The sequence below is a fragment of the Candidatus Uabimicrobium amorphum genome (assembly GCF_009002475.1).
GTDB lineage: Bacteria > Planctomycetota > Uabimicrobiia > Uabimicrobiales > Uabimicrobiaceae > Uabimicrobium > Uabimicrobium amorphum.
This window is the reverse complement of record NZ_AP019860.1, coordinates 8163739-8279081: the sequence shown is the minus strand read 5'-3', so window position 1 is coordinate 8279081 and position 115343 is coordinate 8163739. Positions and strand designations below refer to the sequence as shown.

At 39.1% G+C, this 115343-nt stretch carries 80 protein-coding genes and 1 tRNA gene (2 of these 81 only partly in view); 38 read left to right on the top strand and 43 right to left on the bottom strand.

Features of this window, described 5'->3' with window-relative positions; all coding sequences use genetic code 11:
- The 3 genes from UABAM_RS29030 to UABAM_RS29020 form a co-directional block, all read right to left on the bottom strand.
- Positions 1-758 carry the 5' portion of a prolipoprotein diacylglyceryl transferase gene (locus UABAM_RS29030; RefSeq protein ID WP_151971490.1) on the bottom strand. It extends 445 nt beyond the left edge of the window, so only the first 758 of its 1203 coding nucleotides appear in the window; the start codon lies at positions 756-758; the stop codon falls past the left edge of the window.
- A gap of 1 nt (position 759) precedes the next feature.
- Entirely contained in the window at positions 760-1755 is a 996-nt protein-coding gene (locus UABAM_RS29025; RefSeq protein ID WP_151971489.1) for an RluA family pseudouridine synthase, read from the bottom strand.
- Positions 1746-1818: transfer RNA gene (locus tag UABAM_RS29020), tRNA-Thr, on the bottom strand. The genes UABAM_RS29025 and UABAM_RS29020 overlap by 10 nt, the downstream gene beginning before the upstream one ends.
- A gap of 165 nt (positions 1819-1983) precedes the next feature.
- Here UABAM_RS29020 and UABAM_RS29015 point away from each other — a divergent pair.
- Positions 1984-3297, top strand: a complete 1314-nt coding sequence (locus tag UABAM_RS29015; RefSeq protein WP_151971488.1) for a hypothetical protein — start codon at positions 1984-1986, stop codon at positions 3295-3297.
- A 4-nt stretch (positions 3298-3301) separates the two neighbouring features.
- On the opposite strand, the gene UABAM_RS29010 is transcribed toward UABAM_RS29015, so the two are convergent.
- Positions 3302-3673, bottom strand: a complete 372-nt coding sequence (locus tag UABAM_RS29010; RefSeq protein ID WP_151971487.1) for a hypothetical protein — start codon at positions 3671-3673, stop codon at positions 3302-3304.
- 172 nt (positions 3674-3845) lie between these two features.
- On the opposite strand from UABAM_RS29010, the gene UABAM_RS29005 reads away from it, so the two are divergent.
- Entirely contained in the window at positions 3846-5426 is a 1581-nt protein-coding gene (locus tag UABAM_RS29005) for a glutamate synthase-related protein (protein WP_151971486.1), read from the top strand.
- Between the two features lie 34 nt (positions 5427-5460).
- A complete protein-coding gene (locus UABAM_RS29000) occupies positions 5461-6750 on the top strand; it encodes an amidohydrolase (protein ID WP_151971485.1) in 1290 nt (429 codons plus the stop codon).
- Positions 6751-6875: 125 nt separating this feature from the next.
- Here the strand turns inward: UABAM_RS29000 and UABAM_RS28995 are convergent, their stop codons facing one another.
- From UABAM_RS28995 to UABAM_RS28965, 7 genes are all read right to left on the bottom strand, one after another.
- Complete coding sequence (locus tag UABAM_RS28995; RefSeq protein ID WP_151971484.1) at positions 6876-7661, bottom strand: PhzF family phenazine biosynthesis protein; 786 nt, start codon at positions 7659-7661, stop codon at positions 6876-6878.
- 9 nt (positions 7662-7670) lie between these two features.
- Complete coding sequence (locus UABAM_RS28990; RefSeq protein WP_151971483.1) at positions 7671-9032, bottom strand: hypothetical protein; 1362 nt, start codon at positions 9030-9032, stop codon at positions 7671-7673.
- A gap of 105 nt (positions 9033-9137) precedes the next feature.
- Positions 9138-10271: a sensor histidine kinase gene (locus UABAM_RS28985; protein WP_151971482.1), complete on the bottom strand. Its 1134-nt coding sequence runs from the start codon at positions 10269-10271 to the stop codon at positions 9138-9140.
- Positions 10268-11044, bottom strand: coding sequence for a hypothetical protein (locus UABAM_RS28980; RefSeq protein WP_151971481.1), 777 nt, complete (start codon positions 11042-11044; stop codon positions 10268-10270). Before UABAM_RS28980 ends, UABAM_RS28985 begins: the two co-directional genes overlap by 4 nt.
- Positions 11034-11717, bottom strand: a complete 684-nt coding sequence (locus tag UABAM_RS28975) for a response regulator transcription factor (protein ID WP_151971480.1) — start codon at positions 11715-11717, stop codon at positions 11034-11036. Before UABAM_RS28975 ends, UABAM_RS28980 begins: the two co-directional genes overlap by 11 nt.
- Before the next feature lie 41 nt (positions 11718-11758).
- Entirely contained in the window at positions 11759-12496 is a 738-nt protein-coding gene (locus UABAM_RS28970; RefSeq protein WP_151971479.1) for a hypothetical protein, read from the bottom strand.
- A 140-nt stretch (positions 12497-12636) separates the two neighbouring features.
- Positions 12637-13476, bottom strand: coding sequence for a class II glutamine amidotransferase (locus tag UABAM_RS28965; protein ID WP_151971478.1), 840 nt, complete (start codon positions 13474-13476; stop codon positions 12637-12639).
- Between the two features lie 161 nt (positions 13477-13637).
- Between UABAM_RS28965 and UABAM_RS28960 the strand changes: the two genes are divergently transcribed.
- Positions 13638-14600, top strand: a complete 963-nt coding sequence (locus tag UABAM_RS28960) for a serine/threonine protein kinase (protein ID WP_151971477.1) — start codon at positions 13638-13640, stop codon at positions 14598-14600.
- Positions 14601-14613: 13 nt separating this feature from the next.
- Positions 14614-15573, top strand: coding sequence for a serine/threonine protein kinase (locus UABAM_RS28955; protein WP_151971476.1), 960 nt, complete (start codon positions 14614-14616; stop codon positions 15571-15573).
- 470 nt (positions 15574-16043) lie between these two features.
- Here the strand turns inward: UABAM_RS28955 and UABAM_RS28950 are convergent, their stop codons facing one another.
- The 6 genes from UABAM_RS28950 to UABAM_RS28925 form a co-directional block, all read right to left on the bottom strand.
- Positions 16044-17717, bottom strand: coding sequence for a protein kinase domain-containing protein (locus UABAM_RS28950; RefSeq protein WP_151971475.1), 1674 nt, complete (start codon positions 17715-17717; stop codon positions 16044-16046).
- 59 nt (positions 17718-17776) lie between these two features.
- Positions 17777-18703, bottom strand: coding sequence for a metal ABC transporter substrate-binding protein (locus UABAM_RS28945; RefSeq protein WP_173013640.1), 927 nt, complete (start codon positions 18701-18703; stop codon positions 17777-17779).
- A 22-nt stretch (positions 18704-18725) separates the two neighbouring features.
- Entirely contained in the window at positions 18726-19598 is an 873-nt protein-coding gene (locus UABAM_RS28940) for an ion channel (RefSeq protein WP_229759323.1), read from the bottom strand.
- Between the two features lie 7 nt (positions 19599-19605).
- The gene (locus UABAM_RS28935; protein ID WP_151971473.1) at positions 19606-19944 is read right to left on the bottom strand and encodes a DUF952 domain-containing protein; all 339 of its coding nucleotides are present in this window, start codon (positions 19942-19944) and stop codon (positions 19606-19608) included.
- A gap of 2 nt (positions 19945-19946) precedes the next feature.
- A complete protein-coding gene (gene trhA, locus UABAM_RS28930; RefSeq protein ID WP_151971472.1) occupies positions 19947-20579 on the bottom strand; it encodes a PAQR family membrane homeostasis protein TrhA in 633 nt (210 codons plus the stop codon).
- A 99-nt stretch (positions 20580-20678) separates the two neighbouring features.
- The gene (locus UABAM_RS28925) at positions 20679-21497 is read right to left on the bottom strand and encodes an aldo/keto reductase (RefSeq protein ID WP_151971471.1); all 819 of its coding nucleotides are present in this window, start codon (positions 21495-21497) and stop codon (positions 20679-20681) included.
- Positions 21498-21524: 27 nt separating this feature from the next.
- Between UABAM_RS28925 and UABAM_RS28920 the strand changes: the two genes are divergently transcribed.
- Positions 21525-22865 carry an alpha/beta hydrolase family protein gene (locus UABAM_RS28920; RefSeq protein WP_151971470.1) on the top strand — a complete coding sequence of 447 codons (1341 nt, stop codon included), beginning with the start codon at positions 21525-21527 and terminating at the stop codon, positions 22863-22865.
- A gap of 826 nt (positions 22866-23691) precedes the next feature.
- On the opposite strand, the gene UABAM_RS28915 is transcribed toward UABAM_RS28920, so the two are convergent.
- From UABAM_RS28915 to UABAM_RS28880, 8 genes are all read right to left on the bottom strand, one after another.
- Positions 23692-25980, bottom strand: coding sequence for a VPS10 domain-containing protein (locus tag UABAM_RS28915; protein WP_151971469.1), 2289 nt, complete (start codon positions 25978-25980; stop codon positions 23692-23694).
- Positions 25981-26033: 53 nt separating this feature from the next.
- The gene (locus tag UABAM_RS28910) at positions 26034-26963 is read right to left on the bottom strand and encodes a hypothetical protein (RefSeq protein WP_151971468.1); all 930 of its coding nucleotides are present in this window, start codon (positions 26961-26963) and stop codon (positions 26034-26036) included.
- A 495-nt stretch (positions 26964-27458) separates the two neighbouring features.
- Positions 27459-28589: a hypothetical protein gene (locus UABAM_RS28905; RefSeq protein WP_151971467.1), complete on the bottom strand. Its 1131-nt coding sequence runs from the start codon at positions 28587-28589 to the stop codon at positions 27459-27461.
- 93 nt (positions 28590-28682) lie between these two features.
- Positions 28683-29681: a M14 family zinc carboxypeptidase gene (locus UABAM_RS28900; RefSeq protein WP_151971466.1), complete on the bottom strand. Its 999-nt coding sequence runs from the start codon at positions 29679-29681 to the stop codon at positions 28683-28685.
- Positions 29682-29690: 9 nt separating this feature from the next.
- On the bottom strand, positions 29691-35774 hold the full coding sequence (locus UABAM_RS28895; RefSeq protein ID WP_151971465.1) for a serine/threonine-protein kinase: 6084 nt from the start codon (positions 35772-35774) through the stop codon (positions 29691-29693).
- A gap of 201 nt (positions 35775-35975) precedes the next feature.
- Entirely contained in the window at positions 35976-36926 is a 951-nt protein-coding gene (locus tag UABAM_RS28890) for a serine/threonine protein kinase (protein WP_229759322.1), read from the bottom strand.
- 158 nt (positions 36927-37084) lie between these two features.
- Entirely contained in the window at positions 37085-38908 is a 1824-nt protein-coding gene (locus UABAM_RS28885; RefSeq protein WP_151971464.1) for a protein kinase domain-containing protein, read from the bottom strand.
- Between the two features lie 203 nt (positions 38909-39111).
- Complete coding sequence (locus tag UABAM_RS28880; RefSeq protein ID WP_151971463.1) at positions 39112-39669, bottom strand: hypothetical protein; 558 nt, start codon at positions 39667-39669, stop codon at positions 39112-39114.
- A gap of 262 nt (positions 39670-39931) precedes the next feature.
- Between UABAM_RS28880 and UABAM_RS33595 the strand changes: the two genes are divergently transcribed.
- From UABAM_RS33595 to UABAM_RS28820, 13 genes are all read left to right on the top strand, one after another.
- Entirely contained in the window at positions 39932-40078 is a 147-nt protein-coding gene (locus UABAM_RS33595) for a hypothetical protein (RefSeq protein WP_173013639.1), read from the top strand.
- A gap of 72 nt (positions 40079-40150) precedes the next feature.
- Positions 40151-40468: a hypothetical protein gene (locus tag UABAM_RS28875; protein ID WP_151971462.1), complete on the top strand. Its 318-nt coding sequence runs from the start codon at positions 40151-40153 to the stop codon at positions 40466-40468.
- A 60-nt stretch (positions 40469-40528) separates the two neighbouring features.
- Positions 40529-41974 (top strand): serine/threonine protein kinase, encoded by a 1446-nt coding sequence (locus tag UABAM_RS28870; RefSeq protein WP_151971461.1) that lies wholly within the window; start codon positions 40529-40531, stop codon positions 41972-41974.
- Positions 41971-42432 carry a (2Fe-2S)-binding protein gene (locus UABAM_RS28865; RefSeq protein ID WP_151971460.1) on the top strand — a complete coding sequence of 154 codons (462 nt, stop codon included), beginning with the start codon at positions 41971-41973 and terminating at the stop codon, positions 42430-42432. Before UABAM_RS28870 ends, UABAM_RS28865 begins: the two co-directional genes overlap by 4 nt.
- A 12-nt stretch (positions 42433-42444) precedes the next feature.
- Entirely contained in the window at positions 42445-44796 is a 2352-nt protein-coding gene (locus UABAM_RS28860; RefSeq protein ID WP_151971459.1) for a xanthine dehydrogenase family protein molybdopterin-binding subunit, read from the top strand.
- A 21-nt stretch (positions 44797-44817) separates the two neighbouring features.
- Positions 44818-45426: a CoxG family protein gene (locus UABAM_RS28855; RefSeq protein ID WP_151971458.1), complete on the top strand. Its 609-nt coding sequence runs from the start codon at positions 44818-44820 to the stop codon at positions 45424-45426.
- 19 nt (positions 45427-45445) lie between these two features.
- Positions 45446-46321, top strand: coding sequence for an FAD binding domain-containing protein (locus tag UABAM_RS28850; protein ID WP_151971457.1), 876 nt, complete (start codon positions 45446-45448; stop codon positions 46319-46321).
- Positions 46321-47697 (top strand): uracil-xanthine permease family protein, encoded by a 1377-nt coding sequence (locus UABAM_RS28845; protein WP_151971456.1) that lies wholly within the window; start codon positions 46321-46323, stop codon positions 47695-47697. The genes UABAM_RS28850 and UABAM_RS28845 overlap by 1 nt, the downstream gene beginning before the upstream one ends.
- A 152-nt stretch (positions 47698-47849) precedes the next feature.
- A complete protein-coding gene (locus tag UABAM_RS28840; protein ID WP_151971455.1) occupies positions 47850-49910 on the top strand; it encodes a serine/threonine-protein kinase in 2061 nt (686 codons plus the stop codon).
- A 161-nt stretch (positions 49911-50071) separates the two neighbouring features.
- Entirely contained in the window at positions 50072-51010 is a 939-nt protein-coding gene (locus tag UABAM_RS28835) for an MraY family glycosyltransferase (RefSeq protein WP_173013638.1), read from the top strand.
- A 579-nt stretch (positions 51011-51589) separates the two neighbouring features.
- Positions 51590-52729, top strand: a complete 1140-nt coding sequence (locus tag UABAM_RS28830; protein WP_151971453.1) for a hypothetical protein — start codon at positions 51590-51592, stop codon at positions 52727-52729.
- Positions 52730-52739: 10 nt separating this feature from the next.
- Positions 52740-58115 (top strand): hypothetical protein, encoded by a 5376-nt coding sequence (locus tag UABAM_RS28825; RefSeq protein ID WP_151971452.1) that lies wholly within the window; start codon positions 52740-52742, stop codon positions 58113-58115.
- Between the two features lie 347 nt (positions 58116-58462).
- Positions 58463-62887, top strand: a complete 4425-nt coding sequence (locus UABAM_RS28820; RefSeq protein ID WP_151971451.1) for a protein kinase domain-containing protein — start codon at positions 58463-58465, stop codon at positions 62885-62887.
- 576 nt (positions 62888-63463) lie between these two features.
- On the opposite strand, the gene UABAM_RS28815 is transcribed toward UABAM_RS28820, so the two are convergent.
- The 6 genes from UABAM_RS28815 to UABAM_RS28790 all read right to left on the bottom strand — a co-directional run bounded on the left by UABAM_RS28815 (position 63464) and on the right by UABAM_RS28790 (position 75685).
- Complete coding sequence (locus UABAM_RS28815) at positions 63464-65380, bottom strand: alkaline phosphatase family protein (RefSeq protein ID WP_151971450.1); 1917 nt, start codon at positions 65378-65380, stop codon at positions 63464-63466.
- Positions 65381-65602: 222 nt separating this feature from the next.
- The gene (locus tag UABAM_RS28810) at positions 65603-66511 is read right to left on the bottom strand and encodes an ADP-ribosylglycohydrolase family protein (protein WP_151971449.1); all 909 of its coding nucleotides are present in this window, start codon (positions 66509-66511) and stop codon (positions 65603-65605) included.
- A gap of 23 nt (positions 66512-66534) precedes the next feature.
- Positions 66535-68304 (bottom strand): ABC-F family ATP-binding cassette domain-containing protein, encoded by a 1770-nt coding sequence (locus UABAM_RS28805; protein ID WP_173013637.1) that lies wholly within the window; start codon positions 68302-68304, stop codon positions 66535-66537.
- A 114-nt stretch (positions 68305-68418) separates the two neighbouring features.
- Entirely contained in the window at positions 68419-70260 is a 1842-nt protein-coding gene (locus tag UABAM_RS28800) for a hypothetical protein (protein ID WP_151971447.1), read from the bottom strand.
- 74 nt (positions 70261-70334) lie between these two features.
- Positions 70335-74990 (bottom strand): serine/threonine-protein kinase, encoded by a 4656-nt coding sequence (locus UABAM_RS28795; protein ID WP_151971446.1) that lies wholly within the window; start codon positions 74988-74990, stop codon positions 70335-70337.
- An 8-nt stretch (positions 74991-74998) separates the two neighbouring features.
- Positions 74999-75685, bottom strand: coding sequence for an SOS response-associated peptidase (locus UABAM_RS28790; protein ID WP_151971445.1), 687 nt, complete (start codon positions 75683-75685; stop codon positions 74999-75001).
- A 263-nt stretch (positions 75686-75948) separates the two neighbouring features.
- On the opposite strand from UABAM_RS28790, the gene UABAM_RS28785 reads away from it, so the two are divergent.
- The 8 genes from UABAM_RS28785 to UABAM_RS28750 all read left to right on the top strand — a co-directional run bounded on the left by UABAM_RS28785 (position 75949) and on the right by UABAM_RS28750 (position 83970).
- Entirely contained in the window at positions 75949-76869 is a 921-nt protein-coding gene (locus UABAM_RS28785; protein ID WP_173013636.1) for a glycosyltransferase family 2 protein, read from the top strand.
- Positions 76870-76886: 17 nt separating this feature from the next.
- Positions 76887-78386 (top strand): glycosyltransferase family protein, encoded by a 1500-nt coding sequence (locus UABAM_RS28780; protein ID WP_151971443.1) that lies wholly within the window; start codon positions 76887-76889, stop codon positions 78384-78386.
- A 44-nt stretch (positions 78387-78430) separates the two neighbouring features.
- On the top strand, positions 78431-79036 hold the full coding sequence (locus UABAM_RS28775; RefSeq protein ID WP_151971442.1) for a class I SAM-dependent methyltransferase: 606 nt from the start codon (positions 78431-78433) through the stop codon (positions 79034-79036).
- Positions 79037-79061: 25 nt separating this feature from the next.
- Positions 79062-79619, top strand: coding sequence for a RidA family protein (locus UABAM_RS28770; RefSeq protein WP_151971441.1), 558 nt, complete (start codon positions 79062-79064; stop codon positions 79617-79619).
- Between the two features lie 127 nt (positions 79620-79746).
- Positions 79747-80856: an aminopeptidase gene (locus UABAM_RS28765; RefSeq protein ID WP_151971440.1), complete on the top strand. Its 1110-nt coding sequence runs from the start codon at positions 79747-79749 to the stop codon at positions 80854-80856.
- 203 nt (positions 80857-81059) lie between these two features.
- Positions 81060-82685: a CTP synthase gene (locus tag UABAM_RS28760; RefSeq protein ID WP_261343925.1), complete on the top strand. Its 1626-nt coding sequence runs from the start codon at positions 81060-81062 to the stop codon at positions 82683-82685.
- Between the two features lie 233 nt (positions 82686-82918).
- Positions 82919-83176: a ChbG/HpnK family deacetylase gene (locus UABAM_RS34065; RefSeq protein WP_173013635.1), complete on the top strand. Its 258-nt coding sequence runs from the start codon at positions 82919-82921 to the stop codon at positions 83174-83176.
- Positions 83173-83970 (top strand): ChbG/HpnK family deacetylase, encoded by a 798-nt coding sequence (locus UABAM_RS28750; RefSeq protein WP_151971438.1) that lies wholly within the window; start codon positions 83173-83175, stop codon positions 83968-83970. The genes UABAM_RS34065 and UABAM_RS28750 overlap by 4 nt, the downstream gene beginning before the upstream one ends.
- Positions 83971-84147: 177 nt before the next feature.
- Here UABAM_RS28750 and UABAM_RS28745 read toward each other — a convergent pair whose 3' ends face one another.
- Together UABAM_RS28745 and UABAM_RS28740 are read right to left on the bottom strand one after the other, a co-directional pair.
- Entirely contained in the window at positions 84148-84633 is a 486-nt protein-coding gene (locus UABAM_RS28745) for a hypothetical protein (protein ID WP_151971437.1), read from the bottom strand.
- 196 nt (positions 84634-84829) lie between these two features.
- Entirely contained in the window at positions 84830-85375 is a 546-nt protein-coding gene (locus UABAM_RS28740) for a hypothetical protein (RefSeq protein WP_151971436.1), read from the bottom strand.
- Positions 85376-85756: 381 nt separating this feature from the next.
- Here UABAM_RS28740 and UABAM_RS28735 point away from each other — a divergent pair, with 381 nt between their 5' ends.
- The 8 genes from UABAM_RS28735 (at position 85757) to UABAM_RS28700 (ending at position 93862) form a co-directional block, all read left to right on the top strand.
- A complete protein-coding gene (locus tag UABAM_RS28735; protein ID WP_151971435.1) occupies positions 85757-86752 on the top strand; it encodes a lipoate--protein ligase in 996 nt (331 codons plus the stop codon).
- Positions 86753-86762: 10 nt separating this feature from the next.
- Positions 86763-87746 (top strand): pyruvate dehydrogenase (acetyl-transferring) E1 component subunit alpha, encoded by a 984-nt coding sequence (gene pdhA / locus UABAM_RS28730; RefSeq protein WP_151971434.1) that lies wholly within the window; start codon positions 86763-86765, stop codon positions 87744-87746.
- A gap of 23 nt (positions 87747-87769) precedes the next feature.
- Positions 87770-88750: a pyruvate dehydrogenase complex E1 component subunit beta gene (locus UABAM_RS28725; RefSeq protein WP_151971433.1), complete on the top strand. Its 981-nt coding sequence runs from the start codon at positions 87770-87772 to the stop codon at positions 88748-88750.
- Positions 88751-88758: 8 nt separating this feature from the next.
- Positions 88759-89985: a pyruvate dehydrogenase complex dihydrolipoamide acetyltransferase gene (locus UABAM_RS28720; protein WP_151971432.1), complete on the top strand. Its 1227-nt coding sequence runs from the start codon at positions 88759-88761 to the stop codon at positions 89983-89985.
- A gap of 15 nt (positions 89986-90000) precedes the next feature.
- Complete coding sequence (lpdA, locus tag UABAM_RS28715) at positions 90001-91395, top strand: dihydrolipoyl dehydrogenase (protein ID WP_151971431.1); 1395 nt, start codon at positions 90001-90003, stop codon at positions 91393-91395.
- A gap of 337 nt (positions 91396-91732) precedes the next feature.
- Positions 91733-91927 (top strand): hypothetical protein, encoded by a 195-nt coding sequence (locus UABAM_RS28710; RefSeq protein WP_151971430.1) that lies wholly within the window; start codon positions 91733-91735, stop codon positions 91925-91927.
- Positions 91924-93312 carry an asparagine--tRNA ligase gene (gene asnS, locus UABAM_RS28705; RefSeq protein WP_151971429.1) on the top strand — a complete coding sequence of 463 codons (1389 nt, stop codon included), beginning with the start codon at positions 91924-91926 and terminating at the stop codon, positions 93310-93312. The genes UABAM_RS28710 and asnS overlap by 4 nt, the downstream gene beginning before the upstream one ends.
- 10 nt (positions 93313-93322) lie before the next feature.
- On the top strand, positions 93323-93862 hold the full coding sequence (locus UABAM_RS28700) for a DUF4149 domain-containing protein (RefSeq protein WP_151971428.1): 540 nt from the start codon (positions 93323-93325) through the stop codon (positions 93860-93862).
- A 149-nt stretch (positions 93863-94011) separates the two neighbouring features.
- Here UABAM_RS28700 and UABAM_RS28695 read toward each other — a convergent pair whose 3' ends face one another.
- From UABAM_RS28695 to UABAM_RS28665, 7 genes are all read right to left on the bottom strand, one after another.
- Complete coding sequence (locus UABAM_RS28695) at positions 94012-95022, bottom strand: SGNH/GDSL hydrolase family protein (RefSeq protein ID WP_151971427.1); 1011 nt, start codon at positions 95020-95022, stop codon at positions 94012-94014.
- A 66-nt stretch (positions 95023-95088) separates the two neighbouring features.
- Entirely contained in the window at positions 95089-96354 is a 1266-nt protein-coding gene (locus tag UABAM_RS28690) for an aminopeptidase P N-terminal domain-containing protein (protein ID WP_151971426.1), read from the bottom strand.
- A gap of 61 nt (positions 96355-96415) precedes the next feature.
- Positions 96416-98338, bottom strand: a complete 1923-nt coding sequence (locus UABAM_RS28685) for a PilZ domain-containing protein (RefSeq protein WP_151971425.1) — start codon at positions 98336-98338, stop codon at positions 96416-96418.
- A gap of 9 nt (positions 98339-98347) precedes the next feature.
- On the bottom strand, positions 98348-100945 hold the full coding sequence (locus UABAM_RS28680) for an STAS domain-containing protein (RefSeq protein ID WP_151971424.1): 2598 nt from the start codon (positions 100943-100945) through the stop codon (positions 98348-98350).
- A gap of 33 nt (positions 100946-100978) precedes the next feature.
- Entirely contained in the window at positions 100979-102991 is a 2013-nt protein-coding gene (locus tag UABAM_RS28675) for an FHA domain-containing serine/threonine-protein kinase (RefSeq protein ID WP_151971423.1), read from the bottom strand.
- A 34-nt stretch (positions 102992-103025) separates the two neighbouring features.
- Positions 103026-104174, bottom strand: coding sequence for a hypothetical protein (locus UABAM_RS28670; RefSeq protein ID WP_151971422.1), 1149 nt, complete (start codon positions 104172-104174; stop codon positions 103026-103028).
- 263 nt (positions 104175-104437) lie between these two features.
- The gene (locus tag UABAM_RS28665) at positions 104438-106819 is read right to left on the bottom strand and encodes an MFS transporter (protein WP_151971421.1); all 2382 of its coding nucleotides are present in this window, start codon (positions 106817-106819) and stop codon (positions 104438-104440) included.
- Positions 106820-106966: 147 nt separating this feature from the next.
- Between UABAM_RS28665 and UABAM_RS28660 the strand changes: the two genes are divergently transcribed.
- Complete coding sequence (locus tag UABAM_RS28660; RefSeq protein ID WP_229759320.1) at positions 106967-107914, top strand: UDP-glucuronic acid decarboxylase family protein; 948 nt, start codon at positions 106967-106969, stop codon at positions 107912-107914.
- Here the strand turns inward: UABAM_RS28660 and UABAM_RS28655 are convergent.
- Entirely contained in the window at positions 107899-109665 is a 1767-nt protein-coding gene (locus tag UABAM_RS28655) for a serine/threonine protein kinase (RefSeq protein ID WP_173013634.1), read from the bottom strand. The genes UABAM_RS28660 and UABAM_RS28655 overlap by 16 nt on opposite strands.
- Before the next feature lie 225 nt (positions 109666-109890).
- On the opposite strand from UABAM_RS28655, the gene UABAM_RS28650 reads away from it, so the two are divergent.
- Positions 109891-111168 (top strand): transcription antitermination factor NusB, encoded by a 1278-nt coding sequence (locus UABAM_RS28650; protein WP_151971418.1) that lies wholly within the window; start codon positions 109891-109893, stop codon positions 111166-111168.
- A gap of 258 nt (positions 111169-111426) precedes the next feature.
- On the opposite strand, the gene UABAM_RS28645 is transcribed toward UABAM_RS28650, so the two are convergent.
- Entirely contained in the window at positions 111427-112455 is a 1029-nt protein-coding gene (locus UABAM_RS28645) for a YeiH family protein (RefSeq protein WP_151971417.1), read from the bottom strand.
- A gap of 240 nt (positions 112456-112695) precedes the next feature.
- Between UABAM_RS28645 and UABAM_RS28640 the strand changes: the two genes are divergently transcribed.
- Complete coding sequence (locus UABAM_RS28640; RefSeq protein WP_151971416.1) at positions 112696-115209, top strand: protein kinase; 2514 nt, start codon at positions 112696-112698, stop codon at positions 115207-115209.
- Positions 115210-115287: 78 nt separating this feature from the next.
- Here UABAM_RS28640 and UABAM_RS28635 read toward each other — a convergent pair whose 3' ends face one another.
- Positions 115288-115343: the end of a serine/threonine protein kinase gene (locus tag UABAM_RS28635; protein WP_151971415.1), read on the bottom strand. The gene runs 4033 nt beyond the window's last position; the window shows 56 of its 4089 coding nt (coding positions 4034-4089); its start codon lies off the right edge, out of view — the gene reads right to left on this strand; the stop codon is at positions 115288-115290.

Below are 115343 nucleotides of genomic sequence, written 5' to 3'. Positions count from 1 at the left end.
GGAAACTGTACGGAATAGACCGATGGTGTGTGGCAATCCTTTCCGAAGCAGCAACCGTTAAAAAAACAACCCACGCGTCCGAAGGCAAGAGCCAAAAAAGTAACTGTTAGTAGAATATCCAAAGTGGCCCGTAGGGGAATTTGTTGTTTGCGTACATAAAGAATACAACACAACAACGCTAGTAAAAAACCGCCGTATACTGTCATGCCTCCACGGTGGATTTGAAAAATATCCCAGGAGTATGAGTTGAAATGAATGTACAAAAAAGTAATTCTGGCGAATACGATTCCACATACCAACATTGCGAGATACAGCCACTTATTTTTGAAGGGCAAAATTTTATGTCGATAAACAGTGTGTAAAGATAAAGCGATGATAAGTGCTACGGTTATGGGAAAAATGTTGATTTGTTTTGAACGAAGATAAAAAGTAATTAGCATGAGAGCGGTTAACGAATAATAACGGCGTGAAATAAAAAATGCTAGCCCCAAAAAAAAACCTGCAAGGCTCCAGCCGCCATCTACAAGGTTGAATATTTGCCAGTGATATTCTCGATGGTACTCAAAAATATAAAAGAGACGCGAGCCAATTGTTCCCGCAACGACGGAGATGGTTCCCAAATAAAAAACATGTTCTGGTGGCAGATTGTGTTGTATAAATTTTTTTAATGCGAAAAATACGGCGAAAATAGCTCCCAATGCTAAAAACAAGCTAAAAAGTTGCACATGGAGGATGCCGAATTTCACAAATGGATACATGTCACGACCGGTATTTGCGTAATTTTTTCAAAAAGACTTCAAGGTCTTTGAATAACGGTGCTGTAATTTGGATAGTTTCTTCTTTTCCTGGATGTATGAATTCCAGTTGGTGAGCATGAAGAGTCAAACGCGAAATAATTGGTTTCTCAATACGTTCTTTCTTATGATGATACGATGATTTTATATCCGAAAGTTTAATGGTATTGCGATAACCGTATAGAGAATCTATGGCAAGAGGAGTTCCTTGTGATGCCATGTGTACGCGTATTTGATGTGTACGTCCACTTTCAATTTCTATTTCAAGTAAGGCAAAATCGCGGAAAAATTCCACAACTTTAAAATGAGTCACCGCTTCTTTTCCCTCGTTTTCGTCCACCATCATACGTGTACTTTTATTGGACACTTGTTTGATCGGGAGCGACACCGTACCTGAGTCTGCGGGAGTACCAGCCACAATGGCAAGGTATTTTTTCTTTATTTGGCGTTTAGTAAATAAACCGCTAAAATAACGTTCAAATTCTTTATTTTTCGCTACAATTACGGCGCCACTGGCCTCTTTATCGATGCGATGTACCACACGAGGAATGATTGCGTCGTTTTGCAAATGAGTGCGAATACAATCGCGAAACAGAGTTTCGTGCGACCATCTTTCGGGAATAACCGGAATAAGAGGAGGCTTATTCACCACTAAGAAACCATCATCCTCGTATAAAACTTCTATTTGTGGGTTTTGTTTCTTGTACTGTTTATTGTGTTTCGGCAAAAGTATATGAATTTCGTCATTGGTTTGCAATTGTTGGTGCAGCTGTGCTGGAAAGTCATTTACCTTCACAAGTTCGTCATAAATACATTTTTTAATCGTATTTATGGGAAATTGCTGGATATGTTGTACCAAGAATTCTTCGATTGTATATCCTTGGTATTCTGTGTTTACTGTAAAGTTGTAGCGTCTTTTCATAGTTTTGGCTTGGTAAAGTTGTGGGGAAGAGCCACTCATCGGACTTGAACCGATGACCTAGGCATTACGAATGCCTCGCTCTACCAACTGAGCTAGAGTGGCTATTGCGGATAAATTATTACCAAAAATTCTATAGATTGTCAAGAAACTAAACAAAGATTTTCATAAAAAAATAATAGAAAAAACAACGCTGAAGAGAGTGTTTATTCTACACTTAGATATTAACGAGAATTCTCATATGATTACTAGAAGATAAGGAGTTGTAAATTGACCTCACCAAAAAGACGCCGGAGCCCTAGAAATACAACACGCCGCAAAACGCGCACACGACAAAAAACAAGCTCGAATGCGATGGCCTTAAACGCCGTATTTGCCGTATTTGCTGTATTCTTACTTTTTATACTCATTTCGAACAATTCGTCAGATGACAATGATGATTTTGCGCAAGATGATTCTGTTGTAGAGGACGAACAAGTCGCAGATCGAGAGACCAAAAAACCAAAAGCACCGACAAAAACACCTGAAGATATTTTTTGGGAAAAGCGGCGCAAAGTACATCAAAACAAGGATGTAAAGGGGCTTATTGTGTTAGCTCAGTGGTGCGAAAAAAACAACATGTCCGAAAAAGTCAATGACCTGTATCGCGAAGTCCTCCTAATAGACCCAGAGCATGTTGCTATTCGCGAGAAAATGGGCTATGTGAAAACAAGTCATGGGTGGCTACTGCGTGAACACTTAGCAAAAAAAGGCTATGTTCTTTATCAGGATATGTGGTATACAGTAGCTGAATTAAAGCAAAAAGGCTTAGTGCAACATGGCGACAACTGGTTCACGTCAAAAGAAATGCGAAAAAAAGGTTATGTACTCATGGACAATGAGTGGGTTTCGCGAAATGTCGCAATGGCAAAAAAAGAAAAGCCCTTGGTGAAAGAAAAGCCTGTGGTTGAAGAAAAGCCTTTGGCAGAAGAACCTGTGGAAGAAAAGCCAGTAGTGGAAGAAAAACGCGCGGTGAAGCAACCAGCTGTCGCAGAAAAACAACCACAAAAAGATACCGAGGAAAAAAAAGAAAAAAAGAAACCTCAAAGTTTGTCTGTAATGTATAACTTAGTGAAAATTAATACTCCAAAAGGTTTGTGGTCGCAAAGTGAAGAACACATATTGCAACGTGGCGATCGTCGTAGGTCAACAGGATCAATATCTCTAAAAAATGAAGCAAATGATATGCATGTTACTGTAGATTCAATGGCTTTTGGTAAAAGATTGTTTCACGACGTTGGTGGGGTGAGAACCACAGGGGATAATATCGAAATGATTATGCGTGGTTATACGACGATCTTACAGCAAAGTGGATATCGCAAGGTTAAGTTCACCCCAAAAGGACGACGCATCGGTTCGCAATTTGGTGCAACGATTCAGTTTTACGGAAAAGCCTCCCTGGACGATACAGTGTTGGCGATGGTATTTAGCTTTTTTAAACATCGCGCAAATACATACTGTGTCATGATTTCCGTTCCCAAAAAGAACTATAGTAAAAGCAAAAGAGATATACAATTATTATTGCGTAATATCCAAGAGCAATAATGGATCAATTTGTGTTCACGAGAACGCAAACGCCGCCAAAAGCACTCCATATCGCTTTTTTATCATTATCTATGAGGTAAGTATAAACAAAATAGGCTTTTTTTGTATATAGCCCTTTGTAAAACATGGCAAACTCAAAATTTTTTCGAAAAGAAAAGCCCGACAGTAAAATTGTTGCGTTTTTGTCAATAGAGAAGGTTGTTGTTGATACAAGAAGTCTATTTTGTTGATGGTTATCGTTGGTTTGTGTACATACAACGAGGGGATCTATCTGAATTTGGTATTTCCCGTAAAAACCTAAAGCCAACAATATGATGATGACAAAAGAGAGAATCGTTATTAGTATAACGAACAGTTTTACCAGTTTTTTTTTCATATCTCTCACCTCCACAACAGACGCAATCCGTTCGAGTGTTGACACGCTCATCTACTATAACAAAACGATGGAAGAGTTTCAATTTGAACTAATATTCAGTGGGGAATGATGTTATAATCATTTAAAAATAACGAGTAAATTAAAGAGAATGTAAATATTAAAGGAGTGAGATTTGAGAAGAGAATTTGTTATCGTGAGTTTTGTGATACTAGCGATAAATGCGGTTTCCTACTTTTTTTTCCCCTGGTTTTTGTGGTCGTTGGTGGTATTTTTACCGATTATTGTCATCGGTACTTGGGATATGCTACAGGATAAACACGCCATTTTAAAAAACTTTCCGATTGCAGGACATTTTCGTTATTGGCTGGAAATGATTCGTCCGGAAATTAACCAATATTTCATCGAATCCAACCAGGATGGTGTGCCTTTTAGTCGCGAGCAACGTTCTCTTGTATACCAACGTGCGAAGAAACAGTTGGATACACTTCCTTTTGGAACGCAAGGAGACGTATATAGTGTTGGTTATGAATGGGTGAACCACTCTCTTGCCGCCAAACACAATAAAGAAAAGGACTATCGCGTGGTGATCGGTTCAGATGATTGCAAAAAGCCCTACAGTGCCAGTATTTTTAATATTAGCGCCATGAGCTATGGATCTTTGAGCAAAACTGCGGTACTGTCACTCAATGCCGGAGCTAAAATAGGTGGATTTGCGCACAATACAGGTGAAGGAGGGATTAGTCCCTACCACCTAGAGCACGGTGGAGATTTGATTTGGCAAATCGGTACGGGTTACTTTGGTTGCCGTACTTCCAAGGGGGATTTTTGTGAAGAGTTATTTGCTAAAAATTCACAACAAGATAGTGTAAAAATGATTGAAATTAAACTCTCACAAGGTGCGAAGCCTGGACACGGTGGTATTCTGCCTGCGGCAAAAGTAACGGAAGAGATTTCGAAAATACGCAATGTGCCTATGGGGCAAGATGTGCTTTCTCCTCCGGGTCATAAAGCGTTTCATTCGCCTATGGGACTTTTGGAGTTCGTGAAAAAATTACGCGAGCTATCTGGCGGAAAACCGGTTGGTTTTAAGTTGTGCCTGGGAAGAAGAAGCGAATTCCTCGCGATATGTAAAGCAATGGTCGAAAGTGGAATTACACCGGATTTTATTACCGTAGACGGCGGTGAAGGTGGAACAGGAGCGGCACCTTTGGAATTTTCGAATCACATCGGTTGCCCACTACGCGAAGCGCAAATTTTTGTTCACAATGCACTGGTTGGTTTTGGGGTGCGCGACAAGATAAAACTGGTTGTCAGCGGAAAGGTCATTTCTGGCTTTGATATTATTTCGCGTATCGCAGTTGGGGCCGATTTATGTTACTCCGCACGTGGTATGATGTTGGCATTAGGTTGTATCCAAGCGTTACGCTGCAATAGTAACGATTGTCCGAGTGGTGTCGCCACGCAAAAAGCGCGTTTTTACAAAGGCGTTGTTGTGGCCGATAAGAAAGAACGCGTCGCCAACTATCATAAGGGGACAATACACGGCGTAGGCGAAATATTAGGAGCAATGGGCTTAGAAGATCCCAGCGAGTTAAAACCGTATCATCTAGTACGCCGTGTGGCTTTTAACGAAATACGTCACTACGGTGAATTGTATGAGTACTTGCAAAAAGGCGACTTACTCGGTGACAATATTCCCGATTCATACAAAGACGCCTATGAGCGCGCGCAGGTAAACTCATTTGCCGTTTAGAATGCGGATGAATGAAAATTTATAAAGGAAAAACATGCAAAAAATATGTTTATTGCTTATTCTACTCTGTACAATCAGTGCCGAAGATATTCGCCAGCAAATAGAGGCACTATCTGATGAAATAGAGGCGAAAGTGATCGAGTGGCGTCGCTACTTTCATCAATATCCCGAATTATCCAATCGTGAATTTAAAACCGCAGCCAAAATAGAAGGAATATTGCGCAAACTAGATGTTGAAATCAAAACTAAGGTGGCTCATACCGGTGTTGTTGCGTTGTTGAAAGGCGGAAAACCCGGTCCAGTGGTCGCTTTACGTGCCGACATGGATGGACTACCGATTGTCGAAAGAGTAGATTTACCATTTGCCTCAAAAGAAAAAACGATATACAACGGTAAAAAAGTGGGAGTGATGCATGCATGTGGTCATGACACACATGTGGCAATTCTCTTAGGCGTTGCCGAAGTGCTAACTAAAATTAAGAAAGATTTAAAAGGTTCCGTTAAATTTATCTTTCAACCCGCTGAAGAGGGGGCACCAGAGGGGGAAGAAGGTGGGGCTGAGTTGATGGTGAAAGAAGGCGTTTTACAAGATCCGCCGGTAGATGTTATTTTTGGTTTGCACATAAACTCTGGACTAGAAGTCGGTACTATTGGCTATCGTCCCGGAGGAACTATGGCAAGTTATGATGGTCTTTTTATCTCTGTAAAAGGAAAACAAACTCACGGAGCATACCCATGGGCGGGTGTTGATCCTATTGTGACTTCCGCGCAAATTATTATCGGACTGCAAACAACGATTAGTCGTAATGCGAAACTGATTGATGGTGCAGCTGTTGTGACAATCGGCAGTATTCACGGAGGGAACAGAGGAAATATCATTCCCGAAATAGTGGAAATGGTGGGGACCATTCGCACCTTAGATCCACGGATGCAAGACCAAGTTCACGAAAATATCCGTCGCGTGGTAACCAATATCGCCGCAAGCGCCGGAGCTGTTGCCGATGTACGTATTAAGCGCGGTTACCCTGTCACTTACAATGATCCAAAGCTCACCATACAAATGGCACCGACATTTAAAAGAGTTGCCGGAGTCGATCATGTTTTGATACGCAATGCCGTCACCGGTGCTGAGGACTTTTCGTTTTTTCAACAAAAAGTACCAGGTCTATTCTTCTTTCTAGGTGGGCGTCCCAAAAACATCAAGCCCATCCAAGCACCACCACACCATTCGCCAGATTTTCATATTGATGAGAGTGGAATGAAGCTAGGTGTAAAAACGATGTGCAACTTGGTGGTAGACTACATGGATCAACAAGCCAGATAAAATGACGGTTGAATGAAATGAATCTACCTTGACCAAGGTGCATTGTAGGGGCGGACCTAGTGTCCGCCCGTTCCCCAAATATGATAGATAAACGTTTTCACTATGTTTGTCTACCTAAAGACATCCTAATCAATGACAATTGATCCCGTCAAATACGTTCTCGCGGTCCCAGAAATAAGAACCCTATCTCCTCTGTCCTCGCATATTAATTTTCCCTGGCGTGCAGAAATTTGCATGGCATTCATTTTGTTTTTTCCCAAGCGTTCACTCCAATAAGGAATGAGAGAACAATGGGCGGAACCCGTCACGGGGTCTTCTAGTATGGAAGATTGCGGGGTAAAAAAACGCGAGACAAAGTCACAATTGTCGCCCTTTGCGGTGAATATAACACCACCTGGGTGTAAGTTGGTTTGGTCAAATATTTGGCGATTTACGGCGATTTTCTCTATGTCGCTTTGCGAATCATAAACTAAGACGTAGTCTCTTGCTTTCAAGACTTGCTGCGGTTTTATATTGAGCGATTCCAACAAAAGAGGTGGCAATTCTGCGACCAACGGTTTGCGTGAGGGAAAATCTAGAGTAAGTAAGTCACCATCTGTTTTTACGATTAAGTCTCCGCTCAAGGTGTCAAAGACGATTTCGTTGGGGTAATTCAATATTTTCTTTAGCACATAGGCCGTGGCTAAGGTTGCGTGTCCACATAAATCCATCTCAATCTCGGGAGTGAACCAGCGTAGCTTTACTTTTTCGTCACATTGAATAAAGAATGCCGTTTCCGCAACGGCGTTTTCTTGTGCGATTTTGAGAAGAGTTTCGTCGGGTAGCCATTCTGTCATAGGGACTACACAAGCAGGGTTGCCGCCAAATATCTTGTCGGTAAAAGCATCGATTTGATATAGATTTAGTTGCATAGAATTATCCTAATCGTTTTTGGTGATTTCGCGAATGGTACCTTCCAGAGCTATTTGAAGTCTTGCGTATCCTTCTGGTGATTTTTCGTAGACGATGTGTCGATAGCGGTTTAAGTCAAAGGGAATATCGGCAACGTTTTGCGTTAGGAGAATGACTGGTTTCCCCACGGTGTGTGCGATACCTAGTTCATAGAAAACATTCGAATTACGTCCGGTAACTTCGGCAATGACAAATCGCGACGAACAAATACCTGTCCAGATATCTTCCATGATATCATGTCCATATAAATCATCGGCGCGTACAGCGCTCATTTCGCATTTTTCGATGGTGGGGCGAATGTGTTCTTTCCATACCGAGGTAGACCAATCTTCGGTAAACGGCATTAGGGTGAATACTTTTTTAGGATCAACGATGTATTCGCGTGAACGGAAAATAGGTTTTACGATCATTTTGGAAGTCCTTTTCGCATAAACGTTTTGTAAAGCATTTTGTGGATGAGGCAACGATTCTCTTAGTAGCTCGTCGTAAAGCGGACGAAAGATGGGAAAGTCCGATTGAAAAGCAAATATCCAGATTCCCAAAGGCGCATGGTCGTATTTCGAAACACCAACTAAGCAGTCCCACTTTTGTTTATTTTCAGGAAGGTATTCTTGCATAATACGCGCAACTGTGCTGTCTTCGCCGCGGGCGCGCCACAGAAATACATCTTCATCACGACAGAATTGTAAAAATTCCGCATCAAATTTATGCGCGGTGGCATCTTTTTGATACACCGGACTACCACGCATCGGCAACTTGTAGTAAGGAATAATATAACGGTCTTCATCTACCAATAAAAGAAAGGAAGCATATGCCGATAGAGCTTTGTGTAGCTTAGCAAAAAATCGCCAGATAGTGGTACCTGGTTCTGTTTCTAGTTTGGCACAAATTTTTTCCAGTTGCCCAAGCGTGGTTTTGGCATTGTGTTCATTCGATGACAGTATCCTCTCGTAAACATAATCTCCAAGAAAACGCACGATAACATCGAGTGCTTTCGTTTCGTGTTCCGAAAAAGGTGTGCGTCGTACGAAATTTAGTTTAAAAAAGGGCAGCTTTTGATGCCATTGTGATTTGGGAAATTTTACATCAAATTGTAAACTGTTTTCAATATCGTCAAGCTGACTTTTTTTGTCGAGACGCAAGATGGAATTGACCGTGTAATCACCTTCTTTGGTCAGTTGATGGATAATGCAACCATCAATTTTCATTTCACCAATCAACCATTTTAACGGTGCACGAGGTAGTAATTTATTATAACGCACATAACCGGTGGTGCGCGATTGTTCGCGTACCTGAGTTATGGTTTCTAATGTAATTTCCGTAATGTCCATATTTCCTACCTAAAAAATGTAAAAGATCTTCTAATTCTAAAAAATCTTTACCAACTACGCCATGAAAAAATAGTGAAGGTGTGGAGATAAAGTAGTTACTTATGATTACGGATGGGGGCGAACAATGGTAATAAAAATTGTGGTTCCCTTCGCCAGTTCACTTTCTACGTCAATTGTACCGTTATGTAATTGAATATTGGCTCTGGCGAGACTTAATCCCAAACCATTTCCCCTTGCCGAACGACTTTGGTCGCTGCGGTAAAAACGTTCAAATATATGAGGTAAATCTTTTGCTGCTATGCCAATACCATTGTCTTTAATTGTGATGAGTAGTTTTTCATCGTGACTAGAGCAATGAATGGCGATTTTGCCGTTGTCTGGTGTATATTTTACGGCATTGTCCAAAAAGTTGGCAAAGGCTCGTTGTAGTTTAGAAGTATTCCCTTGCACCACAAAAGTTTTTTGGGGAAGGTCGCTTATTATTTCAATATTTTTGTCTTCGCAAACGGGTGTAAAAAATTCAACAACATCTGCCAAAACCTGAATCACTTCTACAGATTCATCGCTGTGAAATAGCCCCGACTCGGTGCGGGTGATTTCCAACATGCTGCGAATCATTGTGACCAAACGGTCGCTTTCTTCTAAAATGCGACATGACATTTCGTCGTATTCTGCGGTATTGCGTTGTGGATCAGCGAGTGTTGTTTCCACAATCCCACGTATCGCAGTGATGGGCGTTACTAGATCGTGAGCAACGTGGTCGGAGATTTCACGGAGTTCTTTCAGTACCACATGAATTTGTTCCAACATTTCGTTGAAAGCTTGGGCGAGAAGATCTATCTCCTCACCAGCGTTTGGTATGGGAACACGAAGGTTTATATTTCCTTGTTGAATGTCACGAGCTGTTTTGGTAATCGCATGGACATGTTGCATGGCGCGGCGTGTAATAAACCATCCCAGTAATCCGCCGACAAGAATGATGATGAAAATCAAAATGGAAAAGATAACAAAGTACCAGTTGACAAACTCTTCTTCGTCTTCTATCAAATAAACGACCTGTAAGTAGTATTTTTCCTGGCGTTCTGTTATAACTCGAATATCATCATAACTATTTTCAATTTCAAAATCTGTAATGTCATGTTCGTTATCTTGTAGCTGTGCGTATTTTAGCCATGGGGTCTGAAAATTGGGACAATATTGTAAATTTGATGCCCTAACAATTTGTAAATCGTCATTCAAAATTCGATAGAAAATTTTTTAAAGCTCCATTTGTCTGCGCGCTTTTGCATCGCCGCAAATGCTTGTTCCGGATTTAGATTTGCGTGCCATTTCTTCAATAGAGACAATTCATAGACAATTTTGTGGTTGATGCGAAGGTTGAGTTGACGTTCAATTTGCCAATAGGCGATTGCGAGAAGAACAAAATTCACAAGTAAGAATGTCAAGCAGTACCAAAATGTTAAACGCGCAGTAAAAGAGGTAAATTGCCATTTTTTGCGCCTCACAATATAGTGTGCTGTGTATATCATCACAACTAGAAAAAATAGAGTCGTGCACAACCCTAAAAATAGTTTACGACTTACGGCCATTTCTTCTTCAGGTAAAAAATAACTGACTTGGTAGATTTTGTTATGTGCTGTGACGAAACAAGCTGCGGAAAATATCTGATCAAAACTTCCCGCAACGTATCTCCGTTGTTGTTGGTATGTATTATTATGTAATTTTTCGAATGAAAATGATAGACCTATTGAGGTAGACCAATCTTTTAAATTCGATTGAGCAACAAGTTGGCGTTTACTATCGAAAATAAAATAGCTAAAGCGTGCAGATTTGCGAAATTTGAAATCAACAGCGTCTTTTGTGGATAAAGAAGCTTGTTCAATAAATTTGTCTAGCTCTTGTTCTAGCAACAGCCAAATGTTTTGTTGTTGTTTTCGATGTGAATTGTATAACCAAAGGCCACCGACTATTATTGACAAACATAACAGTATGAAGAGGTGCCTACGTTTCATTTTTGATCTCAAGTATATAACCAAATCCACGCAATGTATGTATGAGTTTGTTGGTAAATCCTCTTTCTATTTTTTCACGCAAACGGCAGATTTGCGCTTCGACGACATTGGTTTGGGGATCAAAGTTGTAGTCCCACACACTTTCCATGATCATTGTTTTCGAAACGACTTTACCGGCATTGCGCATTAAGTACTCTAGCAATTGCAGTTCGCGAGGAGCAAGATCAATTTCTTGCCCGGCGCGAAATACTTTTCTTTTGTTGAGATCCAAAATTAAATCAGCCACTTGTAATTGGTGAATTTCTTCAAACTGCTGTGATCTGCGTAATAAAGCTTGCATGCGTGCCAATAATTCTGCAAAAGCAAATGGTTTTACTAAGTAGTCATCGCCTCCTTTGTGGAGACCCTTTACGCGATCATCTACGGAATTCCGGGCACTTAGAATTAGAAAAGGAATTTTGACACCTTTTTGGCGTAAGCGTTCTATTACGGTAAAACCATCTATTCCAGGTAGCATAATATCAATAATCGCCAAGTCATAGTGGGCAACTTGTGCTTGATGTAACCCATCAACACCATCATAGCAATGGTCAACCACATAGCCTTCTTGTTTTAAACCTTTTATGATAAAAGAACTTATGCCCTTGTCATCTTCAATAAGAAGTATTTTCATTGTCATTCCTTCGTCGAATTCGACGTAGCTTTGGGAGTGCATTAAAACTGATAGCGAAAACCGAATGTGTATTTTTGTGTCGCTAGGTCAATGTTAAAACCAGCGTCTTCTACCCAAAAGCCCTCCCAGTCGGCAATTAGGGAAAAGTGATCGCTTACATGATAGACCAAACCAAATCCATATCCTGGTCCGTCACCGTCGCCAAAAGATAAATATTCGCTATCAATGTAGAATTCCCAGTTGTGATAACTGGCTCGTAGCCCAAATCCAACAGACACGCCCCAGTCATCACCATCTTCTCCGTTACCAACTCCGTCTTCAAAAGCCTCTAAACCTCTAGTACGGACATATTCTACGCCGACCTTACCATGAATATCTAAGCGAAAATTTTCTGTGTGGAAAAGAGAGAGGTAGGCACCGACAAAAGCACGAAGATGCTGAACGTTAAAAGTTGTGTCATAGCGCGAAAAGTCGTAGCTCATTCCGACATACAAAAAATCCCAGAAATCGTAGTAACCTTCCACTTCGATAGAAAAACCGTTTTCATCGTCGCCTTCAACGTCATCTTCTCCTGTTACCGCTGGTCCTTCGAGATTAATTGTTGCAAAACCGCTGCGCAGTTCCACATAACGATAGGATATTGTTTGAGACAGACTCAGTAGTGTTTGTTGGCTGTTTTCAAAATAGGGACTTTCGGTAACAAATTCGTCTGACATTTGCGCGTACAGACTGCCTATCAAAAATATGACTATCATCATTTGTGTGTAAAGATTATTCATCGTATGTATTCCTAAAAGTGAGTTATTTTCTTGTGTTGAGTGCTTACGTTTTATAAGCAATTTACTTTTAGGAATATCTTACATGTTGTAGTTAACGAGAACATGATGGCTAGATTACCATTTGGTAATGTTATGTATCTCTAAGCAATCGTCAGTTTCATTTCGTGGTCTACACCAATATACTGGTCTTGCTTCATAGGCAGCCATATATTGTCTCCCGTTAGCTCTTCGCTGGAAAATATCAAATGATTGATATAACCGCTTTGCGTAGAGTTTTCGCATTCAAAAGAAAAACAAGGGCACGTGTCGCGATCCACACAACGATTTTTGTATGTGGTGTAGTGCAATCGTTTACCTCCATGATGCGCGAGCATTGTCGTGCCATTTGTCAATACAAATGTCAGGTATGTTTTACTGGGGTCTGTTTCCTGTTCATCACTACACTCTCCTACAAGAGCTATTATTTTTTGTACCGCTTGTTTGGTGATGTTTACCATCTTTTCAATGGGAACATTGTTTGCTGAGAGCGATATATGTTGTTTTAGATGCGAAAGAATGAGGTAAAACATAATTTCACTATCGGTTTGTCCAAGGATAAAGCGTCGCAGTTCGGGAGCTACCATCGCAAGTAACGGACGACGATGTTTTTCAAAATTTTCGATATTTCCATTATGGACAAAAGCCCATTTTCCAAATTGAAATGGATGTACGTTTAAGATGTTTTTTGGTCCAAGTGTTGCCTTGCGTATATGGGCAATAACCGTTTCTGAAGAAACAACTCCGGACACTTTGTGAAAAATGTTATCGTCTACAGCGGCTTCGCTGGATTTGATGATATGTGGAACCCCTTGAACATAATAGGCAACCCCCCAGCCATCGGGATGTTGCGTGCTCTGTGTTGAGAGAGCATTTTCTGTTCCCACTAAACTTTTGTGCACTTGGCTTTTAATCACCGAGCGAAAACTAAATATTCTGCACATGTTGTCTATCCTCGTACTTAAAAATCTTTTTATGTCTTAAAAGGGTATACTTTGTGAATAATCTTGATTCATACGAAAATTTTTCGCAAAATAATACGACTGGCTATGTATAACATTGGATGTTTTGCGTTCTTGAAAATTCTTAATGTTTGGAAAAAAATATGAAAGAGTACAATTTGCGGTGTCGTTGCGGAAACTCCGTACGCATTGTAACACCAAAAGAGCTTCGTGCAAATGTAATTTGCCAATTGTGCGGTAAATCTATTTATAGTAAAGGTCCCAAGCAAGATACGAGTAAATACTACAGAAGAGTGGGTAACTATCTACTTTTAAAATCTCTGGGTAAGGGAGGAATGAGTGAGGTTTTTCTCGGGTATGATGAAAATAGCCACGAAAAAGTGGCGATAAAGATTACCGACACAACGAAAGATATATATGCGCAGCGACACTTTGACCGCGAAGTGGATGTGCTCAGTAGACTTCATCATCCGAATATTATAAGACTACGTGGCTGGGGCAAAGAGGGCGATCAGGTCTATTATGTCATGGACTATTTACCGGGACAAACGGTAGAAGACGTTTTACAACGGGGTTTGCCTACAGTTGGCGAAGCACTACATATCGCCTATTATACCCTAGATGCCCTACAATACGCGCACAGTAAAAGTATCATACACCGCGATATTAAACCTGGTAATATCTATTTGACGGCGGACGATCGTACGGTGAAAATTCTCGACTTAGGAATTGCCAAGGCCATTTACGATGAGAATAGCCTGGTAAAAACCGGAGAAATGATCGGAACCATTTTTTATATGGCACTGGAACAATTCAAAGACTCAAAGCGCGTAGATCATCGCGCGGATATATACGCGGTAGGAGCCACTTTATTTCGCATGTTGTGTCGCTATCCTCCTTTTGCAGAACATGGACGCGATTTACATAAAATATTTATGAGTAAAGCCAATGACTCGTACATCGGACTCTTAGAGCGCAAACCGGATATTCCACAAACTGTTGTTGGTGTTGTTGATAAAGCGATGGCCAGGGATGCGGATGAACGTTATCAAACGGCAGAAGAGATGAAGGAAGCTATTTACGAACAATTAGCGAGTGTCTGTTAATTTTGAGGAAAAAATGAAGATATATAATGCTAGATGCCAATGTGGAAGTGCCATTAAAATGGAGATGCGCGAAGACTTTTCTGGACAAATTTTTTGCGGATTGTGTAAGAAACTCATCATGAGTACTCTAACACAAAACAATCTAGAAGAAAACTTACAACGCGTAGGGGATTATTTATTGCTAAAGGTATTAGGGCATGGTTGCGCAGGCAATGTGTACCTGGCTCATCGCGATAATGATAGTAAACAGGTGGCAATTAAAATTTTTGATTCGACAGATCAACAGATTGCAACGCGTTTTAATGAAAATATTCAAACGCTTTCGCGCTTACATCATCCTAACTTAATCAAGATACAAGGCTGGGGAAATCACAACAATAAAATGTATATAGTCATGGAATATCTAAAAGGAGAGACTCTCAAAGATCGTCTACAAAGAGAAGTATTACCCGCACGACGCACATTAAAAATCGCCTATTATATTTTAGATGCCTTAGGATATGCGCACCGCAAGAACATCGTTCATCGAGATATCAAGCCTGGAAATCTTTATATCACTGGTGAAGGGATGGTAAAAGTAATTGATCTTGGCATCGCTAAGATTTTAGGGAAAACAGTTTCGAAAACCACCAACGGTGAGGTCGTGGGCAATGTAGAATACACAGCTCCGGAACAGATGGAAAATATACAAAATATATCGTTTCAATCCGACATATATTCCGTAGGCGCTACGATGTTCCATTGTTTATGTGGTCGCCCTCCTTATGCCGAATACCAAGGCAATCTCCTGCAAACTTTTATGGGAAAAAAGCGCAACAAATACATCGCTCTACGCGAACAAAATCCTAGCTTACCACCGGCGGTATTACACGTTGTCGAAAAAGCGATGTCGTATAACGGCAACGATCGTTATCAAACATGTGATGAGATGAAAGAGGAAGTGTACGAACTCATCAACATTTTACCAAAATAACATCACTCCTCATACTAGTGACATCTTTTCCTGCACGTCTTAGATGTATTAGGGGTTACGTGGGGCGTAAGGTCGGTTTTCGCACAAATATGAAAAATAGACATTGTTTAAAACAAAAACTTCCCTGGGTGTTCTCTGGAACTACATAAACCCCTTACGGTGTCATCCCTGCAAAAGCACATGGCTGTCAAGCTAAGATATAAAGTACTACAAATAAAAGAATTACATTTTTTTCTCTGAAACTAAAAAACTACCTTACCGGTGTCATCCCTGACTTGATCAGGGATCCAGACGCATACAATTTAACTTTGTGTTGTGGATTCCTGGTCAAGCCAGGAATGACACGGATTTGTAAGTCTTTATTAAGAAAGTTCCACTCTTAGCTTGACACATATGCGCTTACGCGGGAATGACACGGATTTGTAAGTCTTTATTAAGAAAGTTTCACTCTTCGCTTGACACATATGCGCTTATTTTATTTTTTGTTTCAATTCCTGTACCCGCTGATAAACTTGTTGCTTGGTTTTTCGTCCTAAGCCTTTCGGTATTTTCAAACGCAATGCTCTCTCGTAATCACGTATGGCAAATGAGTATTTTTGCTGTTTTTCGTACGCCAAAGCACGACTCGCGTATCCCATAAAATAGTTAGGGTTTACATTTATGGCATTGGTGTAGTCCTGTATGGCCTTTTCGCTCTTACCCAAAACTTCATAGGTGACACCGCGATTAAAAAAATACACAAAGCGTGGTGTTATGTTTATCGCGGTGTTGTAGTCAGCAATCGCTTCTTTATAACGTTTTAATTTGCGGTATACCATTCCTCGTGAGTTATAACGGTCCGCACTACGAGGGTTTTTTTCTAAATAAAGGTTAAAGTCTTGTAGGGCTTGCTCTAAATCTTTTGTATCGTCACTATTTGCTAGGATAATACCACGTACTGATATAAGACGATCATGATTCAGCTCAACATTTAGGTCTTGTTTGAAAACTTCTACCATCTGCGAGGAAAATATTGGGTCGGCAAAAACGTTCGCGTGCTCTTTTGTCATATAGTTTAAAGCATTGAATATAATATTGGTTACTTTTTGCAATTGTTTTTTTTCTGCCTCGATTTTTTCTGTATAACGCAGGCGTTGTTGGTGATGGTTTATTTTTTGTTGAATAATATAAATCCATGAGGAAGATAGCAGCAACATTGCAAGGAGAATCAGACACAGTAATTTGTTACGTGCCATATATTTGTACAAGCGTGTGCCGTATCCCGCAGGTTTTGCGATAATCGGTTTGCCTTCTAAATAGTTACGTAAATCTCTTTCTAGAGCCTTGGCGCTACTGTAGCGTGCTTTGCGCGACTTACGCAAACATTTTAAGCAAATGGCTTCTACTTCGCGAGAGATTAAGTTGTTATGGTGGCGCGGTGGGATAAAGTTATTGCTATCAATTTTCAACATCAATTCCATATGGCTATGTGCACTGAAAGGTCTATTGCCTGTAAGACATTCATATAGAACCACCCCCAGAGAGTATATGTCGCTTGCCTTGTCTTGCTTTCCTTTTAATTGTTCTGGGGAGCAATACGCTGGAGTACCACAGATACCGCGATTCTGTGTTTGCATTTTATCTTCTTCGATGATTTTGGCAATACCGAAATCCATCAGTTTGGGGACTTTACTTTCGGTGAGCATTATATTTCCAGGTTTTATATCGCGGTGTAGTATATTTTCTTTGTGCGCGTGGTGGATTGCGTTGGCAATCGCTGCTAAAACTTGTAATGATTGTTGAATTGTAATACAGTCGTTATCAATCAAGTACTCTAGAGTACTTCCTTCTATGTATTCCATTGTAAAATAATAAAGGGGGGAAACACCTACGTCGAGAACTTTGACAATATTGTCGTGATTTAACGACGCGAGTATTTGTGTTTCCTTTAGTAAGGAAGATTTTATTTCCTGTGACGAACTGTCGTTGTGTAATATTTTTAAAGCGATGATACGTTGTAGTCGCGTGTCGTAAGCTTTATATACTGTTCCCATTCCCCCTTGTCCAAGTTCATGATACACTCTGTAGTGGGCAAACATTTGTCCTGGTTTTAGGTGAACAAGACTCAGGATAGTCGAATCGTTTTCTTTGTGGTTCTTTGACATACTTGTTTTCCGCCCGATGTAAATTTTGAACTCGTCATATTATTTTGAGTAAACCGCGATTATTTCCAAATTGCTTGTAAATTTGCTACGTTTTTGCGCATCACACTCAAATAATCTTCGCCTTGTTTTTGCTGTTCTTCTCCCAGTAACTCGCAAGGAGAAAATTCAATACTCGTTAAATTTAACTTGTCTTTGAATGCTTTGGCAATTTCATCTGTGGGATATTCTTCCCAGAGAATAAACTTTGCGGGATGCTTTTTCTGTAAAGCTTGGATCGCAGCAAACTGTTTTGGTGTTGGCATTGTTTGTGGATCAAGATCTAGGTTTTTGATATTCCAGGAAAATGTTCTGGCAATATAGTTGTACGCAGGGTGAGAGGCGAGAAGTGGCTCATTATTATTTGCCGTTTTTTGATATTGTTCTAGCGTGGCAATGAGTGCGTCGAGATCTTTTTGTAAAGCAGTGAAGTTTTTTTGCATTTGCTCTTTATGTTGCGGCAATATTTTGCATAGAGCTTTTGTGATTTCGTGGGCTTGTACTTTTGCGTTGTGGGGATCTACCCAGGTATGGCCATCTAATCCTTTATGGGTGTGCACTTTGCCATCGCCGTGACTATGAGTTGTCGCATTTTCGATGGTAATAAAGTTTTTGGAAAAAGGTTTAGATGTGTTGACCACTTTGTTTTGGGGAAGAGAAACTTTTCTTACCCATTTGGCAAATTTCGCCCCATTTAAGATAATCAAGTCTGCTTGTTGGTATTTTTGAATAATTTCTGGGTGTTTGTACGCTTTCCAAAAAATAGCATCTTCGTCTTGTGGAACGGGACATACAACGTTGGCATATTGTCCGGCGATTCTTTTGGCAAAGTAAGCTGTCGGATAAAAGGTGGTGTAAACGTCAATAGGTATTTTTTTTTCGTTGCTCTGTTGTGGAGAATCACAAGCGAGAATTAGACTGAAAACGAGAAAAATGCATATCTTTTTCATAGTTAAACCCTTTGTTGTAAAATTATGTTTGACAATTTCGTTCGTCACCACAAGGAACCGTACGGTGTAAGTTATCGTAACACAACACTCTTTCACCATTATCATCATCGACAAAAACATCGATAAAGCGATGATTTACCTGTATATCTTCGCAATGATATATATGTCGGGCGTACACTGTTTGGGAATGTTCGCTGTCAACACCCTGTAAGAGTACAATAAGGTCTGTGTCTGGTGTGTTACAATTGTTGAAAAACGGACTTTTTTCATCTATTTCGTGAAAAACCATCCATGTGAGTGAAAAAATGGGAGTTCCCGATCTTACTAGTGGAATATCCATAAAACGTCGCATTTGATCACCCTCAGCTGTTGTTTCTGTGTAGATAAACATCACGCGTATTTTTATTTCGATGAGGTAATTGGTGCGAATATTTGCGAGGCGGAACATTAAGTGTGGTGTACCGTTATAATTACGAATGACCGCTTTTTCGCTAAAGACAATACGTGCTGTTGGGCGAGAAAACTTAGCAAATATAAGTCCTGTGGCAATTGCGAGGGAGAGCAAGCCTGCGATAGAGGCTACGGTGACAATAATATGAGCGTAAAATGTTTGCGGACTCATACCACCATAGCCAATTGTCGACATGGTTTGCACGCTGAAAAAGAAAACATCTTGAAAATTACCAGGTCGCGCACCCGAAATACAGTTACCACCCAATAAAAATAGTATGGCGAGAATAGCATTTAGAAGTAAATAAGATAGGCTGATTAGCGAAATCATAATCCACCACGAGGAAGAAATCAAAAAGTGGTATAAATCCCCCATGGGGTTCCACTCTCTACCAACGCGACGTATTAAAAGATTACCATTGTCATCGACAAGTCGTTTTCCCATGTGTTACTCACCCTATTTGAGGAAGGCAAAAACTCCCATCTTGTTCGCATGGAAAATCAATCACTTGTGTGACGGCGTCTACCGGTAGAGGTCCATATATATGTGGGAACATTACCTTTCCCCCTTCGAGATTTTCGTCTACGATGTTGCTGGTAATTTTTTGTGGAATGATTTTTAAGAGAACAAGGTTGCGCTGTCCATGAAAAAACTTGTTGGCAGAACCCACAATTTGTTGGTGATATGAGCAATGAATGAAGCCTTCCTTCGCAAAGTTTACAGGTAAATACTCACTTTGCGCTTGTGACCATTCTTCGCGGGACGTAATATGATATAAAAACTCAGACATCGTTATACCGTGTAAAAGATAATCATGTGAAAGTGGCACCAACTACCCGCTAAAACGAATAGATGCCAAACGGTATGAAACCATAATATACCGTCTTTTACATAGAAAAATACACCCAGTGTGTAAGCAAGTCCTCCGGCAAACAACCATATTAGGGCACCGATTGGTAATACAATCATAATGGACTTAATCATTACCACTGCCAACCATCCCATCAATAGGTATAAAACTAAACTAAATGTTTTGGTTTTTTCGAGGTGGAAAGTTTTCATGTACACACCCAAAAGGGCCATCGACCACACGATTGTGAGAACTACCATCGCATCGTGGTTACCTATTTTAAACATGACAGGTGTGTAGCAGCCTGCTATGAAGAGGTAAATCGCTGAGTGGTCTAAAATTTGAAATACTTTTTTGAGTTTGGGAGTTTTTACGGAATGATATAGTGTAGACGCCGTATATAATAAAAATAAAGTGCTTCCATATACAATTAGGCTAAGAATTTCGCTTTCGTTACCTTGCCAGTTGCTAAAGACAATGAAAGCGATAATGGCTAGAATTAAGCCAATTCCATGTGTCAAACTATTCGCAATTTCTTCATGTTTTGTTTGTAGATTGCCGTCGCGCTGTGTCATAATACCCTCATTATTCTGTACTTAAGTTATACGTAGCTATTTTTGTGGACAGCTATTTTACCGATATTGTATTCTGTGTACAACAAATAATTAAAAGTTTTATGGTGTACCTGTTGGATCCCAACATGTGCGAAAATTTTCATTGAAGTTGTCCAGCTGAGCCATATCTTCTTGGTTAATTTCAAAATCAAATACTTGCGCATTTTGTTGTATGCGGCTATGATTGATAGACTTGGGAAGTACGACAATTTCATGCTGTAAACACCATTTGATAAGTATTTGTGCGGTGCTTTTGTTGTATTTTTCAGCAATGGCCATTAGTTTAGGATCTTGCAATTTTTGCCCACGGGTGAGAGGACTGTAAGCTTGTAATTGAATGTTATTTTCACGACAAAAATCCCACAGTTCTTTTTGAAATAAATATGGACTGAATTCTACTTGATTGGCCGTAGGAGTTACATTTGCTTGGTCTAAAAGCTCACGTAGATGCCGCACTGTATAATTACTAACACCGATAGATTTACATAAGCCATCTTCATACAGTTTTTCTAAAGCGCGCCACGAGTCGCCACGTACCTTCTCCACAGGGAAGTGAATTAAATACAAGTCGATATACGTACCTAAACTTTCGGTACTTTTTTTACAAGCTTGTAGTGCCTGATCATAGCCGTGGTCATCGTTCCACAATTTTGTGGTAATGAAAATCTCTTCCCGAGGAATACCACTTTTACGAATGGCAATACCTACGTCTTTTTCGTTGTCGTAAAGTTTAGCGGTGTCGATATGACGATAACCACTGTTGAGGGCATGAATAATGGCATTTTGTGTTTGCTCTCCTGGAGGAGATTGATATACGCCTAAGCCAAGATAAGGTATACATTGACCGTTGTTTAACTTCGCTTTTGTATAGGTATCCATGATAATCCTTTCAAAGAGGTGAATCTTATGAAAAAAATAGTTTTGGTACTGTTTGTTCTTTGCAGTGTGAGTGCTTCGCAAACCACTACCAGATTGGCAGAACTGTCAAATTTATCGTACTCACCAAAGAAAATTACTTCGCGCATTGTATTTGGGGTATTAAAGGGTTTTGTCTTAGTAAACAAATTGTATGATGATAAAACGGGCTTTGGAGCGGTTGCTTATCTTCATCCCCAACGTCACGAAGTCATCGTTGCCTACCGCGGTACTAGCAATACCAAAGACATTGTTGCGGATATTGCCATTGCCAATATCACGGTGTTTAATAACGAAAATGAGTCAGCGCAGGATATCATTTCTAATATTTTGAATGAAATGCTTACGGTCGCCAAACTAAAAACATTGTCACACATAATTGAGTTGAATACAATTATTTCCTCACAGCTAGAGAAAAAAATTCAACCGCCACAAATTGTCGATATGATCAAGGAAATGGACCCGTTTTACGCGCGGGAATTACAGACGGAAAAAAAGCTTTGGGATGAGTACAGCGAAGAAAAAAAAGCAAAAAGGCAACGACAATTAACGCGTTTGCTGACAGCTTTTACACGTAACCGCCGTAGAGTAAAGCCACTGGATCATTTAAAAAACAATTTACAGCGTGCCAAAGATTTTTTTCTCGAAACGCGCAAGAAAGTCTCCGACTCCCATCGTTCACAGCGTTTCAAGTGGTACGTTACAGGTCATTCACTCGGCGGGGGATATGCACAAGTTGTGGGGGCGACGTATCAGGTACCAACAGAAACGTTCGCAGCACCTGGTATGGACGAAGTATTTCGCAAATTTTGGGGAGTACCTCATATGCGTACGGTAAAAAACCACATGCACATGCAAGACTTGGTACCTAAGGTAGGAAAACATATTGGACAAGTGTACACCTATCCCAATCCTCAGTTAGATGATAAAGAACAACATGAAAAGTATGAACGCTTGCGCAAATTTGCTGAAGAACTTCCACAAAAAATGTACAAAAAAATGCGTCGTGATGCGACATCATTGTGGGTGAAAATCAATAAAGTGGATTCTGCCATTGCTCAAGCGCAAAAAAAAGCACAAAAAGCTTTTTTTAAAGGGCAAAAGAAAAAGTGGCACACCCGCGCACAACGTTTAAGCCTTCTCAAAGAGAATCTCGCTATTTATGAGACCTTGTTACAAGTACCATGGGAAAGTCGTCTGTCGTATTTGCAAAACAACAAGTTAGTTTCTAAGTACAACCGCAATGAAATTATTGGTTATGAGTTAGGTGAGCTTTTTCACGTGATTCTGCACAATCACAGTATTGAGGAGTATGTTGCGGATTTTAAGTAGAGTTGGAGGGGGTTTGTTTTCCGGATTGGTGCTGTGGTAGAGAGATTCGTTTCCGGATTGGTGCCCTCACCATCGAATTAGCAGTTACAGCTGCGCTGTAAGCTGCTATTCTCATACCTCTCCCACAGGGAGAGGTGTAATGCTTCTCTTTTGTAAAAAACAAAATTCGCTTGAGTTGCGGGTCAAAGGTGTGATGTAACAAAGTCTTTTGATTGATGCTGAACTGTGATAGCACTAAAGAAAACAAATGGAAACAAATTTAGACGTGTTACGCCTCTCCCTGTGGGAGAGGCATGAGAATTAAGGGTTTTAGCAAAGCTAAAACCTTAAATTCGATGGTGAGGGCACCAATTCGGCAAACGATACTCTTTTCCTACGTTGCTTTTAGCAAAGCTAAAACCTTAAATTCGATGGTGAGGGCACCAATTCGGCAAACGATACTCTTTTCCTACGTTGCTTTTAGCAAAGCTAAAAGCCTTAAATTCGATGGTGAGGGCACCAATTCGGCAAACGATACTCTTTTCCTACGTTGCTTTTAGCAAAGCTAAAACCTTAAATTCGATGGTGAGGGCACCAATTCGGCAAACGATACTCTTTTCCTACGTTGCTTTTAGCAAAGCTAAAACCTTAAATTCGATGGTGAGGGCACCAATTCGGCAAACGATACTCTTTTCCTACGTTGCTTTTAGCAAAGCTAAAACCTTAAATTCGATGGTGAGGGCACCAATTCGGCAAACGATACTCTTTTCCTACGTTGCTTTTAGCAAAGCTAAAACCTTAAATTCGATGGTGAGGGCATCAATATGAAGACGAATCCATACCAAATCTAATTCGATGAAACGTCTATTTTATAAATACCACGCCCAAAAGTGGCGGCAAATAAAGTGTTGGTTGCCTGATGATAATCCAGCTCATGAATGACAATATTGGGTAGTCCTTTGCCAACAACTTGCCAATTCTGACCCTGGTCTTTGCTCATGAAAACGCCTACATCGCTTGCTACGTAAAGGGTTTTTGCATCTGGACTAACGACGATACCATTGACGGGAGCTTCTGGAAGATTTGTGGAAATAGCTTCCCAGCTTTCTCCAGCATTCGTAGTTTTAAACACGTGAGATAAATGCTTATCCCATCTGTAGCCTGATATGGTCGCGTAAGCAATTTCCGCATTTGTGGGGTGTACGGCAACGCTTGTTACCCATTCTTTTGGTAAATTTTTCGCGATGCTCTTCCAATTTTTTCCATGGTCTTTCGAAATCCATATATTTCCATCATCTGTTCCGGCATAGATGTAATCGTTGTCACTCGCAGATACGGCAATGCTCGTTACTGTGCCAAACGGGTCGCGTTCGTCGCCATTTGTCAATTTAGGGCTTATGGAAGAAAAGTAACTACCATGACTTGTCGAGCGATATATGCGATCACTTCCAAAATATACATGACCGTTGGTAGGGTCTACGGCGATTGGACACTTCCATCCTTTGTTTCCAGATATTCCCGATCCACCCCAACCAAAACTACGACCACCATTGCTTGATGCGCGGAAAGCGCCATATTGTGACTCACCATATGCATAGCTTGAATTTGTAGGATCAAAAGCGACATCTAGGCCATCTCCACCAATGACACCCTTCCAACCACTTTTGCTACCTGTGGCAATAAAGTTAACGCCATTGTCTTGGGCTCCCGCCAAAATTCTATTGGCGTCTTTGGGATCAACTGCTAGAGAATAAAACTGAGTGATGGGTAGATTTTGTGATTTTTTCCACCGCGAACCACCGTTTGTTGAAAGATAAACACCACCGTCATTTCCGGCAAGACATACATTGGAGTCAAGTGGGTGTATATAGAGTGCGTGGTGGTCCACATGCATATCGTATCCGACATTTTGCCAACTATTTCCACCATTTTGTGTGCGATAAAAATTAAATCCTAGGAAAAATACTACTTGTGGATTGTTGGGGTCCACGCGTATGTTAGAAAACCACCATGCGTATGTACCAACGCCACCGTATAAAGTTCCATCATTGGTTTGCTTCCAAGAATCTCCGGCGTTTGTGGTTTTGAAAACACCTAAATGATCACCGCTTGTCGTTGCAAAGCAAGCGTAGAGAACATCGGGTTGCGATTGACAGATATCAATACCAATACGCCCGGTGTTGTCATTACTTTTTGGTAGGCCATTTTCTAACTTTTGCCATGTTTCTCCGCCGTCTTGAGAACGGTAGATTGCCGACTGCGGTCCGCCGTATTTTTGATAACCGGGTTTACGTATTCTTTCCCACATGGCCGCATACAATACATTGGGGTTTTTGGGATTCATCGCTAGATCTACGCAACCTGTTTTGGGGGAAACAAAGAGCACTCTTTCCCAATTTTTTCCGCCGTCTTTACTGCGATATACACCACGGTCTTCGCTTTCGCCGTATAGAGCGCCTGTTGCTGCGACGTAAACGATGTCGGGATTTGTGGGGTGTACTTTCACACGACCAATACACTGTGTCTTGTCAAGCCCTGTATGTGTCCACGTTTTACCTGCATCTGTTGATTTAAAGACACCCAATCCAGGATAGGTGATGGAGCCTCCACCAGGATTTACTTCACCTGTTCCCACGTAGATAATATTAGAGTCCGATGGAGCGAGACAAATATCTCCGGTATTTAGGGTCATCTCATTGTCGAAGATGGGGAACCAATTTTGCCCTTGGTCGGTGGTTTTAAATATTCCACCAGAAGCGGCTGCAAAATAAGCGACATTGGCATTTGTTGGATCCATTTCCACATCGCAAATACGTCCACCAATATTTGTGGGGCCGACAAATTCCCAGGTGGCTCGCGAAGAAGCCGATTTTACGAGTTGATTTGCCTGATCTTTTGCCTTGCGAAAAGCGGCGAAATTAAACTGGTCGCGATTTGTTCCCATGCGTTGTTTGATAAACCAATCCGTTGGTTTGGAATCTTTTTCATCACCTTCTTCATAGTCTTCTTCTAAATGAGAAACATGATTCTCGTGCCGTTTTTCTGCGCGTTGGACAAAATTTATTGACAATAAAATGACCAACGTCGTCGTCGTCAAAAAAAACAAAAATTCTTTGTGACTTTTTATATTAAACATAATGACCTCTCATTAATTACCGTATTTAACATCTAACTGTTGTTTTATTTAATTCAACCGTTAAGTTTCGCATTTTTCTTATTTAGAAAATATTGTTCGCAAAGGTAGACAGGCAAAATCATAAATAAGAACCACGAAAAATATAAAAGATAGTTAATACTTGGTTTTCCAAAATAGTGGTAAACCATGTCTTCTCTAATAATAATCGATAACGATTGTAACAGCAACGATAAAATGAGAAGGCAAATACCCGCTTCATAAAGATTTTTACCACTGAAATTTTTACTGATGAGTGAAAATAAAATGGTGCTGACAACAATGGTAATGACTAAGGCCGAGAGTTGTATGGATAGCGCGGAAAATTCGCGTCCTAGCCACACACTCATAAATTTTAATATGGGCGGATAAGCCAATATGGTGGTGATGGGGAAAAAATAGCGTTTTTTCTTAAAGCAACTGGCAAGGTACTCGCGTACATGCTGTTTATTTAGTATTTGCGAGAGAAAAATCAAAGATGATAAGCTCATAAACCACGAATAAAATAAGATAAAGTTTTCTATGTCATGCATATACAAAATATTTCCACGTCTAGGAAATTTGGTGACAAATATTTTTTCCCATTTTTCTGGTGAATCATCGCCTAATTTTAAAGTGAGAAGTTCTTTTAATTTTGTTTGTAGTTGCTTTTCGCAGTTAAAGTAAAGTTGAATAAGTTGTAAATCTTTTTCGTGAATGACGAGTTGAAAACGATTTTTGGCGGTGATGAGATTTTCTGATAAAGTGCTGACCGCTGCAAGTTTTTCTTCTTGGGTAAATAGGTGAGGATGTTCTAATGTCATGTAAGCGGTTTTGATGGCAAAGTCACGTTCGATGGCGAGATAACAGATATTGATCACAAAAGCAAACACAACGCCACCAAAAATTAAAATGGTTTTCAACACCTCAATGGCGCTGGAAAACTCACTTTTTATTTCTGTTTTCATTGTTTTCCCCATAAAAAAAGCCGAGCATCATCATGATGCTCGGCTACAAATTAAGAGTTTTTTTATTAGGTAAGCTTTTCTTATCTATTTGATAAAAGCCCACCAATTTTGCAATATCACGATGTGATATTCTTTGTGTATTTTTCGTAAATTTTAATGGTTGATATCTATATTCTTTCATGTATAATATACATCCTATCTATATTAATAGTCCGTGGAATGTTGTGAGGAAGATATATTCTTCCTCTTTTTTTATGGGCTTATTATCTATAAAAATAATCTACCATTGAACTATTATAAACCAATCCATAACATTCATTTACTTTACTTACACATTCGTAAAAAAAAGCGGCAATAAAAATTCACATTGCAGTATCTATAAACGCATAAAAAGACAAAAAGTTTGGTTTTTTTTATTTTTATGCCTAAAAATGTCTCAGGCAAATAAAAAATAATTTTACGATTTCGTTTACACACCTGTTCCCATTCCCGAGTCTACGATTTATTGCGCAACATCGCCACATGCCACACCGATTGAAAGTCTGTTTTGAGCGCCTCTTTCCATGTTATTTTGCGTTTGTCAGCGCAAAATCTCACAAATGCGAGGGAACGTGGAATAATAATGTCGGCGATATTCATAAATTCGACAACCAAAGTGTCTTGATCGGGTAATTGTTTTTTGGGAATTTGGATTCTTTTCTGCGATTCGACGATGCGATTTATAGATATTAGATTTTCTTCTGTACCAATTGCTGAAATGTACAACGGAAAGTTTTCTAAATTCTTCAGGACAATATTTTTTTTCGTCCGCGAAATATGTAAATCGTTTTTGTTGGCGATTAAAGACGGGGCCTGTGCTGTAATTTCGTAATTGTGTTTTTCGTATGTTTGGACATTGAGTAGTTGTAAATAATTTTTACTATATTCTTTGAAGATACCAAAGTATTCTTTTTTTTCTACGGTTTCGATCACAATATGGCGACCTATAAATTTTTCGAGAATGGGATCATATATGTTACCACTGTACTCGACGATGCTTTCGCCAATGTTTTTTAAATGTTTGTTTTGTTGTTTGAGGGTTCTTTGTTTTAGCTGACCGAGAATAAGATGAAAACTCTGTGATATTGCATCGCGAAATGTTCCTAGTATATTGCGCATTTTGCGTAGTACTTGGCGTAAGAGACCTGGTTTATAAGTACGCTTGATACTTTTTTCTCTTTTCTGTTTATTGATTTCTGTCAGTTCGCTCTGATAACGGTATACGCATTTTATATTGGCGTACTCCGTGGCATATAAAATTTGACTAAACTTATCGTAGTTTGTGTTCGTATCCTCTTTTTGACGAAAGACGAGTTCCATTCCGGTGTGATAAAGATGCAAAACTCCTTTGGCGATCGAATTGTCTGTCATTTCAGTGGTAATGGAAAAGTTATTGAAATCCTTAAGGCATTTGTCGACGCTACGCGCTTTTATGAAAAAACCAAATAGGGCGCTTAGGAAGATAAAAACAATGGATAGTGCCACGGCATTTTCTAGTAAAAAGCTAATGATATCGGAAGATGTTGCCTTGCCTTCTTCAGCGAAGAGCGCTGTAATAAAAAATAAAAATAGACAGAATATTCTCATAAATAAGTCTTTCAGTATAAAATAACATAGGCCCTCAAATAATTTATTTGAGAGCCTATTCATCGTGATATTTGATGGTGTTTTAGGACGATATTATTTTTGTATATACAATTCTTTTAAGCTTTGATATACGTCTTGTCCTTGCTTTTTTAAGCTGTTGAGAGAACGTCCTTTGTTTAATGGGATATTGCGTATGCTTTCGTGTGTCAAGGCGTTAAAACCATAGGTTTTGATTAGATAAATTCGCGACATTCCCGGACTTCCTTCAGACAGTTTAAAATTTCCTTTTTGCCATATGTCGTGGATAGCAAGTTGGTCGATAAATTTTCCTTGCAGTTCGAAGAAGTCAAGGTCAACAAAAAAGCGAGGTACGCGATAGATGAAATCTTCGACAAAACTTCCGTGCATGTCGAGGACACTTACCACCTTTTTATTGTCGATGTTTTGCAAAAGAGATTGTAGATGACCACGAATAATGACGATTTCATCGTTGGCACTTCCTCCCCAACAACGATTTAAGTCACGTCCGTTATTGTTGTATCTCGTGCGTTTCTCTGCTCCATCTGGATTTATCATTGGGTATAAGATGAGTTGAAAATTTTGCAACCACTCTTTGTCAGCAAAAACTTTCTCTACAAAGCCTTCGACAATCCAGTTCGCCGTTCCTTCATCTCCATGGTGGCGACAAAACATGACGACTGTTTTTTTATCGGCCTGCAAAACTTGAGGCATGACCACATAAAGGTTACGTTTTAGCAAACTTTCACCGATTTTAATCTTTTGGTATTTATTCTCGGAGAATGTTTGCTGGTTGCCGTCTAAGAATGTATTTAAACGTGCATAATCATAGTATTTTATGTATTTTTTGTTGTAATCGTCACGTTCGTATTCAGGCAAAAGATGCACTGTGTATTTTTTGCCCTCTGTTAGTTTTGCGGCACTGGCTAATGTAAATTTTCCATCGATTTCCACATAAATCTGTGTGTTGGCAATATCTAAAGAATCAATTTCTTTTGCGGTCAACTGCATTTCATGCACGCATTCTGCGAAACACAATATGGGCAAAAGTAGTACGACTAGAAAAAACTTCATGATCTCCCCCTATTTGCTATTAGCAACTTCTTGGTATAGTTTTTCTAATACCGATAACATTTCTTCTGAGTCTCGGAATCTACGTGTTGCTTTGATACTAAGCATGGTCATGATTACGTTTGACACATTCGCTGGTATTCTCGGCTCTAATTTGTCCGGAGCTGTTGGCATTCTCTTGGTACGAATGCGAATTAGGTAATCAAGTAAATCTTTTCCACCGCGCCCTTTGTATGTATCTAGATATGGCGGCATTCCCGTTAACATATGATAGTATGTCGAGCCTAGACTGTAAATATCGGCGCGATAATCAATGTTATTACTCTTCAACCTTTCCGGTGAGATATAAGGGTAACTTCCGACGATGGTGTCATCGCGTGTAATACTGATATCTGTCATCCCACCTTCTGCTCTTGCGATACCTAAGTCGAGTAGTTTGACTTGGTCATCTTTGGTAATCTGAATATTTTCCGGTTTTATATCGCGGTGTATTGTCTTGCGATCCCAGATGTATTTTAGAGCTCGCGCGGTGTGTAAAATAATTTTAGTCGCGTGAATCGGAGATAGTATACCGTCGCGCGAGGAGTCTATAATCGTTTTTACACTCTGTCCGGTTAAGAATTCCATCATCATGTAAAACTTGAGTTCCGGTTTACCCTTTTCAATAGAACAGATTTGGCGTATGTCATAACCTTTCACGATATTTTCGTGTTCAAATTGGATGAGCATCACCGCTTCTAAGATAAAACGGTTAATGTCAGAAAGAGCACTAAACATCGTTGACTTGATCGCAACAATCATGTTGTCATTTAAACGACGTGCGCGATAAACTTTCCCCATCGCCCCGTGACCGATAAGGTCGAGTATTTCATAAAAATGTCCACGGCTTCCACTCAGGATCACACCTGGCTTGATATCTTCGTCCATGGAAAATTGTTGATTTAATGTATTTCCGTATACATCTAGAGGTTTGAGTTTGTAAGAAGGTTTGCGCTCTTCTTCACCTCTTGGAAATACCACTTTCAAACTTTGAATCGACCCTGGTTGTAAGACAATTTCCTCTGATGATCCTTCGGCCTTGCCTTGTTCAAGTGCAGTGATAATCGGTTTTTCTTGGGCTTTTACAAACATAAAACTGCGTTGGGTTTTTGCCATTCCCTGCTTAAACTCCACACTTTCATTTTCTGGAATTTTTGCGTTGTGCGTACCCATGTTACTTGCCGAAGAGGAAAAGTTGATTTTGTGGACACCGTTATACGAAACGTCCATTTGTCCATCTTTGTAGGCACATAAAATTAGATAGAAAGGCACTCCCACTTTTTCGTTGTTGTCGTGTTCGGTTTTTATGATAAAGGTCCGTGGTTTTTCCTGTAGAGAAAATGAACATTCTTGCTCAACACTTATTTCTTCGCCGGTGTCAGAGTCAACAATCGTGGGTTTTATCAGTAAAGATACTTCTCCTGTTTTGGCCTCACTGTCAACGTCTATGTGGTATGCGAGTTGACTGTTACTACCGCGCAGTAAAGTTTTAGGATTATTTGGATGAGAACTTATTGTGAAATATCCCGAAATATCTTCTAAGCTTTCTCTATCTGTAAAAATAAAGCTTACCTTTGTGAGATCAAGCGCTTGATCGCTACAGTTATATATTTCAAAGGAAATCGGACATACCAAGTCTCCCTGGAATAATTTCTCTACAAACTTAATTTCTTTTAGCTCTATACTGATCGGGCGTGGTTCAATCGTTACAGCATTACTTTGTCCTTGTTTGTCTTGAAAAGATACAAAAAACTGATCTTCTTTTGGTAGCACATCATTGATGTTACCTTTATACACGAGTCCTAATTTTACTAAGTCGACTACTCCATTTTCAAATGCAGAGTCAGGAATCGTATTTAGGATGTCTTGTTGTGGTAGATAAAAGTCACCCTTTCCACTTTGCGGACGCAGTTGTACACTTTCTTTAAAATCGCTTTTGATATTACCGTAGATGTCTTGGGCAACTACCGAGCTACCCTCGCTCAACGGATTTTCATTGATAATCGGTGAAGCCAGTATAATTTCAAATTTGCCTAGTTCCGCAGGTTTTATTTCTATCGTACCAGAAAGCCCACTTGTTGCTCCTTGTTTTTCTTCTACCTCGATGACCACTTGTTCGTTTGCATTGACAAAGGTGAATTCCTCACCGGTAGTGGCAACCCCTTGTTGAAACTCAAGTTGCAATTCAGATGGGATGTTGTGCTCTGTTCCATTTGGCGCTGCTTTGGCGTTACTGTTGAACAACAGACTTTTGCTACCTTCGTAACTTAGGTCTTTTTCATTATCTCGTTCAGCACAAAGGGTGATCGCAAATGGTTTTCCTGCTGTAACATCCTGGGGAATTTGAATAGAAAAGGAACGACCGGATGCTTCGACAAACCATCGAAAGGATCTGTCACAAGTTATTTCTTTTCCCGAATTATCTTGAAATTTTAATTGTGCGCTAATTTCTGTTGTCCCTTGTCCTGCATTGTCCGCTATGTCGACATTGAACTGCAGTGAGGTTACTCCCTTCGGAAGGGTCTCTAAGTTTTGCGGATGAGGAGCAACTTTGTAAGTATTCTCCGGCTCACCGTTATGCGTAAACGTAAAGCTTGAATGGCTTAGTTTTACATCATTGCCATCATTGCGAACTTTGACTTCGATCAAGTAGGTATGGTTTGATAGTACTTGAGAAGGAGACATTATTTCGTCTATGTGTAAGTTAATTGGGCGCGCAAGTATTTGAAAATCTGGACTTTCGTAAGAAACTCCGTTTACCGAACACTGTAATTTTGCTTTTTGTGGCAAAACTTGCGTTGGGGCGCAATCTATTTTTAATTGTTGTCGTGAAAGATTTAGGTTACCGTTTTCAAAAAGGTTCCCTTCCAACATCGTTTTCGGTTGATCGTTTACGTCGTAGAGTTGTCCCTCAACGCCAGATAGTTTGACTTGTATTTGGTCCTGGAACGCTAGAATTAAATTGCCAAATTTGTCCACGGCATGAATGGCATTTTCACCTACGAGAACCTCTCCTGCACGAATGTTGGGCGCCAAACGAAAATCTAAGTCGTGTAACACATCGGCTTGCACCTCTATTTTAGAGGTAGATGTTTGGGTTTTTCCATCTGTGGTTCTAAAATTAATATGTGGTTGTTCTGCCGCATTTGTCAGTGCAAAAACTGCGTCCGTTGTCGCTTCACCGTTGGTAAAGTTTACCGTAATGTTTTCTGGTATTTGTGGTGCCGTACCATTTTTTGAGTTTGTGGCATTGCTAGAGCAGTGAAATGTAATAGCATCGCTGAACATAATGTCACGCATATCGTCGCGAAAAATCTCTATTTTAAGAGAAAATGGTTTTCCTGCTGTTTCGACATCTTTATTTTGTGTTGTGATGACAATTGAACGCTCTTTTTCTTCTACAAGCCATTGGGTCATACTCGATTCGCGTAGTGGAATATTTTCTTCTTTGTCAGAACCAGCGACGGTGACCTGTATGGAAGTTATGCCCGAAGGAGTTTCTTTTCCTGTTTTGACGTTAAATGTTGCCAAAAAGGGTACAAAAGGCAATAACTCTTCTGTATGACTATTTACGGGAGATACAACATAGTGCGATGATACGTCTCCCTCATTTTCGAAATTAAAGAGGATCGTGGAGATATTTGCGGGGTTATTCCCTTTATTCTCAATTTCTAACGAAACTTGGTAGCTGGAGTTTCCATCTATTTTTTCTGGAGCCGTAACGCGGTTAATGCATAGTTCTGCAGGCTTTGGTGTGATGGTTATTTTTTCGCTGCTGCTGATGATATCTCCGTACACCACTTGTAGTTGTTCTTCTTTGGGAAGTTTTTCGCTAACATTTGCCTGATAGCAAGCCTGTAGGGCTGTTAAGTCCGCGACACCGTCTTTAAAGCTTTGGGCGGGGATGATACCAGCCTCATCACCAAAAGCAACGTGCCCTTTACCACTTACAGGTAAAATTTCACAATTCTCTGCAAAGTGTGGGTTTAGGTTTCCATGCGCGTCCATGGCCATCACAAAGTTTTTACCAGAAAAACTTTCCCTATTTTTTTGTGTAGGCTCGAGAACAAACCAGAAGCTAGCCAAGTCGCCTGCTTTTACGTAGAAAGATATTTGGCCCCCTGCGCCACCAGGAGCATGATCTTCTACTTTTAATAACGGTTGTTCTTGAGCGTTTGTAAATGAAATTTGTCCAACAACTTCTCCCACTCCATTGTTGAACTCAACATCTACATAAGAGGGGATAAATGGTTCGGAAGCATTTGCCGATGGCGAAGCATTTGATTCTAGATGTAATCTTTTCTTACCGCTGTAGCTCTGGTCTATTTGGTTGTCAAGTTGACACGTCAAGCGCAATGAAATGTTTTGGCCAGCAGTCACTTCGTTACTTTCCATTGCTTCGATTACGAAAGTACGCCCTTGGGGTTCGACATTGATTTTTTGTGAATGCTTCTTTTTCGCGCGAAACACACCTGTTGTGTCTTGTGTTTCTAGATAAATACCAATAGTATACTCCCCACAGGGGATATCTTGGTGAGGTGTGACTTGAAATTGTAAAGAATTTCGCGCAGCGGCTTTGAGAGATCTCGTACCTGCAGGGGCTGAAATGTCAAAGAGATTATTGACCTGTTGGTTGTTTTGTTGGAAATCAATGCTCAACTTGGAAATTTTTACGTCCATAGATGACGAGTTGAACGCTTGTATCTCCATCGAAAATGCTTGGCCTTGCTCTGTAAATTCTGGCGCTTCCACTTTTTCGATAAATATTTCGAGGATGTTATTTTCGATAACAATCTCTGAAGAAGTTGTCGCATGTCCACCACTGGAAACTACAAAGCTCTCTTCGTATGGGAGACGTTGTTCTTCGGTTGTTGTGTAGCTTATTTTCTGTGCAGTTAAGTCAATAACACCGTTTTCGAAAAAACGCCCAGGTATTGCGGAGAATGGTTTATTGTCTGTAAAAAGCTCTCCACTAACGCTCGAAGGAGCAATGGTGACGTCTTGGTTGAATCCAGGGACAATGTTCCCAAATTTATCTACGGCACGGATTTGATTTGTTCCCTGAAACAAGCAACCGTTCATTTGTGGAGATGTGAGGTCTATAGCGAATCCTAAAAAGTTTGAAGGGCGAACTTCGATAAAATCTGTGTAACCTTCGCCTACACCACTTGCTTTTTCTATGGCAGTAATTTGTGGAGTTTCCACACTATTGTATAAGATAAAGTCGCGGTCACTTGTCGCAACCCCTTCGACGAACTCCATCGCCAACGTTTTCGGATATTGCGCACTTACACCGGAACTTGTGGGGGTATCTGATATAGAGAAATCGATGTTGTACATACCAGAAAACTGAGCATCCACTTCGCCATCTTCTAAACACGCCCATAACTGTACGGCAAAAGGAACGCCTGCTGTTTCACTTAGTTCGTTTTCCGTGACAACGGCAAACACTCTGTTATAACCCACACTTGTTTGAACTTTTGTCTCTATGGCGGTTGGGGTATTATCTGTACTATCGGCACCACTAATTTTTATGTGAATATTGACTTTGCCTGCTGGGGCATTTTGTGATACTTCAAACACACATACAATGGTTATTGGTTGTCCTTCGCTGACAACAGAGGAGCTACCATTGACATCTTTGATGGTAAAGAATGAGTTGAGGTCTTTTTTGTTGCTTTCAAAAGCGACATCAATACCCGTAATTTCGGCCTGCATACCACCATTGGAAATGGTCATCCTTATTTCGCAGTTTTGTGCACCTTGTTCTATTGATTGAGGAATAGAGACCTCTTCTATGATGAGTTCTGCGGGTTTAGGAACAGAGACCTCTGCTCCGCAACTCCAGCAACTACAAACTTTCCCTCGTAGCTTTAGAGGAATATTTAGATTTGCATTACAAGCAGGACAAGGCATCTCTAATCTTTTGGACTTACGAGCGGGGACTTTTAGAAAAGTACCGCAGTAACTACATTTTATAATGCGTTCAACATCACTTGGAATAACGCTCAATGTTTTAGAACAGTTTGAACAGTTAATGGAAATTTCTCCGCTCATTTGCGTGTTCTCCCAGCGCTAGGGGGTTAATTTTATGTGTTTGAAGATAAGCAATGATAGTTAACTAAATTTAATTTCAAGAGAGGGTTATTTTCTCTTGATAAATACTATATGCCTTCTGGACTACAGTGTTTCATTAAGTTCATTTATCAGGATACGTTACTTTGTGTTAATTGTCAATATTTTAGGCAACATCGGTGTCTATTTGTATTGTGGCACACGTTCAGGAAACATGTTTTTTAAATATTTTTCTAATGTAAGGTTTGTTGGCCCATAGCCATCATCATACAAGAAATGCTCTAAATCTGTTCCCATTTCTCCGGCTGTTTGGTAGCGTTTTTCTAAGTCGCGGTTTAGAGCTTTGTGAATGATTCTCTCTAATTTTTCTGAGATATTTGGACATCTTTCGCGAATAGGTGGTACATCTTCGCGCATAATTTTTTGCATGGTAATAATGGTTTCTTGGTTACCAAAAAGAATTTCACCACTTAACAATTCGTAAAAACAAATACCCAAAGAAAATATATCGGAGCGTGCATCCGTTACTTTGAAAGATGCTTGCTCTGGTGACATGTACGGAACTTTACCATATAGGACATCTCCCTCTTTGTCCATATGGTGAACAGCTTTCGCAATACCGAAATCTGTCAATTTCACCACACCTTCAAAAGACATCATAATGTTTTTAGGCGAAACATCACGATGGACAATTCCGAGTAAATTGCCATCAGCATCTCTTTTGTTGTGGGCGTATTCCAAAGCACGACAGACACGGCTAATCATAAATGCGCTGATATCCTCAGGGGGATTTTCTTGTATAGCGGTGTGGCGCTCTTGAAAATCCTGTAAGTTAACACCGTTGATGTACTCCATTGCTATGTAAAAAGAGTTTTTAAATTTACCTAGCTGGTAAACTTGGGTAATATTTTCGTGAATCAAGTCGGCAACTAACTTTGCTTCACTAATAAACATCTCGACAAACTCTTGGTCTTCCGCAGCATCATCCATTAAGGTTTTTATCGCCATTCTTTTCTTAAAACCGCTTGCCCCCATCTGAATGGCTTCGTACACGGTTCCCATCCCTCCAGACGCAATTTTTCGAGCTATTTTAAGTTCGTGTTTGTCGTTTATTTCAAAAAGAGGTGTATCCATAATTTAAATTTCTCTAATGATTTTACCGAATTGTAAAATTGAGATTTTGATAAAGTATCTCAACACTTGGTTGCCAAGTGGCCCTAAGTAAAGAAATTAGCATATTTTTTTTTACATGTCAACATTTTCAGCAGTGTAAAAGTGTGAGATGTCGGTTGTTATTTTTTCTCTAACTCTCTTGCTTTTTCGTAATCCTTTATCGATTTTTCAAAGTCAGCGCTGTTTTGATTTTTGTCTCCACGGTTTCGGTACGCCTGACTTCGTCCATCGTAAGCTTCTGTGTAATCTGGCTTGTGTTTGATCGCCATCGTAAATTCATCGATTGCGCGATCCCAATCTTTTAATCCCATGTATGAATGCCCCTTGCGAAAATAAGCCGGAGCATATTTCTTATCGATTTCTAGGACACGACTGTATTCCTGTAAGGCCTTTTGGTAATCCTTGTAAACTTGGTATATGTCACCTATGCTAATGTAAGCTTCTTTCATTTTTTTGTAGTCTTTGATCGCTTTTTCAAATGCTTTGATCGCTTCTTCTAGTTTGTGTTTACGAATGAGAAGGCGTCCTTCCTCCATGTGTTTTCTGGCTTTTAGATATTGAGGACGTTCTTCTTTAGGGATATTGTAAAGCTCGAGGTCCATTGTGCCAAAGAATAGTAGCCAAATGAGGGCGCTAAAGGTGACAATTCCCCAAACTACCGCACCAATGGTTTTTTTATTTTTTTTGATTTTTCGCCCCCAGCGATAAACCGGACTCGATCTACGGGCACTAATCGCTTCACCCTTTAGGTAATTTTCTAAGTCATCTGCTAAATCTTTTGCCGAGGCATAGCGCATTTCGGGAACTTTTTCCATGCATTTTAAACATATAATTTCGAGATCTTTATCTACTTTTCTGTTTATTTTTCGCGGTGGAACTGGGTCATCGTTGACAATTTTATGATATAGCTCTACTAGGGTGGAACCGTTGAAAGGGTAACGTCCGGTCAATACTTCGTAAAGAATAACTCCTAGAGAATAGATGTCTGATTGTCCGGTGACTTCTTTTTCTCCTGTGGTTTGTTCAGGAGACATATAAAACGGCGTACCTAGGGCGGAGCCACTTTCTGTAAGCATGGTTTCCGCATCCAGTTTTTTGGCCAAACCAAAATCCGTCACTTTTGGTTCACCATCTTTAGAAACAATAATATTTGATGGTTTGATATCCCTATGTATGACGCCACGCTGATGAGCGTGCTGTAAAGCATGAGCTACTTTTATGATATATTCGAGAAGTTTTTTTCGAGGCTTTTTCTTTTTTATGAGAGCTTGTAGTGTTTCACCATCAACAAAATCCATGGTGAAATAGTGATGGTTATCTTGTTTACCGATTTCGTAAATAGAAACTATGTTGGCGTGCTGCAAACTACCAGCTGCTTCCGCTTCCCTTTTGAAACGTAAAATTTCAGACTCGGTGGCAGCAGTACCCGACAACAACAATTTTAATGCGACAATGCGATTCAAGTACATTTGCCGTGCTTTGTAAACAACGCCCATTCCCCCACGTGCAATTTCTTCTATAAGTTCGTAAGAGCCAAAGCGACGCGTTTGTTGTTGTGGTTGTGAATTTTGTTGTGTTGCTTGCGATTGCTTTAGTTGTTGTTGCTGTTGCTGTTGCTGTTGTTGCTGGCCAGCAGCTAAACCATGAGAGGTTTGTGAAATACGTGCCGTATCACCTTGTTGCTTTGTATACATAGTTTGTAGTTGCTGGCGCACAACATTATTTGCTTTAGAGAAATTTACGGGAGACAATACGCGATTACGGACAAGTATTTGCCCTAAAGTTGTATTTGCAGGAGACAGAGGAGATGATTTTTCTCGCAGAGCATTTTGAATTTGCTCTTGTGAAGCCAAACGCCAATTCAAAAGAACCTGGATAAATACACGCTCTTCCCACTGTGCACAAAAAGTTCTAAAGTCCATTGCTCTGTTTGTATTCGCCATAATACTACCATTTCCTCGTTTTACTTGTTATTTTTTAGTGACCATTTGTTCGTCATAACACCCAATACGCAGTTTTTGGAAATTACCATTGCTATTACCAGCAGTGTACTTAGTATTGATGAAGAGAAAGTTCAATGAAAGTGCATTTCTAGTGCCATGAAATTTCAATACTTCGGCGTTTTGCGAACTAATGATATCGTGTGCTATTCACTGTAAATAATATTTGTTACTTTGTCATCTTCGAAATATATAGCTCTTTTGCGAAATTCAGATTCCCAGTATATCCATACGTTTTTACTATATGGGTCTTTCATCGCTGGAGGGTAGCCAAGAGATACAATAACATGTTGTTTCAACATACCTCTTTTCACTTCTCCTAGACTAATACTCTCTACTATGTTGTTGCTCATGTTTTGTAAAGATGGTTTCGGATCTTCCAGCAAAAAATATTGATCAAAAACGTCCTTAAACGCAGTTGACTCGTCTACTTTCCAGTGTACAATAAAATCATTGTTATTTGTGTCTGTCAAAATAGCTTCTTCGGTATAAACCTCTTTTAATCTCAGAGGAGTACCTACGGGGAGAAGTTCACCTGATAGATAGTTTTGCCAGTATACATACTGTTTTTGAAAGAGGTGTAAATTTGTTTTTGTCCACACTTCTTTTCCCAAAAATTCCTGTGCCGCAGAGTCTTTTTGACGAAATGCATTGCTACAACTACAAATAAAAAATAAAATGATAAAAAAATGAAATTTTGTCATGTTTAAATACCTTGCATAGAAAGTCATTGCTACTACGTTGTTGAAAAATATGCGTGGTGTTTTCACCTACGCCATTTTCGCGAAGCCGTAATTGCTTTGGAGAAAAATAAAACTACGAAATCTCCATTTTCTATGGAGATGATACGCTTGCGAAATGGAACTTGTTGTATTTCACTTGCAATCATGACTGTTATTTTGCTAGGTCTTGGATTGATTTTCTAATCTTACTACCTTTTCGTAAAGGTTTCAACAGAAAATTAAGGTGCGTTATCAATTAGTGAACATTCGTTACCATCGTTCACTAAATGTCGATACGATAGAGTGCTGCTCTAACAAATTTGGTGGTTATGCTATTTATTTTTCACAACCGATTACTGGGTTTCCTGTTGACGAAGAGTTTTGCAATTGACAAAGTAAAAATACATAAATAAAATAGATATTTTACGGAAGAGAATCGTCATTTTGTCGAAAAGAGTTGTACATGGGAGAAAGTACCGTATCAACCTCTGAAGGAAAAAAGTACATTATTTTGTTTGGACAACCTAGCAAGAAGAAGGTGATTGCGTCAAAACAAGACGAAGTGTTACTAAAATCCCCTCAGCAAGGTTCCGAGGTAGAAAAGAAAGATTTAGACTTTGGAGTTTTTGAGGATACAATTGAATACCAATTTGATCCTCAAAGAGATTTAGAGCCTGAGGATAAAACAATCTATACCAATTTTATTCGTGGTCTCAAAAAAATATTTGTTATGTTTATTCCAGGAAAAAAACGTCAAAAAAGTCATGGCCGAAGAGATTAAGACGTTTACAAAGTTTGACACCATAACTATTTTCTTTACTTTAATAAGTATGTAGAGTGTATGCACAGTAAATACGATTTATTGCTTGGTAAAGTAGCTATCGCTACAAAAACTTTAAATAAACAGGATTTGCGAAACTGTTTAGAAATACAGGAACGCCACAATACGCATTTAGGTATTGTGATGTTGAAGAAGAAGTTTGTCGATGAAAAAAACTTACAAAAGTTAATCAAGCAACAGCAAAAAAAAATAAATGTAACACAAAGCCGTGAAAAGGGTGAAGACCTTGTGATGTGCCGTCTGCTGTTACGCAAAGATCTCATCAAAATAGAGCGTTTAGAGAAGTATATACGCAAGCAGGAAGAATACAAGGAACGTGGGAGTTCTATCTCCCTAATAGAACTTCTCTTAAACAACCAAGAAATATCGTTAATCAAATTACTCGAAACGTATCATTCTATTTCCTCTGAAACATTGGCATGCCCAGGATGTCAAAAAAACTTTCGCTTAATGCATTTGGGGCCAGGAAAAAAACTACGTTGCAAGCATTGCAAAACGGTGTTTGGCGCACCAACAATTGAGCAAGAGTTTTCCGCATACAAACGCGGGCAAGAAATATCTCAGGCAGTAATTGAAAAAGAAGTTTTTGGTAACTATGAACTTCTTGAACAAATTGCTGAAGGTGGTATGGGTATCGTATATCGCGGCCAAAAAAAATCATCAGGGCAAATTGTCGCAATCAAAGTTTTGGGAGAAGGTCATCGTACATCACAAGAAGCTCAAGAACGTTTCGCCCGTGAAGCACGTACTCTTGAAATGTTAAAACATCCAAATATTGTATCTATTTTGGAAGTGGGCATTGAAAATGAAATTCCGTATTTTTGTATGGACTTTATCGAAGGCGAGTCACTGTCGGATATCATTGATCGTGGACCTCTTGAAATAGAAAGAGCGATATCTATTATCAAAGATATTTGTGGGGGGCTAGAGTACGCCCATCGTTTGGGGGTTGTACATCGCGATATAAAATCCTCGAATATTTTGATCGACAAAGACGGTACGCCAAAAATTACGGATTTTGGTCTTGCAAAGTGTATGGACTCTATTACTGTAATCACTCGCACAGGATCTTTGCTGGGGACGCCATCGTACATGTCTCCAGAGCAGGCAAAAGGACAATTAGGGCGAATAGGTCCGCGCAGTGACATTTATTCTCTAGGTGTTGTTTTTTACAAAATGTTAACCGGAAGAAACCCCTTTGAAGGGGAGAGCACTGTAGAGATATACCAAAACATCTTAACCGTTGATCCTCCGCCACCAAGTCATGACCGACCCGAAATAAATAAAAGAATAGATCAAATTTGTATGAAATGTCTGAAAAAAGATGCCTTTCAAAGATTTAAAACGGCAGATGCATTGGCAAAAGAATTATCTAGAATCGGTGAAAAAAGAAGTATGTGGCAAGCTCTAACGAGCCTTTTAAAAGGAAAGAAACAAAATAAATGAAAATAAGTCTAACAGTAAACGGACAAAAATATGAGCGCGATGTAGAACCACGAATGCTGTTAAGTGATTTTTTACGTCACGATTTAGAGCTTACAGGAACTCATGTAGGATGTGAACATGGGGTTTGTGGTGCTTGTACTGTTTTGCTGAATGGCGAAGCTGTCCGCGCTTGTATTATTTTTGCAGTTCAGGTTGACGGTGAGGAACTTACAACTGTGGAAGGTATTGGGAATGTAGACAATCTTCACCCTATTCAGGAAGCATTTCGCGAAAAGCACGCCTTACAATGTGGTTTTTGTACACCAGGGTTTTTAATGACGCTTGTGCCTTTTCTGAAAGAAAATCCTGATCCAAGTGAACACGAAATTCGTGAAGCACTGTCAGGAAACCTTTGTCGTTGTACAGGATACCAGAACATCGTAGATGCTGTGAAGTTGGCAGCCAAATCTTTAACCTAAGGAGGAGTAATTGTGGCTACTAGATATTTTGGACAACGTATTCGTCGCAATGAAGATCCTCGTCTTCTTACTGGCCAAGCTTTGTTTACAGACGATGTAAATTTACCAAATACATTACATGTCGCTTTCTATCGCAGTGACTATGCCCATGGGAAAATTCTCAGTATCGATACCGAAGAGGCAAAAAAACGACCTGGAGTCATTGGAGTATATACCGCCGAAGATCTAGGCGATTATTGGCAAAGAGGTCCCCTTTTAGTTCCCCCCCCACCAATTAAAGATATTGTCTTTAACGAACGCACACAAGTCCCTCTTGCAAAAGATAAAATTTGCCATGCTGGGGAAGCTGTCGTGATGGTTGTTGCAGAAAGTCGTTATATTGCAGAAGATGCTGTAGAAGACATTGAAGTAGACATTGACTTTTTAGATGCTGTTGTAGATATTGAAAAAGCCATGACGGATGAGAGCCCGCTCGTACATGATGATATTGAAAAGAATATTGCGGCTCATGTGGTCCAAGAAAAAGGAAGTTATTCGTCTATTCGCGATAAGGCACATACGGTTATTTCGCGGAAGTTTATCTATGACCGTGGAACAGCAGCGGCGATGGAAAATCGCGGTGTAGTGGCGAATTGGGACGAACGGAATCAACAGCTTACTGTTTGGGATACCACACAAGCCCCGATTCCTATTCGCAATGGCCTTGCTGCGATGTTGGGACTTTCTCAGTCGCAAGTGCGTGTAATCGCACCGTTTATCGGCGGTGGCTTCGGACCTAAAATTATGATGTTTTACCCGGAAGAAGTTTTGATACCGTGGGTTTCAAAACAACTAAAGCGCCCTGTAAAATGGATCGAAGATCGCGAAGAGAACTTTTTTTCAACAACACATGAACGCGGTCAAGTGCATGAAGCGGAAATTGCCGTAGCAGAAGATGGCAAAATTTTGGGTATTCACGATGTTTTTGTCCATGATGCCGGAGCATATGCACCTTATGGACTCACTGTTCCCATCAATAGCCAGTGTACACTACTTGGTTGCTATGATGTACCAAATTACTACAGTGAATTTACTGCCGTATTCACCAATAAACCCATTGTTACTCCTTATCGTGGAGCTGGACGACAGCACGGGGTTTTTGTTATGGAGCGTTTGCTCGACTTAGCGGCGCAAAAACTGGGCATGACACCTGTCGAAATTCGTAGGAAAAACTTTATTCCCCAGGATGCTTTTCCGTATGACAATGAAATAATATACCAAGACTTCTCTCCATTGGTTTATGACAGTGGTAACTATGAACCGGCATTAAAACGTGCCGTAGAACTGATTGAATACGATAAGTTCATCAAAGAGGAGCAACCGCGTTTACTACAAGAAGGAAAACGCGTTGGGATCGGCATTGTTTCTTATGTAGAAGGTACGGGAATCGGTCCTTATGAAGGGGCTAAAGTATCCATTGATCCAAGTGGCAAAGTAAGTTTAGTAACAGGTATTGGAACGCAAGGGCAAGGACACTTTACATCTTTTGCTCAAATTGTTTCTGAGGTTTTGGATGTACCAGTTGAAGATGTACGTGTTGTCACAGGAGATACACTAGAATTTGGATGGGGAGCCGGAACTTTTGCTAGTCGTGGAGCTGTAGTTGCTGGAAGCGCTTGTCATGAAGCGGCGCTAGCGGTGAAGAAAAAAATACACAAGCTCGCTAGTGAGATCTTGGAAGCAAGTGAAGATGATCTTGAGGTGAGCGGAGGCAACGTTCAAGTAAAAGGTGTTCCTGACACGGCGATTTCACTAGGGGAGCTTGCGGCAAAAGCAAATCCACTGCGTGGAGCTGTAAAACCAGGAACCGAACCAGGACTTGAAGCCACCTCTTATTTTGGCCCTTCGCGAGGTACGACGGCTAGTGGAGTACATGCCATGATTGTCAGTGTTGACCCCGAGACATTCCTTGTCAATATTGAAAGATATATCGTCGTGCACGATTGTGGAAGAGTTATCAATCCAATGATTTTAGATGGGCAAATACAAGGTGGTGTTGCCCAAGGGATTGGTAATGCCTTTTACGAACAACTATTCTTTGACGAAAATGGACAATTGTTGAATGCATCGTTTATGGATTATTTATTGCCGACATCTCTGGACGTACCAAAGATTGAAGGTGATCATATCGAAACCCCGTCACCGTTAAACCCTTTAGGGGTAAAAGGAGCAGGAGAAGCAGGAGCTATACCTGTGGGAGCACTATATGCCCAAGCTATCGAGAATGCTTTCCACGATTGTAATTTAGAAATTCTAGAAATACCTCTAAGTCCCAATAGACTATATGAAATAATCTCGCAAAACAAAACCAAGGAACAAATTTAGACAACTAAGGAGAAGTTGGACATGAAATTAGAAGGCGAATTTACCTTTAAAGGATCGCGTGAAGAAGTTTGGGATTTATTGCAGGATCCAGATGTCCTTATTACAGCACTTCCAGGCGCTAAGAAAATGGAGAAAACCGAAGAAGATAAATACGAAGCAGAGATGGAAGTTAAGGTTGGTCCTGTTTCGGGCTCATTTTCTAGTAAAATACAATTAAGTGATAAAGTCGAACCCGAAAGCTATACAATGGTTGTAAACGGTAAGGGAAAGTCTGGTTTTGTCAAAGGAAAAGCTCAAATTTCCCTCGAAGAAAAAACGGAAAGCGAAACTTTGATGAAGTATGCTGCCGATTTACAAGTGGGTGGAAAACTCGCTAGCGTAGGGCAAAGACTTCTTGATACTGTAGGTAAGAGTATGGCGCGGCAAAGTTTGGAATCCATGAACGCAGCTCTTGAACATCAAATAGATCCCCGAGCAAAAACAGAATATATTCCTCCATCACAAGTAAAATTTGCTGTAGGAGTCGCAAAAGATGTTGCCGAGGATTCCGTGAAAAATCCTATGTTTTGGGGTATATTAGGAGTTGTGGGAGTTGGTATCGCAGCTGTTATTTGGTATTTTGTAAAATAAAACGATTAGGAATTCGAGCATGAAGCCTTGCACATTCGAATATTATAAGCCGTCTTCGATGGAAGAAGCACTTGATTTAATGCACCAGTATGGAGGTGAGGCTAAAATTTTAGCTGGAGGACAAAGTTTAGTTCCGGCAATGAATTTTAGACTTGCCACACCAGGCATTCTCATAGACATAAACGGCCTACAAGATTTATCATATATAAAAGAACATCGTAAACACGGTGTACTGATAGGTGCTATGGCACGCTACTCCGAGTTGGAAAAAAGTGATGTTGTTGCCAAAAAATGTCCACTATTACACGAGACAATACCCTATATCGCACATCCTCAAATTCGCAATCGTGGAACGATGGGGGGGAGTCTTGTCCACGCAGATCCTGCGGCAGAGTTGCCAGCTGTTATGTTGGCTTTAGATGCAAGTTTACGTTTGCGCAATAAAGACGGTGAACGGGTCGTGGCTATCACCGATTTTTTTACGGGAATGTTCGGCACCGCGATGAAGGAAGACGAAATTCTCACAGAAGTTGCTATCCCTCATATGCCAAAAAGATATGGCTTTGCCTTTGATGAAGTTTCTCGTCGTCATGGAGATTATGCCATGGTGGGAGTTGCGGTCAGTTTGAACGTTGATCGCAAAGGGCGTTGCGAAAAGGGTAAGATTGTATTTTTTAGTGTGGGTGATGCTCCCGTTTTCGCGGAAAAAGCTTCGCAACTTTTAGATAAACAAAATGTAAGTGAAGAGTTACTCGAAAATATTGCCAACGTGGCATCTAGTGAAGATATTGAACCGGGGTCTGATATTCACGCTTCTGCAGATTATCGCCGCCACTTGGCAAAAGTTTTAACGAAGAAAACATTGAAGCGCGCTTTCGACAAAGCTTTAGCGTAATGCAAGATGAAAAAGTTTGGGAAGAGTCGCCCGTTGTTTGCGAACCAATATACAAGATAGACGAAAAACCTCCTTCATGGGGAGAAAGTATTCTGTATGCATGGCAGCATACATTAGTCGATATTTCTCCCTTTGTTTTGCCTTTGGCGGTTGCCTCTGCTATGGGGATGACTCAAATTCAAGGTGCAAAATTCGTAAATTTCTGTTTGTTTGCCATGGGAATTTCTACTCTAATCCAAACGACTTTAGGTAACCGTCTTCCTATTATACAAGGGCCTTCTGCCACACATACCGCAGTACTAAAAACCGTTGGACCTATATGTGGGGCGTCTACTATGTGGCTTGCTATTTTCCTTGGTGGAATTTTGGAAGCTTTATTGGGCGCACTAAGAGTTTTGGGATTTTTACGTAAATTTTTTCCCATCGCTGTGTCCGGCTGTGTCGTAATGTGCATAGGTATTTCCCTCGGAAAAGTGGCGATGAGTTGGACCTTTGGCAATAAAGACACCATATTTCTTGCCGGCCTAGTTCTTTGTATGATTTTGGGTTTGCAAGTATTTGCAAAAAATGTCTTAGGCGGTTTAATTGCAAGAGCGGCTATTTTTATTTCAATTTGGGTTGTGGGATTGGGAATCGCTGGTTTTTTTGGCTTAGTGGATTGGGACATCGTTGCGCAAAAGCCATGGTTTTCGCTGCCGGAAATATATCCATATTCTTTTTTTGAAATAACATCTACCGACATTTTATTTGCCGCTGTTGTGGGAGTTTTTGCTGGCTATGTTGGTTCTATTCTCGAATCCATCGGTGACTATGCGGCCACATGTGCTGCATGTGGTGAGACATACAAGGTAAAGCATATGAATCGCGGAATTACCGCGGAAGGTTTCTCCTGTGTTCTCTCTTCTCTTTTGGGAGCTATGCCTTGCACCAGCTATAGTCAAAATATCGGTATTATAAGTACTACACGCATTGCAAGTCGCTTTGTTGTGCAAATAGCCGCATGCATTTTGATATTGTATGGCTTATGTCCTAAGTTTGGCGCACTGTTAGTTGCCATGCCACGTTGTGTACTAGGAGCTGTTTTTGTCATTGTGTGTGGTATGATTTCCGTATCAGGTATTCGCCTTTTAGCGGCGGCAAAAAATACCAATGAAAATTCACTTATTATTGGTATCACTTTGATAAGTGCTCTTTCAATACCATCGGCTGTGCAAGGATGGGATTTGCCGATACCTCTCAAAATCTTAACGGGAAACACAGTGGTTGTTGCCGTTGTTGTTGGCGTTACGCTAAACGCTGTGCTAAACAAAAATATTCAAAAAATACAAGAAACCACAAATGAGTGTATAGATGAAAATAGGAAAGCGATTTCATAAAAAAATCCTTGACTTTTATTTAACTAAAAGTATAAAATTTGAGGAAAATACTTGGGTTTAAAATCAGGACATGTTGTAATTATATGTGTTTTCTCTACATTATTTTTTACCAAATCCATCCAATCAAATCCATTCATTAATAAAGGCAATTCATGACAGTGGAAAATATAGAAAAAGTTGATAAGATGATCAACCGCACATTTGGTTCGTGTGTTGTTAAAGAGAAGATTGCGGTGGGGGGGTTTGGGACAGTCTATAAGGCTATAGATACTAAACTTGATGTTCCAAGAGCATTGAAAATATTTCATCCGCACTTATCAGAAGAAAAAGGGTTTCGGCAACGGTTTGAAATTGAGATGCGCCTTCTTGCACAACTTGATCACATTAATATCGTGCGTATAATAAGTGCTATTGATGAGCCGGATATAACAGGCTTCATAATGGAGTACGTCGAGGGAAAAACTCTTGCAGATATTCTCGAAGATGATGGCGCCTTTCCGATTCAAACAGCATTGGATGTGTTCATTCAAGTGGGGAAATCCATTGCATATGCTCATAATCTTAAACATCAAATCATTCACCGTGATTTATCCCCTGACAACATCATGATACGTCCAGATGATGTTGTAAAGATTATGGATTTTGGAATTGCAAAAACGATAGGCTCTGAACGTGTTACTCAGACCGGTATTGTTCTTGGTAAACCAACATACATGGCCCCCGAACAATTTGAAGGAACAGTGTCTGCTTACACTGATCAGTACGCCTTGGGTGTTATTCTCTATGAAATGGTCACAGGACGTGTGCCCTTTGATGCTGAGAGCCCTATTGCTCTATACAAGTTACACCTAAATGAAGATCCTATCCCTCCTGTAGAACTCAACGAAAAAGTACCGACGTTTTTAAACAACGTCATTTTAAAAACGTTGGCGAAAGATGAAAAGGATCGTTTTAAGAATGTTGATGAACTCATAGACGTTTTACTTAACCAAGGATCGCCAACAACTAGACTTGAGAATAAAATAACGCCTCTTATTATAGATGCTCACCTAGCGGTAGACCGTGAAAATTTTGGTGAAGCTTTGGAAATCTATGATAAAATATTGGCAATGGAACCAAGCAACAAAGAAGCCTTAACGAAAAAACAAGAAACTTTACAACTCGTAAAAACTCATCAAGAGCAGGACTTAATAGAAGAGTGGTTTCATCAAGCGCAAGCTTTTCACGAAGCAGCGATGCATGAAGAGGCGTTTAACTACGTAAAAGATTTTTTGAAATTGGCCTGCCACTATCAAAACTCTAAAACAGTAACAAGGTATATTTCCTCTTTGCAAAAAAGAATGCCTGAGACATTTTCTAGCGCACAAAACGCTGTGAAAGAAGAGTTGGAAAATTCGCAAAAAATTACTCGTGTTGGGAAAAAATTATTTCAGCAAAACAAATTTGCACAGGCGTTGGAAAAATTTGAAGAAGCGCTACTTATTAATCCATACAGTGAGCTTATTCAAAAATTACAATCACTATGCCATAAAAAAATAAAAATGGCAAAAATTGCGGAAATGTATCGCGATGCTATCATGGCTCTAAAAAACGAAAAGTATGCAGAAGCTGTGCATTGGTTTGAAGAGGTTCTAAAATTACATTCCGGTCACAAAGATGCTCGCAAATATTTGGAAATGGCCCAAGCTGAGTTATCGCGCTTACAGAAAAATCGCTCTGAGGTCGATGATAAATACAAGCAAGCTGTGGAAGAATATAACAACTGGAATTTTACCCGCGCTATACAAATCGTCGAAGAAGTGTTACATATAGACGGTGAACACAAAGATGCAGAGAAATTATTAAGAGAAACCAAAGATCGCATAGATGAAGGCAATAAAATGGAGGAAATCGCTTTCTTCTACAACCAGGGCATGACATTCTTCAAAGGTCAACAATGGGACAAAGCGATCAAGTGCTATGAACGTGTTCTTAGGTATATGGAAACGCATATTGGTGCCGAAAAATACAAACAACTTGCTGAGAAGAAACTCAAGGATCAAGTACAAATTGATCAGGCACTACAAGAAGGTTTGGAGAACTTTCGAAATTCTAAGTATACACAAGCAATCAAGAGTTTTGATTTTATTTTAACGCTTGATAAAAACCACAAGGGTGCTAGACAATATAAGACTCTGTGCGACGAATTACGAGGTTTAGGAGCAGAAAGCTAGGTATAAAATTCGCATATTGTTGTTTAAGGGACCCTCTCTTAGTCCTTAACACCAACTCTATTCATAAATAGCTCTCTACAGTTAAATTTATCAAACACATCCTAGAATAATGGTCCTAGAAGAAGACTTCTATGGGCCTCTTTTTTTTTAGGGGTAAAAAAGTGACGTATTATTTAATTTACCTATCAATAGCTTTTTTTCTTACCTATTCTACTGTGTACCCAATAAAAAGGATCGCAAAGAATTACCAAATTGTCTCTCGAAAAGATACCATTCGTGGTCGGGAGATTCCGTATTTCGGAGGGGTAGCTGTATATTTAGGGTTTATACTATCATTGATTCTGTTTTTCTATATTGAATTTCCGGACCAAGAAATCAAAATCTCTCTGGGAAACCCTAAGTTTTTAGGCATTCTCTTAGGTGCTATTTTAGTAACATTTTGTGGATTAATACACGACGTGTACCCATTTTCGGTATTGTTGCGCATTGTAATTCATATTCTGGCCGCTTGTGTTTTAATCGTCAACAGTATTTCTATTGACCACGAATTTTTACGCTTTTTACCTTTTTCTATGGGAGAAGGGACATTTTATTTAGGCAATATATTCTTATCTATTTGTTGGGTTGTATTTATCATAAATGCCTTAGATTCCTTAGACCAAATTGATGGACTATTTACCAATATACTTATCGTGATTAGCTCGGTATTGTTTCTGTTTTCTGTCGTCGGCGATCAATACGAAAACGCGCTAGTGCTAGCTGTCGTGATTGGATGCTTGCTAGGTGTCTTTATCGATCAAGTAAAACCAAGTAAAATTTTGCTTGGTAAAGCTGGAACGTATTTTTTAGGATTTGTTATCGCGGCGACTTCTATGGATTTAACCTTTTCGTCAAATGCAATCGTTAGTTTTGTTGTACCCGTTGCCATTTTAGCGGTGCCGATTGTGTATTTTGTGATGTCACTATTTGTCGATAAGAAAAATTCGATATTGTTTTTTATAAACCAGGGAATCAGCGAAGAAAAACAAATATTTTATACCCTTACAGTAACATGTGTCCTGAGCGTTATTTCATTTGCAGTAGCGCATTATGCGGGATAGATGATATGGATGAAGAGAAGGTAAAATACTTTATACATTGCTTGGCTTTTTTTTGTATGCCCCTTATAATTATAAGGGGTATTGATTTACTTTTCCTAACGGAAAAAGAATCGCCTGTGGTCGAATTTAAAACTGTGAGATCACCAAAAACAAAAACACTATGGCGAGGGCATTTGTCACAACAAAGCCAAATCTTTTTAACTCCATACAGCGACTCTCCGCAACTCAATCAATTTAACGATGAAGTTACCAGTCGCTTTTTTGAGAAGAAATACCAATTTTGCTTTTTGTACATTGTTCATTTTGGACAAACCCCTTTGGAGTTTGATCCGCAAAAGATTATATGTTCGATAAATTTCAAAAGCAAATCAGTACATAACGAGGCTATAACACCAAAAAACGCATCATTATATTTGGACATTCTTTTAAATAAGCAAAAAATTGCCGGCAAAGCTTTACACAAATTTCTAATAGCGTTTGACACAAATGAATCCATCTTAAAATGTGAATCAATTGAGTTTGTGTGGCAAGAACAAACTATTACTACTAAAAAAATCGTATGTTTGAGGAACACTTTTAATGAATTTTTGGCAAAGCCTACATCTAAATTCTTCGATAAAGAGAATAATTAGCATACTCCTCTGCATAATTTGTTTAAATGCTAAAGAAATAAGTAAAGAGCAATTACTATCTCTTTTTTCTATTTTGGAAGATAAGGATACCACAAAAGAATTACAAACGCAGACAATTAAGCGTATCATTGATTTAGGTGTGAAAGTCGAGCCTTATGTTGAGGAGAGATTGGCATCTACAAAAAACCCACATTACTTTTATATTTTACAGCAACTTTCTGAAAGTAAAGATAACACCTGGAGTAAGGCCGACTATTTTTATCAGCATTACCAAAGTGCTCTTCTTTTAGCAAAACAAGAAAAATATACGCAAGCCATCGCCATAATAAAGGCTATTTTGGTTTTAGAAAAAGATTTACATTTTCAACAAGAGATGAAAAAGGCGCTACAGAATATAGAAAATAAGAAAAAGAGAAGCAGTGAATTTATTACCACAAATGCCTACGCTTCTTTAAAGTATTTTTCGTTCCAAGATAAGCTCAATATAGTCATTGCCATTAAAAATAATGGCTTTCAGCCTATTACTCTTACGTGCGGAAAAAAATACCTTGACCTTAAGATCACTTCAACAAAGTTTTTTCTCTCCGGGGATAGTCGTACGGAGATTTCAACCAAGACTCCGCGTATAGAAGAAAAAATTACCATAAAGGGCGGTAAGTGGTGGAAAGCAGAGATTAGTATTCCTCAAGAACGTGCACTCAAAGAGTGTTACCAACAATTGGAAGTCGAAGCACAAATTAACTTGGTTACTTTGAAAAAAGCAGGGAAAAATCACTTTCCTAAAGTTGATTTTCCAAAAGCAATGATAAAAATATTGCCTAAGAAATACCATGTTGTTGTGGTAAACCCCATTGCTTATTTTAAAGGTGCGGTATCGAAAAACTATCCTCGGGTTTTGTTCTATACGTCGTTTTTTATTCGCAAAAAAAATCATAAACACGCAATCGCGTTTCTCATTGAAAATTTGGAAAAAACATCTCTCACTCCTCTTGTAAAAAGTATTCTTGTGAGATTTACCCACCAAGATTTTCCTACGATACGACGTTGGAAAAACTGGTGGCGAGCACGCAATTGGGCATTAAAGTAAAGAGAAAAAGATGACGACTTTTCAGATGGACAAAAAATTAGAAACGGAAAAAATTTCATCTCCGTTAGGAAAACGGTGGGTCTTTTTTTTACAAGTACACAAAAACTCTAATACGCAAAAGTCGGCCAAAGCGCTTATTAATTTGGTAGAGTGTTTATTTCGTTATACCACACTAATTACCGTATCTGATTACTTAGCATACACGAAAAGGTACAGTAGGGATAACCACATTGCGGTATACAAATGTTTAACACAAAAGAGAAATTGGACAAATAACTGGTTAGCTTGTCTTGATAAGGTATGGCCAAGTAAAGAGACGTTTATAACCGATATAGCTAGTCTACAAAGAGAAAAAATAATAGACGCGTTTGCCACGATTCTACAAATAAATGTTCCTACAAATAAAAAAAAGAAACATATTTCTGCGAAAGAGTACAACCGCTATTTAAAGCACTTTCAGCATTTAATACCCCTTATCAAATGTTGGAACAGCTATTCTCTCATGTACTATCAAGATTTTCCTTGGCAACAAGACAACGAGGTTACTGTCCCGGTATTGTCATTTGTTGGACTAAAACCCAAACATTCACTACAAGACATCAAGTCGAAAATCCATGGTACACTTGGTAAATTTTATCTTTGTAATAACAGCAATTCTCAGTTTTTGTCGCTATATCCATTTTTCTATATGAATGCACAAAAGACCGTGAATTTTTTTACATACTTCAATACAAAGAAACAGCAAATCGAATACATCAACTACGACGATCGCACGAAAGAAAAGACAACGAATAGTTCTTTTGTAAAAGAACTTGCGATCATTTGCAACTTTTTAGAGAAGCTCCCCAGTGATTTCATGTATTCAACTATGGAGGACGTTTCTTTTGCAAAAGAAATTTTTTATCCTTCTCTAGAAAAGTTATCTCAGTATCGCAATGTACACAAGAAAATTAAAACAAAGCTCAAAAAATCATCGTTTAATATTGTGACCTGTTTACATGAGTTACTGAGTAAATTTTTCATCAATGCCTTTCTCGAAAAGTTACTGTCTCATGATATTTTAGAAATTTTAGTACAACTGGACTTTAGTCAAAAAATATTATGCCTAAACGATTTATATCCAGATTTGGAAAAAAGTATTGTCCACATACTCGAAACAACGAATGCAAAAATTAAAAATGATAGCGCCTTATTTCACAAGTTGCACAATAAGTTTTTGCAAAAGAAAGATTATGATACACTCAAATTTTTGATGTTGGTGTGGAGTACGATTAACCAAGAGATTGTTATCGAGCATATCGAAAAGTTGCCTTCGGAGTATCGCGAAGAAATATTTTTAGTTATCCTTGACTTTTTGCTTGATGAAGAAATGTATGAGGAAGCCATATTCTTCTTCGATAATTTGTATTGCGATAAAGATTTACTTCACAATAAGTCCACCATTATCAAATTAATTAAAGCTTTTATCAATGTAGATCCGCAACGTGCTTTTGATACATGCCAATTGTTTATCTACAATTGGGACATCCAGTGGATCGACGATGTCGTTGAGGACCTTATTCATATTTCTTTGCGTAAGACTGTTGCCTTGGTGGATGAAAGTAATGCTGACCCCAGTACCTTTGATCATGCGAAGTGGCAAAGATGGATTGTTATCTATGAAATTTTAAGTAAGAAAAAAGATTTGCAGTTATTGCAAAAATTTATTGAAAGTGTTGGTGACCCTCTTTCACGTCTTCGTTTAGAAGGGGTTTGTGCTCTATCTTTAAATAAAATGGATGTGTTCATGAAGATTGTTTCGGAGATTTCTTTTTCGAACAATATCGAACAAATTATTGGTAGTATTTGTTTTTTTATCCATTATCTCGACGACAATCTAAGCGTTGACGAAGATCTTACAGATAAGCTCATCGAAATCATTCATACATACAGTTATAGCTTGCTAGATTTTGTGGGTACATACAACATCAAGAAGAATAGTCAAAAGTTTTTGGCGAATATTCATGCCGGGGATATTATCCGTATAAAGAGAGAGTTTGAGGAAGACGATAAGAAAATATCACTTTTTTCTATCTACATTAGTTACCTGATTGCCAAAGGGTTTCTTTCGATTGATGACCTACAAAAAAATGCAGCATTAATTGAAAAAAATTTCCTGCACAGTTCGGAAAATAACTTTCAAGAATTGTTTGAAATTACGGAAAAGGTGGAAGATACCCATAACTATGAATACAACACCGTAAATCAATTGTTGGCGGAAATGGCCACTGTGTTGTGGGGAAAAGACAAGCAAATTGCCATATACTATATCGAACAGATTATTCCGGACATGTTGTTTGATAAAGAAGATGCGGTCAAAAAATTAGTGGAAAGTCACCCAAACATCAAGTTGAAAGAGTTGGAAACTTTTTCTCTCGAAAAGTATGAGATAGACCGAGTGAAAGTGCTGTGGCTTGATAAACACATCACTAATTTTCCACAGAATATTGTGCCTCTGTACTCTAAAGTCGATGAAACATTAAAAAATAGATTGATCACCAAAGGAATTCCTTTACTTATTGAGTTTAATATTGAAGAAGCCATTAAATTTATGGAGGTGATTAAAAAACAAGCTATTTTTGACTTTGGCAATCAAATGGGGACGATTTTTCTAAAGTTATATCGCTATGATGAAGCGATTGGTTGTGATTTTTTGCTTAATGTAAGTGGTTGGGACCTTACACATAACTCTGCGGTATCAAACTCATTATTGCGCGCATTAAAAAAGCTTTCTTTGCGAAAACTACTCAGTATATATGAGACGATTATCGCACATTCTGATATTTTGTATCGCGAGGAGATTTACACATTATTGCTCTCGGCAATTGTCCATCGCAAACCTAGTTTTACGTTTGAACTTCTAAAAGAAACTTCGACGAGCTTTTCTGGGAGTATATTAGAAAAAATAGTTTATAGTCTCATTTCGCAGCTCTGCAACTCTAAAAAAAATCTAGCGTATCAGCTTTTTGAATATCTGTATGCAAAAATGCAAATTAAAAAGTTTACCATTGATGATGTCTCTTTATCACAAATAGAAAACGCTATTATTGACTGTATGCGTGAAGAAAAGTCGTGGAATGATACACCGGAAATTTGCATCCATCGCTGGATGGTATCTCCAAGACTTTTTAGTAAGTTATGTTTTCGTTTGTTATTTTCGATGCCGGAAAGATCAATATCTTTAGCGCGTTATCTGGTGGGAAAAAAAGAAATATTTTACATTCTTGGGGAAGCGCCATTCATTATCAATAGCGATAAAAGTTTAGATATTCAAATTGAATTTAATAACGAAGTACTTCCCGTTCTATCGGCGGCAAATAAAGATGCACTTTTGCAATTAATTCTTTTGTCAATGCACCGTCTTGTGGACCTTGAAGATGTTTTTCCCTACATTCTTAGCTCCATTTGGTCGCGCGAAGATACGCAAAAAATTATAGAGGCATTACCCGAGGAGGCCGAAAAACATTTATCGCTGGCAAACTACATTACTTTTATGGTAGCAAAAGAGCTAAATGGATTTAATCGTTTGCGCTTTGAAAGCAATTTGAAATACTTTAGCGAAAAGTTTTATAAAAAAGAGTCAGAAAAAATAGATATTGAAAAACAATTTTTTCCAGTACTTTTTAGAATAATGTTCTGGGTAAAACCAGAGCTTGTCGATGAAATTTGGTTAAGCTATTGGGACCAACAAGACTTTATTGCGTTTATACTCATAAGCACCATTGATGACCCGAAAAAGCAAATGTTGTGGATTGATAAAATCATCAGCAAGGAAGATCGCTTAGAGGGGTTTGAAATGATCGCTACTTCGATTATTGAGCATAATTTTCCCGTGATTGAAGGTTTTTGTGAAGATTGTGCGCAGGCGATAGAAGACTATGGCGGATTTGAGTTAGTATATTTGCGTGTGCCTAATATTTTCATCACACTGTTAGAACTGGACATTGACACGGCCATTTCGCTAATTAATAGTATTTTTGATGAGGAAATTTTGGCGTCTTCTGTAGAGTTTGCTTTGGAATATCTTTGCACAGCGAAAAATTTTTCACAGAAAATGTGCAAGAGAGTCATTCTATGGTTGAAAAATACATCGATTACGAAATGTATTACCGCCAATGATCAGTTGTATTTTTACTGCCAATTAGTGGAGAGAATGCTAGACATTGATTGTGAGCGTGAAGCGCGAAAACTAATTAATGAGATAATTCGTTTAACAAAAGTATGCCAAGAGCGCGAAAAACGCTATTACTTAGAAGATTTGATTACGCGACTACTAGACCGCGATGTAGAGCTAGCTTACAAAATAGTACAGAGTTACGAAGACAATGAAGATTTATTTGTCAAAGTGGTGGCGCAAAAGTCTTTGGATAATTTGCCGCATGCCATCGATATGGCGAAAAATCATGAGAATCCTGAAGTGGTGAATTCGGCCCTTGAACAAATTGCGATGACCTTAGTTGCCGTAAAGCCTGAAGATGTGTTTGCGATAGAAAACTACATAGATGAGTTGCTCTGCGGAGATCTTGTCTATGGTGCATTGGCACTCGCCAGTGCCAAACAGCAAAGATCTCCAGATGAATATATGGAGAAAATAGAAAACTACAATATTTTGCTGCGAACCTATTGTGAAATAGCTGAAGTATACCTGAAAAAAGACGATACGCCGCAATATATAAAATATCAGAAAAAAATAGAGCAAGCAATAAAAGGTATAAAGCCGAGTTATAACTTTCTAGGTCTTTCCTTAGAGTGGAATTCTGGATTCCCTGTAGAGATCCCTACCGAAACGTTGGAGAAACTCAGTTATTTGTATCCAAAAAGTACGATTCAGTTGTTTTTGATGTATTTGGAACACGATCGTTTTATCGATTTAGAGGAAGCACTACAGGCTATTTTTCGCGCCGTTGCACTACGTTGTCCTGAAGATGTTCTTGGTATTTTGAAAAAAGTGGAACATTTTGATTTGGGAAATTATGAAGATGTTTTGCGAGAAGAGGCGAAAAAAAATCCGAAGAGGGCCATGAGTTGGTTGGTGCAAGTTGATCAGACACATTTATACCCACTTGTTTTGGATGAAGTAAGTGACCAAAAAACATTTTTTGAATGCCTGGAATTGGCTTTAGAATATAGCCATAACTTTTCTAAACAAGACTATATCAATCGTTTGACAATGTTGATTAAATATTTATTTCGTATAGGAGGTCAATCTATCGTTTTTCGTATGATCGAAGTTGTACAGATATTTTCTCCTCCACCTTTTCCTGCTTCTATCAACGAAATTATCCAGGGATGTATTGATATTTGCAATGACTGGGAAAAAAAGCAACGACAACAATTTAGTGATTAGGAATATATCGAATATCTAAATCTTTTCTTGAAGAATACTACCTCAGTGTGTCATTCCTGCGAAAGCAGGAATCCACAATTAAAATTAATTTTCTACGCCTGGATCCCTGATCAAGTCAGGGATGACCGTGCCCAACAGCTCGCTGTTGTTTTATTAAAATGAAACTACTTCAACTTGCTGTTGGGATTGTACAATTTGGTCGTATAAAGTGTTGTACAGTTATTACTTACGGTCAAAATTGCAAAGCCATTTTGTTTTGTAGTTCCAGAGAACACTGTCGGTTATTGTACTTTATTGAATACGATTTAGTTGATGACACTTTAAAATTATTGTAACAGGAGTCAAAAGTGAAGTCCAATGAAGCGAAGGTGAAGTATAAAGCCACCAGAGAAAAGTACGAAAAAGAAAAAAGCCTCATTGATCGTTTTCTGTTTTCTACCGTTCCCGCGGAATTATTACAAACTTTAAAGCGTTTGTTTGGCGACGTTGTGGAGTGGGAACAAAAAATTTATGAAGCAAAAACTTTAAACGCAAAGCAAAAACAAATTGTCAAAAATATTGGCTTACTGAAGAAGCAACTACCGGGTTTAAAATCTATTAAGTACTGGCAACTTCTACAAGTTCTCCTGCGTTTTCCTGGTAACTTCCAGCTTGCAATTCAAGACGAGTTATTTGCCATGATGAAAAAGGGGGAAGAATTTTCTTCTCTCCCCTCTAAAATCAATCCTGAAAACTACAAAGGAAAATCATTACGCTTTTTCCTCACGGATTGCTTGGCTCTTTCACGTCTCAGACAAGAGCAGATTCAAGTACTTGATGAAAGAGATATTCACCGCGCTATCGAGATAGAAAATAATTTTTCGATCATCCCCAATCATTTTCTGCTCATAGAAAAAATAAAACAAGAAGGGGTTATCTCTATTTTCCGCGGTTTGAATATCGAAACTGATCAGCAAATCCTCATTAAATATATACATAAAAGCAAGAAAAATACTGAGTTGTCAGAAAGTGAAAAGTTAGATCATCAAAGATTTGCAGAAGAGGCAAAGAGTTTCGAAAAACTACAAAAGTATCGTTCACAAAAAATAGATGCGGGTGAGAGAACCATTGACAACTTTTTTGTCAAAGCCTACCGTTTGGCTCGTGGAAAGCGCAATAAATTTTCCACGGCAAAAAATACTTTTGTTCGCGAAGAGGTAAGTGAAAGTATTGAGTTCATGGTCATGCGTTATGTCGATGGTGTGAGCCTAGAGGATTTGTTTACCGAGTATCGCCAAAAAAATATACAAGTATCACTAAAAATTATTATGTATATTTTAGACGGTCTCCTACAAGCTTTGGACTACTGTGCAAAAGAAAAAATTACCCACCGCGATATTTCCCCACGCAACATATTAATCACTAAAAAATTTGAGGTAAGGCTAACTAATTTGGGGTGGGCAGCCTTGGATATGAATCAGGATCTACCCAAATGGTCGTTTATTGGTGGCAGTGCTGGGCATGTAGCCCCGGAAGGCATTTTCAAAAAAGCGGAGAATATTTCGCAAGTTGTTATGCGTACCGATAACCGTTTTGACTTATACTCCGTAGGATGTTTAGCATACGAGATGCTTGTTGGACATTTACCTTTTGTGGGAGCAAGTGACGTAGATGTTTTGAAAAAACATCTTAGTGAAAAACCGATCGCACCGCAACGAACGCGCAGTGAAATATCGACAAAACTGAATGATTTTGTCATGAAGTTGTTAGAGAAGTCTCCCAATAAAAGATACGAAAATGCCCACGAAGCTCTCTTGGATTTACGTCGTTCCTTTACGCTAACACAAAAAGCAAACGTAATTGGGCACAACGTGATGTCAAAAGCCCCGCAACAAACTCAGGAATTCAATATCTCTAGTTTACCACTAGAGACAAACAAAAAAAGTTTTGCGCGACGTTTTGTTTTTCTTTGTTTATTGGTGGGAATCATCACCTCCTTGTATCATTATCGTCAAGAAGTGTGGACCTTCGCAAAAGAACAGTTGCAAAGGTATCAAAAAAACAGTGCATACACCGGTGTGCAAAAAGACCTAGCGGATTTTCGCGACAAAATTGTTTACAAAACGGAACGCTGTAATAGCATTGTTTTTTTGTTACAAAATAAATACCCGGCCAAAAAAGGTTATCCGCAACCAAGTAACCGCGAACTGAGCATTCTTAAATCACAAAAAGATTATCTCGCTCTTCTAGACCATATCAAAAAAGAAGGGGAGCAAGAGTCGAAAAAAAGCTCTGAGGCAGCTTTTGAGTGGGCCGAAAAGTATAAAAACTATACTAGCTTCAACATTAGCGCGGTAAATATGCTGGATCGTTTATATGACAAGTTAACCGCCACCCAGCGCATTGCAAAAAGTTTGAAGAAAACGCGTGATGAAGAAAAAATGATGCGTAAAACGTATCGCTTGCTCCAAGAGCATATTGTGCAAACGGAAGAAAAGGTCAATTTAATCGAAGAAAAGCTTGCGGTTTTGCAGGAACGTTTTCCGACAAAAAAAGGGTATCTCCCCATAGATGAGTTTATTTATAAAAATTTGCAAAAGGCGCAAAATCAGGTTAAAAAATACGAAAGTGTGGTGGCACAACTCGCGAACAAGATGAAAAACAACCAGTTTGGCGATGCTATTGAGATTTCCAAACCCTATCAAAGAGCAAATGAAGAAGATTTGGAATACCTGACAGATACACGTGATACGGTGCAACAAATTCTCTCTTCTTGTGAAAATATATATAGAGAACGGCAACAACGCCGTGCGTTGGATCAAACGTTTGTCATGCTACAAGAACGCGTTGTTAAACTACAAGACGCTTTACAAGCGGCAAAACAGCAATGGCAAGAGACGAAAAAGATTGTTCCTCAAACAACATCGCCACAAAAGATTTTTACCCAAGCAAAACAAGAAATTACAAATTTGAAAAATTTAATTACCGAGGTGAATGTACTCTTGGATAAAGTAGAGGAAGAAAAGGCGATTGAACTACTGGAGCCATATGTTCAAGGTAAAAAAACGGTTCTTCCAAATTTACTTTCTCTAAAAGAACAGTTTGTCGATCGCATTCGCATTGCGAAAGCACCAAAAACTCCGAAGGTAAACAAGAACGATATCATTACCTTGCTTTCCGCTGCAAAGACAAACTTGTCACAGATGCAGCAGGCCGATATTTCGGTTGATAAAAATGTGCAGTTTCTACAAGAAGAGTTTTCGAATAAATCTTTAACAACAAAGCAAAGTTCCTTTTTAGAAAAGGCGAAAGAAAGCCAAAACAATTTGTCTAATTTGATAGAACAAGCGGAAGAGCAACTCAAAAAAGATAATCTTGCGCAAGCTCTGAAAGTTCTAAAAGAGAACAAAAATGACATTGTTAACGGAAAAAAATACGCACGTAGCCTTGAAAAGCTAACGGTATATCTAAAGGATAAAATAGTTCTTTTACAACGTGAACGCAAGCAAGCTCGTTGGTTAGCACAAGCAAAACGCATTCTTAAAAGAGTGGAAACGCAAAGTGAACGTTTACAGCGAAGTTTTCTTCCTGTAGAACAGAGAGTAAAGCGTTTGACGAATATTTACCCCGCTTCTAGAGGGTATACGCAAGTTGAAGATACACTTTTGGGCACCGTTCAAGAGGCAAAAGATATTGCAAATTTGTATAGCAGTAAAATCAAAAATGCCAAGATTTTACTCAATAAAAAAGAGTATTTACAAGCGATTAAGTTGATCAAACCACTTGACCAGAGTAATAAAACGTATTTAAGCTTACTGAACAAGTTGAAAAAATTAGAAGAACGGACCATTGAAGTACAAGAAATTGTCAAGGTCGAAAAAGTCGAGAAGCAAAAACTACAAAAGATGCGTAACTTGATTCTTCAATTGAAGGAACGTAAAAAAGAAATCGATACTCTGATACCCAATATACTCAGTAATATTGAAAAATTAAAGACGTACGATGCCGAAGATGGCTATATGAATTTAAGTAAACAAAGCAAAAAGTATGTTCTTGAAGCCAAAGGCGAGTCAGAGGAACTCGATGAAATTATCCAAGAGGCTAGGCAGATGTTTATCAAAAAACGCTATGCTGATATGCAAGAGTTAGTACTTCCATATGTTGATAACCCTACTTTTTCGATGTTACCTCTACTAAAAACGTATATGAAAAATAGTTCCCGTGCATTGCAGTTTAACAATGAACTCAAAAGAAACGTAGCTTTGCGAACGGAGCGTAAAAATAACTATCTGAAAAACGAACGACACAAACAAAATCTCAATAAGTGGCGTAAGTCTCCAGGCGCATGGTATATCGGTTTGGAGAATTCTCTAAAAAGCTATGAAAATTTGCGTTTACAACCACTATTAAAAGACCGTGGAAGTTTACTCATACGCGATCGCATTGAGGTGACTATTAAAAAAATACGCGAATATCCCGATTTAATGGCCGAACTAAAAGTGTTGACGAACGAGCTGAAAAGCAATGGGAAGAGCATAGCACCACCGAATAGTTCTAAGGGAAAGGCGCTACGCCGCTATCTCTCATCGCAAAGTATTGAAGTTGATGTTCAGGAAGAAATGCAACAAGTCGAAAAGTTAGTCTACGAATTACAACGCGAAATCAAGAGCTCATGGATTGAGGAGCAAACCTTACGCGGTATGTTGCGTAGTTTAAACAGCATTTCGCGGAAGTTTAACGAGGAGTACATCCCGGTAAAAAGCGTGTTGATTAACTTGCAGTATCGAAAATAGTAAGTTTTACATCAATATACATTTATTCATACTTTCAGAAAAGAATAGTAAGTTTTATGAAAGTATGAATAACGGGGGTGTGAAAAGAGATTCGTTTTCATATTGGTGCCCTCACCATCGTCTTGTAGTTGATTTAAGGTTACATGAATTCTTCTCCGAATTGGTGCCCTCACCATGGTCTTGTAGTTGATTTAAGGTTATATGAATTCTTCTCCGAATTGGTGCCCTCACCATCGAATCTAAGGTTTTAGCTTCGCTAAAAGCCTTAGTTCTCATGCCTCTCCCACAGGGAGAGGCGTAACACGTCTAAATTGATCTTATTGTGTTATTTTGTGCCGCTGCATACACAGCGGCAATTCTACCAAGATAATAACGCTACACTACTGTCTCGCAACTCAAGTGAATTTTGTTTTTTACAAAAGAGACTACTGAAACCTCTCCCTGTGGGAGAGGTATGAGAATAGCAGGTTTCAGCTACGCTGAAATCTGCTAATTCGATGGTGAGGGCATCAATATGAAAACGAATTTCCCGCTCAAAACCCACCCCCGTTATTCATACTTTCAAAAAACTCACACCTATTTTTGTAAAAATGCCCGCAAGAAAACCTGCCACTGTGTTGTATTATCGGTCTGAGAGTCATAATCTGTATTGATAGTGACTTCTCTGTAATCAAACACCGTTGCCAGTGGCACAATGGCAATCTCAGGGTGTAGTTTGTCGATATGATAGCCCTTGGCTATTTTGTGAAGAATCGCCGGGGAACTGTAGTACTGTATATACTTCTCTCCTTTGGCGACTTGTTCCGCTATATTTGGATTTTTTACTGGTAAACTACGTGCTAAATCCATAAGACTTTGTTGATGATCGCTTTTACTATGTACCGCGATGCAAAATTGTAGCCAGGCGATTTCTTCCAATGTTAATTTGTATTTGTCTTGTATATTCTTACGCAGTACCTGTGTTAACACTGGGTGATTCACCGCGAAAGTTTCGTGTGCGGTGGGCTGCTGAATCAATTGTTGTTTTTTTTCTTGTACTTTATCGAGAGCTTGTTTGACCATTGGTTGAAGTCGTGGATACGTCGACAAAGCTGTGGAGAAGCGGTTATATTTCTCTGTAAAATACATATCGGCTGCTTTTGACTGCTCTGTCTCCGGTAGCAGAAAAATTTCCCTTTTGGCGACAAATAAGCGGAAATCTTCTTCGATCATTTTTTCAATAAACTTTATGGCGACAACAAAGTACTTATCAATATCAATTCCGGTACGTTGCTGGTATTCAGTTGCGAACTTTAGTATCGTAGTTGCCGCGTAAACCAGCGACGTTTCGCTAAATTTTGCGTATTGCGCGATGAAATCAGCAATTAGGTCTGCGGAAGTTTCGGGTTGCCATACCATTGCCACTCCTGGTTTTTTAATCAAGGGATGATCTATGAGTTTTGCAGTTGTTATGGTTCTTTTCCACAATGGATTGCGAAATTGTATTTGTTGTGGGAGTTCACTTCCATGAATTTTTTTCCACAATTGATTTGCGCGATGAAATAATTTCTTTCCTTGTTGCTCTCCCCAAATTTCAATATAGCCAGCTTCACTCTGTGGTATATTCACACCACAGTTGATGGCGATGGTGATATGTTCCGAACAGTAGGTTTGTAAAAAATTTTCATTGAGAAGTAGCTGTTGATACGGAGTGTCGATCTCGACGTCAATACCAGCATCTATGAGTCGTTGATTCAGTTCCTTGCGTACGTAGGACGGGTCTAGCCATCCGCGATAAAACTCCAGAGTCTCTTTAAGGTTGTGTGTTGTAAACCAGTCATAGTCGTACTCTTCAGCAAATCTCGGTCCATAGTTGGTTTGGTTTAAAAGTTGCAAGGTAATTTGTAAATTGCGATTTAGTTGTGGTTGTGCAACTCCTTGTAGTGAAATACTGTATAGGTGAGCTGGATATTGTGTTGCCTGCCAGCTGTAATTGTGATAACCCACAGGTGTATTGCGTAAGCGACCTTTTCCCATATACGCTGCGAGATGTGATATGCGATTTTGTGTTAAATATTCGTTGGTTTGCGAACTGGGACAACAGTAGGCTGCGATGGCAAAAATGGGCGCACTGTCATTAAGTGACATTACTTTTTTGTAGTAGTCATCCACAAGCTGTGAACCATGTCCCCAACGAAAAGACGAGTTTTGTTCGTCGTATTGTGGAATGACAATTCCTTCGGCGGTTATTTTTTCTTTTACACTGTGGTCCTTAATCGGAATGACACGTATGCCTAAGACGTTTGGGTTGTCGTGAACATTATATAGTAAATCAGGTACACGCAGTTGTTTTTGTGGTAGTTTTACATGAAAAATACCGAAATTTTCGTGATGATGAACACCATAGTTTTCGATTGCCTGGGAGGTTAGTTTCCATTTACCTTGGAAATACGTTTGTTGTGAATGTAATGTGGTGCATAAATAAAAAGCAATCAAGATACTGCGAAATAGCATAAGCCTTCTCCTAAAAAAGTTGTGAAGGGGGCTTATGCAAGGAGTATGCCATAATGTGAAAAAGGTGTATGCTCTACGCGCAAATACTTTTATTTGCTTTGCGATAAAAAAATGTTGACTTTTTTTCGTGATGAGATTGGTTGTATTGTTGTGCAAACTGCTGCTCAATGTGTCGCAATATTTGCTTTCATTTGCACAATACTTTGTTGTAGCAATGACAATTTACCACTGACTTTCGCGGCCTTCCCAATTGGTTAGCGATTCTCGGGCTTGTAACCACTCCTTGGGAATTCCTTGTTCTCCCACGCTAAGAGCGACAATACCGCCAACAATAGCACAGGTGGTATCACGGTCTCCTAGCCCACTGACGGTTGCCCACATTGCTTCTTCGAAGTCATTGATGTGGCGTGCTGCACACCACAATGTAAACGGTACAGTATCTTGCGCGGAGATTTGTGAGCCATTTCCCAATGCCGCGGTTGCGGTTTCGACTTTATAGGAAAGTGGTAGTTCGCATGCTTTTGCTATGCCGCTTTTTACGTCACTGTCAGGTAGGTGCTCTACAACAAAATGCAACATATCATGCGAAATTGTCGCGTTGCCTTGGTGATTAAAAGCCCAACTGGCAGCTAAAGCAACGGCCAAGCCACCTACTTTACCTTCCAAGTGGGCATGTGTTACTTCACCGGAGAGTAGCGCGTGTTTTTTTAATAAAGGAATATGATCGGCAAAGTATCCACCCAGTGGGGCAATACGCATCGCAGCGCCGTTTCCATAAGAGCCACTGCCATCAAATACGCTAGGAGAAACTATGCGCCAGTCTTGCCCTTGGTAAATTGCTTGTAAAATAGAGTGCGCCATTCCCCCGTAACCACGATAGATATTTTTTTTATAATTTTTTGCCAAACACTGGGCAAAATAATCTTGGTCGATGCCATCGTGTTTCTGGAGCGTTTCGACAATCGCAATACCCATAATAGAGTCATCGGTGAGGTGCCAGGGAGCTTGTGGAATAACACGTTCTTCAATTTTGCGTACGACTTCGTCATAATTGCCAAAAAATTTCTGGCCAAAGGCGTCACCAACAGACAGTCCTTCCAGGGCAAGTTGTGCTCGCGGTAATTTTTGCATATTGTACCTCTGAATATTTTTTCTTATGAAGACAATTCTTCTTGGATCTCTAACCATTGTTCTTCTAAATGATCAAGCTCTTCTGTTACTTGTTGATAATGCTGGGTTTTTTCTTCATCGTAAATGGTAGGGTTGTCTTCAAACCATTGGAACAAGTCTTTTTTCTGTTGCTCGGTGTCGGCAATTTGTTTTTCTAATTTACGTAGGCGTTTTTGTAAGGCACGATGTGCGTGTATATCAATTTGTTTTTTTTGCGGTTTACTGGTTTTTGGCAACTCTTTTTCCTGTGCGGAGTCTTGTGGTTTACCGTCGATTTGTCTTTCCAAATCTTCTAAGTAATTATCGTAATTTCCATAATAACGACGCACTTCTCCTTGTTTCACTTCGACGATTCCTGTGGCGACAACACGCGCGAATGCACGATTGTGGCTCACAAATAAAACAGTGCCTTCAAAGTGGCGCAGAGCATCCGCTAATGCTTCTACCGTTTCAAAGTCAAGGTGGTTCGATGGTTCATCGAGAAATAAACAATTGTGTTTTTGCAGTAACAGGCCTGCCATACACAAACGCGCTTTTTCTCCCCCACTGAGAACCGATATTTTCTTGTTTAAATCATCGTCGCGGAACAGAAAACTTCCCGCCATCTGTAGGATTTTTTCGCGTGGTGTGTTCTCTATGGCGATAGAATCTAGGTATTCGTATATCGAGAGTTCGTTGTTCAGTTTGCGTAAAACGTGTTGTGCATAGTAGCCAATGTCCATATGAGCAAAAAAGCGAAAAGAACCTTGCAAAGAGGGAATGTCTTCCACCAAAGTCTTGAGTAACGTGGTCTTTCCCTGGCCATTATCTCCCACAATTGCGATTTTTTCCCCATGGTTTATTGTAAAAGAGATATCTTTGGCAACAGTTTTTTCAGGGTAACCAATGGTCATATCTTTTATTTCAATTGCAGGGCCTTTTCGTGGTTCTACTTTGGGAATATTGATACGCACTTTTCTCAACGGTGTTTTAATCTCTATCGTTTGTAAACGACTAATTTGCTTTTCTTTGGAACGCGCTTGGGTGGCTTTGGTATTTTTGGCACCAAAACGATCGACAAACTGCTGCAATTGTTGACGCTTTTTTTCTACTTGTTCGTTTTGTTTGAGGTTCATCTCTAGTTGTTGCTGTTTAAATTCTAGATATTTTCCCAAAGATAAAGCATGCATCGACAATTGGCGATGCTCCACATCAAGTGTTGATGTGCAGGTGCGTTCGAGAAATTCACGATCGTGCGAAATAATCATAAAAGCACCTTTGTAGCCACGAAGAAATTTTTCGAGTAGTAACAAAGTGGATAAATCGAGAAAGTTTGTCGGTTCATCGAGAAGTAAAATATTCGGTTCTTTTAAAAGCATCGCAGTTAGTTTTACGCGCATTTGATAACCCCCAGAAAGCCCTTTTATTTTAGCCTCAAGTTCTTTCTCATAGAGTTGAAACTGCGCAGCGACTTTACCACATTCCCAAGATTCTTTTTGCGTATACGATTGTAAAAAATCAAGTACGGTGTCTTCCGGTGTGTAAGGATCATGCTGTTCGAGATAACCAATACGCGTGTCGGGATGAATTCGTACAGTACCATCATCGATATCTTCTTCACCGATAATGATTTTAAAAAGCGTCGATTTTCCCGCACCGTTTCTACCGATAACACCTATTTTTTGGTTGCTATTAATTACTGTAGAAGCATCTTTGAGTATTTCTTGATTACCATATAACTTTTCGACATTCATGACTTGAATAAGTGTGCTCATTTGTTTTCTTTCGTTATCTATTCCCGCATACATCTTTAAAAATACTGTTGTTGTAAAATATAATACAAAAATATTACATCTGCCAGTGTAAAGACAAATTTTCGTGAGAGGACTCTAAGTTTGCGGTGGATCTTGCCGCAAGCCATCGTTTGTATCGTAAAAAGTTTGCTGTTGGTTATTTTTCAAAAGCGCACGGAAAATGGGCATCGTAAATATGAGTAAAACTCCAAGAACGATCATCACGATAGAAAATAGACGCATACTACTTGTGAATGTGTCTTTCAACGCGATGAGGAAGTATTTGCCGAGTTCTTGGCTGGCTTTGTCCATAGGGTTGTTGAAGCGTTTTTCTTGCTGTTCTTTTTCTATTTTTTCTATGACTTGCGGCCAGACAACATTATCAAATGTCTTTGTTACCATTATGACGAGCATTGATGCGGCAATGGCAAGTGCCAGGAACCAGATTATTTTTTGACTCTGCTCCTGTGCACATAGATTGGCAACTATGAGCAGAATAATACCAGAGATAACTAGAAAAACTAGCATGACAATAGGTAGATTCTTTAAGAAAGATCTAATTTTTTCCAATTCGCGGTCGGCATGTAGGTTTTTTTCGGTAAATGTAAGTTGTTGTTGATTAAAAATTTTATCAAACTCACTACTGTCAATGGCGTTTGTTATGTCTATTTTCAAAACTCTTAAAGGATGATTATTTTCCCAAGACATAAATTCACTTAGATTTTGTGGTATATTGTCAATTAAATCCTGGTGAGTAAAAGTCGTTTTTTCATCGCGATTAGAATTGACAGAGTTGTTGATGATTTGCTCAATATCAAGTCCCGTTTCTTCGAGCATTTTTTCAAAAGACATTGCGTAAGGACGATGTGAGGGGAGCTCCCCTTGGTAAATACTTTGCATAAGCTCTTCGGTTTGTTCGGGTGTTCCTTGTGGTAATGACAACCATTTTTCACGTAGTTTTTTTTCCAACAATGCTGCAAAAGTACTTATGATACGTGTTTTATAGTTTTGTAAATCGACAGAAAACCCTTCACTTCTTTTTTGGAAATAGGCTTGTAAGTTTTCAAATATCTTTTCGTTCTCTTGCTTCATCCATGACAAAGACATTTTTTGAAGTATAAAATCAGCATCTTCGGTGTTTATTTGAATATCAAAAGGATATTTCTCTTTGGCGAGCGTGGGAATAAATAGTTGTTGTATTATTTTTTTTGAGGACCGTGGGTCATTTAAAGATATTTGTACTTGTTGCAGAATTTGACTCAGTGGCTTGGAAAAATCAAAGGATAAAATACAACGTTCGTTATTTTTATTGTCAATGAAGTTGATGAGTTTGTCTAAGTTGCTATCGAGCACGGTGCGAAGTTCATTTTCTGGACATGCTGTTCTCAGTAATCGCGCAAATGTTTGCTCTAACGTTTCATTTTCTTTGGCCAAAAAACGCAGCCCATTTTCTTCATCCTCAGAAACGTTTTTGACAAATTCTGTGCTCATTGTTGCCACAAGTGTGGGGTATAAGCTTTGGCTATTCTCACCATTTAGTAACTGATTTTTGATGGACTTTAGCAACACAATAAAGCGGTCTTTGACAGGAATGGATATCGTATAGTGGTCTACGGAACCGTAAATATACGGCCAAAAAGGTTTCATTAGATCATCTTCAATAATTTTTTGTACCCAGGAAGCCGAAAAAGTTTCGTTAAAAATACTCTTTACAAAACCTTGTATGGCAACATCTTGGCCTTGTTCTTCCATTCGTTTTACCAGCAGTACCGACAATTCTTTGGATATGTAATCATATGCGCCTGCTTTTTGAACTTGCTTTGCGTAAACATCGGGGTTTTTCATGCGATAAATTGTCGAGAAAAAAAACAATCCCATCAGCATGCAAAAAAAGGTGATAAAAAAGGGAATGGCAATCATGCGACGTAGTACTATCATAAGAGAGTCCTTAAATTTTAAGTAATGGTATTGTGGTAGTGTTGCGAAGGTAGTTATCTTGCGGCGTTTACAACTTATTCAAATAGTTCTAACCGTTTGCGTGCGGCAATGGATTCTTTTTCTTGACCAAGAGCCTTGAGTATATCTGCTTTTAAGAGCACCATGTCTTTATCCCAAGGGTGTAGATGGATGGCTCGTTGAATCGTTTGTAATGCTTTGTTGTGTTCTGCGAGCCTAAATTGTGTTGTGGCTAGCCAAAAAGTAAAGACAACATTATTACGTTGTTCGGCAATGGCTTTTTCTATAAATGACTTACTTTTTTCTAGTTGATCATTCACCAAATAGAACATGCCCATTTCAAATAGATATTCACTTTCCCGCGGCATGAGTTCTAAAGACAATCGTAAGGCGCGTTCATTACGTTTTTTACTGGCTTCATTCAATTCTTTAAAATGTGTAACCAACTGTTGTATATAATTTTTATAAACTTCTCTTTCGTTCCAAATACCTGTTTTCATCGTAAACTTGTAACGGTTATTATTTTTTAGGACAAAGTTGGAGTAAGCGAGTGCTGCCGCTTGACGTATACCGTGAGGACGTTTTTTTATTATTTTATGGTATTTTCGCAATTCTTTCCAGCGATTATTGAGACCCAGACCCATGACAATTGCAAATGCCGCGGCGCTTCGTACTGTCGGGTTTGGATCATTGTTGAAAATAGGCAGTATCGTTTTTGTATAGTTACTGCCACCGTTTGCAAGTCCCAACAGAGCTCCTATACGATTGTAACTGTTTTCGTGCTCTAAATTGCGTAGTAAAAAGCCATTTGCCACGCCTTTATGAGTAGCACCCATTTCCCGCATAGCAATTACGCGTATATCGGAGTTTTCTTCGTCAAAGAGGTATTTGAGAAATTTCATAAACTGTAGGACATTGGCTTTTTTATTTTCTTTGCTTTTACGTACGGCCAGTATTGTGGGCATTTTGATCACAAGAGGTTCATTGGGCTTTGTTGCATAATTGGCACAGGTTTCCAAGTCTCCTTTGAGTCCGATAGTTGTCAAAGCTTGGAAACGAACCAAAAGGCTTGCATTTTCTACTAATGTATAAGCGAATTTCATGCATTTTGTCGATTCTATATTTGCGCATTTCATCAAGCAAATTCTCACGACATCTTGGTTTTCATCTTGTAAACCGAGCAATAAAAGATCTTCGTATTGTTGCACAACGCGGCTTTGTATTTTTTCCAAGGCGGGAGATGAAAAGGACCAAAAGTGGTAATAACAGTAGCGTCGCACAAAAACATTTTTATTTTGCAGGTGACGCGCAAGTATTTTTTCGGCCTTAGCGTTTGCCGTAAGCCATAAATTCTTTGCAGCGGATAAGCGTACGGCAAGATAGGAGTCGCCAAGTAAAAAGTTAAGTATATCCGGGTGTTTTGTCGATTGCGCAATCATGGACTTTAAAAAAACGTTTTGCGGTATTTTTTGTAAATGTTGTATGTGGAAATCTTTTTTGTCGAGTACTAAAGAGCAAAGTAACAAAGCGGCGTTGTTGCTTCCCTTCACTTCTTGTAGTAGGACAGTGTATGCCTCTACTGTTTTTAAATCTCTAAGTGCAGAAGCAGCATAGTAACGAATGATGTCGTTTTCTTGATCATCAAGTAGGATGTTACGCAGTATATTGACCTTGTCATCGAAATGATATAAAGAACGCAAAGCTTCGTCGTCACGAGCGACATAGTGACGTACAAGGAGTACTTTTATTAGTGTACTTTGCACTTGTAAGTAACGACGCTGCGCAGAAGTATATATTTTGCGCAATTTTTGTCGAAAATTACTCGGCACTTTGTCTAATTGTTCGTGTATTTTTTGTGCAACTACCGACGAATGTGCCATGGATAGTAAACCAGTAGTTGCTGTCGTGATGAGCGCTTTGTTCGTAGAGGAACTTAACGTCTTTATGAATTGTACAATGCGTTTTTCGTCAACTTCACCTAATTTAAGCAGGTTGTTTTGCTCAAGATACAAAGAAGTAAGGCTGCGTTTTTCTTCGCCAAATAAATCGACTTCCATTTTATTGTATAAATGATCGGCTATTCCAAGAAGTGAGCGCATATTTCCTTCTTGGTCGCGAATATTTGGGTTTTCAAATGCTTGAGTAAACATGTGACCGATCGGACTGTAATCTTGAGGATTTAAACTAACTACTTTGAGCAAATCTTTTTGACTTGGTGTATACTTTTTCTGTTCGGAATACAGGATGCCGCGCTTATTATAAAATTTAGGATTCCACGGCTGTAGCTCTATACATTTGGAAAAAGCTTTTATGGCGTCACTATATTTTTTTTGTTGATGATATATTTCCCCCAAAACGTTGTGAAGCTCAACGCTACTTTGTAGTTGATCTTGTGCTTTTTCGAGAACTTCTATACTACGCGAAAAATTACCTAGCTTATAGTAGCATTTTCCGGCAAGTAATTTTAAAGTTGCTGGTGGAATCTTTTTGTTGTGCCGTAGAGCTTTTTCGATGTATTGTTGCGCCTGTGTATATTGCGACTTTTTATATAAGCAGTAGGCATAGTGGTATAATATTTCATCATCTTTGTCATGTTGTTGAATAACATTACCCAGATATTTTTTGGCGGTGTCGTACTTGTGTAAAGCGATAAACACTTGTGCTAAAAATACATGGTCTTCTTTGGTGTAACTATTTTGATCAATTTGTTCATATGCTTCTTTGGCTTGGCGCATTTTTTTCAACAAAAACAGAGTTTTTGCGTGCTCCCTATAAAAAGCAGCTGTATTTTCCTCACCGGAAATCTCTTGTAGTAAGGAAAAGGCTTTTCTTGGATATCCGGCATACCGCAAATACTTACTTTTTGCAAGAAAATAGCTGTGTTGTTTGCGGCGTTTTATCGCTAGATTTATTTCGTGAACAGCATCATCATATTGTTTTTGTACAAAAAATATCTGACTTTTTTGCACATAAATGTCTTCACAACTTGGATATTTATATTGTACAGAGCGAAGTTTGGCCAAGATTTTTCCCCATTCTTTATTCTGTTGCGCTTGGGAAAGTTCTTTTCGCAAAGAGGACAACATCTTCTGTTCTAGTTTACCAGCGTAAATCTTATCTTTTTTTGCCGCTTTGGGTTTTGTTTTGCGATAGATCATCGCACGCAAGTGGTAGAACTCTGAGTAGCGATGCCGTGAAATGCCGATATTAACGTACTTTAACGCTTGTTTATACTGTTTTTGCCTGTAATACACCAATGCTTTTAAGTGATGACCTTGAGGAGTGTCAACAACGTCCAAAGATTTCGTAATATGTGTTAATGCGCGTTTAGGATTATTTTTTCGCAAATAAATTTTTGCAAGAAGAAAGTGTGATTCCCATAGGGAATTGTCATTTGCGATTTGTTCTAGCATTTTTTGGGCAACATCTATTTTGTTTTCATCAAAATTTTGTTGGGCTTGCGTATATATACTATATGCTTTTTCGCGCTGTTCTCCTTTGTAAGCAGAAAATGTGTAAATCGAAAAGGCCGCTGTTCCTGCGATAAAAACGATGAAAATAGCGATAAGTGTCGTACGCATGACCTTATTTTGTAGCAATTGCGCTATGCGAATGCGTACATTCTTTTCGTGTAAAATTATATTTTTGTTTGCAACGTAGCTTTGTAAATCCTTGGCAATTAGCGACGCGTTCGCGTAGCGAAAATTAGGGTTTTTTTGCAGACATTTTAGGCATATATGTTGCAAACTTTGCGGTATAGAACTGTCCAGTTGCTTTGGAGGAATCGGTTGTTGTGTTAGGATTTTTTTGTATAGTGCCGGAGGATTATCTGCGAGAAAAGGCAGTTCGTTTGTCAAGATAAAATACAGCATAACTCCAATGGCGTAAATATCAATAGACGTAGTTATGTTTTTGGATTGTATTTGCTCAGGAGCCATGTAAAAAGCTGTTCCTAGCGTTGCTCCTGTTTGGGTGAGCATAGATTTACTATCCAAATTTTTTGCGAGACCAAAGTCGGCAAGATATGGTTCACCACTTTCGTCGAGCAGTATATTAGACGGCTTGATATCGCGATGGATGACATTGTGGCTGTGAGCGTGATCTAGCGCTTGGCAAACTTTGATTAAAATGTCAATGGATTTATCCACATCGCGATTCTCTTTGATAAAGTCATCAAAGTCACCACCAGTAACATGCTTCATCACAAAATAATTTTGACCTTGCAGGTTACTCATTTCGTAAATGGGAATGATATGTGGGTGCTGTAATGCGGCGGTTACTTTCGCTTCTCGAAAAAAACGTCGTATAAGACGCAAATCTGTTTGGCTGGCGTTATTGAGAACTTTTAGAGCAGCGTAGCGCTTCATTTCTGGCTGATAGACTTTGTAAACAACACCCATTCCTCCGCGAGCAATTTCTTCAATGATTTGGTAATTTCCAAATTTTTGTGCGGTGTTTGTTTGCTCACTACGCGTCATTTGCTGATGCCCACCTGTGGTGGTATGAGGGTTAAATTGGGTTTTGTTCATATTCAATACCTGACTAAATCCTTGTGAGGCAAGGAATTTTTTCGGGCATGAAGCATCATATATTGTTATTTTTTGCCATTTTTGCCACAATTGCAGTGCATGTTGTTTACTACACAAACCATTTTTGATCATGAGTTGTAACATAAACTGCATTTCTTGGTTTTTGCTCTGCTCGGTTTTCATCGCAAATCCTAGAAAAATTCACTTTGTTCGTCGTACACCACAGGTTGGATTAGATCAGGAGAATCATTGTATGTAGCGTTGACCTTGCGCGATACGTAGTGATACTGCATTTCTTCATCTTTACATGGATGTAGCAACTTTAGGCAATCTTCGATAGGCGCGTCTTGCTGTAACCATAAATTACGCGCTTCGTTACTTGTTAGTATTACGGGCATACGATTGTGGATATCTTTTAGTATATTGTTCGGCTCTGTAGTGGCAATGGTAAAGGAATGAATGGGCTGTTGTTGCTGTTCGCATACTTCCCACAAACCGGCAAAGGCGAATAGATTTCCATTGGTGGGAGTGATGTAGACCGGTCGCTTTCCCGAGCTTGTTTTGTGCCACTCGTAAAAACCATTTACTGGGACTAGGCAACGTCTTTTGCGAAAAGCACTGCGGAAACTAGGTTTTTCTGCAATTGTTTCACTACGAGCATTGATCATTTTGCTACCAATGGCAGGATCTTTTGCCCAGGAAGGAACAAGTCCCCAGGAAAATAACTTGATGTAGTTTTGTTGTTGGCGGATGATAATGGGTAACTTTTGCGCTGGTGCAGCATTATATCTTTTTTCAATTTTGGCCTTCGGAGCTTTTGCTGCAAATTCCGTGGCAATTTCTTCTAATGAAGAATGTAGCGTATACCTTCCACACATAATACACCTCACATAATTTTTTATGATTTTTATTATCTACTTTATTATAGCAAATACAAACAGTTTAATTCTAATATTTTCTTGTACATAACGCGATGAATACGGTGTTTGTAAACAATGGAGTTTTGATGTTTCTTGACAAGTGTGAATATATCCTGGTATATATGAAAACTAATCATGACCCTTAGCGTGACCGTTAATGATATCCTAACAGAAAATATAAGACGAAAAATCTGTCGTGTATGAGAATGGTGGAGAGTAAATTGTATAGCATTGTAATTCCTGTATATAACGAAATAGAATCTATAGAGCGCCTTTTTAATGAAATTATTGCCGTAGTAGAAAAGCTACAGGTAAATTATGAAATCATTTTTCTTGATGATGGCTCTCGTGATGGTTCCTACGAAAAGTTATGTGAGATGAAAGATAAAAACTCTGAGATAAGAGTTGTATCTTTTGCCCGAAATTATGGGAAATCGGTTATTTATTCAACGGGGTTTGAGCTGGCTAAGGGCGAATATATCATTACAATGGATAGTGATTTACAAGATGATCCTAATGAGATACCGCGGTTTATCGAAAAAATAAAAGACGGCTATGATGTGGTTGTCGGCTGGAAAAAAAATCGCTTTCAAAATGAGCCTTTAAAAAAGATCCCATCACTTTGCTACAATTTTTTGAAACAGTTTTTTTTCGGTATAAGATTACGTGATTCCAATTGCGGCTTTCGTATACTGCGTAAAGAAGCGGTACGAAATCTAAATTTGTACGGAGATCGTTACCGTTTTATTCCTGAACTATCGCATATTAGTGGATTCCGAGTATGTGAAATTCCCATAAATCACCGCAAAAGGACTTATGGACACAGTAAGTACGGTTTTTTTCGCTTTTTTACGGGTTTTTTTGATATTTTATCGGTGCGATTTTTATCTTCTTATCATTTTAAGCCATTACACTTTTTTGGCACTATATCCCTAATTCCCATCACTATCGGCTTTATTCTTGAATGTTATGTCATGTGGCAAAAAATTTGGAATGGTTCACCGTTTCAGAAGCATGTCGCGGCCATTATTATTGGTGTAATGATGATAATGGTTGGGGTACAATTCCTGATGACAGGTTTTCTTGGGGAAATGTTGAGTTATCAAAAGAAGACTCCCCATATTAACTACAACGAGATGTAGTTTTAGGACGGTTTCGTATGGTTGACCATAATTTTGCAGCAAAATTTGAGCATTTTATCGCGAAGAGAAATTTGTATCGACAATTTCTAGCATTATTACTTTTCATTGCCTTCATACTGCTGTTGCTCAATTCTGTCAATACAATATATCGCTTATATTCCAACTTTTTCATTCTGTCTAATTCTATAGGTGAAGATGGCAAAGTTTTTTTTGCGAAAAAATTTCAGCAAGGTCAATTGCCTTTCGCTAACGGAGAGCACCCACCATACTACCCTTCATTTCACGGTGTACTCACCCATGTATCTGTGGGAATGATTGGACGTTTTTTTAAATGCTCAACGCAAGACTTGTACTATGTTGGCCGATTTATTTCTGTTTTGGGTTTATTGCTATCGTTATTGTTGGTTTTTAAAATACTTTCCGAGTTGGATGTAAAACCGCTGTTTATGTTCGCAGCGGTCGTTTTACTTATGGCACCTGGTGCCATGCATGCTTTGGCGACTTCGTATAGACCGGATTACTGGATCAATGCGATTTATTTGCTGATATACTACCTTGTATGTCACAAAAAGAGTGCTAAATACGAAGTACTCACTATCGTTCTTATTGTGGTGGCATACCTGATCAAACCCACAGGTATTATTTTTCTGGGGGCTTTTTTGTTGGTGTTGTTGTTTCGCCAGCATTGGAGAAAAGTGCTCGGGTACTCTTTGCTGTTCGTCGTTGTTTTGGGGGCAACCGTTTTTGCCATGCAACATTACAGCGGTGGAATGTTTTTATCTTCTTTTGCTCATGGGATGAATGTACCTTTCTCGTTACGTAATGCGCTAAAGTTTTTTGTAAAACACACTCTGCTATATTTGACTTTGTTACCAGTATTTGCTGTGTTTTCGCTGCGCAGTGAAAAAATGCTATATCTATTAGTTTTTTGGAGTGTGAGCCTTGCGGGGGCAGTATTGACATCGATGAGATCAGGTGTTGGTTTAAACTATTACTTGAGTACGTTCTATTTTACCGTTATTATCATTGCCTATTGGTTTAAAGATATAGACTTTCGCAATCTAAGTCAGGAAGCCTTTCCATTTATTGGTTTTTTTTTACTGTGGTTGATCATCACGATGATACTCCCCACATACGGAATATTCAAGCACACGCCACATAGTGCTGTTGCAACAACTTTAAAATTTGGAAAAGAACGCCAAAAGATAGCGCAATGGATCAATAGCGAGGGTTTTATTTGCTTTAGCGATGATGCTGGGTTGAATTTATTATTGTCAAAACCACAGATACTGTATCCTATTTTGTTAAATCAATTTATTAAAAGCCGCAGTTTGTCGAAGGAACACTTTTTAGAGCCCATAAAAAAGCAAAAGTATGACTTTGTCGTACTGACAAGTTGGAGAACACAACATATTGACGATATACCTGATTATTTTTTTGCAGAATTAGAAAAGTACTATGTAAGAACGAATTTAGAATTTAAAACAAGTTATATTGTTTTGAAGAGGAAGCCGTAATCGGTGCGAGTTTGACAAATATCTGCTAATGCATATGAAAGTGAATGATGTCGGTAAATACAACGAATTTTCAAAAATTCAAATCCAAGAACATCGTGGTAAATAAACTAATTGGGCGATTCTATCGCGTTCTCCGTGAACATCTCGAAAAGCAACCACCACGTGTTTTTTTAGACGCGGGTTGTGGGGAAGGCGAGTCGATTAAACGGCTTGACGATGTTTTGGTCGATAGCGAGGTTTACGGTTTTGATATCAATCCTGAATGTGTCGCATTTTGCAACAATACATATCCGAATAAAAATTGGCAAGTGGGTGACATTTACAATACGCAATATGCGAATGACTTTTTTGATATGGTAATGTGTTGCGAAGTATTAGAACATCTGCAAAATCCAGAAAAGGCTCTAGAGGAATTAATTCGTATTTCAAATAAATATCTACTACTTTCGGTTCCTCATGAACCATATTTTCAAATAGGAAGTTTTTGTCGTGGCAAATATTGGAAAAGTTGGGGAAATCATCCTGAACATATAAACCACTGGAACAGTAATAGTTTTTGTCGTTTCTTGCAAAGTAACGAAAAGATTAAATGCATAAAGATGACAAACTCTTTTCCATGGTTGATAGTATTCTGCGAAATCGAAATCTAAATTACTTTTATTCAAGGAAGTTTTCATGAGAAAAATACTAATTCTTGGCGTTATTTTGACTATGAGTGTCGTGGCTATTTTTGTGAGTGAACCACACAACGTTTTTGGAGATGACCATACTCCCAACCCTGAAAAACAAATCAAAGAGTTAGGGATTGAGCTACAACCGCTTCGCCCTTTTAAAGCAAATTTTGTTCATTATGTTCGCACGGGAAATTTAGTGTTTCTCTCCGGCCACATTTCCATAGATGCGGAAGGAAAGTTGATCAAAGGAAAAGTTGGCAAAGACTTGGATGTGGAAGAAGGAAAGGCGGCGGCACGTAGATGCGCTGTTGCTCTACTTTCGTCATTGAAACATGCTGTGGGAGATTTGAATAACGTAAATCGCATTGTAAAAGTAACAGGAATGGTAAACGCTAGCACTGATTTTACCAAGCACTCTATTGTCATTAATGGATGCTCTGACTTACTTGTCTCCGTTTTCGGCAAAGACAAAGGTAAACATGCACGCGCAGCAGTTGGAATGAGTTCTTTGCCACTTGGCGTTGCTGTGGAAATTGAGATGATCGTTGAGGTTAAGTAAGTCCATAGGCAGCAAAACAAAAAAGAGAGTCATATTTGGCTCTCTTTTTTTTTTCATGTATTGTCAATATTGTGATATAAAGTAGTGAATAAATATTAATGCACTTTTACACTCGGAAAGGATTTCTATGGACAGCAGTGAAATACAAAAATTTGCCAAGGTAGTTGTCGATTATTCAATGGACATTCAACCAAAAGATAAACTTTGCATCCAAGCAAGTATACCTAGTTTACCTTTGGTAAAAGAAGTTTACAAGCTCGCTGTACAACGAGGAGCATATCCGTATGTGGATATTGTGATCGATGAACTAAATGAATTGTATTGCTTGCACGCTTCAGACGAACAATTAGAATATGTCTCTGCTTTAAAAGAATTTAAAGTACAACATTGCGATGCATTTTTGATTATTTTAGGCAGTGAAAATACAAATTCGATGGCCGGAGTAGATCCTCAAAAAATTGCAAAACGAACTCTGTCACGGAAAAAGGTAAATGAAATTTACATGAGGAGAATTAGTGACGGTAGTCTAAAATTGTGCATTACTCAATTCCCTAACTATGCTTTAGCACAAGCCGCTGGAATGTCCCTAATGGGGTATAGTGAATTTTTATCCCAAGCATGTTTTCTCAATGAAGAAGATCCTGTCGAACTATGGAAAAATTATAGTGCGCGTCAGGCAAAAATAAGCTCTTTCTTAGAGACAAAGAAGAATTTTCGCTTTGTTTCTGAAGGGACAGATCTTCATTTTTCTGCCGCAGGACGTAGGTGGATCAACTGCGATGGGCGTATTAATTTTCCAGATGGCGAAGTATTTACCGGTCCTGTGGAGGATTCTGTGAACGGAGAAATCACTTTTTCTTTTCCGGCTGTTTATCAAGGACGGGAAGTGCAAGGGGTTTATTTAAAGTTTCAAGATGGTAAAGTCATTGACTTTGACGCAAAACATGGCAGAGAAACTCTAGAATCGATGTTAAATACAGATGAAGGTGCGCGGCGTGCAGGCGAAATTGCCATTGCCACAAATTACAATATTTCAAAGTTTACGAAAAATATTTTATTTGATGAAAAGATAGGCGGAACAATTCACCTTGCGATAGGTAGTAGTATTCCTTCTTCTGGCGGAGTAAATAAATCTGCTGTCCACTGGGATATGGTTTGTGATATGCGTAGTGGCGAGATTTATGCAGATGACGAGCTTATATACAAAGATGGCAAATTTATTGTGAATTTTGAGTAACATACTATCAATTAGGTAGATATAGCCGTTCACGCTCGTAAACGGCTATATCTACCTATTTTTATGCATTTGATAAAAAACCTCTCCTGACTCCAAAAGTTTGTGAATGATATTATATTATTTATTTGCAATCTATTCGCTAAATAATTACATTTTAAAACTTGTATTTACACAACAAGGTTTTCATTTACAACAGGTGCAGTATGATGACAGAGCCACAAAAATTTCCCAAATACATATTTGTCACAGGAGGAGTTTGTTCTTCTCTGGGAAAAGGAATTGCGAGTGCTTCGATAGGCGCTCTTCTAAAAGCCAGTGGTTATAAGATTTTTGTGCAAAAGTTAGATCCATATTTAAACATTGACCCTGGTACAATGAGCCCTTCGCAGCATGGAGAAGTTTACGTGACAGACGATGGTGCGGAGACAGATTTAGACATTGGTCACTATGAACGATTTATCGATGTGAGTTTGTCGAAAGATTCTACGGTAACAACTGGTAAAATTTATACAGAGGTTTTATCGAAAGAGCGCCGCGGTGATTTTTTGGGGGGAACAATCCAAATTGTCCCTCATATTACCGATGCCATTAAAGATCGCATTCAGCAAGCCGCGAAAAAAAGTGGATGTGATATTATGATCATTGAGATCGGTGGCACAATAGGTGACATTGAAGGTGAACCATTTATTGAAGCAATGCGACAATTTCGCAATGAGTTGGGCAACGAAAATGTCTTATCTATGCATATGACTTTGCTACCCTACCTAAAAGCAGCCAAAGAATTAAAGACAAAACCAACACAGCTTTCCGTTCGCGAATTAAAGCGTTTAGGAATACAGCCTGACTTCATATTAGCGCGTGCAGATTACAAAATACCCGAAACATTACTTGATAAAATTTCTCTGTTTTGTGGAGTAAAAAAGCGCTTTGTGATTCCTGTTGTCACTTCAAGCTCTATTTATGAAGTACCGCTCAAGTTTCACCAATACAAAATTACCGAACTTATCTCTGAAAAAATGCAATTGCCAATGTTAAAAACCAAAATTGACGATTGGCAGGTATTGTTTGAAAAAATTAGTACACCACAAAAAGAAATCGAAATTGCACTTGTCGGTAAGTATATGCGTTTGGAAGATTCGTATATATCGATCATCGAAGCATTGAAGTCGGCATGTTACGCCTGCAATTATCAATTACGTATCATATGGATCAATTCCGAAAGACTTGAGGCGCAAAATCACAATGAATGGAAAAAGTTAAAAAATGCAAAGGGCATTATTGTTCCCGGTGGATTTGGTAATCGTGGTATCGAAGGCAAGATAATGGCCGCAGAGTACGCGAGAACAAATAAAATTCCCTATTTAGGAATTTGCCTAGGAGCGCAAATACTCGCGATCGAATATGCACGATATGTTTTAGAAAATGAACAACTGACGTCAGAAGAGTTTGCCGGTGAGCAATCACCAGAGAACTATGTTATTCATTTTCTTCCAGGACAATCAGATGAAAAGTCTAAAGGCGGAACATTGCGTTTGGGGTCTTATCGCTGTAACATAAAAGAAAATACACTTGCGTACAAGGCTTACGAGGAGACAACTGTTTACGAACGTCATCGCCATCGCTACGAATTCAATAATACTTTTCGAAAAAAACTACCGGGTTTGTGCTTTTCTGGCATTTATGAACAGCAAGATTTAGTTGAAATCATGGAAGTTGTAGACCATCCATTTATGTTAGGGTGTCAGTTTCATCCCGAATTTAAGTCTCGTCCCCACAGACCACATCCCTTGTTTCATTATTTTATAAAGTCAGCCATTGGCCAAGTGTAAAATTTTGTTTAGTTGTTTGCTAAAAAAAGGTATAATTGCCTTAGGCGCGTTATCAATTTAAGAAAATCTACTCAACCTATAAAATACATAAATATTTGGTTACTATTGGAACACTTGTTTTCATTTTAATAGAGAACCAATCGGTAAAAATTTCTTTCATTGATGACGGTCCGTGACGGATGCTAGTAGTTGTAGCATTCATTATTTACAATAAAATCATGGGGGAGTTTTTAATGAAACACTACCTTTGTCTTATCGTTTGTTGCGCGGTTCTCTTTGCACAAGAAAAACCAAAAACATTGGCGGAGGCTTTAGGTTATGACTCTGATGCAAAAATAGTTATTCTTAATGCGGATGACTATGGAATGTGTCATGCTGAAAACCTTGGTACACAAAAAGTACTCGAAGCAGGTATTGTAAGTTCGACAACGATGATGATGCCGTGTCCTTGGGTTTTAGAAGCTGTAGAGTACATCAAGAAAACAATATGAAAAATGTTGGGGTTCACGTTGCTCTGACAAGTGAGTGGAAACGCTATCGCTGGGCTCCGGTTAGCAGAAGCCCTTGGGGTGGGAAAAGTTCACTCGTCGACGAAAAAGGCTACATGTGGCCTAGTTCTTTGGATGTGGAATTAAATACCGATATAGAAGACGTAAAGGCCGAAGTTCGCGCTCAATTGAAGAAAGCTCTTGATTTGGGAGTGGACCTTTCGCATTTCGACTCTCATATGGGATCAATTTACGGTGTGGCCACATTTCGCGTGGAACTTCTTGCCGCAGCATATGCCTACTCTTATGAATTTGGATTACCTTTTCGCATGCCATTCATCGAAGGAATGGAGCCTTTACGCGAAAAAGGTTTTGCAATACTAGATGATCTTGTCATTGGGGCAGGGCAAGAACCGAAAGATCCAAAAGGTCGTAAGCAGTACTTTATTGATTTATTGAAAAATCTTTCGCCAGGAGTTACCGAAATTTATATTCACCCTGCAGTCAACGGCGAAGAGTTGGCACGTGTGACCAATTCGGCAAAAACAAGACAGTTGGACATTGACATTTTTTGCGACCCAGAGTTGAAACAAGTCCTCGAAGCGGAAAACATTAAAGTAATTGATTTTACATCACTACGCAAATTGCAACGCGAACAAATGAATTGGGACCCATCTTTTCGTGCGGAAGATGTTTACGACGAATATGTCGCCATTTTAGATAAAATTTTCAATGGCAAAAATTTTAAACGTTCACCAAAACTAAAGAAATTACATGATATATGTAAGTGCGAATAATTTTATAATTTTTTAAACAAAAAATTATAAAATTCCCGATCCCGATCCCGATCCCGATCCCGATCCCGATCCCGACCTCGAACCCAAATCAATTCCGACCCGATACAAAAAAAAGGAGTATATCTCGCCAGAGATATACTCCCAAACCTTAACCAAATAAATACAACTGTTTTTATCTTATTCCACGGGTTTTAAGAATTCATGAGCGATATTGTTACCCGCATTTCGTTCTTTTATTCTATTATTCGGGTCAACATGGAGCTGAATGTAACCGCCGTCTCTTCCAGGAATTAATTTTTTGTTTAGTTTTAATGAGAACTTTCTGTAGTGGTTTGGACCAAACCTTTGAGAAAGCGGAACGTTAATCCGCTGACTAAATACCTGGTAATGCGTCTTGCGTTTCCAATCCCACTTGTAACCCACTATTTTGACTTCCACAGAACGAACACTTGTACTTTTATGACCACAGTTGTACACATGACCACTCAGAACCCACCCTTGGGGAGTGTGTGATAGGCGTACTGTAGCTAAAATCAAGTCCGGCAATAACACCGGTCGAATGGTTCTATTGGGGATCTTGTCATGGTGTGGAACAACTTTTTTGTCGTCTGCTACAACGCACACACATGCAAGTATCATAGCAATCAATACTGCTTTTTTCATTCATCACTCCTTTTATTGAGATTTTGGAAGTCTTTTGTCTAAAATAAACAGAAGCAATAAATATGCCAAACATGATTAGAAATGGTGACTTCGCTGTAAGCCTTTTTTGATTTTAGACTTAAGTAGAATTTTTCTATATTAGAATATTAAGCATTACCTAATAAGTGTAAAATACGTTTAATACTGTAAACTATATTTAACATTGTAAAGTATGTTTACGTAGAAGAAATAGCAGTGGAACATAGATACAAACAACGAAAGCGCCTTGTATACATACAAGAACAGTAATTTCGTAATTCAGTTGAGTATTTTCAATCATGTTCATTGCTTGGAAAAATAACAAACGTTGGTACTGCCATACAGCACCGCTGCTATTTATTATCATAAACAAATATATTCCGTAGCGGGCAACTGCTTTTACTTGTAATAAACCTAGTGAAGTAAAGAGTAGTGTGCCCAAAACAACCGTTCCCATCGCAATTACAGGTATTATTCCTGTGGCATTGGTGCGTAAAATCTGCATAATCATGGATAGCCATACTAACATAAACAGTATTGTCAGTACAAAGAACACACCACTATATATAAGAAGAGACATCGGAGTTTTTGGCTGTGGTTTCGTACTGAGCAACAAAACTTTTTTGCACTTAGGACATGGACGTTTTTGATTGATGAGCTCCGTAGGTATGTAGAATTTGAGATGACAATTTGCACATTGAGCTTGTATCTTGGTATTTTCCATAGATAGACCTATCTTTATGACTTTTATACGTTCCCGATCCCGATCCCGTAAGATAACAAGTTATTTTACAATTTCACAATAACACAAAAAATGTAATTTTAATACAATAACACACTACTAATATTCGAAATAAATCTGATTTTTGGTAATATTCAATAATTCTTGTATAAGTCATACTTATGATTACGGACTTCTTTTCTTAATTTTCGGGATCGGGAACGGGGTCGGGATCGCATTACAATATCGGTAAACAGCAATCAATTTACCAGGAGTAGGCAGGGAAGAAAAGTATTTTTGAAAGACCTGCAAAATTTCTTTTGCTTTAACATTCTTAGTTGCTAATATAATTAGCAGAAATAAACTATTTTGAAGGTTAAAATCATGGATACAACAATCGTACTAGGTGCTGGATTTGATCCATGGAAAAATCTGGCAATAGAAGAACATTTGCTGCAAAATTTACGCGCAAATGAATGTATTTTGTATTTGTGGCAAAATCAAAATACGGTTGTAATTGGAAAACACCAAAATGCCTGGCGTGAGTGTCAAACAAAACTTCTCGAAGAAGAGGGAGGTCAATTGGCACGAAGACTTTCAGGAGGAGGAGCTGTTTTCCACGATACAGGAAATTTAAATTTCACATTTCTTGTAGATCGTCAACTCTATAATTTAGAAAAACAATTACAAGTTATTCTTTCCGCTGTACAAAAAGTTGGAATATCTGCAAAGTTTAGTGGCCGTAATGATTTGGTCGTCGACGAACAAAAATTCTCAGGAAATGCTTTTTATTTGCGTTCAAAGAAAGCCTTTCACCACGGTACTATTCTCGTGAATGCAGATCTCAACAAACTTTCTAGATACTTACAAGTGTCTAAAGAAAAAATTGAATCCAAGGGAATAAAATCCGTCCAAGCACGAGTAACAAACCTTACTAAATACGTACCTAACTTGACTATCGACACGATGAAAGAAGCTCTTGTCGACTCTTTTTCTTCCATTTACGGGGGAAATTTGCAGAAAATAGATGTGGATAGTCTTGAACAAGATAATATTGCAAAACTGACGGAAAAATATGCTTCTTGGCAATGGCGTTATGGTGAATCTCCAAAATTTGATATTAGCTTAAATACAAGGTTTCCTTGGGGCGGTATTGAAATTGGTCTCCATTTAGAGCACGGAAAAATCACCCAAGCTACCGTGTATTCCGATGCGATGGATGAAGAGTTTATTGAAGATTTACCTGGTATAATGGAAGGAGTATCCTTTCACTCCGCAGAGATAGCTCAGAAGGTAAGAGATTACGCACAGAATAGTGATTCTAGTCGCGAATCTATGGTGGAAGATATTGCATCGTGGCTATCTAAAAAAGGCTTTTAAGGTGAATGTTATGACAAAAAGAAAGAACATAAAAGAATACGATCGCGATTTTTTGTTGAAGTTACTCAAAGAAATGTTACTAATACGACGTTTTGAAGAGTTAACAGGTAAGATGTATCGCAAGCGAAAAATCGGTGGATTTTGTCACCTATATATTGGACAAGAGGCAACTTGCGTTGGAACAATTGCAACTTTAGATCTGAAGACAGATTATGTAATGACAGCATACCGCGATCACGGACATGCCATTTCTTGCGGAATGCATCCAAATGTACTCATGGCCGAATTGTTTGGTAAGGCCACAGGATGTGCTGGTGGAAAAGGTGGCTCTATGCACTTTTTTGACAAAGAAAAGCATTTCCTTGGAGGACACGGAATTGTAGGAGCACACTTGCCGTTAGCAGCAGGATACGCTTTTAAAATAAACTATCGAAAAGATACAGGCGTTGTTCTCGTTTACTTTGGTGATGGAGCAATCCACCAAGGTGCGTTCCACGAAACGTTGAACATGGCAAAAATTTGGGACTTGCCGATTATTTTCATCTGCGAAAATAACTTGTACGGTATGGGAACGGCTCATGCTCGCGTTTCTTCGGTAACCGATTTTTCGGTGATGGCGAACTCTTACAATATGCCAGGAAAGCAAATAAATGGTATGGATGTACTGAATGTCTATGAAGAAACAATGGAGTATGTAAAACTCGCCAAAGAAGAAAAAAGACCTTCTTTTATGGAAATTCGCACATACCGTTACCAAGGGCATTCGATGAGTGATCCGGCAAAGTATCGCGAAAAAGAAGAGCTCGAAGAATACAAAAACATCGATTCCATTGAGATGTTAAAGCAAGAAATGATTAAGAACAAACTTCTTACAGAAGATGAATACGCTGCAATGGATAAAGAATGTAAAGATGTAAGTCAAAAATCTGTAGAGTTTGCGGAAAATAGCGACGAACCACCATTGTCCGCATTGTATGAAGACGTTCTTGTATAATTTGAATTAGAAAGGCAAATTTTATGGCTGAAATTACTTTTCGCGAAGCTTTGCGTCAAGCAATGGACGAAGAAATGACTCGTGATGACGACGTTCTTCTCATGGGGGAAGAGGTCGCCGAGTACAATGGTGCTTATAAAGTAAGTCAGGGGCTATGGGAAAAATACGGGGATCGTCGCGTTATTGATACACCGATTACTGAAGAAGGATTTACCGGAATCGGAATTGGTGCGGCGATGGCAGGTTTACGTCCCATCGTTGAATGGATGACGTACAACTTTTCTATTCAGGCCTTAGACCAAGTACTAAACAGTGCGGCAAAGATGTTATACATGTCCGGAGGACAGTTTAACATTCCGATGGTATTTCGCGGACCAAACGGTCCTGCTGAATGGCTAGGTGCACAGCACTCACAAGCACTACAAAGTTATTATGCTCATATTCCTGGGCTAAAAGTAGTGGTTCCTTCTACACCATATGATGCAAAAGGGCTTCTCAAAAGTTCGATTCGCGATAACAACCCCGTTATATTCATGGAAGGTGAATTGATGTACGGTTGGAAAGGCGAAGTTCCCGAAGAAGAATACTTGATTCCTCTGGGAGTCGCTGATATCAAGAATGCCGGAAGTGATGTTACTCTTGTGGTTCATGGTAAACCATACAAAGTAACGATGGAAGCGGTTGAAATCTTGGAAAAAGAAGGGATTTCCGCTGAGGTAGTTGATTTACGTACCATCCGTCCACTTGATGAAGACACCATTTACGAGTCGGTGAGAAAAACAAATCGTTGCGTTGTTATCGATGAATCTTGGCCTTTTGCAAGTGTTGGCTCACACATTGCATGGTTGGTATCCAAAAATTGTTTTGATGATTTAGACGCAGAAGTTGAGTTGGTATCTTCTGAGGATGTTCCAATGCCGTACAATCATACACTTGAACTGCATGCACAACCTTCCGCAGAAAAAATTGTAAATGCTGTTAAAAAAGTTATGTATTTAGATTAGGATAAAGCATGGCAGAAAAAATTGAAATGGTTGCCCTTTCTCCGACAATGGAGTCTGGAGTAATCGTAAAATGGTCGAAAAAAGTAGGTGATGAAATAAAGTCTGGCGATGTTCTTTGTGAAGTTGAAACCGATAAAGCAACTATGGAATACGAAAGTATGGATGAAGGAACACTTCTAAGTATACTCGTGGACGAAGGTGCAGATGTACCTGTTGGTGATATTATTGCTATTATTGGTGATAAGGGCGAAGATGTCAGTGGGTTAGTCGAAGAAATAAAAAGTGCCGCAAAGGCCGCAAAACCAGCCGCCGCTCCGGCAGCGCCCGCTCCAGCAGCAAGTGCACCTGCTCCCGCAACTCCTACCGCTAAGTCAGCTCCCGCACTTACCTCTTCTGGTAAAGTAAAAGCTTCACCTTTGGCTCGTAAGATGGCACAGGAAGCGGGAATTGCTCTAAATACCATAAGCGGTTCTGGTCCTCAAGGTCGCATTATAAAACGCGACGTCGAACAAGCGATTGCCGCTGGTCCTGCTACACAAGTTGCTTCTACTATGCGCGAACAGGTGATACCGGTTTCGAAGAAAAGACAGGTTATTGCAAGACGCCTTGCCGAATCAAAATACCAAGCTCCGCATTACTATTTGAAACTGTCCATTAACATGGAAAACATTATTGCCGCGCGCAAACAAATCAATGCTAAGGCAAAAGAAAAGCTTTCGATGAACGCTTTTATCGTAAAATTTGTTGCAGAAGCGCTACGTAGACATCCGCAAGTCAATGCTTCATGGCAAGGAGATTCCATTGTTCAGTTTGGTCGTGTAGATGTTGGGTTAGCTGTAGCACAACCTGATGGCCTTATTACCCCTGTTGTACGTAATTGTGAAAGCAAGGGAATAGAAGCCATAGATCAAGATATGAAAGTGCTTATCGATAAAGCACTTAACAATCGCCTACAACCAGATGAATACACCAATGCGACTTTTACGGTGAGTAATCTTGGTTCCTTTGGTATTGAAGAATTCACTGCAATTATCAATCCTCCAGGAGCCGCAATTCTCGCTATCGGTAAATCAGAGAAAACTCCAATCGTAACCGCTGGTGACCAAATCGTCATCAAACCAATGATGAAAGTGTCTTTGTCCTGTGACCACCGTGTAATTGATGGGGCCATTGGAGCCGCTTTCTTGAAAGATTTAAAAGATATGATGGAAGATCCTATTCGCACGCTACTATAAGTTAAGAGGTGTACAATGGCAGCAAAGTATGACTATGATTTATTAGTTATTGGCTCTGGTCCTGGTGGTTATGTCGCAGGGATTCGCGCCAGTCAGCTAGGTATGAAAGTCGGTGTAATTGAAAAAGATAAACCCGGAGGAGTGTGCCTAAATATTGGATGTATTCCTTCTAAAGCTTTGATTCACCAAGCGCACATGTTCAGCCATATCAAAGATTTAGAGGATATGGGACTTAAAGTAGATAGTTCTGGCTTTGATTACGCGAAAGTTTTTGAAAAATCGCGCAAGGCGGCAACGAGTTTATCTGGTGGAGTGACTTTTTTACTCAAGAAAAATAAAGTGGAGTACATCACCGGAACGGCACAAATAAGTGGGCAACACGAAATTACCCTGGACGGTAGTAAGAAGTTGACCGCAAAAAATATCTTGATTGCCACAGGTTCTAGTCCAAGAAGCATCCCTAGTTTTCCGATTGACGAAGAAACGGTAATTACTTCCAATGGAGCACTCATGGCACAAAAGTTGCCAAAGAGACTACTCGTTTTGGGCAGTGGTGCTATTGGGATGGAATTTGCCTATGTATGGAGTTCTTTCGGTGTGGAAGTCGAAATCGTCGAAATACTCGACAGAGTACTTCCTATTGAAGACGACGAAATAGGTAAATTTATGCAAAAAACCTTTGAGAAGAAAAACGGTGTAAAATTTCATTTGGGAACCATGGCAAAATCTTTAGAGAAAAAAGATGGCAAGGTTTTGGTTACCGTGGAGAAAGGTGGCAAAGAAAGCGTTATTGAAACCGACATGGTATTGGTAGCGATTGGTCGTGCACCTAATTCGCAAAATTTAGGTTTGGAAAATGTCGGTATCAAAACCGAAAAAGGTTTTATTTGCGTTGGTGATTACTACCGTACTAAGGTTCCTAATATTTATGCAATCGGTGACGTGATACAGTCTCCTTTACTAGCTCATGTGGCTTCTAAAGAAGGTGAAATTGCTGTAGAACACATGGCGGGACACAAAACCGATCCGCAGATGGACCCACTACTCATTCCGTCTGCTGTTTACTGTGAGCCGCAAGTGGCGAGTTTTGGATATAACGAACGTTCAGCAAAGGAAGCCGGTGTTAAATACGAGAAGGCCGTTTTCCCGTATCGCGGTGCCGGAAAATCAGTTGCCATTGGAAGTTCTGAAGGTCTTGTAAAAATTTTATTTGATCCAAAAACCAAAGAGATTTTGGGAGCTCATGTGGCTGGTGCACAAGCAACAGAACTCATTCATGAGATTCTGTTGGCGAAGAAAACCGAGCTTCTTCCCGAAGATCTCGCGACAATGGTGCATGCACATCCGACGTTGTCTGAGGTTGTTATGGAAGCAATGCGTACCGTTGAAGGATGGCCGATTCACGCCTAAAAGGGTACATTTTTTTGAAATAGACAGAGTTAATTCTTTAGCTCTGTCTATTTTTATTTATAATGCGGAAAGTTTTTTGTTAACTTATGCGTTTATAGTCTTGGTGGCTTCGTGACCGTGACCCTGACCGTAATCGTCAATGCCATTGACTTAAGAGGTAAGTGTAAAACCGAAAAAGGTTTACAATACTTGTCATCCCGTACCCAAAAACCCTTGGTTTTTGGAAAGATACGGGATCCAGCAATATAAAGTCGACTTCTGTTCGTGGATCCCTGATCAAGTCAGGGATGACACGGCAAGGTAAGTTTATCATTGAAAAGTATTTACGCTTAAGTCAATGGCATTTGACCCTGACCGTAATCGTAGCCATCGTCGAGACCGCAATCGTAAAATCATCGGTTATGGTCACGGTCATGGTAACGGTGACGATTACGGCTACGGTGACGATTACGGCTACGGTTACGGCTACGGCTACGATTATGGCTACGGCTACGATATAAAACGCAACAACATAACAGGTAAAAAATTATGAAACACAGTGCAATTAAAGATTGTTTACAATTAAAGAAAAAATACGATGAAGAGGTCACGATTTGTGGCTGGGTGCGCACGCGTCGCGACTCAAAGAAATTTTCTTTTATCGAATTAAACGATGGAACATGCTTTGCTAGCATTCAAGTCATTGCGGATGCCGAAATTGAGACATATCAAAATGTTCTCGATGCGAGTACCGGTTCATCGCTACAAGTAACAGGTATACTCAAAGAATCTCCTGGTAAAGGACAAAAAGTCGAAGTCCATGCGCAAAAAGTAGAACTATTGGGTATCGCGGACAGCGATTATCCTTTGCAAAAAAAGCGTCATTCGCGAGAGTTTTTGCGTACCATTGCGCACTTACGTACTCGAACAAATACATTTGGTGCGGTTTTTCGTGTACGCCATGCGGCTTCTTTTGCGGTTAACCAGTTTTTCAACGAGCGTGGTTTTGTTTACTTACACACCCCAATTATAACGGCGTCAGACTGCGAAGGTGCGGGACAAATGTTTCGCGTTTCCACTTTAGACGCTTTAAAACCACCGCTAAACGATGAAAAGCAAGTGGACTACACACAAGACTTTTTTGGCGAAGAAACAAGCCTAACTGTATCAGGTCAGCTCGAAGCGGAATTATTTGCCTCAGCACTTTCTAAGGTGTACACTTTTGGCCCGACCTTTCGCGCCGAAAACTCCAATACTCCGCGTCACCTTGCCGAGTTTTGGATGATTGAGCCAGAGATGGCATTTTGCGATTTACAAGGCAATATGGATTTGGCGGAAGAGTTTATACGTTACGTGATTACCTATATACTGGAAAACTGTAAAGAAGACATGGAGTTTTTCAACAAATGGGTGGAAAAAGGTATCATTGACAGTTTACAAGACTTGTGTAAATCCGATTTTGAGCGTATAACTTATACAGAGGCGATTAAAGCCTTAGAAAACGCAAAAAAATCATTTGAGTATCCGGTGAAATGGGGTATGGATATCCAAACAGAGCATGAGCGTTACTTAACCGAAGAGTATTTGAAAAAACCAGTATTTGTCACCGATTATCCACGCGACATTAAAGCGTTTTACATGCGTGTAAATGACGATGAGAAAACGGTGGCGGCCATGGATCTTTTGGTACCACGTCTCGGGGAAATTATCGGTGGTTCTCAAAGAGAGGAACGCTTGGACGTCCTCAAGAAGAACATGGAAAAACATGAACTAGACGAAGCAACATATTCATGGTATTTAGATATTCGTCGTTATGGGACAACACCTCATGCGGGTTTTGGATTAGGTTTTGAACGTTTGATCATGTACTTGACAGGTATTGAAAACATTCGCGATGTCATTCCATTTCCTCGTACACCAGGAAACGCAAAATTTTAAGGATTTGTTTATGAAAAACGCATGGCTAAATCGTTTGTACTATGGCAGTTTAGGAATGTGGTTTGGTGCGGTGGTTGCCGAAGTTCTCTCGGCGATTAGTATTTTCAGAATGTCGCGGCAATACAAAGCCTCGCCAGGTGTTGAGCCGTTCAATGATCCGGCATTTAGCGAATATTCTAGTGACATTGTCGCGGGATTTATCGCGAATAAGATGTTTAATATGATGCATGTGGTTGAACTTGTGTGTTTTGTTCTGGTAATCGCTGCGGTGATTGGTTTAGCGAAAAGTGGTGCCAAAATCAAAAAACTTCCGATTGTGCTTATCGTGTTCGCGGGACTAAGCATTTTGTTTACCTATGCGTGGATTTCTCCAGAGATGAGCGCGCTTAAGGAAACGATGTACAATCCTGCCGCCGAAGAAGCGGCGAGAGCCGCAGCGCGAAGTGGCTTTGATTCTTATCATAAGATAACGGAAAAGCTAATTTCGATGGCGGGACTTGCGGTGCTGATTGCGCTGAACTTGGGAAATGCAAAACAACAGGATTCATAATACATAAAGCTGCTTTCGTTAACATGAAAGCAGCTTTTTTTGTGAAGGTGATTGCGTTGTATATTGTTACTTCTTTTGCAAAATCGAAAGGATTTTTTTGTCCGCGCGCGCGTCATTCTAAAAATACACTTCTTGACGCTGGATCATTCTCAGTTTTTATTGACAAACTCTTGCAATGCGCGTGATAGTTTTTGTGCCCACAATGTATTGAGCTTTCCGTTTGGATGGCCATCTCCTTTAACAACCATATCTGCGGTGAATGGAAAAACACAATCTACATAATAGATGTCATTTTTTTTGAAAAATGAAATATACTGTTTTTTCATATCGTCGTTGGCTTTTAAAATGGCTATTAGTAAGATAATATTGGAACGATCGCAGTATTTGTTCATCAGAGATAATAACTCTTTCGTTATTTTTCGTTGGTGTCTCCTGGACATCGTTTTTATGTAGACATACTTACGATTTACCATGGAGATAAAAGAAGAGTAGTGTGAGAAAGGCCATTTGGGGTATTTTTCCGGGGGATGAAATGCAAGTTTTTTGTTTTTTGCCAACGAAACATAGGGAGTATAGATGTGGTTTCGTTTGGAAAGGTTCGACAATAATAGCAGCCAATCTTGGCGTGCTATATTTCTTTGTTCATGATGATCTATAAAACCGTAGATAACAATTTTGGGGGACTTAGTTTTTGGTATGATATTTTTTAATAGTAGCAGTGATTGATATGTTCCATATCCAGATGTTCCATAGTTTAAAACATCAAAGTTACGAAATTTTTTTTGTATTTTCCAAGGATAGGTTTCATTATCTGAAATAGCCCATCCTTGTGTATAGGACCCTCCGATACAAATTATTTTCTTTTGTAAATCCCCTTGCTTTTCTCCGGTAACCCTTGTTCTGTTATGTAAAATAGTTGTGTTTATATTGTCACCATGTAGTTGAAATGTATAATTACCTTTTTTATTTCTCCAACCAAGATAATGATCATACTCAAACATAACCGGCGTATCCAGATTATCAATCGCTTGAAAAGGTAGATATCCAAGAATTCTAAGTACTAGTTCCGAAAAAAGAAATACTGATATTAGAGAGACCTTTAACAATAAGATTTTTGATATTCGCGAAGTTTTAATGGCGTTTATAAATTTTTTGTTCATTACCATGACCAAAGTGATAGCATGTAAAGATATCGACAAATGCAAGAGCAAACAAGTATAAAATGATTACAAGTTTTCAAAAAAGTCCATTTCTTTAGGTATATCTTTGGTTAAAACGTCGTGTCCTTCGTCTGTCACTAAAATATCATCCTCTATACGCAATCCCATGCCACGGAATTCGGCAGGCACGTTTTCATCGTTTGCTGCAATATATAGTCCTGGTTCTACTGTGAGTACCATCCCTGGCTCAAATACACGCGATTTACCGCGGTAAAAAGTATTTCCGACATCATGCACATCAAGTCCTAACCAGTGTCCAAAGGAGTGTGGGTAGTACTTTTTGTGTTTTTTCTCTTCCACAAGTTGTGCAGCATCACCCTTGATAAAGCCTAGGTCGATGATACACTCTGTTAGCATAAGGTCTATTTTGTTTACCCACTCATCAATGACAACGCCTGGTTTTATTTGTTCAATAATATTTTTTTGCACGTGGAGGAGGTGAGAGTAAATATTTTTCTGTGCGTCACTAAATTTACCATTTACTGGCCATGTACGACTTACGTCTGCGCAGTAATGTTGAAATTCAGCACCGCTATCTACGAGAACGAGGTCCCCGTCGTGTATTTGCATGTTATTGTCATTATAATGTAGTGTGGTGGCATTTGCCCCGGCACCTACAATAGGAGGAAACGCGTCTTTACAACCATTTTTCATGTATGTATGGTGTAGTGTAGCTTCCAATTCGTATTCGAAACAACCTGGTTTTGCATGCGAAAAAACAGCTTTGTATGCTTCTACGGTTACCTGTACAGCGCGGTGGATTCTGGCAATTTCATCCGGAGATTTAATAATGCGTAGCTGTTGCATGGCATCATTTAAGTCCCATATGCTATAAGGAATAAGTTGCGAAGATCTTCTGCGTAAACGCGTGAGGGTGTCTAAAACAATTTTATCGATGTTACTGTCGCAGCCGATACCATAATACAGCGTTTCGCGGCCCAAAAAGAACTTTTCTAATTTATTTGTATTGAATTCTTTTATATCAATCACCTCGTCTGCGCCGGATTGTTCTTTAATCTCCGAAAGCGAGGGCATTTTTCTTTCCCAAAGACTGATGTGTGGATCAGGTGCGGGGGCAAATAAAGTGTAGTTATTGGGAGTGATCACTGCTAAGTAACCTACTTCATCGAGGCCTGTCAAGTAATAGAAATTGCTGTTGCTACGAAAAATTTCTTTCATGGAGTTGGGATGATGCGTGACATTTCCTGAAAAAAGTATTGCCACACTATTTCCCATTTTTTGCGTAAAGTTTTTTCTATTATTCGAGAACATTATTATACCTCATGAGTTGTAATTTTTATTGGGGGGTTATTCTACATTCGTATGAATGCTCTTAATGACTGCGATATATTTTTTGCAGCATTTCCATTATTCTGGATTTGATAACCGTACTTGGGTTGCTAAACTTGAGTCCCATACGAAATAATGCCTGTGAAGGAACAGGTGAACACCAAACCACAGTGGCAGATACTTCAATACCCGGATTTTTTTCGTGATATATTTTTAATCGTAAAGGTTCGCCTTTGGAAAGTTGCGATGTAGATGCAAATGACATACCTGATTGACTTATGTTGGCGATTTTATAACGGCGATCGCTTATTTTTCCAATGGAACCACGCGCAAAAGATACCTCGACATCTTCGCTAAAATAACGTCTTTCGAGCCTTCTTTCCACACCAGTGTATTTTTCTTGTTGAGGGGCGGCCATCGGTTCCCAGTTTTGTACAGATCCTCTTGTTTCTATATGAACGCTGGCAAATTCTTTTTCCAGAACTTTATTGGTAAGTTTGTCGCCTTCCATTGCCGCGTTGATTTTGCTCATATCAATTCCCTTGACCTTACCACCAGAGAAATGGCTTACTTTTCGTGCAAATTCCGGTTTGACAATTTCAAGTGGTAGAGTTTTGCCACGTCCTGATTTTTTAAATAGGTCTTCTGCTTCTGGAGAAATACGCAAAATCATATTCATTCCACGACCGACACAGTCGAGATAACTCAAAACGAGAATTTCTATACACTGCGTTGATAACTCTTTGAGGTTGGAAATGTCTATGGCGATAGACTTGTTTCCCGTGGATAATAACTTTTGAAAATATGTAGGAAACTCTTGTACAAAAAGAGGGGGAGAGACAAATTTTACTTCTAGACGTGAGCCGACGAGGTTGAATTGTGGATCTTCATTGATTTTTCTCTCAACAATCTCCACTTTTGGAGTCCATCTATCCCAATCGGGTTTTTGATTCTCTAACATTTTAAAGCCAAGGGTTTTACCATTCACGATCATTGACTGGTATGCCTCTTGTGCTTTTTTCCAGACATGAACATTTATGTCTTTTATTTCACTAAAATCGATGTATACATGATCTCCGCAGTTATCCAAAAGGTGAATATATCTATCAAGTCCTTCCACAAAAGATTGCGGTGAAATTCTACCCACTTCTAGAGTGTTGACCACAAGTTTAAATGGGATTTCATCTTCGTTTTCTTCTCCCATCTCGGCAGCTTCTACTTTTGGAGGGCTTTCTTCTTTTAAGGTAGCGGGCATATAATCTTCTTCCGCAGCAATGGCTGGGATTGCGGGATCTGAAAATTTCAATTGATGCACTGCCTGCTCTTTTACAACTGTTCTCATGTTGAGAATGGCTGCTTGCGGATTTTTGGATATGGCTTCATATTGTTCTTGTGTAACTTTAATCACAAAGACATTGCTGTGCTGGATGGTTTGTAGAATAAACAGTTTGACAAGTGAGCTCGTCATTTTGCTTAACTGTGTCATGTCGATAAAAATACTACCAAATGCCTTAATGATCGGGGCAATATTTTCTTGTAGGTATCCTTGGTTAAAGTTATTTTCCAATATGACCTGATTTTTTTCAATGGTAACGCCTGTCTCCTCTTCTTCGGGGAGCTCTGCTGTAGTTTCATTTATCATGGTGGTAATTTCATCTTTAGAAACTACAGTGCCTATTTCGAAGTTGTACAATTTCGATAGTTCTGTTTGGTGTAGAGTGTGGTAGTTTTTTGGATCCAGAATAAAAGTAATCGAATACCCTTGCATTTTTAGAGCTTGTGCAAGAAAAGTTAAGTGATTTAAATAATCAACGCCTACCTCTGGAGCTGTTACCATATCAACCACCAAGCTTCTTTTTTCTTCGCTGAATATTTTGCGTAATATCTTTTGGAATTTACTTGGTGTATCTCTTTTCGCGAGATAACGAATTTGTATCAGCTCTCCTAAATCTTTCTTTTTTGCCATTGACTTGCCTTAATTCGTAGAGAAAAACTTTTCTAATTCTTCTGCTTCTTTTGGTTTGTTGATAGAGTACATGATCGAACCGGCTATGATCGAAACAACACTCATAATCACGCCAAAGTTAGAGAGGCCAATAGATGATTCTATTTGTTGCACTAATTTAGGAATTAAATTCCACGCTGTTTGTGGCAAGTTCCAATTCAAACCTTCGAGTAAAAAGGAAACCATGGGGATCGCAATAGCACCCACCGCACTGATTTTTGCCCAGGTTTGTTTTACACAACTACTCGTGAGGGATATTTTTTCTACAACCCTTCCCTCGTAAGCGACTTCGACCGTACCTGCAATTTCACCTTCAATGATAGGTGTTACCCAAAATTCTGCGGTTGTCATTTCCGGAGTGATATCTATGCACATCGAAGAAGGATAAACAACGCAACCTTTTAACGAAGGGGTAACGACTATTTCTGGTTTTGACTTTTTCACTTTTATGGGAGAGGCGGATTGTTTTTGCGCTACATTGTCCATCACTATTCTTTGCAGTTCCTCTTTGGAGAATGTAACAAGAAGTGGAAAAGACTTTAATGGATTCATTTTTTCGTAGTAGCGGACGGCCATTTTACGTTTGTAGTAGGTTTCTACTCGTGTTTTTGGTTCTACTGGCGGTTGCGGTTCTACTTGATCCATTTTCTCTGTGGTTCCCGAAACGGCAACAATCGCTTGCGATGATTCTTCTTCTGCATTTTCGACGTCTTGTGAGGCATCGACTTCATTGACAGCAGCAACGATATCTTCCATTTCTTTTTTTTCATTTGAAGAGGGTAGTTGCGGCATCTGTGTCGTTGCATCGGGAAACGTTTCTGCAGGCATTGGGGCTTCGCTAACTTGTTGTTGTGGTGCGGAAAAATCCTCGGCTTTTTCTTCGTCAGCAATGTCTCCCAGTAGTGTATCTTCTTGTTTCGCTTTTTTGGCGATCGCTTCATCGACTTCTTCTGTAATTTCCTGTGGTGCTACCCCTGCTTCTAGAGCTTCTTCGGCATCTAGTGCTTCCTCGGCATCTTCCGCTTCCATTTCGTCGGCATTTTCGTCTTGACCTTCCGACTTTTCTTCAAATTCATCTTCATCTATGGCCATTTCCGCCGAAGATTCGTCGTCATCTTCATCAACATGCGTTACGATGTCTGAAATTTGTCCTACGGGAGGCATGGCGTCTGCAATAGGTTCTTCTAATTCAGCTTCCGCCTGTGCTTTACCCAAGGCAATTCCATCCTCTTCTGGCTGTGGACTACTTGCCCCACTGCGAAAATGGTCTTCCATATCTACAATATCATCTAGGTCGTCTTCAGCAGTCATGTCAAGCTCAGAAATTGCCATATCTTCGTCGAAGTCTTCATCGTCGTCATCGTCGTCATCAGGAAACTGTGCTTGACTCTCTAGAGCTTCTACAGCATTACTAATATCGATATTTGCACCTGGTGGCTCTATGTCACCACTAAGTAGATCTGCATCCGGTGTACTTATGCCATCACTGAGGTCTATACCTGCAGGGACGCTACCGCCGCTGATGTCGATACCACCGGCGCCTTCACTGCTGATATCGATACCAGCGCCTTCACTGCTGATATCGATACCAGCGCCTTCACTGCTAATGTCGATACCACCGCCGCCACTGATGTCAATGCCACCAATATCTTCGTTGCCAATATCAACACCTGTACTTGGTGAGGCTGCTTCACTACTGAGATCGATGCCCGCTCCTGGGCCCATTTCGGCTTCCCATGTATCACTAATTGCTGAGGATTTTTTCGAAATTTCTACGCCGCTGTTGGGCATTTGAAAATCTCCACCTGGTACTTGATTGTCGGCTGCGATCGAGCTGAACTCGTTGTCATTGGCGGAGATGGTAATGCCACTACTTTCCTCGTTGCTCGCTACAGGACCATTATCGATAGAGGTTGCTTCACCAACGCGTGCGTCTTCCCCTGAAATCTCAAAGGGATTAAAACCTCCAAAGTTATCAGGTGCAGGGAATTCAATATTTTGATTTCCTGAATCATTGGTTTGTCCAGTTGTCTGAGAGTCTGGTGACGAAATAACAATGGGAGATGGCGATGGTGCGTCTGGAGCCATAAATATATTTCCACCGGCGTTTGAAGGTATATTCATTGGTGGTGGAGAAAGTAAATCGCCGGATTCCGCCAGCATATCTGATGAGTCTGCTGGTATATCTGGAATTTGTGGTAACAAAGGAAACGGTAAGCTCTCCAACGCTTCTTGATTGGTGTTTTTGACTTTGAGTATTGTATCCATGCCAAGCATTTTGAATAAATCAAATATTTTTTGTGGAACGTTCACAAGAAGGAGATCACCATCAGCGTCTTTGTATTTGTCTTGTACTTTGACTAAAACACCTAATCCTGTACTGTTCATGTATCCGACATCAGTAAAGTTGAGAATTAGATATTTACTTCCTTCATTAAGAAGGGGATTTAACGCTTCTGATTCAAAAATTTTAACTGTTCTTATGTCGATAAAACCCGACAAATATGCAATCGCAACTGTGGAACCATTTGAGAGATGCTCTTTCTCTACTTTAAACGACAATGACATGAATACACCTTTCAAAACTCATAAATTACAAGCCTAGTTACTAAAAAAATTTGTCATCAATATTTCGCGACTGAATCGAAATATTTCGATACGATCAAATACTTTTAATATAAGAGATAATGCTAGCTCTTCAGGCTCCAAACTCGGGACGGATGATCCTACTCCATTACTTGAATTCATTCTACGATGAATAGCACTTAAAAATGTTTCGTAACCAAAACTCTTACTTGGAGAACTACATCTAAAAGATATGTAATTACGTGCTTGCACTACTCTTAGACTCATAAACTCATTTGTAACCTCTCCAGAAAATAAACGTGCAGCTTCATATACTGCAGGAGGCACAACATTTTGTTTCATTGCGCCGATAGAGGTAAAACTCAATATATTGCCCACAATTTCATTAATTTGCGATAAATTTTCTTCTGTTGCCAAAAATTGTAAGGTTATGTCTTTACAGTTTTTCAAATCGTCCACATTGATATTGTCGTTTATGGATACCATCAACTCACTAGCTTTGTTGTGAGGTTCCATTAAGAAAAACAAAATGGTATGTCCGATTTGGATTTTATCGCCTTCGTTGAGGTATTTTCTTTCTATACGCTTTGCATTGACCAGAGTACCGTTGTGGCTTGCAAGGTCTTCTACCAGTGTTTCTGCACGGTCATCGACATAAAAACAAGCATGGTGGCCAGAAACGATTTTACTCGGTAGGACAACTAGGTTGCGTGCGCTACGACCTACTGTTACTTTGCCTTGTTTCAAAGAAAATGCTTCGACAACATTGTCGAAATACTTCACTTTCAAGTATGGATCTTTTTCCTCAACTTGCGAGACTTTTTTGGTTGTGGTTTTTTTCGATTTCGCCCATATGGAGCGCAAACGACTCACAATTAGACTGTCTTTACGATCGGCGAGTAACTTTTGGCCTAGTTTTGTATAATTTTCAACGTCCAAAGTACGTTTTAAGGCAATTCTACCTTCGCTATCTTTTAGGAAGGAGAGTTGTTGTAATTGATCTTCGTTGTACTCGGTAAAATCAAGGCTGAATATGTCGATGTAAGCCGCCAAACTGTTATTTGTAGGTCCAAAGCCTTTGGCATACAAATACTCTTTCTCTAAGTCATTTACGACCATAGAGGCTCTTTGATAGCGGTGTTCTGGTGCGAATGACAACATTCGCGTAATGATCATCGACAGTTCTTTGGGGATATCTTTTCTCACCTGGTGAGGCGGTATGATGCTGTTTTTCATTTGCCCATAAATTACGTGGGCTTGGTCTTCGAATGACAATCTAGGAGAGGCGTACATTAGGGGAATACCCGTAACTGCTTGGTAAGCAACGAGACCAAGGGCAAAGATATCCGCGCGTTCATCAATAGGATCATTGCAAATTTGCTCTGGCGCCATATACATTAGCTTTCCCGCCCAATACTCTGGTTGTTTTTCTGCAAGAACAGCAACACCAAAGTCGGTGAGTTTACATACTCCTTGCGCACTAATAAGAATATTTTCCGGAGATATGTCCCTGTGAATAATGTATGTATGCGCGTATGATAGAGCGCTGGCTATACGACTGATAACAAATGCTGCGAGAGGAATCGGAAAAAGTAGATTTTTTTTCAAATGTTGCACTAGAAGAGAGTGAAAATCAATTCCTTTTATGTAATCCATAATGAGTAAAGGAAGCTTTTTTTCGCTTTCTTTCTTCATCTTATCGAGTATACCACCCTGAGCGTTGCGTTGTATCGAATCTTGCATTGCTTGAGGAAGTAACTGAATAGGCACCATTTCCATTCCATATGTTTTTACTACATTCTCATGGCGCAACATTGTGGCAATACTTGCTTCTTGTTTTAGTTTTTCTTCTTCTTCAGGATTGATTGTTCGTAAACATTTGCAAACTACATGGTCAATAACTCCTCCAGTGTCTTTTTCCGCTAAAAAAACGATTCCCATACCACCTTCACCAATTTTTTTAGCTACCGAATAACGGGATTCTGAATTAAAAGAGATATTTTCTAATCCTGCCGTAGTTTGATTCATTATGTGTTCCTTTGTGTGCTTATCTAATTGTTATCTATTTTTTTTCATACGTACGAACGACACGTGTGCTCAAAACTTCCCATTTTTTGTATAAAGGTTGTAACTGTTTTCTATGAATGGATAACTCATCGCCAGGTATTTTGTAGCCAATCATCAATACTTCATTGCGTGCAGTTACTAATTTATAACGACGAACAATTGGATTTACTAATCCAGATACAACGATGGCCATAAAATCTGTTTCTGGGGATACACCGTAAAAGATGGCAATTCCACGTCTAGAAGAGCCTTTTTTTATGACATCTCTTTTGAAGCGATACTTCTTGTCTTCGCTTTCTTGTCGGCCGAGGTAACTACCTTTTCCATTCATTCCCGCGTAGTAATATTGGGTTTTTTCAAAAGGTGATTTGTTACTTTTAGAATAGCGATATTCGATAACAGATCCACTAGTTACTTTTTTTACTACGTCCTCTTTTTTGATGATAACGGCACCTTTGGCAAAAGATACTATTTCCCATCCCGAGATGGTTTCGCCCTTTTTCTTGGTGACTTCTACGTTATCGATGACGAAATTGGCATATGTTAAACCGCTATTTAGAAAAGTTGGTCTTCCGTCTAATTCTGAGCCAATAATCAAGTTTTTCGCAAGTAAACTTTCTAGTGCAGTTTCGACTTTCGTATATGGTAATTTTACTTCTTTGCTGATGTCAATAGCCGAACGCGTAAATTGATCACCAAGAACACTCAGTACTTTTTTTTCTTCATCTGTGAGTATAGGATGTAGTCCCAGTTCTTGGTAAATGGCTTCTTTGGCGATAGGGAAATCTGTATCGTAATACTTTTGTAGAGAATTAATATACTTTTCTTTATTTTCTATGTCGTAGGGAATTTTTGCGTTGTGGAATAACTCGGGTACTTTGTTTTCTGTAACACCTGGAGCTGGTTTATCAACGACGAGTTTTATGTTAATAGAGTAATTTATATCCTGATTTGTATCATTCCTTACAATATAACGAAAATACCAATAGACATTCTGTATTCCATCCGGTTCTGTGACTATAATTCTCGTAGGCTTTTCTAACATTTCAAAGTCTAGTCTCCATCTACGAGACTTTTTTTCTGCGACGACAATTTGTAAACTGAATAAAGCGACAAGTAATGTTAGGAAAAATCTCTTTGACATCTTAAAACTCCTGGGTTCAAGTATGAACAGCTCATTATTCTAAAAATTTTGTGGACTAATTTTTATAGGGGGGACATTACCCTATATTACACTTTACCAAGCTAGTATCAATTCGGAAGACACCGAACTAGTGTACAGTCAGTTAAGTATGCATGTTTATCTGACAGACTATATATATTACACAAAATAGAATATTTTCTTCAACAAAATATTCTATTATTTGGTGTAAATCAGAGTTAAATCTGTATAAATCAATACAGCAACTACCCTAAAAATCGCAAAAGCCCTCCCAGACGCGTCTCTTCGATATGCTGAATTTCTTTGCTAGGAATGATTAACATTATGTAGAAATGTATAATCGCTAACAAAGACAATATAAGAAAAAATTTAGCGATATTATAAAAAAGAAGATGGGTGATCGTTTCTGCCAACAAGGAACCTGACAGTAAAATGAGGAACAAGTAACCAATGGTCTCGCCAACAGAAGATTCATTATTTTTAAGTATTAAAGAAATACTTATCGGTAACAACAGACCACAAAGCATCGCATTGAGGAAAAATATACTATCGAAAAGTTTGTCGGCGATGACGAAAGGACTGACTACGAACATAAATATGGAAAGAAAGGAAATATATCTTAACCATAAAACACTCGAACGTTTATGAAAAAGTGCGATAACAACGCCGCTCATAATGCCGCCTGCAAATATAGAAAATAAATCTTCGTGAGAGGACGCTAAGGAAATTTTGGGAATATTTGCCATCGAGATTTTGGCAAAAACAACGCTGAAAAAACCAAAGAGAAAAGGAGTAACTAAAGCACTATTGAATAAATTTTTCTCTTTTGTGATCTCGTCCTCATAAGATAACTTAGGGATAGCGATATAAAAAAGTGGAATCGCTAATAAGCACAATAATGCATGTATTAGCGGTAAATATTCTTTGTAAGACTCTATATCAGAGTATTGCCACCAATAGCTTGATAGAAAACCCAGTAAATGCAAAAATACAATAAGGACAATGGTGCGATTTGTTGCTGTAGTCCAACGATATAGGCAATACCATGCACTGACACTCAGGTACAGGTAGCCAGCGCCTTGCACCACTAGCCACCCATAGTGTGGAAATTCTATGGCCAAGTACGAGGAAATCGCAAAAACATACAGTCCACCTGTGAAAGTAAGTTTGCCTTTGGCGTGATCTAAACGCCTACCGCACCATATGGCTAGTAAAAATGGTAACAACAGTAACATTAGGTGCTCCTGGAAAAGTGGAGCGCAAAGAGAGGCCGCCATAGAAAAAGAAGCGGCAAATATAATAAATAGCAATGTTTTTATCGGTTTTCTTTCGCGCAACGATTTTTCTAATTTGTTGCTTAGAAATTGTATTTCTTCTTGTGTTGCATCAATGGATAGATAACCTGTTGCTCCTACTTCGGGTTTTTCTAGAGAAATATACTCTGTGTGGTCTTTGACAGTGGCAGGTGTATCTTTTATGGAGAAACTTTCCGTTGGACAAAATGGCAGTACTTGGGTTTGAGACCACTCCGCCACAAAATTCCCCATGTCTTTCTTTGGTAGTGTTTTAAATTGTCTACGCTGTGCGGTGTATTGTTTTTGTAGATCTTGGTCCAAAGCTCTTACTGAAAAAGGAATAAAACTTTTGGTAATTTTTTGGCGTTGTTGCTTCTTCCATTTTTTGTAAATGTCAAGGGGTTTTTTGTCTGCAAAGAGACTTTGTTGGAGCTGTTTATCTGTGTATAAAGCCATCTGTTCTAGCGGAATTTGCAGACTGTTTTGTAGTTTCGCGCTGTGATTTTTGAGATACTCATTTATGGCGGTTTTGTGTTTCGATTTTAGATGTAGTATGTACACTCTGGGAATTTGATCTATATTCGTCAATGTGTGCAGGGCTATTCCCGCATGGAGAAGCAAGTTTTCGTCGCAGACACTTTGGTGAAAAAGGTATTCACTAAAACGGATGTCTATTTGACGTTCTGCGATAAGGTCTTTCCAAGTTGCAAAACATTGTTGCAATTCTTTTTGTTTTTCGCTGTCTTTATCGATTAGCAGCAGTTGCAAAAATAACTTTCCGGACCAAGTTTGGGTAAGGTTTTTATTTTGTACATCTAACGGTGAAGATATAGAAAAACGTCGCTCTTCTATGTTTTCGACAAGGTCTCGATATTGTGCTTTTAAACTTCCTCGGGCACTTAATATTGACAGTAGTGTTCTTTGTAGACTGCAATCTTGGAGTTTGCGATGAATGTTGGTGGCCGAGATAAGATCCTTCACCGGGAAAGCAGAGTCGACATTTTCAAGGCGAAATCTTTTTTTAGATCTGACATTTTCTATGAGTTGTTGAAAAGAAATCCCGACTTTTTGTAGAAAAAGTTCATCATCGCGATCAGTAAAACAATAGACCACACGCGAGGGGAAAAGTTTAATACGCCTTTTACAAAACAGGCCCCATAATAAACTTTGTATCGATTCTTTTTTGAGAATATTACGTTCGTAAAGGATATGTTCCAAACGTTTATTTAAACCACATTCTTGTACGATAACTTCTTCTCTTATTGCTTCAAATATTTTTTCGCGATCTGCGTAACCCAAAATCAAAGCTAATTTCGCAAAATCAATAGACATAAACTACCTTCACTGATAACAATAAATTCAAGTTATACCAAACAATTATGACAAGTATGTATAGGGATTATTCCTTATACTTGCTATTTATACTTTTTATTATACAATATAAAAATTTAAAATCACATAAACATGCTAGGACAAGAGTTGGAAAAATCTGTACTAATTACAGGAGCCGCCGGTTTTATTGGTTCTCATCTATGCGAACGTTTTCTTGAAGATGAATGGGTCGTCATTGCACTTGACAATTTTTTAACGGGAAGACAAAGCAATATCAATCACCTGTTATCACACAAAAACTTTTCTTTTGTAAAATGCAATGTAAACGATTCTATACAATGTGAACAAAATGTCGCTGTTGTGTTGCATTTTGCATGTCCCGCAAGCCCTGTTGATTACTTGAAGTACCCACTTGAAACGATGAAAGTAGGTTCTATTGGTACCTTCAACACTATTGAATTTGCAAAGAAACACAACGCACGATATATTTTGGCTTCTACTTCTGAAGTGTATGGAGATCCTTTGCAACATCCACAAACAGAAAGTTACTGGGGAAACGTAAATCCCGTTGGGCCACGATCTGTGTATGACGAGGCAAAAAGGTTTTCCGAAGCAATCGCTATGAGTTACTTCCGCGAGTACCAGTTAGATGTGCGTATTACGCGTATTTTTAATACTTATGGGCCAAGAATGAAAAGCCAAGATGGTCGCGTTATTCCTAACTTTATCAATCAGGCACTTAACAATACGCCCATTACGGTTTACGGCGATGGTCAACAAACGAGAAGTTTTTGCTTTGTCTCTGATTTGGTCGAAGGAATTTTCCGTTTAGCTACCTGTCACAATTTGCAAGGCGAAATTATTAATCTCGGTAACCCCGACGAATACACTATCAGCGATCTTGTTTCTGTAATACAGCAGGAGATTTCTACGAGTTCTCCTACTGTATACAAAGAGTTGCCGGAAGATGATCCTCGAAAACGTAAACCGAATATACAAAAAGCCATAGATTTACTAAATTGGTCGCCACAAGTTGATTTTCGAGATGGATTAAAAAAGACGATAGATTATTTTCGTTCTTATTCATCATCCTGAGTTACAATTGTACGCATTGTGACACGAGAAATAGCAACACAACCTGGAAAATTTCCGTGAGTACTTACCGCAAAATGGATACTTTTTTTATCACTAGTGTTTTCTGATACTTTTTTCATTATGGACTTAGTTGCATGCAATTTACCCGGAGCAGTGGTCTTACTTGATGAGGCCAACTGCCTGTCAATGAGAATATCTTTTCCGAGTACTATAAGTGTCACTTTAAATTCTATTTTGGGGTGCCTTGCAATATCGGGAAATAAATCTGTCAGTACTATGGGGTTTTCAAATTCCCGAATATTTAAATGTACTTTACCACAGAGAACTTTAATATTGAATGAAACTTCATAATTTTGCCATTCGGGAAAATTATCAATTTTTAAAGCCGTGTTTTCTTCGTTCGCTACAGGGGCAAAACCATGCCAAATATAGGTGTTGGGATCTTTGTGCCATTGGCCGCTACTGACGACAACTTGCGGTGAGACGCGCTCTCCTTTTTGAGTGGTGCGAATTTTATTTTCTAAAGTGACTTTCTTTTTCACCGTATTGTTATTGATAGATGGAAGGCGTATAATTTCTTTTTTCTTCTTGGGTAATCCACGCTTGCCGCTATCATTCGCTGCGGTGATAAGATGTGGAAATAGTAGATAAAGGATAAGAAGAAGAGGACCAGCAAGAATGGCCGCTAGCTTTAAATACATTTCTTTCTTTTTGTTTTCTTCGCTTTGAACGTCTTTTTTGTACTGAGCAACTCTATTTCGCGATTTTTGTAGAGGGATACCCTTGGTGGTTTTACGTCTTCGTGCAGTGCCTACCTTGGTTTTTGACGTGTCCCTAGACATTTTTCCGTCGAGATAATTTTGTAGTAATTCTTGTACTTCTTCCATGTTTTGTGGACGACCACTTGGATTAAACGCCATTAAATATTTGATGATGCGATTGATCTCTGGAGGAATATCGGCTAATTTATTCACGGGAGTCGGCGGCACACCTTCATTGATGTTCTTGAGTATTTCTTGTAACGATAAGTCGGCATAAGGTGGTTTTTCACAAATGAACTCGTATAGTGTGGCACCTAAAGAGTAAACATCGGATAGATAACTAACTGACTTACTACTTTTCACCTGTTCTGGGGCCATGAAATTGGGTGTACCGAGAAGTTGGTTTGTGCGTGTGTAGTTCGCATCGTTGTTTTTGGCGATTCCTAAATCAGCTATTTTTAGGTGCAAACCCTTTTCGGTTTCGTAAATGATGAAATTATCAAGTTTCACATCGCGATGTATTACCTGCATTTTGTGTAACACACCTAAACCCTTTGCCGCTTGAAGCATTAATTCTATTTTTTGTCGTAAAGGCAGTTTGTAAAGTTTATCAAGCTCGTAAGGATCACTTACATATTCCATGCTATAGTAGTAAGCGTCTCGATATTTTCCACCGCCATATACCTGTAGTAAGTGTGGTTCGCAAAGGCCGATTGTTTTTTGCCACTCGGTAAAAAAGCGCTCGATATGTTTTTGTTCTTTCAAAATTTTTAGTGCGCATACTTGGTGAGTTGGAAAACAAATTTTGTTTTCACGGCAATATTCTATTAATTGTTCCTGAGTTTGGGAACTCCAAATATCTTTGCGATATTTACAGTACGCTTCAATGCTTTCTGGAGGAACATTTTCTTTTTGTGCTTCCGAGTAAGCAATTAGATTGGCAAAATCAAATTGTGCCAAATTAACGCTCGCCCTATATATATAGGCCATACTCCCTTGTCCTATGGGCCTATCTATAATGTAAGTATTATCCCAATTGAGACCACGGGGTAGTTTTGTCAGATCCATAACAATTTATCCAAACTTATATTCTCATAAAGTAAGTATTAGTACAGTTTATTATTATAGCATAATTTTCTTGAATTTAAACAACATCTTCCACATACTCACTTGTTAACGACAATTTATCGGAGAATTTTTACCAAGGGACATCGAATGTACAATGTGCGAAATACCGTATTGGAAATCTTAAATAAAAACGCGCGTTTTTGGGACCAGCACCTACACTTATCAAATTATTCAACTGTACAGAGCGAAAAAAACTTAATTACAGAAATTGTAAATGGAATCCAACGTCGCAAACTAACGCTACAATATTTAATAAAACACTACTCTCATGGAAAGCCACAGCCCGCAGTATATAATTGTTTGCTTTTAGGGATTTATGAACTTTTGTTTTTAGAAAAAGTACCGGCATACGCTGTGATCCATTCGTGTGTTGAACATAGTAAAAAAATATCGAAAAAATCTGCAAAATATGTCAATGCTGTTTTGCGTAACATTCAACGCAGCGTTCGCAAAGAACAAAAAAAATATAGCAAGAACTATTTGCCCATTTCGCATGAGGACGGTTGGTATTTTTCACAAGCTTTATTTCCGGAAGACAAAATTCGTTATTTGTCTGTCGTGTATTCCTATCCGGAATACTTGGTGGATAAGTGGTGTAGAGATTTTGGCGAAGAACAGTGTATTCATTTATTGCTAATGGGCAATACACGACCAGGTGTGACTGTAAGAGTTCGCAATAGCTTCCGTTGCGATGAATTACAGATGATCGATGGGAAAATGGCAAAAGTGTCGGGAGATGTTTCGCTTATTCCTGGTTATCACGAAGGGGATTGGGTTGTACAAGGTCTTGCTTCCAGTGAGACAATTGAACTAATTGAGATCGCACCGCGCAGTTTGGTTTTAGATCTATGTGCCGCTCCCGGAGGGAAAAGTTTTCATATTGCCGATAACATGCGGGGGGAAGGTGTTGTTGTTAGCGGTGATAAATCAGTGGAACGTTTAAGAAAAATGTGCGAAAACAAGGAGCGCCTTCAGCTACAAAATATACAGCCTATCGCGATGAACTCGAAGAAATTGCCAAAAAACTTTGCACAACATTTTGATTGCGTTGTTGTAGACGCTCCGTGCTCCAATAGTGCTGTCTTTAATAAAAGGGTCGAGGCGCGTTGGCGATTCTCGGTAAAAAATTTACAAAAATTGAACAAAGAGCAATATAAATTATTGCGTAGTGGGGCTACAGCGGTAAAACCAGGAGGAAAGTTGGTTTATTCAACGTGTAGTATCGAAAAAGAAGAAAATGAAAATTTAATCGCCGAATTCCTAAAAGAGCACGACGATTTTTGCTGTTGGAAATACAAAAGAATGTTTCCGCAATTGCCATTTGTCGATGGCGGTAGTGTGCATATACTTTGCCGGAAAGCTTAATTTTTATTTATTTGATCGTTGGGCAAAATTTTGGTGTATGATACCGCTACAGAGTTAATAACGGCGAGTTTATGTAAGTGACTACTTAGTAATCGCTTACATAAAGGAGGAAGTGAAATGAAGACTTCCCCAGGGTGTCATTCCTGCGAAAGCAGGAATCCACGATATAAAGTTGACTTGTAAACGCCTGGATCCCTGGTCAAGCCAGGGATGACACCCTTAGTTAGTTGGTAAGCGTTACCAGTTACCTATCTATTTTTAGCCTAGTTTAAGAAAATAGATACAGGCAAAACTTGTGCACGAAACAATCGTTGCCACGCAAATACCAAGTAGAAGAGGTTTGTAGCCAATCTTTTTCATTGAGGTAAAGCGCGTGTTTAATCCCACGCCAATGAGTGCCATTAAAATGAGAAATTTGGTAATGATTTTCACATTTTCAATGAGCGCTATGGGAGTAACCTCATCCAGCCACTTGAAAAAACCTACAGAATTGATGGCAGCTACCGCCAAAAACAGCACGACAAACAGCGGCAATTTAATTTTGCTCCAAAAAGGTGCTTGTTGGGTATCATTATCTTGATCACTGTAGATGAAAGTCATGGCGACAATGACAAAACCCATTAAAGCATTACGCGTTAACTTTACTGTCGTAGCCCATTTCCCCGCATCTTCACTGTAAGCAAAACCTGTTGCCACAACTTGCGAGGTGTCATTGACAGCAGTGCCTGCCCAAAAACCGAAGAATGTGTCGCTCAAATGTAAATATTCCCCCAGCAATGGATATATAAAAACCGCACATGTTCCGATGAGTGTATTTACAGCAATAGCAAAAGACATTTCCTCATCTTTGGCTTTGATTGCTGGAGCTACAGCGGAAATAGCCGTATTGCCACATACTGCCGTCCCTACTCCTATTAGTGCCGCAAGTTTAGGCGAGACTCCTAGCCACCTCCCCAACCAAAAGGTGGTGATTAAGGCTAAAAAGATAAGGGCCACCACTAACAGTAAGGCTGTCCCTCCAATGGCAGCAATTTGTGCTAGAGAGATACGTACTCCCAGTAAAATAATGGCTAATTTTAGGACGTGTCCAAAACACAAACGAATGCCTTTGTTGTAAGTATCGGCAACACCAACAGTATTACCAATAATAAGTCCCACTAGCATGCCGAGAACGACTTGCCCAATAATTTTTTGATATGTACCAGGTAATGCTTGGTGACCGAAGTGCACAACGATGGCAAGAATGGTAACGAGCGTTAGTCCAGGTAAAAATTCTTTTATTTTCATTGTCAACTCTCTGTTGTCCGACGGAAAGATAATTTACTTTTTTGATAAAACCGCGTAAATCTTGAATATCTTACTTGTGCATAGTGTGGTTGTCAATAGATATATTTTTATATCTTTATATTAGAATATTTGAATTGTGTGTGATTTTGGTGTGATAAACTTTCTATTGGTACAATTTGGTTAATAATGTAGAATATGTCTAATATTATGTGATCGTTATTACCAATATAGAAATGTAAAATGCCAAAAGAATACACAATTCAATGCCCGCAGTGCAATTCATGCGTGCAAATACGAATACAGCCCGTCAACGCACTGATTCATCTATTGTGTTGTAAATGCAATCGTGTGATCTTCAATAGTACGGACAATACGAACAATGCCAACGTTCAACCTTCATTCTCTAATAAAGTCAAATCTCACGGAAATGTTACACTGGCAAATCGTTATCGCGTGATCAAACAAACAGAAGAGGATCGTTATACTCGTATTTATACTGCTGAGGATATGTCAACGGGCAAAAAAGTGTTTATAAGGGTTTTTGCACTTAAAGGTGAGAAGGTGTGTGAACAATTTCGGCCGTCGATGAAATTCAAACATCAAAATTTATATAACTACCACGACCTTGGAGTTCATAATGGTCGCTATTTTGCCGTGTACGATTTTGTGGAGGGGGATACGCTACAATATTGTTTAGAGCAACGGCGTATTATCCCTCGCCACGTAGTTTCCATAATTTTAAGTATCGCAAAAGCGATTCAGTATTTGCACAGCAATGATTATACAGGCGCTGAGATTTTGTCAAAAAATATACTTATCTCCAAAGATTGGAGTATTCGACTTCAAAAATACAACGACCATATTTTTATAAATCTGGATCTGGACCAACATAGGAGTTGTCTTGGCATTTCTGAAGGCGTTGCGGAAATGCCTTTAGAAAGAATACGTAATAGTAAAAAAGGGCGAACAACGGCGAGTGATGTGTACGCTCTTGGAGCTGTTTTATTTGAAGCACTTACGGGTGTGAAGGTATTCAGTGAATATCGGACTTTGGATAAACTTTTCTATGCTAAATTGAAGAATAACTATAAACGCATTGGCGAATATAATCCGTACCTTAGTGAAAAACTTGTGAAAATTGTTGAATGTGCCATGCACCACGACGCAGAACAACGTTTGACATTAGACGATATGATTCACCAGCTACAGCAGGCATTACAACTCGAAAATCAACTGAATAGTGTGCGTGAATTAGATGACAAAGTTGTGCAACATTTTTTCCAAAAAAATGTGGAAGAAACCTTATGTACTTTAGAAACTTCGATGGGGGATATTCTCGAAGAAGATGTGGATAATAAAAAGGTAAATGGACGATACTTGTTAAAGAGACAACTGGGGACAAATAGTTTTTTAGTTTTCGATGAACAACAACATCGACTTGCGGCAATGAAGGTTATAAAAGATGTTCACTCATTCTCTTTGTTGGATAAAATATTGAAAATAGCATCAAAACCTGTTCGTGGCGTAGTCGAGTGGTATCACTGTGAACAAAAAGCTACGGGCTACTTTTTGTTACTCCAAAAGTACATGCGCGGTGAAAATCTCGAAATTGTTTTGCAAAAGAAAGCAATACTGACACCACATAAGGTGGTTGATCTTTGTTTGCAAATAGTGGATGCTCTTCAGTATTTACATGAAAATAAAATTGCTTGTGGGGATTTAACACTTCGCGATATATTTGTTGACATTGATAACGAAAATAAAGTGTGTCTCGTAAATCCATATCTATACCACATAAAAAATAGTTTAATAAAACAGCGGCCCTTTGAGGAACTAGTGGCTCTTGATATTGGATTTGTGGGTTCCCTTTTGCAAAAGTTATTGAATTTTTCTACGCAGGCCTCGAAAATAATTCACCCACCAATATACGAGACGATGAAAAGCATTATTGATGAAATGACAAACCATCATTCTAGCCTGAAGCAAATCAAAGAAAAATTACAGTTGGAGATGGTGTACAACTTGTTTTGCAACGCTTGTGGTTGGTACACTAAGATTCAACAGGATGAAAATTGGACATGTCGCGTGTGCAAGATGCATTTACAAATGGATAAAGAATTTCCCGAAGCAAAGTACCTGTTCAAATCACAAGTGAGTGAAACGGTATTTGATGTTTGGGATTTGAATGAAAATGCGTATGTCGCATATTGTTTTTCGCAAAATATCGATAAAGAAAAATTGAAAACTTTGTGTTTTCATCAGCCATTAGGGATTATGAGGTATATGGATTTTTGGCAAAAAAACAGCAAGACTTATGTCGTTTGCGAACCACTAGAGGGTATTGCTTTGTCAGAAATCATCCATAAGACAGATGTTTCGCGGTTATTAAACATAATTGAAAAGGTCGGTGTGATATTAGAAAGACTACATCGTTTACATTTGGTGCATGGTAACCTAAATGTGCAAAATGTTTTGGTAAACGGAAGAGATGTGTTGCTTGTAGATTTACAATTGTCTGTTGAGAAAAATGTAGACTGTGAGTGTTGCGATCCCTTGAAAAAAGTAAATTCTACTTGCGATATATACTCTTTGGGAATAATCATAGAAAGCATTTTTAGCCGCGCAGAATTTTGTAATTACAAACACTATGTCGCATCGCTAATTGCGAGGTTGATAGCTCCAGAATCTCGATTTGCCTCAATGAAAGAATTTTTGGATGAACTGCGAGAAGTGAAGCAACAATTTTTATTATAAGATTTCACCTCACGCTCAAGAAAACTTTTCGTGTTCTCTTTGAGCGTGAATAAGGCAATTAAACTTCCAAATTTCAAACTACCTACCCAAGATACCCAACGAAAAAACATGCATTTTATTCTTTTTTATCTGAA

Excerpts from the sequence above, each read along its gene's own strand:
- UABAM_RS28700 (WP_151971428.1), top strand. The coding sequence starts at position 93,323 with ATGAAAAACGCATGGCTAAATCGTTTGTACTATGGCAGTTTAGGAATG.
- UABAM_RS28895 (WP_151971465.1), bottom strand. The coding sequence starts at position 35,774 with ATGAGCGGAGAAATTTCCATTAACTGTTCAAACTGTTCTAAAACATTG.
- UABAM_RS28975 (WP_151971480.1), bottom strand. The coding sequence starts at position 11,717 with ATGAAAATACTTCTTATTGAAGATGACAAGGGCATAAGTTCTTTTATC.
- UABAM_RS28960 (WP_151971477.1), top strand. The coding sequence starts at position 13,638 with ATGAAAGAGTACAATTTGCGGTGTCGTTGCGGAAACTCCGTACGCATT.
- UABAM_RS28690 (WP_151971426.1), bottom strand. The coding sequence starts at position 96,354 with ATGTTCTCGAATAATAGAAAAAACTTTACGCAAAAAATGGGAAATAGT.
- UABAM_RS28940 (WP_229759323.1), bottom strand. The coding sequence starts at position 19,598 with ATGGGAAAACGACTTGTCGATGACAATGGTAATCTTTTAATACGTCGC.
- UABAM_RS28675 (WP_151971423.1), bottom strand. The coding sequence starts at position 102,991 with ATGAATCAAACTACGGCAGGATTAGAAAATATCTCTTTTAATTCAGAA.
- UABAM_RS28665 (WP_151971421.1), bottom strand. The coding sequence starts at position 106,819 with ATGTCTATTGATTTTGCGAAATTAGCTTTGATTTTGGGTTACGCAGAT.
- UABAM_RS28745 (WP_151971437.1), bottom strand. The coding sequence starts at position 84,633 with ATGAAAAAAGCAGTATTGATTGCTATGATACTTGCATGTGTGTGCGTT.
- UABAM_RS29000 (WP_151971485.1), top strand. The coding sequence starts at position 5,461 with ATGCAAAAAATATGTTTATTGCTTATTCTACTCTGTACAATCAGTGCC.
- UABAM_RS28795 (WP_151971446.1), bottom strand. The coding sequence starts at position 74,990 with ATGAAAACCGAGCAGAGCAAAAACCAAGAAATGCAGTTTATGTTACAA.
- UABAM_RS28935 (WP_151971473.1), bottom strand. The coding sequence starts at position 19,944 with ATGTCTGAGTTTTTATATCATATTACGTCCCGCGAAGAATGGTCACAA.
- UABAM_RS28890 (WP_229759322.1), bottom strand. The coding sequence starts at position 36,926 with ATGGATACACCTCTTTTTGAAATAAACGACAAACACGAACTTAAAATA.
- UABAM_RS28925 (WP_151971471.1), bottom strand. The coding sequence starts at position 21,497 with ATGGATACCTATACAAAAGCGAAGTTAAACAACGGTCAATGTATACCT.
- UABAM_RS28655 (WP_173013634.1), bottom strand. The coding sequence starts at position 109,665 with ATGGCCTATATATATAGGGCGAGCGTTAATTTGGCACAATTTGATTTT.
- UABAM_RS28990 (WP_151971483.1), bottom strand. The coding sequence starts at position 9,032 with ATGGACATTACGGAAATTACATTAGAAACCATAACTCAGGTACGCGAA.
- UABAM_RS28760 (WP_261343925.1), top strand. The coding sequence starts at position 81,060 with ATGATGACAGAGCCACAAAAATTTCCCAAATACATATTTGTCACAGGA.
- UABAM_RS28965 (WP_151971478.1), bottom strand. The coding sequence starts at position 13,476 with ATGTGCAGAATATTTAGTTTTCGCTCGGTGATTAAAAGCCAAGTGCAC.
- UABAM_RS28900 (WP_151971466.1), bottom strand. The coding sequence starts at position 29,681 with ATGAAGTTTTTTCTAGTCGTACTACTTTTGCCCATATTGTGTTTCGCA.
- UABAM_RS28850 (WP_151971457.1), top strand. The coding sequence starts at position 45,446 with ATGAAGCCTTGCACATTCGAATATTATAAGCCGTCTTCGATGGAAGAA.
- UABAM_RS28670 (WP_151971422.1), bottom strand. The coding sequence starts at position 104,174 with ATGTCAAAGAGATTTTTCCTAACATTACTTGTCGCTTTATTCAGTTTA.
- UABAM_RS28920 (WP_151971470.1), top strand. The coding sequence starts at position 21,525 with ATGAAAAAAATAGTTTTGGTACTGTTTGTTCTTTGCAGTGTGAGTGCT.
- UABAM_RS28710 (WP_151971430.1), top strand. The coding sequence starts at position 91,733 with ATGGCATTTGACCCTGACCGTAATCGTAGCCATCGTCGAGACCGCAAT.
- UABAM_RS28750 (WP_151971438.1), top strand. The coding sequence starts at position 83,173 with ATGAAAAATGTTGGGGTTCACGTTGCTCTGACAAGTGAGTGGAAACGC.
- asnS (WP_151971429.1), top strand. The coding sequence starts at position 91,924 with ATGAAACACAGTGCAATTAAAGATTGTTTACAATTAAAGAAAAAATAC.
- UABAM_RS28910 (WP_151971468.1), bottom strand. The coding sequence starts at position 26,963 with ATGAAAACAGAAATAAAAAGTGAGTTTTCCAGCGCCATTGAGGTGTTG.
- UABAM_RS29025 (WP_151971489.1), bottom strand. The coding sequence starts at position 1,755 with ATGAGTGGCTCTTCCCCACAACTTTACCAAGCCAAAACTATGAAAAGA.
- UABAM_RS28840 (WP_151971455.1), top strand. The coding sequence starts at position 47,850 with ATGACAGTGGAAAATATAGAAAAAGTTGATAAGATGATCAACCGCACA.
- UABAM_RS28805 (WP_173013637.1), bottom strand. The coding sequence starts at position 68,304 with ATGAGCACACTTATTCAAGTCATGAATGTCGAAAAGTTATATGGTAAT.
- lpdA (WP_151971431.1), top strand. The coding sequence starts at position 90,001 with ATGGCAGCAAAGTATGACTATGATTTATTAGTTATTGGCTCTGGTCCT.
- UABAM_RS28645 (WP_151971417.1), bottom strand. The coding sequence starts at position 112,455 with ATGAAAATAAAAGAATTTTTACCTGGACTAACGCTCGTTACCATTCTT.
- UABAM_RS28680 (WP_151971424.1), bottom strand. The coding sequence starts at position 100,945 with ATGTCATTGTCGTTTAAAGTAGAGAAAGAGCATCTCTCAAATGGTTCC.
- UABAM_RS28800 (WP_151971447.1), bottom strand. The coding sequence starts at position 70,260 with ATGATAGTACTACGTCGCATGATTGCCATTCCCTTTTTTATCACCTTT.
- UABAM_RS28905 (WP_151971467.1), bottom strand. The coding sequence starts at position 28,589 with ATGAGAATATTCTGTCTATTTTTATTTTTTATTACAGCGCTCTTCGCT.
- UABAM_RS29010 (WP_151971487.1), bottom strand. The coding sequence starts at position 3,673 with ATGAAAAAAAAACTGGTAAAACTGTTCGTTATACTAATAACGATTCTC.
- UABAM_RS28970 (WP_151971479.1), bottom strand. The coding sequence starts at position 12,496 with ATGAATAATCTTTACACACAAATGATGATAGTCATATTTTTGATAGGC.
- UABAM_RS28720 (WP_151971432.1), top strand. The coding sequence starts at position 88,759 with ATGGCAGAAAAAATTGAAATGGTTGCCCTTTCTCCGACAATGGAGTCT.
- UABAM_RS28865 (WP_151971460.1), top strand. The coding sequence starts at position 41,971 with ATGAAAATAAGTCTAACAGTAAACGGACAAAAATATGAGCGCGATGTA.
- UABAM_RS28995 (WP_151971484.1), bottom strand. The coding sequence starts at position 7,661 with ATGCAACTAAATCTATATCAAATCGATGCTTTTACCGACAAGATATTT.
- UABAM_RS28870 (WP_151971461.1), top strand. The coding sequence starts at position 40,529 with ATGCACAGTAAATACGATTTATTGCTTGGTAAAGTAGCTATCGCTACA.
- trhA (WP_151971472.1), bottom strand. The coding sequence starts at position 20,579 with ATGACACAGCGCGACGGCAATCTACAAACAAAACATGAAGAAATTGCG.
- UABAM_RS28955 (WP_151971476.1), top strand. The coding sequence starts at position 14,614 with ATGAAGATATATAATGCTAGATGCCAATGTGGAAGTGCCATTAAAATG.
- UABAM_RS34065 (WP_173013635.1), top strand. The coding sequence starts at position 82,919 with ATGAAACACTACCTTTGTCTTATCGTTTGTTGCGCGGTTCTCTTTGCA.
- UABAM_RS28790 (WP_151971445.1), bottom strand. The coding sequence starts at position 75,685 with ATGTGTGGAAGGTATACGCTACATTCTTCATTAGAAGAAATTGCCACG.
- UABAM_RS28695 (WP_151971427.1), bottom strand. The coding sequence starts at position 95,022 with ATGAACAAAAAATTTATAAACGCCATTAAAACTTCGCGAATATCAAAA.
- UABAM_RS28945 (WP_173013640.1), bottom strand. The coding sequence starts at position 18,703 with ATGAAAAAGATATGCATTTTTCTCGTTTTCAGTCTAATTCTCGCTTGT.
- UABAM_RS28825 (WP_151971452.1), top strand. The coding sequence starts at position 52,740 with ATGACGACTTTTCAGATGGACAAAAAATTAGAAACGGAAAAAATTTCA.
- UABAM_RS28880 (WP_151971463.1), bottom strand. The coding sequence starts at position 39,669 with ATGACAAAATTTCATTTTTTTATCATTTTATTTTTTATTTGTAGTTGT.
- UABAM_RS28815 (WP_151971450.1), bottom strand. The coding sequence starts at position 65,380 with ATGCTATTTCGCAGTATCTTGATTGCTTTTTATTTATGCACCACATTA.
- UABAM_RS28650 (WP_151971418.1), top strand. The coding sequence starts at position 109,891 with ATGTACAATGTGCGAAATACCGTATTGGAAATCTTAAATAAAAACGCG.
- UABAM_RS28845 (WP_151971456.1), top strand. The coding sequence starts at position 46,321 with ATGCAAGATGAAAAAGTTTGGGAAGAGTCGCCCGTTGTTTGCGAACCA.
- UABAM_RS28980 (WP_151971481.1), bottom strand. The coding sequence starts at position 11,044 with ATGAAACGTAGGCACCTCTTCATACTGTTATGTTTGTCAATAATAGTC.
- UABAM_RS28810 (WP_151971449.1), bottom strand. The coding sequence starts at position 66,511 with ATGCAAAAATTACCGCGAGCACAACTTGCCCTGGAAGGACTGTCTGTT.
- UABAM_RS28765 (WP_151971440.1), top strand. The coding sequence starts at position 79,747 with ATGGACAGCAGTGAAATACAAAAATTTGCCAAGGTAGTTGTCGATTAT.
- UABAM_RS28770 (WP_151971441.1), top strand. The coding sequence starts at position 79,062 with ATGAGAAAAATACTAATTCTTGGCGTTATTTTGACTATGAGTGTCGTG.
- UABAM_RS28950 (WP_151971475.1), bottom strand. The coding sequence starts at position 17,717 with ATGTCAAAGAACCACAAAGAAAACGATTCGACTATCCTGAGTCTTGTT.
- UABAM_RS28640 (WP_151971416.1), top strand. The coding sequence starts at position 112,696 with ATGCCAAAAGAATACACAATTCAATGCCCGCAGTGCAATTCATGCGTG.
- UABAM_RS28875 (WP_151971462.1), top strand. The coding sequence starts at position 40,151 with ATGGGAGAAAGTACCGTATCAACCTCTGAAGGAAAAAAGTACATTATT.
- UABAM_RS28735 (WP_151971435.1), top strand. The coding sequence starts at position 85,757 with ATGGATACAACAATCGTACTAGGTGCTGGATTTGATCCATGGAAAAAT.
- UABAM_RS28740 (WP_151971436.1), bottom strand. The coding sequence starts at position 85,375 with ATGGAAAATACCAAGATACAAGCTCAATGTGCAAATTGTCATCTCAAA.
- pdhA (WP_151971434.1), top strand. The coding sequence starts at position 86,763 with ATGACAAAAAGAAAGAACATAAAAGAATACGATCGCGATTTTTTGTTG.
- UABAM_RS28830 (WP_151971453.1), top strand. The coding sequence starts at position 51,590 with ATGAATTTTTGGCAAAGCCTACATCTAAATTCTTCGATAAAGAGAATA.
- UABAM_RS28855 (WP_151971458.1), top strand. The coding sequence starts at position 44,818 with ATGAAATTAGAAGGCGAATTTACCTTTAAAGGATCGCGTGAAGAAGTT.
- UABAM_RS28885 (WP_151971464.1), bottom strand. The coding sequence starts at position 38,908 with ATGGCGAATACAAACAGAGCAATGGACTTTAGAACTTTTTGTGCACAG.
- UABAM_RS28915 (WP_151971469.1), bottom strand. The coding sequence starts at position 25,980 with ATGTTTAATATAAAAAGTCACAAAGAATTTTTGTTTTTTTTGACGACG.
- UABAM_RS28725 (WP_151971433.1), top strand. The coding sequence starts at position 87,770 with ATGGCTGAAATTACTTTTCGCGAAGCTTTGCGTCAAGCAATGGACGAA.
- UABAM_RS28780 (WP_151971443.1), top strand. The coding sequence starts at position 76,887 with ATGGTTGACCATAATTTTGCAGCAAAATTTGAGCATTTTATCGCGAAG.
- UABAM_RS28775 (WP_151971442.1), top strand. The coding sequence starts at position 78,431 with ATGATGTCGGTAAATACAACGAATTTTCAAAAATTCAAATCCAAGAAC.
- UABAM_RS28685 (WP_151971425.1), bottom strand. The coding sequence starts at position 98,338 with ATGGCAAAAAAGAAAGATTTAGGAGAGCTGATACAAATTCGTTATCTC.